This is a genomic window from Mesorhizobium sp. M0119, from assembly GCF_040322615.1.
Lineage (GTDB): Bacteria > Pseudomonadota > Alphaproteobacteria > Rhizobiales > Rhizobiaceae > Mesorhizobium.
In genome coordinates this window covers 1-93172 of the sequence record NZ_JAMYTU010000022.1, presented here as the reverse complement: position 1 = coordinate 93172, position 93172 = coordinate 1, and the positions used below count along the sequence as shown (strand labels likewise).

Here is a 93172-nt window from a genome sequence, read left to right as displayed (position 1 = left end):
CTCGCCGCTGACGAGAGAGCTGCTACTCTCTCCCAGCGGTTCATTCTCGCCTCTTCGCAATGAATGTCATAAGACAAGCGCGTCGCATGAGGCCGGTCGACGCGACGCGCTTTAGGGTAAAGGAAGCGCTAAGATCGGCTGAACGTTTTTTCGATCAATTCTCGACGTCTGCGATCACAGCTTGACCGCCGGGGCCTTCAGCCGGCGCTGCATCGACATTGCCAGCGTCGGTGTTGCCAGTTTCGGCATTGCTTGTCCCGGCACTGTCAGGGCCGTCGTTGTCGTTGCCGCCATTTGCCTGTTCGACATCGAGGCGCGGGCGACGCGGACGCCTGGGGCGGCGGGCCGGGCTGCTTTCGGCAGCGGCTTCGTTGAGCTCGGCCTGGGCGGCGAGACCCGCCGGCGAAAGGTTGTCGAATTGCGGTGAGGGCTCGCTCACAAAGACCGGCTCAGCGGCCGGCACGGGCTCCGCCTGCGCCGGCGTCTCGTCGCGCCGTGGCTGTTCGACGCGCTGGCCACCCTGCTGCTCGCCGCGCGAGCTATACTCGCCGCGCTGGCCGTTCTGGCCGTAACCGCCATTGGGGCGACGGTCGCGGTGGCGTCCGCCATTGTTGTCGCGGCCGTCACGGTTATCGCGACCGCCGCGATTGTCGCGGCTGTTTTCCTGGTTCAGCGCCAGCTCGGCCGGCGTGCCATCGATGACCGGCTGCGGGCCGGCACCGTGATTGGCCGAAGCCGAAGCCTCGTTGGCATTGTTGTTGCCGGCATTGTCGAACTCGTCGCGATCCTCGTCGCCATCATCGTCGAAATCGTCGCGATTCTGCTGGGCGTTCTGGATCGGCATCTGCGCCTGAGCGGCTGCGATGATGCGGTTATAGTGCTCTGCATGCTGGAGATAGTTTTCCGCCATCACCCGGTCGCCGGAGCTTTGCGCGTCACGGGCAAGGGTTGCGTACTTCTCGGCAATCTGCTGAGCCGATCCGCGGATCTTCACGTCCGGGCCGTTGCTCTCGTAGTTGCGCGTCAGGGGATTCGGCCCCTTACGGTTGTTGTTGTTATTGTTGTTGCCGCCGCCGCCATTGTTGTTGCGACCGCGCATGCGCCTGTTTTGCTGTTGTGGCCTCATTAGACTCTCTTCACTTTGAAATTTTCGAAAAACTCTTCACGAACGGAGGCGCTCATGCGGCCAGCCGTTTCGTTCCTTCACCGGCGTTCGCCCGCATCAATTGCGTTGGCGCCACGTGCCATCCTGTTCCGGTTACTTCACTTGCCGGACGATTCCCGCACGAAGCTTGGGCGTCGTTTGCGCAAGAAGGCAGCTATTTCCAAGGAAAACCGAATCGCTAAGAGCACTGCCTGCTTCGTCTCATCCGGTTAAGGCGACCCTAGCCGCATTCCCCGGTATTGCCAAGCGCTTTTTTCGCACTGCATCACGACTTCCACCGTTCGAACACAAGAACTCTGTCGTTTCCGCCTAGATCACGAAACACCCCGACCGAACGGTACCCGGCCGCGGAGAATATCTCTGTAACCTGTTGGTGCTGCGTATGGCCGATCTCGACCGCAATCCTGCCTTGGAGTTCCAAATACGCTGCCGCTCCTGCGGCGATCTTCCTGTAGGGGCTCAGACCGTCCACGCCGCCATCGAGGGCCTGGCGTGGATCGAAACCGCGGACCTCGTCCTGCAGATTTCCAATGTCGTCTGAGGGTATATAGGGAGGGTTTGCGACAATTACATGGTACCGGCCAGAAACTTTTTCAAACCAGTCGGATTTGAGCGCCGTGAACCGGCCGGCGAGCCCCAATTCCCCGGCATTACGCATGGCTGTGGCCAGCGCCTCCTGCGAAATGTCGACGCCGGTGGCGGTCGCGGCCGGAACGGCGCTGAGCAGCGCCAGCGCGATGGCACCGGTACCGGTCCCTAGATCGAGGATGCGGCAGCCGCCCTCGCGTGCCGCCATTGCCTTGACGAAGGGCAGTATAGCCTCGACCAGCGTTTCGGTATCCGGCCGTGGCTCCAGCGTTTGCGGCGAAAGCGAAAGGCGCAAGCCGTAGAATTCGCGGTAGCCAAGGATCCGGTGTACCGGCTCGCCGGCGATGCGCCGCCGCAAGGCGGCTTCGATTGCCGCCGTCACGTCCGCATCGACCGCTCGCCCGGGATCGGCGATGGCCTGCGTGCGACTGGTGCCGGAAAAATGCTCGACGATCAGCCTGGCATCGAGCGCCGGATCCGCAACCCCCGCTGCGGCAAGCCGGTTTCGTGCCTCCCGTAACAGCGGCGCCAGCGTGCGGGGTAGGCTGTCAGCCATCGATGCCGATATCGGCGAGCAGCTTCGACTGGTGGTCGGCGATCAGCGCGTCGATGATCTCGTCGAGCTCGCCCATCATCACCCGGTCGAGCTTGTAGAGCGTCAGGTTGATGCGATGGTCGGTGACGCGCCCCTGCGGAAAATTATAGGTACGGATGCGCTCCGAGCGGTCGCCCGAGCCGACCTGCGACTTGCGCGATTCGGAGCGTTCCTCGTCCGCCTTGCTGCGCTCGAGGTCATAGAGCCTGGCGCGCAGGATCTGCATGGCCTTCGCCCGGTTCTGGTGCTGCGACTTTTCCGCCTGCACCACCATGATGCCGGTCGGCAGATGTGTGATGCGCACGGCCGAATCGGTGGTGTTGACGTGCTGGCCGCCGGAACCCGAGGCGCGCATCGTATCGATGCGAATGTCTTCTGCCCTGATCTCGATATCGACCTCTTCGGCTTCCGGCAGCACCGCGACAGTCGCCGCCGAGGTATGAATGCGTCCGCCCGCCTCGGTCGTCGGCACACGCTGCACCCGGTGCACGCCGGATTCAAACTTCAAATGGGCAAAGACGCCCTTGCCCGAAACGGTGGCGATGATTTCCTTGTAGCCGCCGACCTCGCCTTCGCTGGCCGACACCGTCTCGAAACGCCAGCCATGCGCCGCGGCATAGCGTTCGTACATGCGAAACAGGTCGCCGGCGAAAAGCGCCGCCTCGTCGCCGCCGGTGCCGGCGCGGATTTCGAGGATGGCGTTCTTGTCGTCGGCGGCATCCCTGGGCAACAGCAGGATCTGGATGTCCTTCTGCAGCGCCTCGATGCGATCTTTGACCTCCGGCAGGTCGGCCTCGGCCAAGGCGCGCATCTCGGCGTCGGTGCCCTTGTCGGCGAGCATCGCCTCCAGATCGGCCTGTTCGCGCTCGGCGGCGCGCAGTGTCCTGATCTTTGCCGCCATCTCCTGGATGTCGGCATATTCGGAGGCCATCCTGACATAGGCATCCGGCGCCGGCCCGGCCGACATCTGCGCTTCGAGCATGTCGAAACGCTTGACGACTTGATCCATACGGTCGCGGGGCAGGTTGATCATGGCGAAGTCTATAGCGGTATAGAGCGGTCGTCGGCAAAGGCTTGCAGCAGCGCCCGCATCGGCAGGCCATGCGCCGGCGCCATCAGATTGTCGTCGAAGAACGCTTCCAGCTCGCTGAGCGGCAGTTCCGTCAGCATCGCCTTGACCGGGCCGATCGATGCCGGCGACATCGAGATCGAGCGGTAGCCAAGGCCGATCAGCGCCATCGCCGAAATCGGCTTGCCAGCCAGTTCGCCGCACAGGGTCACCGGCGTATGGTTGCGCGCCCCGGCGTCGGCAATCTGCTTCAGGACGCGCAGGAACGGCGTCGAGAGCGGGTCGAAGCGGTCGGACAATTGGGTGTTGCCGCGATCCACCGCCATGACGAACTGGAACAGGTCGTTCGAGCCGACCGAGACGAAATCGACCGCCTTCATCAGCTCGTCGAGCTGGAACAGCAGCGACGGTACCTCCAGCATCGCCCCGAGCTTCAGGCTGGTCGGCAAATGATGGGCAAAACGCGACAAATGCCGCACCTCGCGATCGATGATCTCGCGCGCCTGCGCGATCTCGCCGAGTTCCGTCACCATTGGCAGCATCAGCTTCAGTTCGCGTCCACCGCACGCCTTGAGCAGCGCGCGGATCTGGGTGCGCAGCAATCCGGGCCGGTCGAGCGTCAGGCGGATGGCGCGCCAGCCGAGCGCCGGGTTCTCTTCCTGGATCGAGCCCTTGAAATAGGGCAGCACCTTGTCGCCGCCGATATCGATAGTGCGGAACGTCACCGGCTTGCCGCGCGCCGCCTCGAGCACGTCACGATAGAGCCGCTCCTGCGCTTCGGCGCGCGGAAAGGTCGAGGCGACCATGAATTGCAGCTCGGTGCGGAACAGGCCGATGCCGGCCGCGCCGGCTTCGGCCAGTTGCGGCAGATCGACCGCCAGCCCGGCATTCATCAGAAGATCGACCTGGACACCGTCCTTGGTCACCGACGGCTTCTTGCGCAGTTCGCGGTAGACCTCCTGCCGCCGCGCCCTGAAGCGCACTTTCTCGGCATAGGCCGCCTCGAGGTCGGGCTGCGGGCGCAAATGGATCGCGCCTTCCTCGCCGTCGACGATGATGGCATCGCCGTTTTCCGCCATGGAAACGGCGCCCTTCATCTGGCCGGCGACGGGTATCCCCATGGCCCGCGCCACGATGACGACATGGCTGGTCGCGGCGCCGTCCTCCAGCACCAGCCCGCGCAGTTTGTCCCTGGGATAATCGAGCAGCTCGGCAGCACCCATCGAGCGGGCGACGATGATGGCGTCCTTGGGCAGCGAGGCCGCGACGTCCTCCGGCCCGCGCCCCATCAGCTGCCGCAGCAGCCGATTGGCGAGATCGTCGAAATCGCTCATCCGTTCGCGCAGGTACGGATCGGTCATGTGCAGCATGCGGGCACGCATGTCGCTCTGCACCTTTTCGACCGCCGCTTCGGCCGTCAGGCCGTTGCGGATCGCCTCCTCGAGCCGGCGTACCCAGCCACGGTCGTTGGCGAACATGCGATAGGCTTCGAGCACCTGGCGATGCTCGCCCTCGAAGGCGACGTCGCGGCGCTCCAGCATGTCGTCGATGGACAGCCTGAGCGAGCCGAGGGACGCGTCGAGCCGCCTGACCTCTTCCTCGCTGTCCTCGTTGAAAAGATTGGTGACGACGATGCGCGGCTCGTGCAGCACCACATGGCCGAGACCGACGCCTTCGTTGAAGGACAGGCCGGTAAAGCTTACCGGGCGGCGCAGATCGAGCTCGAGGCCGGGCCTTGTCAGCCGCTCCAGATCGCCGGTGGCGATCATCTCGGCGATCACCATCGCCGTTGTTTCCAGCGCCTCGACCTCGTCGTCGCGATAATGGCGCATGGTCTTGTTCTGCACGACCAGAACGCCGAGCGTCCGCCCTGCCCGCAGCACCGGCACGCCGAGGAAGGAATTGTATATTTCTTCCCCAGTCTCCGGCAGGTAGGCGAAGGCAGGATGCTCCTGCGCATTGGAGAGGTTGAGCGGCCGTGCCGAGGCCGCAATCGTGCCGACCAAGCCTTGGCCCAGCCTGAGCTGCGCCAGGTGGACGGCGTTCGGGTTCAGGCCTTCGGTGGCGTAGAGTTCGAGCACCGAATCGGCGCGCAGCACATAGAGCGAGCAGACCTCGGCAACCATGTTGGAGGCGATGTCGCGCACGATTCGGTCAAGCCGCTCCTGCGGCTCCAGCGGCTCTTGCATGAGCTCGCGGAGCCGTTTCAGCAAAACGCGCGGGCCACTGGCCGAATCACGCATCGCGGCTTCTTCTCCAATAGCGTTTCAACCGGTGCAGGTTGCCCTGCACAGCGGCACAAACGCAACAACTCAATTAGAGCGCCATCGTCCAATTGGACGCATAAAGGCCGCTCCAAGACTTTCGATCCGCTGCATCCTGCCTTCCGAAAATCGACTCCCGATTTCGGGCCGATGCAGTCTGCTACTGCTTATCCAGACCGTACACGGAATGCAAAGTGCGAACTGCTAGTTCCGTATAGGGACCGTCGATCAGGATCGAAATCTTGATTTCGGACGTTGTGATGGCGCGGATGTTGATCGCGCGGTCGGCCAGCGCCTTGAAGGCGGTGGCGGCGACACCGGCATGGCTGCGCATGCCGATGCCGATGACCGAGACCTTCGACATGCCGGCTTCCGACTGCACCACATCGTAGCCGATCGTCGCCTTCAGCCGCTCGAGCACGGCAAGCGCCTTGTCGACGTCGCCGGATGGCACGGTGAAGGTCATGTCAGTGAACTTGCCGTCCTCGGAAATGTTCTGGACGATCATGTCGACATTGATGTTGGCCTCGGCCAGCGGCCCGAAAATGCCGGCGGCGACGCCCGGCCGGTCGCCGACGCGGCGCAGCGAAATCTGCGCTTCGTCCTTGGCATAGGCAATTCCGGTGACGACCTGCTGTTCCACGATCTCTTCCTCGTCGCAAATAAGCGTTCCCGGCGGATTGAGCAAATCCCCCATTCCGGGTGCATCGGGATCGTCGAAGGACGACCGCACAAAGGTACGCACCCTGTGCACCATGGCAAGCTCGACCGAGCGCACCTGCAGGACCTTGGCCCCCAGCGAGGCCATTTCGAGCATTTCCTCGAAGGAAATCTTGGCCAGCCGCCGCGCCTTCGGCTCGATGCGCGGATCGGTCGTGTAGACCCCGTCGACATCGGTGTAGATATCGCAGCGGTCGGCCTTGACCGCCGCCGCGATGGCGACTGCGCTGGTATCGGAACCGCCGCGGCCGAGCGTTGCGATCCGATTGTCCGGCCCGATGCCCTGGAAACCGGCGACCACCGCCACCTGGCCTTCGCCGAAGCGCTTGATCAGGAACGCACCGTCGATATCGAGAATGCGCGCCGCGCCATGTGCGTTGTCGGTCTTGATCGGGATCTGCCAACCTTGCCAGGAGCGGGCATGCACGCCGATATTCTGCAGCGCGATCGCCAGCAAGCCGGCGGTGACCTGCTCGCCGGACGCGACGACGGCGTCATATTCGCGCGCATCGTGCATCGGCGAGGCCTCGCGCGTCCATTGCACGAGCTCGTTGGTCTTGCCGGCCATTGCCGAGACCACGACTGCGACCTCATGGCCGGCGTCGACCTCGCGTTTGACATGACGCGCCACATTGCGGATGCGGGCGATGTCGGCGACGGACGTTCCGCCGAATTTCATCACGATGCGCGCCATGGAAGCGAAATGCCTTTGACTGGATGCCGGACCGAAGGCCGAAGAGCGGAAAAATGCGCCAAGCTGCGGCCGGGCGCTCAATGCGCGGCCTCCTTAGCCAAATGATAGTCGTTTCGCAAGGCGTGCCGCCGCTGCCGGCCGGGCGACACACCAGCGCAGCATCGCGCCTGCACTGCTTCTTGCCACAATGATGCGCGCTTCAGCCCAGCTGTGCCATGGCTCTCCACAGGCGCGGATAGTCGAGGACGAAACCGAGCGGCGAGACCTCCAGCATCTCATTGTAGCCGAACATCGGGGCGGCATAGGCGTAGTGTGCCGCATCGACGCGCTGGTAGCTCTGTTCCAGGCGAACGAGCCTGAGTTCGGGAAATGTCAGATAGGCTGCCGGGGCGGGCGTCGCCATGCCGACATCGAGGGCAAAACGGCGAAGCGCCAAAAGGTTTGTGGCGGGCGTGAAGCCGAGATCGACATCGATGAGACCGTCGACTTCCGCTTGATGCTCGCCGTTCAGCGTCCATTGGCGCTCGGTCAGCCGGTCGATCCCATAATGCAGCTCTTGCGTGCCGAGAAAGCCGTCGGCGCGCGCCGAGCTTGTATGCCAGTCGGCATCGCAGTCCACCTCGTAGGCGATGCCGCACGGCTTGCCGTCCTGGACGAAAAGCGCGTGTCCCCTGAGGTTCCACCCGGAACTCGCTTCCGACAGCAGGCAAGCGTCGTGGCCTTCCTGGTCAAGCCGGTGCCAAAGAATGGAAGCTACCGCTCGCACCATTGCGCACTCCTCCGAACCCGATGTCTCTGCTTCGTCCGCCAGAGCCTAGGTGTTTCCTTCCGGCACACCATCAACTGACACGTGCTGACACAAATGCAGCCGGCAAAAGGCGGCACCGGCAGGCATCGCGCGCGTCGCGCCGCCGGCGGTGAATTTCGCGCCTTGACATTCGCAGCCTCGCGCCCGACTTCCTAGCGTCCGAGGAGACCACGCCATGCCTGAGCCCCGACGATCGACGATCGATGCCGGAGAGGTGGAACGCTTTTCCGCCCTTGCCGCCGAATGGTGGAACCCGAACGGCAAGTTCCGCCCGTTGCACAAGTTCAACCCGATCCGGCTTGCCTATATCCGTGACCAGGTGGCAGCTCGCTTCGGCCGCGATCCGCGTGCGGCACGGCCGTTCGAAGGCCTGCGCTTCCTCGACATAGGCTGCGGCGGCGGGCTGTTGTGCGAGCCGATGGCGCGGCTTGGCGCCGAAGTGGTCGGCGCCGATGCCTCAGTCACCAACATCGAAGTGGCCAAGCTGCATGCGGCGGAAGTCGGCGTGAGCGTTGATTACCGCGCCACGACCGCGGAAGATCTGGCCGACGCCGGCGAAAAATTCGACGTCGTCCTCAACATGGAAGTGGTCGAGCATGTCGCCGATGTCGATCTGTTCCTGGCCAAATGCGGCGAGATGGTCAAGCCTGGCGGCATCATGTTCGTCGCCACCATCAACCGCACCCTGAAGGCCCTGGGCCTGGCCATCATCGGCGCCGAATACGTGCTGCGCTGGCTGCCCCGCGGCACCCACCAGTTCGGCAAGCTGGTGCGCCCCGAGGAACTCGAAAAGGCGCTTTCCGGCGCCGGCCTGACCGTCATCGACCGCACCGGCGTCACCTACAACCCGCTCGCCGACCGCTGGCAGCGCTCGAAGGACATGGACGTCAACTACATGGTGCTGGCGGAGAAGGCATCCGTCTGAACCTTACGCCGTCTGGCCCTATGTCTTCTGGCTTTGCGCCTTGGTGGTGATGAACACGCCGGCGGTGATGATGATGGCACCGGCCCAGGTCAGCAATTGATAGCGCTCGTCGAGGAAGAGGGTCCCGGCAAACAGCCCGACCGCCGCCGCGACATAGCCGATCTGGCTGAGATAGACCGGGCCGCCGACCGCTTGCAGCCGGAAGAAGAAGGCGAACATCGCCGAGGCTGATGCCACCTGTGCCGCAGCGACCAGCGGCACGCCGCCGAGCGAGCCGAACGCATTGCCGCCCAGCAGGACCAGAATGCCGGAAAACAGCATCAAGGCTGCTGCCAGATGACTGCCGACGGCAAGCTCGATCGGGCCGGTGCCTTCGGGCCAGTCGACGGTGCGGTAGATGTTACCGGCGGCGAGGCTGACCGGGATGAGCAGGCCCATCGCCACCCAGAAAAATTCGGCCGGCTGGCCCGCTTCGCCGCGCGTCACCGCCACCATGACTGCGCCGACGAAACCGACGGCAATGCCGATGATGCCCAGCATGGTCGGGCGCCTGACGCCGAGCAGCATCGAGAACACCAGCGTGACGACCGGCGACAGCGTGAACATGATGCCGCTGTAACCGGCACCCAGATGCGGAATGGCTGAAAACATCAGCAGATTGGGGATTGCGTAGGAGACGGCCGCGGTGACGAAGAAATAGCGCAGTCTGTGCGGCGTAAGCCGCATGCGCTTCCCGTTGAGCAGCAATGCGCACAAAAGCACGCCGCCGGCACCAAGCGAGATGACGAAGGCCCAGACCATGGCGGGCACGGCGGCCGCCGTCGCGATCTTGCCGAACGGCAGCGTCAGGCCGAGCAGGCCGCCGGTGACGACCAGAAGGCCAAGCGCCGAGTCCCAGAGAAATTTCATCGCACCGTCCCGTCGCCCGTTCGCGGCACTTGGCCAATATCGCAAGCTGATGTAAGATAAGGTAAAGATTCTTCACGTCAAGATACATAACGGTGAGAGACATGGATCGCGCAGCAAAAGCGATCGAGCAATGGAAAAAGGAACGGCCGGATCTCGATGTCTCGCCAATGGCCGTGCTCGGACGGTTGAGCGAGGCCGCCTCGCTGATCGCACGAGAGCGGCTGGCGCCGCTGTTTGCAAGTTACGGGCTGCAATCCGGAGAATTCGACGTGCTGGCGACGCTGCGTCGTTCCGGGCCGCCATACGCGCTGACGCCGACGGCTCTCTACGAGGCGACAATGGTGACGTCGGGCGCGATGACCAACCGCCTCGATCGGCTCGAGAAATCCGGCTTGATCACGCGCGGGCCGCATCCTGACGATCGCCGCGGGATTGTTGTGCAACTGACCGGGAAGGGCCTCGCTCTGATCGACGAGGCGGTGGCCGCCCACGTCGCCAACGAGCACCAGATACTTTCTGGGTTAGCACGCCCGGAGCAGATCATGCTCGCACGCCTGCTCGAAAAACTGATAGCGAGCCTGAACTAACCGAACCGGCCAAGCGGCGGGCCGAGGGATGGAAAAGCTCAAATCTTGGCCGCCGAGCCACGTTTGGGGCGGCGAACAGCTCTGATCTTGCCGCTGTTTCCGCCGCCACAGAAAAACTGGTCACCGCCATCGGATTCGAGCCCCGACACGCCTGTTCCCGGCGGCATATCGAGCTTCTCCAGGACCTTTCCCGTTTCAGGATCGATCCGCCGGACATCGCTCTCCTCACCCTCCCAGGTGCCATGCCAAAGCTCGCCGTCGACCCAGCTGACCCCGGTAACGACGCGGTTGGAAACGATGGTGCGAAGGATTGCTCCTGTCTCGGGATCGACCTGATGAATCTTTCGGCCCCGGTGCTGCCCGACCCAGAGCGTTCCTTCGGCCCAGGCGAGCCCGGAATCACCGCCATTGCCAGGCGCCGGGATCGACGCCAGCACCTGGCCATTCTTCGGATCGATCTTCTGGATGCGATCCTCGGCGATCTGATAGAGGTGCTGGCCGTCGAAGGCCGTTCCGGCGTGTGCCGCAACATCGATCGAGCGCACCACTTTGCCGCTCGCCGGATCGAAGGCGTTCAATCTGTCGCCTGACGCAAACCAGACATGCTCACCGTCGAAGGTAACGCCGTCCACGTGGTCGACACCCGGAAAGGGTCCATATTCACGGAGGATTTCGGCTGCGGATCGTTTCATAATTCCATCCTAGTAGCCCGGCAGTGGGCCAGGGAGTAACAAGATTGTCGGGAAACCCGGCAGCGGCGGGGTCATCCAGCGACGCGCCCGCCCGCGGCCGAACGACTGCACCTTGCGGGCCTGGGCGAGCTGCTCGAGCGCCCGCTGCACGGTACGCGAACTGGCTCCAAGCGCAATCGCCAGGGCCGAACTCGACCAAGACTCGCCGTCGGCGAGGAAGGCGAGTACGGCGGCATGCTCTTCTTCGACGGGCGGCGCCAACACGACGACCTCACCTGCGCGGCGCGGCGCCAGCGCAAAGCCCCGCTTCGTCGCACTCACATCGGCCAACGTCCGAAGCTCCGCGCGAAGCCGCCCGGCTTCGACCCGTAACCGTGCGCGATGTGATTCGTCCGCGTCCTTTCCGCGGAAAGCACGCGCAATAAGCGTCGATCTTGCCACGTCCCCCGGCCAGGCTTCGGCCAGCGCACGGGCCAGCGCGAACAGCACCGGTCGGGTCGCCAGCGAGACGACGGTGTCTGCGACTCGAACGACATTGCGACACGCATCCACCACGAGCGCCCCCGACGCCAGGAGGGCTTCGACTTCGTCGAGCAGGAGGGGCCGTTCCTCGCCACGCACGACAAGGCGTGCGGCCGGCGTGTCCAACACCAGCGATGCGCTCTCCACCTCCGCCATCAGCGCGGGGATGCCGGACGCGCGCGCCGCCCGCGCCGCCACGCCAAGTGCGGCGCGCGCAGGGCCGGTCCGCAAGCGGCGGATGGCGATGCCGGCGACAGCCAGCTCGTGGGCGGCCCGCGATGCCGGCGGCAGCGGCGAGGGATCGAAGCCGTCCAGCCTGCGCTCGGCTTCGTCGAGATGGCCGATCAGCAGCAAGCGCCGAACTTCGAGGTTGCGCGCATGCGCGGCGTTGACGCGGTCGCCATGCTTTTCAAGCGTCGCCCGCGCGGCGTCGAGCGCCTTGGCCGGCCAGGCGAGGTCGCGCGAGACGAGCGCGATCTCGGCCTCGGCGACGACACACCGCGCGCGGGCCACTGCCTCCCTCGGGCTGAATGCGTGCGCCGCCCTCTTGAGGAGAACCTTCGCCCGAACCAGGTCACCAAGCTGCGCCATCGCGATACCGCGCAACGCCAGTGCCGGCGCATCGTCGCGCAGCGCAACCCGCTTCAAGGCGCCGAGCGGATCGCCCGCCGCAAGCGCATGCGCCGCGGCTGTGATCAGCGAGTCCATCGGAATCCCGTCACACTTGTCACTCCCATGGCTTCGACGTCCGGCGCTAAGTCCATCTCACCAACCAGTCGTATCGACAACGGCGACTGTAGCCAACCTGAGTTGCGGCGCGATTGTGCACTGAGTTCGAACGCAACGATAAGCATTAGGAGAGACGCAATGAAGATCGAAGGTTCAACCATCCTGGTGACTGGAGCCAATCGGGGCATCGGTCGGGCACTGGTCGAGGAAGCCCTGAGCAGAGGCGTAAAGCGTGTCTATGCCGCAACCCGCCAAACCATGGCCCACCCAGACCGGCGCGTGACGTCCCTGACCATGGATGTAACCAATGCCGCGCAGATCCGGGCGGCCATCGAGAAGATCGATGCTCTCGATATCCTCATCAACAACGCCGGCGTATCGCCCTTCGATGACCTCAGCGACCGTCGTGTGCTCGAACAACAGCTCGCCGTAAACCTCTTCGGCTCGTATGACGTTACCCAGGCTCTGCTGCCGTTGCTGGCCCGGTCGCGGGGAGCCATCGTCAACATTCTGTCGCTGGCCTCGATTGCCGCCGTGCCGTTCAGTCCGGCCTACTCGGTCTCGAAGGCGGCCTCATTCTCCCTGTCACAGTCGCTGCGCACCCTCCTGGCCGGACGGGGTGTCAGCGTCCACAGGGTCCTTCCCGGCCCCGTGGACACGGACATGACCCGGGGCCTGGACATAGCGAAGGCCTCTCCGGAGTCTGTTGCGCGGGCAATCCTGGACGGCGTGGAGAACGGCGAGGAGGAAATCTTCCCCGATCCCATGTCGGAATCCCTGGCGGAGGGCTGGCGCAGCAGTGCGGTTAAGGCGCTTGAACGCCAGTTTGCAGCCTATGCGGAAGCAAGCCCGTCCAGTGAAGCAAGCCCGTCAAGCAGTGGGCATGAAGGAAAAAGCGAAACGATTACCCGAGAAGCCCATCCTTGCTGCTCGGCCTGAAACTGCGAACGCTGGTGAAGGGGGCGGCAGCATCGCCGCTCCCGACGCAGCCGGTCGGCTGTCGCAGGTGACGGCGCCGACTTTCACGATCACGGCGCTGCCTGGCGAAGAGATGCCTCGCTATGTCTGGAGCAGGTTGACGGATCAGTTGCGGTCGTCGGGGAAGCTTGGAATAGGCAAGAACTCGACGCCGTCATCGGCGAGGCTCTTGGCCTCCTCCAGCGTCGCCTCGCCATAGATGCCGCGTGGATCACTCTCGCCAAAGTGGATCTTGCGCGCTTCCTCGGCAAATTTGTCGCCGACATAGTCGGCGTTCTCGCGCACCTTCTCCGCCATGGCCTTGAGCTGGGCCAGCGCCTGCTTTTGCGCCTCGCCCATGGCCAGCGCGATCTTTTCCTGGTTGCGCCCGGTCGAGACGGCAGGCGCCATCAGCGCCTTCTCGACCTTGTGCGAGCCGCAGGCCGGGCAATCGACGAAACCGCGCCTCTTCTGTGTGTCGAAATCGTCGTTGCTGCGGAACCAGGCCTCGAATTCGTGCTCGTGCTCGCAGATCAGGGAAAAGCGGATCAAGAGGCGGCACCCCTGAGCGGCATTGCCTCCGCCGAACCGGCGTTTACGGCAAAATCGCGTGCGTTTTTGAGATTCGGTATCTTCTTGCGCGCGGCGACTGACTGCGCCGCGTCGATCTCGGCGACGATCACCGCCGGCTCGTCATGGGCAGCCTCGGCGACGATGCGGCCCCAAGGATCGACGATCAACGAATGGCCATAGGTTTCGCGGCCGTCCTCGTGCACTCCGCCTTGCGCGGCGGCAACCACATAGGCGCCGTTTTCGATGGCGCGCGCCCTGAGCAGCACATGCCAATGCGCTTCGCCGGTCTGGCGGGTGAAGGCGGCGGGCACCGAAAGCAGATCGGCGCCGGCCAGCGCCTCGGCACGGAACAGCTGCGGAAAGCGCAGATCGTAGCAGACGGCAAAGCCGAGCTTCGCGCCATTGATTTCGGCAACGACGGCCTCGGTGCCTGGCTCATAGGCGGCGGATTCGCGCCAGCTCTCGCCATTGTCGAGATCGACATCGAACATGTGGATCTTGTCGTAGGTGGCAATCGTGGCGCCGTCCGGCCCGAACAGAAGGGCGCGGTTGGCAAGCTTGCCGTCGGCGCGCAGAATGGCGGTCGAGCCGACATGCAGGAAGATTCCGAGCTCGCTGGCCAGCCTCCGCGACGTCGAGACGACGATGTCCTTGTCTTCGGAGGTGAAGGAAGCGGCCCGCGCTTGGCTGTCGCGGATCAGAGCGCCGGTCATTTCCGGGGTCTGGACATAGGTCGCGCCAAGGCCTGCCGCCTGGCGCACCAGCCGTTCCAGATCGACCGCATTGCGCTCCGGGCTGGTTCCCGAACGCATCTGGATCGCCGCCGCCTTGAAAGCACCCCCCGACTTGATGGCACCCATGGTCATGTCCTTATCTGGTCGAGCCGTTAGCGAGCAATCTGTCCAGCCGTCCTTCAGCCTCCAATTCGTGGAGATCGTCGGAGCCGCCGACATGTGTGCCGCCGATGAATATCTGCGGAAAGGTGGAACGGCCATGGGCCCGGGAGATCATTTCCTGGCGCAGTTCCGGCGAGAAGGAGGCGTCGTGCTCGATATAGGCGACACCCTTCCTGTCGAGCAGCCGCTTGGCCGCGGTGCAATAGCCGCACATCATCCGCGTGTAGATCGTCACATCGACCATCGGTCAGCAACCCTGCCTCGTTCCGCTGTCATATAGGCTATATAGGCGCCGATTCGTCGGCCCGAAAGTCCCCCGGCAGCACGCGCGCGAAGGTCAATACGTCGACCGCGCCGGCACCGCCCTTCTTCAATGCCCTGGCGACCGCGCGGACGGTGGCGCCGGTGGTGTAGACATCGTCGATCAATAGCACCCGGCGGCCGGCGATTTCGATCTCCGCCTCGTCAGGCACTTTGAATGCGGCGCGAACATTTTCCTCGCGTTCCCGCCGCTCCAGCCCGACCTGCTGGCGCGTGAGTTTGACGCGCTTGATGGCTGATGGCGCGAAAGGCCGCTCCCCGAGCTGCGCCACGGCCCGCGCCAGTTCCGCCGACTGGTTGAACTGCCGCCTGAAGAAACGCCGCCAGTGCAGCGGCACCGGCACGACCACGTCGGCCTCGGCGATGAGTTCGGCACCGGCGCGAAGCATCCAGCGCGCCATCCACGGCGCCAGATCGGTCCGATCCTGGTATTTCAGCCCTTGCACCATCTGGCGGGCAACGCCGGAATAGGCGACCGCCGCCCGCGCGCGCTCGAACGGCGGCGGGTCGGCTATCGCCTCTGCCGACAGGAACCCCTCACCCATATTGTGGGTGAACGGCGTGCCCATCACCGGGCACCATGGCCGTTCCAGCAGCCTGAGTTTCGGCCAGCAGGCGCCGCACAACACGCCGGGCTGCGAGACATGGCGGCGGCAGCCGGCGCAGACCGGCGGGAACAAGAGGCGCGCCGGCCAGCCCACTGCCTTTCGGGCAATGCTCTTGATCGCAATACGCTTGATCTCTGGCATTGGATCGGCCACGTGATTGGTCCTCCGCATCACTATATCAGAGAGCGAAGCACAAGGACCTGCCCATTGCAGCCTGTAATCGACACCTCGCTCTGGCTGGCGCGCAAGCGCCGGGCACTGGCCCGTCCCATCGCCGGCGCGGATTTCCTCATGCGGCGGGCAGCCGAGGATCTTGCCGACCGGCTCGGCGCTGTCGAGCGTAGATTCGGCAAGGCGGCCTCATTGTTTTGCCAGACGCCGGCAGCAGCAGAGGTGCTCGCCGAAAGCGGCAAGGTGACGAAAAACGTGCGCGTCGAAGCCGACGCCGCTTTCCTGGGCGGCCAGCCAGGAGTGGTGGCGCCGTTGGAAACCGTGCCATTCGAGCCGGAAAGCCTCGACCTCGCAGTGTCGCTGCTGTCGCTGCAGGCGATGAACGACATTCCCGGCATGCTGGTGCAGATCCGCCGGGCGCTGAAGCCGGACGGGCTTTTTCTCGGCGCTTTCGCCGGCACAGGCACGCTTTCCGAGCTGCGCGAAAGCCTGCTTGCCGCCGAGACCGAGCTCTATGGCGGCGCCAGCCCGCGTGTGATCCCGTTCACCGACGTCCGCGACGCCGGCGCGCTGCTGCAGCGCGCCGGCCTGGCGCTGCCGGTTGCCGACGTCGAGACGATCACGGTGCGTTACGATTCCCTCTTTGGCCTGGTCGCCGACCTGCGCGCCATGGGCGAGACCAGCGCGCTTGTCGACCGCAGCAGGCGGCCGGGCACGCGAGCGCTGTTCGCGCGCGCCGCCGAAATCTATGCGGAGCGGTTTTCGGATGCCGATGGCCGCGTCAGGGCGAGTTTCTCGGTGGTCTGGATGTCAGGCTGGGCGCCCGATGCCTCTCAGCAAAAACCGCTGAAGCCGGGCTCCGCAAAAATATCGCTGAAGACGATCCTGGAAAATCCCGGCGGCCCCTGACCGGATCCTTGCGCAAAAAGCTAAGCGTATCCCACGCAAAAACTAAGCGGGTCACTGCGCAAAAGCGTTGGCAAGCTTGCTGCTGTTGTCGCTGAATAGCCACTGAATCGCACCGGCAGCCCGGCCGACGCCAGCGACAATGGCAAGCGACAGCACGGCAACGATCAAACCATATTCGATAGCCGTCGCACCCCTCTCGTCTTCTAAAAATCGTTGCAGCAAGACTTTCATGGGCGCCCATCCCTCTTGCCCGAACCTAGCGCCGACCCGTTAAGAAAGGTTAACGCGACAGGCTTAACGGGCAGTGAAACAGCTGCATTGTAGAGATCTGTTGAGGACGTCAGCAGTCGCCGCTGCTTCTGCCATCGGCCCGTATAACGCAGACCGAACTGGGCAGCGGCTGCAGCACGCTCTTGCGTAGCGTATAGCTATCGCGCTGGCCGATCGAGCCGGTGCTCATCGTATCAAGGCCGTCGCGGGCAAACTGCGACCGGGTCCGGCTGTCGAGGTAGGGCGTCGCGATCAACGCCAGCGCCACCGCGGCCGAGCCGAACAAAAGGGTGATGCGCAGTATTCCCATGCCGGCATTGGCGGCGCCAGGAAGGCGGTCGGGCCAAGGCGAGTCCCAGTCCTTGTCGAAGCTCATGCAAATCGCTCCCCAGCGGTGGAATCGGCGTAACCGCCTTGCGTCAATTTTTCACGGCCAGATAAATCTTTCATTAACGCTGCCGATATCGCGTTGCGGAGCTGCCCGGTTTACGGAGGTCGGCCGTTACAGCAGATCGATGAGGAACTGGATCAGCGGGGCATCGGCCGGCGGCATTGGAAAATCGCGCATCTGGCGCGGCCGCACCCATTTCAGCACCTGGCCTTCCTTCGGCTGCGCAATGCCACGGAAGCGACGGCAGACGAACAGCGGCATCAGCAGGTGAAAATCATCGTAGGAATGGCTGGCAAAGGTGAGTGGCGCCAGGCAAGGGATGTCGGTCTCGATGCCGACCTCCTCGTACAATTCGCGGATCAGGCATTGTTCCGGCGTCTCGCCAGGCTCGACCTTGCCGCCCGGAAACTCCCACAGGCCGGCGAGTTGCTTGCCTTCGGGCCGCTGCGCCAAAAGCACGCGCCCGTCAGCATCGACCAGCGCGCAGGCCGCGACCAGGAGTAGGCGTTTGCCGACCGTATCCAAGCCGCTCATGCGCCTTGTGGCCGGCGATAGTGATAGCGATAGACTTCGTCGAATCCGAGCGAACGGTAGAGCGCCAGCGCCGGCGCGTTGTCCGCCTCGACCTGCAGCCAGGCTTCCCGCGCCCCGCGCAGCCGCGCCCATTTCAACGCCGACCGGATGAGGTGGCGGCCATGGCCCTGGTTGCGCACCGATCTGTCGGTGGCGATCTCGAAAAGCCCGGCAAGGTCGCCGTCATGCACGCAGATCAACGTTGCCAGCGGCTCGCTGCCGGCCTCCAGCGCAAACAGCCCCGCCTCCGGCTGGATGGCGCCGATGATCTCCGACAGGCCCGGCCGCAGCGACACATGCGAACCGCTCACCTTGAGCGCCGCGCCGATGAAACGGCTGATGTCCTTCAGCGGAATCTGGTCCATGGCATCTTCGAGCGCGGCGTCCGCCAACGGCAGCCGCATGACCAGCGATTCAGCGAATGTGCTCCAGCCCTCGCTGTCGAGGTACTTTGAAAGATCAGGCCCCGACAGCGGCGAGATGCGAAAGGTCAGCGGCCTGCCATAGGCGTCGAAGCGGCGGCTGGCGCGGCCGATGCGCTCGGCGATATGCTGGATGTCGCCCGGATCGAGCGGATTGACCGAATTCAGCCGCTTGGCCGGATGGCCGGCCGTCAGCCGCACCACCCAGGTGCCGTCATAATGGACAGCGGCCGCCGGCCAGGCGCGAAAGCCCGCCGCCTCGTAGCGGCGCACGATCGCCAACACGCTTGCCGGATGTCTGGAAGCCAACGCCATCAGCTCCGATAATCGCCATTGATGGCGACATATTCCTTGGTGAGATCGCAGGTCCACACCGTCGCCTTGCCGCGGCCGATGCCGATATCGGCGTGGATGCGGATCTCGTCGCGCTTCATATACGCCGAAGTCGCCTCCTCGGAATAGGCGGCGTCGCGCTCGCCCTGATACGCCAGGCGGTTGTCGCCGAACCAGATCGACAGAAGGTCGCGGTCGGCCGGTTCGCCGGCCTTACCGACGGCCATGACGACGCGGCCCCAATTGGCGTCCTCGCCGGCGACTGCCGTCTTGACCAGCGGCGAATTGGCGATCGACAGCGCGATGCGCTTGGCCGAGCGGGCCGATTTGGCCCCGGTGACGGTGACCTCGACCTGCTTGCGGGCGCCCTCGCCGTCGCGCACCACCTGCAGTGCCAGCGATTTCAGCACCTTGCCGAGGGCACGGCGGAACGTGCCGAGGCGCGCATCCTTGGGGTCGAAAATAGCCGGCGCGCCGCGCCTGGCGGCAGCACCCGTGGCGAACATCAGCAGCGTGTCGCTGGTCGAGGTGTCGCTGTCGACGGTAACCGCGTTGAAGGTCTTGGACGTGCCGCGCGACAAGAGGTCCTGCAGCACCGGTGCTGCGATCGGCGCATCGGTGGCGATGAAGGAAAGCATCGTCGCCATGTCGGGCGCGATCATCCCGGCGCCCTTGGCGATACCGTTGATGGTGACGTCGGCATCGCCGAGCTTGACCGTCGCGGTCGCCAGTTTGGGATAGGTGTCGGTGGTCATGATCGCCTTGGCGGCTTCGGTCCACAATTCCGGCCTGCCGTCCTTGACCAGCCCGGCCAGCAGATGGCTGAACTTGCCGGCGTCGAGCGGTTCGCCGATGACACCGGTCGAGGCCAGGAACACCTCGCCCGCTGTGCAGCCGGCCGCTTTCGCCGCCACCTCGCCCGTGAGTGCCGTCGAGGCCCGGCCCTTCTGGCCGGTAAAGGCATTGGCATTGCCGGAATTGACGACCAGCACGCGTGCCTTGCCAGCGGTGAGGTTCTGCCGGCAGAAATCGACCGGCGCCGACGGGCACTTTGATTTGGTGAAGACGCCGGCGACGGTGGTGCCGGCGTCGAACACCATGGCCAGCAAGTCGGTGCGGTTCTTGTATTTTATGCCGGCCTCGGCGGTGGCGATGCGCACGCCCTCGATCACCGGCATCTTGGGATATTTCTTCGGCGCGAGCGGCGAAACCTGTGTGGACATGGAAGACCCCGGGCGGGAAAAATCGCGAAAGGAACGCCGGTTTGCCCGATAGCAGGCGCTGGCGCAAGGCGTTTTCACAGCCGTTACGGGTGCCGGACGCCTGACACCGCCTCATGCCGCAAGCAAGGCTGTTGCAAATTTGTTGACGTCGCTGCGGCCGATAGCGCTATGATCCTGCCCGATGGGCAGGCTTGTGGTCTTGGCACTGGCGTTTCTGGGCTTTCTGCTGCTGCGCGCGGATGCGCAGACGGCGCGGCGCGTAGCGCTTGTGGTAGGCAACGGCAGCTACGCCGAAGCCGGCACGCTGGCCAATCCTGTCAACGATGCGCTCGACATCGCCGACAAGCTGCGCGCCATCGGTTTCGAGGTGATCGAAGGCAACGATCTCGGCAAGCGCGAGCTCGAACACAAGATCGGCGAATTCTCCGACGCGCTGCAGGGCGCCGGTGCCGGGCTGTTCTACTATGCCGGCCACGGCCTGCAGGTCGACGGGCGCAACTTCATCGTGCCGGTCGATGCGAGGCTGGACATGCCGGTCAAGCTCCAGCTCGAGGCGGTGCCGATCGACGAGGTTCTCGACATCATGGAGCAGCAGACCAAGGTCAGCCTGGTCTTCCTCGATGCCTGCCGCAACAACCCGTTTGCCCGAAGTCTCAGCCGCAGCGCCACGACACGCTCGGCGACGGCCCTCGCCGGCCTTGCCCAGTTCGAGTCGACACGCGGCTCGTTCATCGCCTTCTCGACGGCACCCGGCGCTGTCGCAATGGACGGGACGGGGCGCAACTCGCCCTTTGCCGCGGCACTTTTGCGGCATATGGCCGAACCCGGACAAAGCATCAACGACATGATGATCGCGGTGCGCCGCGACGTCGTTTCCGCAACGCGCGAGGCGCAGCGTCCGTGGGAGCAGGGATCGCTGCTCGAGCGCTTCGAATTCGTGCCGGGCCGAGACACTGCCCAGCAACCGAAACCGGCCGTCAGCCCGGCGCCCGCGTCTGAGATGGCTGCGCTCGAACGCTCCGTCGGCGACAAGGGTGCCATCGAAAAATTTCTGCGCGAGGACTATCTGGCGCCTGATGCCACGGCGATGCGCGAAACTGTCAAGCGGCTTTACGGTTCGTCGGCCACCATCTACGGCACGCGCTACGACAGCGAGGCCATCGTCAAGGTCAAGGCCGACTGGTTCGCGCAATGGGCGTCGTGGTCGTTCGGTCTCGAGCCCGGCAGCCTCGAGGTGACGCCGCACGGCAAGGATCGTGCCGACGTGGTTTTCGCCATGAGCTACGATTATGTGCCGAAGGACAAATCGGCGCAGCGCCTGACCGGCAAGGCGCGGGTGACGCTGGAACTCGTTATGACTGACGGCGCGTGGCGCGTTGCGTCGGAAACGTCGCAAGCGCTGGAATGAACATCACCGGACCGCTGGGTTGATGAACCCGCGAAACGCCCGCTGCACACCCGGAATCAGTCCCCAGATCATGATCGAGACCATCAGCGGCGCGATGACCAGCGTACGTTGCCAGATTTGCCATTCCTGCGTCAGCGGAAAAACCACGTACAAAATGGCAGTGATCAGCGGATAGACGCCGAGCAGCACCAGCAGGGCGAAGCGCAGGCGCGAAAAGCGGGTGGCGGCGGTCGAAGTCATTGTTGTTCTCCTTATCGTTACGGAACGTTTCGTTACATATAAAACGGATCGTTCCGTTTCGTCAAGAGGTCGTGTATTGTGGCTGCTGAAATCGCGGGTAAGGAAGAAGAGATGGGCGAAACCACCGATCCCGGGCGCAAGTCGGCCGGCGCACGGCGCAGCCCCGAAAGCGCCGATGCCATTCTCGATGCCGCCGAGGCGGTGCTGGTCGAAGCCGGTTATTCCGGCTTCTCGATCGAGGCGGTGGCGCGGCGCGCACGCGCGGGAAAACCGACGATCTATCGCTGGTGGCCAAGCAAGGCCGCCCTGCTGCTCGACGTTTATCAACGGCAAAAGCGCGTCGACAATCCCGATACCGGGAACCTTGAGCAGGATCTCGTCGGCTTCCTGAAGAGCTTGTTCGCGCACTGGCGCGACACATCGTCGGGCAGCGTGTTCAGATCGCTGATTGCCGAGGCGCAGTCGGACGAAAAAGCGGCCGCCGCCCTCGCCGAATACGCAAGCCGGCGTCGCGTCCACACCAGCCAGATGGTCGAGCGCGCCAAGGCAAGGGGAGAGGTGGCAGCCGACGTCGATGCCGCTGTTGTCGCCGACCTGATTGCCTCGTTTGCCTGGGCGCACCTTCTGACAGACCGCCTGGACGACGACGAAGCGATCTTACGCAGGGCGGTCGGCTATATCTTGAAAGGCATTCTCGCTGACGATGCCGGCGACGCCACGGCGGTTCGGCGGCGTCGACGCATCATCGCTCGGTAGAAGCGACAGAGGAAGCACCCGGTCGTCGTGGAGACAATCAGACGTTCAATTGTTGGCGTCGGCGCCGCCCCTCATCGCCCTGCCGGGCACTTCTCCCCGTATAGTGACAGGGAGAAGGAACGCCTTCGCAAAGGATGTCGCCAATCTCCTGCGTTGCAGAAGGGGTGCTAAGGCTGCGGCCAGCCCCTTCTCCCCGTCACTATACGGGGAGAAGGTGCCGGCAGGCGGATGAGGGGCAGCGCTGACATCAATAATTGATGTGATCGCCCTCGCCTATTTGGCGCTTTCCAGTGCGTCGACCGTCTTCTTCAGGTTCGCATCGGGGATGTCGACCTTGGCGTTGGCGCGCAGCGACTTGACCAGCGCGAAATACTTGTCGCGGATGACCGCCTGGCGCGCCTGGTCCTTGACCTCGTCGAAGGCCGGCGGCTGCTTGGTGCGCTTGTCCTCGACCTTGATGACGTGCCAGCCGAACTGCGACTGCACCGGCTGCTCGGTGTATTTGCCGACCGCCAGCGCAAACGCCGCCTTGTCGAATTCCGGCACCATCTGGCCAGGCCCGAACCAGCCGAGATCGCCGCCGCTGGTCTTGCCGCTCGGATCGCTGGTGTGCTCGTTGGCGAGTTTCTGGAAGTCGGCGCCGCCGTCGAGCTGCTTGATGATGGCGTCTGCCTCTTCCTTCGTCTTCACGAGGATGTGACGGGCGTGCACCTCATTGCTGGGCGGCGTGTTGGCGATTTCCTGGTCGTAGCGGGCGCGGACCTCGGCATCGGTAACCTTGTCGACGACGCCCTTCTCGACCATTTCGCCATGCAGCGCGCGCTGCTGCAGGAAGGCCATGCGGCGCTGGAAGTCGGGATCCTTATCGAGGCCAGTGGTCACCGCCTGAGCCGCCATGACGCGGATTTCGATCGCCGCCGACAGTGCCGCGGCGCGGCGCTGCTCGGGCGGAAGCTGCGCGAACTGCTGCGACAGTTCGCCCTCGGCAAGCCCAAGGTCTGCCTCGGTCAGCGTCTGGCCGTTGATGGTGGCGACCACGGCGTTCGGATCAACCGGCTTGGCCGCCGGGGCGGGTGCTGCCGGCTGGGCAGGGGCGGCTTCCTGCGCCATCAGCGGCGACAGCGAGAGGGCCGACAGTCCGAATGCCAGACCAAGGCTGGCGAGCGACGCGCGGCGGAACAACAAGGACATTACGATTATCTCCAAAGCGGGGTAGCTAGAGCGGAATGGCTTCCAGACCAGCAGGATTGTGGCGGAATTTGGCGCGGTCGACAGGGCGAGCGCGGCGTTGACATCGAATGAGCCCCCTCTTATCTGTCCAACGACTTTGCGTCCAGAACCGTTTTCCGGGCGCTTTTTGCGTTTGCCCGCGTTCACGCGGAGTTGATGGGGCCGGCCGGCGCCCGTCGCAATGACTTGGAATGCTATCGAAAGGGCCATTGGATGGTCAGTCTCGGCGGTCTCGCCCGTAAGGTTTTCGGCTCCTCCAACGATCGTCGGGTCAAATCGACCCGGCCGCGCGTCGAGGCGATCAATGCCATGGAAAACGAGATGCGGGCGCTCTCCGACGCCGAGCTTCAGGCCCGCACCGACAAATTCCGCCAGGACATCGCCAACGGCGCCAGCCTGGACGACCTCCTGGTGCCGGCCTTCGCCACCGTGCGCGAGGCCGCCCGTCGCGTGCTCGGCATGCGCCCATTCGACGTGCAGCTGATCGGCGGCATGGTGCTGCACAATGGCGGCATTGCCGAGATGCGCACCGGCGAAGGCAAGACGCTGGTGGCGACGCTGCCGGTCTACCTCAACGCCCTCGCCGGCAATGGCGTCCATGTCGTCACCGTCAACGATTACCTGGCCACGCGCGACTCCGAATGGATGGGCCGCGTCTACAAATTCCTCGGCCTCAAGGTCGGCGTCATCGTCCATGGCTTATCCGACGAGGAGCGCCGCGTCGCCTACGCCGCCGACGTCACCTACGCCACCAACAACGAGCTCGGCTTCGACTATCTGCGCGACAACATGAAATACGAGCGCGCCCAGATGGTGCAGCGCGGTCACAGCTACGCCATCGTCGACGAGGTCGATTCGATCCTGGTCGACGAAGCCCGCACGCCGCTGATCATTTCCGGTCCGCTCGAGGACCGCTCGGAAATGTACAACACCATCGACACCTTCATCATCCAGCTGCAGCCGCAGGACTACGAGATCGACGAGAAGCAGAAGACCTCGATCTTCACCGAGGAAGGCACCGAGAAGCTGGAGAACATGCTGCGCGATGCCGGCCTGCTCAAGGGCGAGTCGCTCTACGACGTCGAGAACGTCGCCATCGTCCACCACGTCAACAACGCGCTGAAGGCGCACCGGCTGTTCCAGAGGGACAAGGATTATATCGTACGCAATGGCGAGATCGTCATCATCGACGAGTTCACCGGCCGCATGATGCCAGGCCGCCGCTATTCGGAAGGCCTGCACCAGGCGCTCGAAGCCAAGGAGCATGTGGCGATCCAGCCGGAGAACCAGACGCTCGCCTCGGTTACCTTCCAGAACTATTTCCGCCTCTACAAGAAGCTCGCCGGCATGACCGGCACGGCGCTGACCGAGGCCGAGGAATTCGCCAACATCTACAATCTCGACGTCACCGAGATCCCGACCAACCTGCCGGTCATCCGCATTGACGAAGACGACGAGGTCTACCGGACGGTCGAGGAGAAATACAAGGCGATCGTCAAGGAGATCAAGGAAGCCCGCGCCAAGGGCCAGCCGACGCTGGTCGGCACCACCTCGATCGAAAAGTCCGAGCAACTGGCCGAACGCCTGCGCAAGGAAGGGTTTAAGGATTTCGAGGTGCTGAATGCCCGCCACCACGAGCGCGAGGCGGCGATCGTCGCCCAGGCCGGCAAACCCGGAGCCATCACCATTGCCACCAACATGGCCGGCCGCGGCACCGACATCCAGCTCGGCGGCAATGCCGACATGCGCATCGCCGAGGAGCTTGGCGACATGCCGGCCGGCCCCGAGCGCGAGGCCAGGGAAAAGGAAATCCGCGACGACATCGCCCGGCTGAAGGAAAAGGCGCTCGCCGCCGGCGGTCTTTACGTGCTCGCCACCGAGCGCCATGAATCGCGCCGCATCGACAACCAGTTGCGCGGCCGCTCAGGCCGCCAGGGCGACCCCGGCCGCTCGAAATTCTTCCTGTCGCTGCAGGACGACCTGATGCGCATCTTCGGTTCGGAGCGCATGGACGGCATGCTGCAGAAGCTCGGCCTCAAGGAAGACGAGGCGATCATCCACCCATGGATCAACAAGGCGCTGGAGAAGGCGCAGAAGAAGGTCGAGGCGCGCAACTTCGACATCCGCAAGAACCTGTTGAAATATGACGACGTCTCGAACGACCAGCGCAAGGTGGTGTTCGAACAGCGCATCGAGCTGATGGACGGCGAGGGTCTCCCCGAAATGATCGCCGAGATGCGCGAGGGCGTCATCGAGGAGATCGTCGCCAAGAACATTCCCGAAAACGCTTATGCCGAGCAGTGGAACGTCGCCGGGCTTAAGGCCGAGATCGCCGAATTCCTCAATCTCGATCTGCCGGTCGAGGACTGGGTCAAAGAAGAAGGCATCGCCGAGGACGACATCCGCGAGCGCATCAGCCAGGCCGCCGACGCCGCCGCCAAGGAGCGCGCCGAGCGCTTCGGCCCCGACGTGATGACCTATGTCGAGCGCTCGGTGGTGCTGCAGACGCTCGACCATCTGTGGCGCGAGCACATCGTCAATCTCGACCATCTGCGCTCGGTCGTCGGCTTCCGCGGCTATGCCCAGCGCGATCCGCTGCAGGAGTACAAGGGCGAGGCGTTCGAGCTGTTCCAGGCGATGCTTGGCAATCTGCGCCAGGCCGTCACCGCGCAATTGATGCGCGTCGAGCTGGTCCGCCAGGCGGCGGAAGCGCCGCCGCCCGAAGCCCCCGACATGTTCGGCAGCCATATCGATGGCAGCACTGGCGAAGACGATTTCGAAGGCGGCGAGACGGCCGTCCTGGTCCGCCAGGAGACTAATGCCATCGTCGCCCCCGAAGACCGCGACCCGAAGAACCCGGCAACCTGGGGCAAGGTCGGCCGCAACGAAGCCTGCCCGTGCGGGTCGGGCAAGAAGTACAAGCATTGTCATGGGGCGTTTGCGTAAGCGCCACCTTTCCTTCTCCCCGTCATACGGGGAGAAGGTGCCCCAAAAGGGCGATGAGGGGCAGCAGAGGCGTTGGCGACTAGTCGATCTCCCCACTTGAGGGGGAGATGGCCGGCAGGCCACAGGGGGCGCTGTCCCGCCGATACCAAAATACGCATTTCGAATTTTCTGTATCTCGACCGTCGGTGGTGTTTCAGTTTGAAATCTAATAGCCGGGTGACGCACGCGCTGATGTCCGCGCTTCATGAAGATCGGAACCTGCTAAAGTGGGTAAAGAAACTACTTCGATTCAATAACCCCGTTCGAGGTCGATCTTGTTGGACAGAGGCTCTCCTCTTGCGACTTGACCGCAGAGATCGGCGGCCTGGTCGATTCCAGAATCCACCCAGAAGCTCGCGACATGAGGTGTGACGGTCACCTTGGGATGAGTCCACAACGGCGATGAAGCCTCCAGCGGTTCACGCTCAAACACGTCAAGACAAGCACCAGAAAGCTGACCTTCGTCGAGAGCGCGGATCAGGACGGCTTCGTTGACATGCGCGCCCCTGCCGACATTCACAAGGTAGGCACCTCGCTTCATTTTTCCAAAGGCACTCGAGTTCAGTATCCCACGAGTGTCACCAGTCAGGGGAAGTGAACCGATAACGTAGTCCCGATTTGTGAGTGCGTCCGCAAGCTGGGCACGGCCAAAGTAACTGTGTATACCAGGAAGCGTCTTTTGATGACGAGACCAGACTGCTGTGTCGTAGCCAAAGTCCGCAAACAGCTTTGCGGCCCAGCCACCGATCCGGCCCGCACCCAGCACAACAATTCTTGTCTCGGAGATCTTCCGCGGCGCGATCGGATTCCACAACTTGCGGGCTTGTAGACTCATGTAATCCGCGACATGCCGTTGCTGGCAGAGAACGCGAAGGACGATGTACTGCACCACTTCCGAAGCCTGCTCACGGGTTGCGAGCCTGATGAGCGGAACACTCTTGGGAAAGCTCTGAAGATCAATACCCTCGACACCGGCTCCCAAATAGACGACGGCGCTTAGCCCCGTCATGGCATCAAAAACGCCAGGACTGGCGCCCTTGTCGATCAGCACAATATCTATGTCACTTTTGTTCCCGGCGTCTGGCCAAAGCCTGAACTCCAGCTGCGGCACACGGGTTTTCAGCTCAGCAGCCCATACTTGTGCATCAATGTAGTCAGGATACTCATTGACCATCAGAACGGTAATGGGCTCGCCTAGCACTTCGCCCCTCCCAGATTCAGGTAATCAGGCATCCACCCGATTACCAGTCTGTTGAGACTGAGGTTTGCGCAAACTGGCACCAGTTGCAAGACACCAGTTGCAAGACCAGACCCCGGCAAAAATGGCGTTGGTGATCCGCCAAAGCCATGATGTCTGCCCGCTGCTGGCCGAGGACATCGATTTCGCTTTCTTCAAGGCATAGTTCTCCCCTGGTTTTGCTGGAACGCATGACAACCGGGCCGGTCACGCCGGTGATGGATGGGCGATGGCCGGAGTTCCGCGATCAGCCGCAGGATGTCGGTGAAGAGTTGCCTCGGGATAGCGACCTCCGCATCTGGAAGGCGACATAACGCCCATGGCTGATAACCTCGGCACCGATCTTGATGAGCTTCTTTGTGAGCTGGTAAATGGTGCCAGAACATCCTTCCTGCTGTCGGCACTGTGGACGTTGCCGGGACGCAGGGCACGGCGTTCGAGGTCACCTAGCTGGTTGAATTCCACGCATCCCTCTTCTGGGATAGAGATTCTTGCAAAAGCCTATTTCGGCAGATGCTGCGATCAGGTTTTCACTGGCGGCTATGTTTGGCGATCTCAGCCCGACGCTCTGGCCTCATAATCTCGGCCCGCTTCTTGCCGCCTTTCGCGCCCAGCGCTTTCGCGGCAGGTCTTTGCCGTCGTCAATCACGTCGTCGGCTTCCTCGCCAGTGGCAATGCGCATGACGCGAACGGCATTGCCGATAATGTCGGCGGGGCGCTTCTGGCCTTTAGGTCCGGTTGGCATTCCTAGTTCTCGGCATGGCTAAACTAGTTCTCCGCATGGCTAAAGACGACAGCGCCGTTGTCCTTACGAACTTCAACGGACACGATTCCATCGTCACCCTTTCGGGTTTGGAACATGGAGGTTGCATGATCTTTCGCGGTCTTCTCCTCGTCGAAGATCACCTTGTCGACGATGCCATGCCTTCCATACCAGATGACAGTGTAGACCATTGTTGCTGCCATGCATTCCGCTAGGCATATAGGCGTTTTCGCATATGGGGCAAACGAGATAGGCGTTTCCGCGTATTTCAAACTGAGACACTACCGAGCAGGGTGAAGGGTTGCGCGAATGATGAATATGAAGCAGAGCCCCGCCCCTCATCCGCCTGCCGGCACCTTCTCCCCGTATGGAGACGGGGCGAAGGGAATCTCACCCAACCGTTTCTTAATGTGTTTTCGTTAGACGCATAGCCAGAAAAGAGGCGGAAAACGGAGTGTGATCGGGGTGCATTTTTCCGCGGCGACGACAGCCGGGCGGTTCTTGCCGCAGCGCCTTGCGCTGCGCATAGGGCCGCTGCTTGGCCTAATCGATGCCGTGCTGTTCAGCGCCAGCGCGCGCGGCGAGGCCGGCCGCATGTCGCTGATCGCCTTTTCGGTCCGCATCGTCAGCGCCGTCATCGCCTTCGTCAGCCAGGTCCTGATGGCGCGCTGGATGGGGTCATTCGAATACGGCATTTTCGTCCTCGTCTGGGTGACCATGGTGATCGTCGGCAATCTCGCCTGCCTCGGTTTCCACACCTCGATCATCCGCTTCATTCCCGAATATCGCGAGCGCGGCATGATGGCCGAATTGCGCGGCATCGTGCGGGCCAGCCGGCTGTTCGTGCTGGTTGCCTCCACCGTGATCGCCGGCCTCGGCGCGCTCGGCGTCTGGCTGCTGTCGTCCTATATCGAAAACTATTACGTCGTGCCGTTCATCCTCGGCATCATCTGCCTGCCGATGATCGCCATGTCCGACCTTCTGCAAGGGCTGGCGCGGGCCAATTCCTGGGCGCTGCTCGCGCTGTCGCCGACCTTTCTGGTGCGGCCGCTGCTGATCCTGGCCTTCATGGCGCTAATGCTGCTGGCGGGCTACGCGCCCGATGCCAAAACGGCGATCTTCGCCGCCATCGCCGCCACCTATGCCACCACGCTCGGCCAGCTCATCGGCGTCACCTCGCGCATGGACAGACGGATCCCGGCCGGGCCGATGAAGCTGCATTTCGGCCAATGGTTCATCGTCTCGCTGCCGATCTTCCTGGTCGAGAGCTTCTTCTTCCTGCTCACCAATGCCGACGTGCTGATGGTCGGCGCCTATCTCGATCCCAATGACGTCGCCGTCTATTTCGCCACGGTCAAAACGCTGGCGCTGGTGCATTTCGTCTATTTCGCGGTCAAGGCCGGCGTCGCCCAGCGCTATGCCCAGTTCACCCATGGCGAGCCGCAAAAGCTCGCCGCCTTCGCCCGCGAAACCGTGTCGTGGACCTTCTGGCCGTCGCTGGCGATGGCGCTGCTGGTGCTGGCGCTGGGCGAGCCGATGCTGACCCTGTTCGGCCCGGAATTTTCCCCCGGCTATCCGCTGCTGTTCCTGCTGGTGTTCGGCGTCGTCGCGCGGGCCGCCGTCGGCCCTTGCGAAAGCCTGCTCACCATGAGCGGCAACCAGAACATCTGCGCCGCTGTCTATGCCATGACGCTGGCCTTCAACATCGCGCTCAGCGTCGTGCTGATCCCGCTGTTCGGCCTGTGGGGTGCGGCGATGGCCACCGTCTTCGCCATGATCTTCGAGGCCGGCGCGCTGTCCTTTACGGTCTGGCGCAAGCTCGGTATCGCCATGGTCATTTTCGTGCCCGCCAAAGGAGCCGCCTGATGGCTGCCGTCCCCTTGCTCGAGGAAACCAGCGGCGGCCCGGCCGGCGCCATGGTATCCGGCCTTGCCGGGCTTGCCCGCGAAGCCGATCCCGCCCATGTCGAGATCCTCGCCAACAACCGGCCCGAGCGCAAGCTTGCCATCTACCCGGCCTCCGCCGGCTTCGACCTGGTCGAGGAGCTCGACTATCTCTGCACCCGCACGATCGAGCCCAACGTCTTCTTCAATCCGCGCTTCCTGGCGCCCGCCATGCCGAGGCTCGAGGACCGCGAGGTGCGGCTGGCGGTCATCCGCGACGGCGACCAGTATCGCAACCGGCTGCGGCTGCTGGTGCCGTTCTCGGTCGAGCGGCCGATGGTGCCGCTCGGGGTTCCCGTCATGCGCACCTGGTCGAGCCCGTTCGGCCCGATCGGCACGCCGCTGGTCGACCGCGACGATCCGATCGGCGTCATCGAGGATTTCTTCGCGATGCTGTCGAGGCCGCATCTGAAGCTGCCGAAAGTCTTCGTGCTGCCCGACATAAGGCTGGACGGCCCGGTGGCGAGCCTGCTCGCCAGCGTCGCGGAAACGCGCGGCCTGACGCTGGTCACCACCGGCAAGGCCGAGCGCCCGGTGCTCGAAAGCGAGCTCGACGGCGAGGAGTATCTGAAGGCTTCGCTGCGCGCCCACCATTATCGCGAGTTCCGCCGCCTGAAGCGCCGTCTCGCCGACCTCGGCCGGCTGGAGCATATCGTGGCGCGCGGGCCCGACGAGATCCGCCACGCCATCGAAAATTTCCTGACGCTGGAGGCTGCCGGCTGGAAAGGCCGCGAACGCACTGCCATGGCGATCGACCGCTACCGCGCCGCCTTCGCCCGCGAAGCGGTGCACCGGCTGGCCGAGCAGGATCTTTGCCGTATCCATTCGCTGACGCTCGACGGCCGCACCGTCGCCTGCCTGGTCGTCTTCGTCGAGACCGGCGTCGCTTACACCTGGAAGACCGCCTATGACGAGACGCTCGCCGCCTATTCGCCGGGCACACTGCTGATGATCGAGGTGACCAGGCAGCATCTCGACGACCCCAACATCATGATGACCGATTCCTGCGCGGTGCCCGACCATCCGGTGATGAGCCGGCTGTGGAGCGAACGCAAGCCGATGGGCACGCTCGTGATCGGGCTGACGCCGGACGCCGACCGCTCCGCCCGCCAGGCGGCCTCGCAGCTTCACCTCTACCGCGAAACCCGCAACATGGCGCGCCTGCTGCGCAACCGGATGAGGAACCTGCTGCGGCGGCGCTAGTGCATCGGTCCAAAGCGGACCCGGCCCGGCCGTCCGTCTTCGCACCATCGGCCCGCTCGGGCCTAGGTCGTCAGGGTTAATTCTCCCGATCAGCGGAAAGGATTAGCATCGACGCAGTCCCAACCGGGATGAGGCGATCAAATTCGGCCGCGCGTCCAGCATCACTGCCGCCTCGGTCTTGCACGGCCAGAAGAAAAAATCTGGGAGGAATGCATGACGAAAACAACTCACCTCAGGCGTCTCGGGATCGTCGCCTTGGCAGGTCTCGTTGGCGCGTGTCTGAACGCCGCCACTCCTCGGGCCGCCGAACCCGACAAGGCCGAGATCGATACCCTGCGTAAATCGCTGTCCAGGTATGAAGACTACAAGGTTGCCATTCGCGAGCTTTATCTATCGACGGTTGGATGCGTCTTCTACAGCGGAGAAAAGGTGGAAGGGGCGATGGACTACCCGAAGGGCGCGATGGGCATCCATTTCGTCAATGTCACGACTGTCGGCCCGACCGCGGATCCGACGCGTCCCAATGTGCTGATCTACGAGCCGGTCGGCGGCGAATTGCGCCTGGTCGGTGTGGAATGGCTCGTGCCCTTGACGCCGGACACCAAGGAGCCGCCGAAGCTTTTCGGCCAGACATTCATGGGGCCTATGGAGGGGCATTATCCGCTCATCCCGAAGGAGTTCCACCACTACGACCTTCACGCCTGGCTGTTCAAGGAGAACCCGCTCGGAATGTTCAGCCCGACGAACCCGGACGTGAAATGCGACAATTATGCGTTCCCGATGCCGGAGCAGCCGACCAAGATGGTGCCGGGGCCGATGTGATAGCTCAGGCTACGATCCGAGCTTGCCAGGAAGGGCAGCCGTGCCTCAAAGACGTTATCCCAGAGGACTGTCCTGGGATAACGTCCAAGCAAAAGTCCGTGCCCGGAACTTCGGACTCGTTTTGCCGTTTGGCAATCACGACTCGACCCTGCCGCGGGTTGACATCGGGAACCTTTCTGAAGGGACATGGTTCCGAATGTGCGGCGAAAGCGTGCTGTTCCTCATTCCTGCTATCGCCAAGGAGATTCGACCATGAAGCTTCGCGAGTTGTTGGATCAAGTAAAGGACCTGCCGCCGGACACCTTGGTCTGTGCCGCCGAAATCGATGAAGCCTTCGCAGTCAACGTTGTTGGCGTTGACGCTGTAGGGAGCGCCAGAATCCAAAGCCGCAAACCGGATGGCACCGAAGCTGTCGAACTCGCCAACGGGACCGAGAAAGTCATCGTGATCCGCTGGTGAAACCGGGGAAGTTGCGTTCAACAGCAGTGGTGTTGCGCTCCACTGCGTGGCGCTATTGCCGCGGAGATTGGCGACGCATGCCGCAGCACGCCTGATTGCGTGTGGTGAGGAAAGGACGCCAGATTGCGCCTGGGGCTAGTCGGGCACCGTTCAGGGGAACTCTAGCGGCTTACGGCAGCAGGCAAGATACAACCATTCAGTCGAGCTCGTCGTTGAATGGTCCAACCACGCCATTGGGTTCAATAAGAAGTGGCGTGGGAATTTAGAAATGGTGCCCCTAGCCGGGATCGAACCAGCACTCCTTGCGGAACTCGATTTTGAGTCGAGCGCGTCTACCAATTCCGCCATAGGGGCTCAGGCCGGGCGGCCTGGATGGGCGCGGACTATACGGTTGGAGGCCTGTTCGTCAACGGCCAATTCCCGAGATCCGGTCTCGCCCAAGCGCAGCCTTTCGATTTCGTGAAGCAGCTGCCATTGTGCAGCGCGGAAAATCTTTCTAGACAGGCGGCGCATGTCATTGAAGCGCACCCTGTCCGACGAGGTTGATACGGGGCGCTTCCAAGTCTTGTTTGTGCCATGTCGTGATCCCAAGACCGCTTCTGGTTTGGGCGTGCATTAGGAGTGCCGATGCTTCGCGGACTTTACGACTGGACCTTGTCGCTGGCGGCGAGCAAATCCGCCGAATGGTGGCTGGCCTTCATCGCCTTCGTCGAGAGCTCAGTGTTCCTGGTGCCGGCCGATGTGCTCTATCTGCCGATGGCGCTGTCGCGGCCGGATCGCGCTTACCGTTACGCGCTGGTCGCCACCGTCGCCTCGGTGCTGGGCGGCATCGCCGGCTGGTTCATCGGCCATTACGCCTATGACGCGGTGGCGCGGCCGATCCTCGAATTTTATGGCAAATACGACGAGTTCGAGGCGATGCGCGTCTCGTCGGGTGTCGGCTTCATCATCCTGATGCTGGTCACCTCCGGCCTCGCCCATCTGCCGCCGATCAAGGTGGTGACGATCCTGTCCGGCGTCATCGGCGTTCCTTTGCTGCTTTTCATCGTGCTGGCAATTGTTGCCCGCGGAGCCCGCTTCCTGTTTCTCGCGTGGCTCTTGCGCCGCTATGGCGAGCCGATCCGCCACTTCATCGAAAAGCGCCTTGGCCAGATAGCGGGCGCCGCCGCCGCTGCCCTGATTTTGCTCTATATCGTCGTCAAATACGCCGTCTGAACGGCTTCGAACCGAATGGACTGAGTCCGATGACAGCGACCGTGAACCCCGATACCGGACGCCAGCGGCTGCGCACCGCCCTGTTTCTCGCTGTCGCCATGGCCGCCACGGTCGGCTCGGCGCTGGCCTTCCAGTATCTCGGCGGCTACATCCCCTGCAAGCTCTGCCTCGAGCAGCGCGCGCCTTACTACGTCGGCGTGCCCTTGATGCTGCTGGCGGTGCTTGCGTCAGCTCTTCAGGCGCCAGCCTGGATAAGCCGTGGCCTGCTGGCCATTGGCGGCCTGCTGATGCTCTACGGCGTCTATCTCGGCGTTTATCACTCCGGCGTCGAATGGGCGTGGTGGCCGGGCCCGACCGATTGCACCGCAGCCGCCGGGCCGGTGGACACCGGCGGCAAGGGCGTGCTCGACGCGCTCGACAAATTCGTCCCGCCCTCCTGCGACAAGGCGGCGCTCCGCATCCTCGGCCTGTCCTTGGCCGGCTGGAACGCCATCGCCAGCTTTGTCCTGGCAGTCGTAGCGTTCCGCAGCGCCTTCGCCCGCGATTGAGCGGTTCGCCCTATGGGCGGACGCAAGATCATTCAAGAATTCGGCAGGCTGAGTCGTATGAAGTGATTGTCGAGAACCGAAGCGGAGCGGACATTGGTCCGTGAGCATCGGAAGCGCAGAAAATCGCTTCAGACGGCCAGCCTCCCGAATTGTCGGATGATCTCAAGGTTCGAGTTCGACATCCCAGTATAGATAATCCATCCAGCTTTCGTGCAGATGGTTGGGCGGGAACAGCCGGCCGTTATTATGCAAATCATGCACCGTCGGCTGATAGGGCTTCTGCAGCGGCCACATCTTGGCGTGGGCCGGCATCATGCCGCCCTTCCTCAGATTGCAGGGCGAGCAGGCAGCGACGACATTCTCCCAGGTCGTGGCGCCGCCGCGATGGCGAGGAATGACATGGTCGAACGTTAGATCGTCCGGCGTGCCGCAATATTGGCACTGGAAACGGTCACGCAGGAAGACGTTGAAACGGGTAAACGCCGGATGCCTCGACGGCTTCACGTAAGCCTTCAGGCTGACGACGCTCGGCAGCTTCATCGAAAAGGTCGGTGAAGAGACGGCGTGTTCGTATTCGGCGACGATGTTCACCCTCTCGAGGAACACCGCCTTGATGGCATCCTGCCAGGACCAGAGCGACAGGGGGTAATAGCTGAGCGGACGGTAATCCGCATTCAGCACCAGCGCTGGAAGCCCATCCGGAGATACGGCAACCGTCACGTCGTTGACCTCCTTCACCCTAGAACCGGTCGACGCGGATACTGTAAGCCCGACATGACAGGGATGTGAAGCGGATTGTCGATCATGCCGGGTCTCAAAAACGCATGATTTCAATGCTTTTTTGCGGATTCAGGCCGGAGGCGCGGCATCCCTGCCCTTCAATTCGCGATAATAAGCCCAGAAAAGCCGCGATGCGACACCGCGCCACGGGCTCCATGATTCGGCAAGCCGGATCAGCATTTTCTCCGGCGGACGCGGGTCGATGCCGAGCGCATGGCCGACCGCGCTCTGCAAAGCAACGTCGCGGGCCGGAAAGATATCCGGGTGTCCGGCGGCAAACAAAAGGTAGACTTCAGCCGTCCACGAGCCGATGCCCGGCACCTTGGTCATGGCGGCGATCGCCTCGCTTGCATCGAGCTGGCAGAGGTGATCGAGGTCGAGCCCGTCGGCCACCGCCTGGGCGACGGCAATCAGGCCGCGCTGCTTGGGCCGCGAAAGCCCGGCCTCGCGAAAGATCGCCTCATCGGCGGCAAGGATCGCCTGCGGCGTCAGCGGATCGAGCAGTTTCGTCAGCCGGCCGAAGATGGCATCGGCGCTCGGGCGGGACACTTGTTGTGAAACGACGATCGAGGCAAGGCTCCTGAACCCCGGCTCCGACAGCCTGAGCGGCACCTCGCCGGCCATGCCGCGCACTTGTTCCAGGCGTGGGTCGAGTAGGCATAGCCTATCCAGCCCTTGCGCAATGTCGTCGAGACTGGCGATGCGTTGCATGTCTGCTTGTTCCAAAATCAAAAGTACCGCACGCTTCGTCACGCGTCCCTCTGGACGCGCGACGTTGCCGGCGCAAAGTAGCAATTGGCGAAAGCGCCGCACAACCCGATTGCCGCCGGACAATGACACTGCTGACATTCCGCTTCGCGCCGAGCCCGAACGGCGAACTGCATCTCGGCCATGCCTATTCGGGCCTGCTCAACCAGAAAATGGCAAAGGCCACGGGCGGACGCCTGCTGCTGCGCATCGAGGATATCGACACGACGCGCTGCACGCCGGAATTCGAGGCGGGCATTTTTCGCGACCTGAAATGGCTGGAGCTTGGCTGGGAAGAACCGGTGCGCCGCCAGTCCGAGCACTTTGCCGAATATCGCGCTATGCTCGAGCGGTTGATCAAGGAAGAGCTTGTCTACCCGGCCTTCATGAGCAGAAGTGAGATCCGCGCCTTCATCGCCGACAGCGAGAGGCGTGGTCGCGACTGGCCGCGCGACCCGGACGGCGTGCCGCTCTATCCTGCCGCCGACAAGGCGTTGACGGCGAGCGAACGCAAGCGGCGCATCGCCGAAAATGTGCCATTTGCCTGGCGGCTGGACGTCGATGCTGCAATGGCGCGCGCCGGCGAGGACCTGTCATGGGCCGAATACACGGACGAGACGCTCTCCGCGACGCGTCGTGTCGAAGCCCGTCCGCAGGATTGGGGCGACGTGATCGTGGCGCGTCGCGAAATCCCGACCAGCTATCATCTCGCCGTCACCACGGACGACGCGCTGCAGGGCGTCAGCCATGTCGTGCGCGGCCAGGACCTTTATTCCGCGACCAGCGTGCAGCGGCTGCTTCAGCAACTGCTTGGCCTGCCGCAGCCGGCCTATTTTCACCATCGCCTGATCCTCGGCCCGGATGGACGAAAACTGTCGAAGAGCCTTGGCGATACCGGCCTTGCCGCCCAGCGTAAGGCGGGCGCATCGCCTGCCGATGTCAAGCGGCTGGTCGGTCTCTAGACTAGATCGGTGAGCTGACGGCCATCAACGGCGCTCCTTCAATTCGAATGACTCTATGGATCAACCGTTTGGTTTTGCTTGCCGGCCCGAACGGCATTAAGCAGTCGCCGCAGTCGATCCCCGAATTTCATCGCGGCCTCCGGAAAATGCACAGCCTCAAGCGGTTCATCCCCGCCTCTTTCGTCATCCTGTGGGCGACCGGCTTCATCGGCGCGCGCTATGCCATGCCGTGGGCGGAGCCCTTTACGTTCCTGGCCGCGCGCTTTGTCCTGGCCGCAATCCTGCTTGTCGCTTTGATGGCCGCACCTGGTTCGAGCCGCGCCACCCGCGATGAGGCGCTGCACGCGACCGGTGCCGGCATCCTGATGCATGGCATCTATCTCGGCGGCGTGTTCTGGGCAATCCACAGGGGCATGCCCGCCGGGCTTTCAGCCTTGATCGTCGGGTTGCAGCCGCTGATCACGGCAGTGCTCGCCGGCCGGCTTCTGGGCGAGGCCATCCTGCCGCGCCACTGGGCCGGTCTCGGCCTCGGGTTGATCGGCGTGGTAATCGTGCTCTGGCCGAAGCTCGGCGCGCTCGGCGGCGGCGTGACGGCCGAAACACTGGGCGCCTCGCTGGTCTCCGTACTCGGCATGAGCGCCGGCACGATCTGGCAGAAGCGTTTCGCCTCCGGCGGCGATCTGGTGGCTGCCACGTTCTGGCAATATGTCGGCGGCGCATCGGTGATGGCTCTGGCCTCGCTCGCCTTCGAGACGCGGACGGTCGTCGTCAACGGCGAGTTGATCTTCGCCATGGCCTGGCTCGTGCTGGTACTGTCGATCGGCGCCATCTTCCTGTTGATGGTGATGATCCGCGACGGCGAGATGTCGAAGGTCGCCTCGCTGTTTTACCTCGTGCCGGCCGTCACCGCGGTCATCGCCTGGGCATTGTTTGGTGAGCAATTGAGCCCGCTCCAGATCGCCGGAATGGCGATCGCGACGCTCGGCGTCGGGCTGGCGACGGCTCAGCCGCCGACGCGGGCACGCGCCTCTAAATAGCGGCTGATCGCGGCGTTGAGCTCGCCACCGAGGATGAAGATCGCCGAGACGATATAGAGAAAGACGACGGCGATCATGATCGAGGCGAGGCCGGCATAGGTCGTCACATAGGACGAGAAATGATCGAGATAGGCGGCGAAGATGGTCGATCCGATGAGCCAGCCGACCAGCGTGAAGATGATGCCAGGCACGATCGAAACGAAGCGGCGCTTGCCGGCCGGCAACCAGAAATGCACGGCGAACAGGCCGCCGATGATGACGACCGAGGCGATGACGTAACGCCACAGCGTGATCGTGCCCATATAGGGTTTTATCCATTCGAAATGCGACTCGGCCAGCCGTGCCAGCAATGGCGCGAAGACCAGCAGCACGCTGATCGCCAAAAACCCGGCCGTCGCGATCAGCACGAAGATGATGCTCTGCACTCGCCGGTAGATGATGCCGCGCGTTTCCGAGACACGATAGGCGCGGTTGAGGGAGGTGCGCAGCGCCTCGATGCCGTTCGAGGCAAAGTATCCGGCAAGCACGATACCGTAGGTCAACAGGTCGCTGCGCCGGACGGTAAGCACGTTGAGCACTTCGCGCGCGATCGGTTTGGCGATCTGCTCGGGCCATGTGTCGAACACAAGGTGCACGGCGGTGTCGGCGAAAGCCTGCGCGCCGAAAAAACTCGCCAGCGTCGTGGCGAAGATCAGGAAAGGAAAAAGCGCCATAAGCGCGGTGATCGCCAGATGGCTGGCCATTGCCCAGCCGTCGTCGGTATTGAAATGGCCGAGCGCGTCGTAGAGCACGCGTTTGAGGGCTACGATCTTCCGCAACAAGAACCGCGTTCCCTTCGATTGTCCCGACGCCGCGAATATGGGAAGGGTTTGCGGTAAATGACAACCCTAGGTCAAACCACCAGTCCTCCCGGAGAAGAGTTGCGCTCCATCATTGTCACAGGCGCCTCTTCCGGTATAGGCGCCTATTGCGCCCGAGCGCTGCAGGCGGAAGGCTGGCGGGTGTTCGCAACGGCCCGAAAGTCCGAGGATATCGCCGCGCTAGAGGCCGACGGCATCGAGGCCTTTTATCTGGACTACACCGAGCCCGGATCGATCGAGGCGCTGGTGGCGTCGGTGCTGGAACGGACCAGCGGCCGGCTCGATGCGCTCTTCAACAACGGCGCCTACGGACAACCCGGCGCCGTCGAGGACCTGCCGGTCAAGGCCTTACGGCAGCAGTTCGAGGCCAATGTCTTTGGCTGGCATGATCTCACTCGCCGCGTCGTACCGGTGATGCGCCGCCAGGGCCATGGCCGTCTCGTTCATTGCTCATCGATCCTCGGCCTCGCGCCGGTGCCTTTTCGCGGCGCCTACTCGGCATCGAAGCACGCTATCGAAGGGCTGATGCTGTCCCTCTATCAAGAGCTCCTCGGCAGCGGCATCCATGTTTCGCTGATCGAGCCGGGGCCGGTGAAATCGAAGATCGCCAGCAACAGCCTTGCATGGTTCCTGGCAAATATCGACCATGAGAATTCCGTTCATCGCCTCGCCTATGCGGCGCAACTCAAACGGCTGCGGGCCGGCGGCAGCACATCGCGGCTGAAGCCCGGGCCGGAGGTGGTTTATGCCGCCTTGCGCCATGCGCTTCTGTCGCGGCGCCCGCGCCCGCATTATGTGGTAACGGTGCCGGCCAGGATCGGCGCGATCCTTAAACGGATCGTGCCGTCATCGGTACTCTACCGTCTGCTCGCCAAACGCGCCTGAACGCAATTCAACTGGGACACACCATGGCAACCGTCTTCAACATCCTCGCCGTTCTCGTCATGGTCGCCGTGGTGATCGTGCTGATCCGCGGCCTCATCAACATGATGCGCGGCGGCTCCAGCATGACCTCCAACAAGCTGATGCAGACGCGCGTGCTGTTGCAGTTCGTGGCCTTGGTGCTGATCATGCTGGCGGTGTATTTCACCCGTAAGTGACGCAGCAGCCACCAGCCGGGAGGTAACCCGTGGTCAAGCTCAACAAGATCTACACCCGCACTGGCGACGATGGCACCACCGGCCTCGGCTCTGGTGAGCGGCGGCTGAAATCCGACCTTCGCATCGAGGCCTACGGCACCGTCGACGAGGCCAATGCCTGCATCGGCATGGCCCGCATTCATACAGTGGCAGTAAATCCGGCGATCGATGCGATGCTCGGCCGCATCCAGAACGACCTTTTCGATCTCGGCGCCGATCTGGCAGTCCCCGATAATGGCAAGCCGCTCGACTACGAGCCGTTGCGCATCATCGCCTCGCAGACCGACCGCATCGAACAGGACATCGACCTCCTCAACAAGGACCTTGAGCCGCTCAAATCCTTCGTGCTCAATGGCGGTACGCCGGCAGCGGCTGCCCTTCACCTCGCCCGTACGGTGGCCCGCCGCGCCGAGCGCATCATGGTGGCGCTGTCGCAGGATCCAGACGAGCACGTCAACCGCGAGGCGATAAAATACATCAACCGTGTCTCGGACTTTCTGTTCGTCGCCGCACGCGCGGTCAATGACAATGGAAATGCCGACGTGCTATGGGTTCCCGGCAAGAACCGCTGAATCCGCCGGAAGCGGGAGAGGCCCGATGTTCATCCCGCTTTACGACACCAACCGGCTGCGGCACATCAAGCAGCAATATGTGACGATCAGCCTGATCGCGCTAAACGTGTTGATCTACTTTGTCACAACGCTTGGCGGGGAGGACTTCGCTAACGCCGCGGTACTGGGCCTCGGCTTCATCCCGTCTGTTGTGCATGACAGCGTCGAGCTCGCTCCGCAATTTGTCGTCATTCCGGAGAGCCTGAGCTATCTGACCTATTCCTTCCTGCACGCGGATATCTTCCACCTCGGCGGCAACATGCTGTTTCTGTGGGTGTTCGGCGACAATGTCGAGGATGCGCTCGGCCATGTCCGTTATCTCGTCTTCTACCTGCTTTGCGCCATTGCCGGCGCTTTCTTCCAGGGCTTGGTGGCCTGGGATTCGCAAGTGCCACTGATCGGCGCGTCGGGCGCCATCGCCGGTGTGGTCGCCGCCTATCTGATCCTTTATCCGCGGGTGAAGGTATGGGTGCTGGTCTTCGCCCGCATCCCGTTGCGCATCCCGGCCTTCATCCCGCTCATCCTGTGGATCCTGTTCCAAATCTTCATGTTCGCGCAGGGTGGCGAGGATCAGGTTTCCTGGGCCTGCCATATCGGCGGCATCATCGCCGGAGCCGTGCTGGTGCTTGTCTTGCGCAGCCGCGGCGTGCCGCTGCTCGCCGCTGCGGATGAAGAGACTGTGGTGGTTGCCGGCCAGGTGCCTGTAGCCGTGGAGCCGGCGCCAAGCGACCCACAGCCTGCGCAGCCGGCGCCGCGATGGGGCCGGGGGAGCGTTTCCGGTCCGGACTGAACCGATTTGAGTGCTTCGCTGAGGATCCGAGTGCGCCCGGATATTGACGCGCGGGGTCGCCGCAACTACGGAAGCGCCACCCTACTGGCGTGGCGAAGACCAGAATTCCGTCCGGAATGTCGGCTTTCGACAACTCTGAAGAGGTGCACGCTGCTATAGCGCGCCCGACGAGCGTGAAGAGACTATCGTGAAAGAGGTGACAGGCAAATGAAGATCCTTGTGCCCGTGAAGCGGGTTGTGGATGCGAACGTCAAGGTCCGGGTGAAGGCGGACGGTTCGGCGGTGGAACTCGCCAACGTCAAGATGGCGATGAACCCGTTCGACGAGATCGCGGTGGAAGAGGCGATCCGGCTGAAGGAGGCTGGCAAGGCCGAAGAGATCATCGTCGTGTCGATCGGGCCGCAGCAGGCACAGGAGACCTTGCGCACCGCGCTCGCCATGGGCGCCGACCGCGCCATCCTGGTCAAGACCGACGAGCAGACCGAGCCGCTGGGCGTCGCCAAGGTGCTGAAGGGCGTCGTAGAGGCAGAACAGCCCGGCCTGGTCATTCTCGGCAAGCAGGCGATCGACGATGATTCCAACCAGACCGGCCAGATGCTGGCCGCACTTCTCGGCTGGGCGCAGGGCACCTTCGCCTCCAAGGTCGTGCTCGACGGTGACAAGGCCACGGTGACGCGCGAGGTCGATGGCGGCCTGCAGACGCTGGAACTGAAGATGCCGGCAATCGTCACGGCCGATTTGCGGCTGAACCAGCCACGCTACGCGTCGCTGCCCAACATTATGAAGGCCAAGAAGAAGCCGCTTGACGAGAAGAGCCCTGCCGACTACGGCGCCGACGTCAAGCCGCGGCTGAGGGTGATCAAGACCGAGGAGCCGGGCGGCCGCAAGGCGGGCGTCAAGGTCAAGAGCGTCGCCGAACTGGTAGACAAGCTGAAGAACGAAGCCGGCGTGCTGTAGGAATTCATGTGATGCCGGCCTGCAAACGGCAGGGTTCTCCGCTTCCGGTGCTCACGTACTGAAGTACGCTCCGCTCCGGTTCTCGAACCCAACCGTTTTCGACTCGGCCTGACATGAATTCGAACGTCGCCACTGAAGTGGATCAAGGAATAAAGAGATGACAATTCTTCTGATTGCCGAACACGAAAACGCTGCGCTTTCCGACCAGACCGCCAAGGCGCTTTCGGCGGCGCTGCAGATCGGTTCGGACGTGCATGTGCTGGTTGCCGGCAAAGGTGCCAAGCCGGCAGCGGATGCCGCCGCCAAGCTCAAGGGCGTGAGCAAGGTGTTGCTCGCCGAAGCCGACGAACTGACCGAGCGTCTCGCCGAACCGCTGGCGGCACTCGTCGTTTCGCTTGCTGAGCCATACGAGACGATCGTCGCGCCGGCGACCTCGTCGGGCAAGAACGTCGCGCCCCGCGTGGCGGCGCTGCTCGATGTCGCCCAGATATCGGAAATCATCGAAGTCGTGTCGCCCGACACCTTCAAGCGGCCGATCTATGCCGGCAACGCCATCCAGACGGTGCAGTCGAGTGACGCCAAGAAGGTCATCACGGTGCGCACTGCTTCCTTCCAGGCAGCACCCGAAGGCGGTTCCGCGCCGGTCGAGACGGTCCAGGCGGCGGCCAATCCCGGCCTGTCGAGCTTTGTCGAGAACAAGCTCTCTGAGACCGACCGTCCAGAGCTGACCTCGGCCAGGATCATCATCTCGGGCGGCCGTGCGCTGGGCTCCTCCGAGAAGTTCCAGGAGGTCATCCTGCCGGTCGCCGACAAGCTCGGTGCGGCGGTTGGCGCATCTCGCGCCGCCGTCGATGCCGGCTATGCGCCGAACGACTGGCAGGTCGGCCAGACCGGCAAGGTGGTAGCGCCCGACCTTTATATTGCCGTCGGCATCTCCGGTGCCATCCAGCACCTTGCCGGCATGAAGGATTCGAAGGTGATCGTTGCCATCAACAAGGACGAGGAAGCGCCGATCTTCCAGGTCGCCGACTACGGCCTTGTCGGTGACCTCTTCGTCATTCTGCCGGAACTGCAAAAGGCGCTTTGACGCCTTCTGCCAAAGCGTATTAAATTCTGAGGGGTGGGGTAGACGAAGTCGCCCCGCCCTTTTAGTTTGCACTGCACAAAAAACGGGCCGCAAAGGCCTCGACGGGATCGGGTAATGAGCAAGATCGAGACGATCGGCATCATCGGCGCGGGCCAGATGGGTGGCGGCATCGCCCACGTGTCGGCGTTGGCGGGCTATAAGGTGCTGGTTTACGATATTTCGCCCGACCGCATCGAAAAGGGCATCGCTACCGTCAGCGGCAACATGGCCCGTCAGGTCGGCTCCGGCAAACTCGAGGAAAAGCTGCGCAATGAGGCGATGGCGCGCATTTCGGCGGCACCGGCCATGGCCGACCTTGCGGGCGCCGACCTGGTGATCGAAGCTGCGACAGAGGACGAGACGGTCAAGCGCAAGATCTATGCCCAGCTCTGCCCGCAGCTCAACCCCGAGGCTATCCTGGCGACAAACACGTCATCGATCTCGATCACGCGGCTGGCTTCGCAGACCGACCGCCCTGAACGCTTCATCGGCATACATTTCATGAATCCCGTTCCGGTGATGAAGCTGGTCGAGCTGGTGCGCGGCATCGCCACCGAGGACCAGACCTTCGAGGCGGCAAAAACCTATGTAAAGCAGCTCGACAAGACGATCACCGTCTCGGAGGATTTCCCGGCGTTCATCGTCAACCGCATCCTGCTGCCGATGATCAACGAGGCGATCTACACGCTCTATGAAGGTGTCGGCTCGGTCGACGCCATCGATACCGCCATGAAGCTCGGCGCCAACCATCCGATGGGGCCGCTGCAGCTTGCCGATTTCATCGGGCTCGATACCTGCCTGTCGATCATGCAGGTGCTGCATGATGGGCTGTCGGATTCGAAATACCGCCCCTGCCCGCTGCTGGTCAAATATGTCGAGGCCGGCTGGCTCGGCCGCAAGACCGGGCGCGGCTTCTACGACTATCGCGGCGAGCATCCCGTTCCGACGCGCTGATCCCTATCGCTACCAGCGCACGAAAAGCCGTCCGCCGAGCGCCCCCAACACGCCAAGGATGGCGATCGCGATCGTATACCAGGTGCCGACAAAAAGCGGCGAATCGTCGAAGCAATGCGCCGCATAGAAGGTCGCCGCCAGCCCGCCGGCAAGCAGGCCCGCGGCCGCTCCGGCAAGCACTGGCCGTGTCGGCGCGCCATGACGCAGCACCGCGAGAAAGACGGCAAGTGGGCCGATGCCGATCAACGGAATGAAGGTCAGGCAGATGACCATGTTCGTCCCGACCAGACGTGTGCCCCAGTCGGACGCAGGCACGACGAGGAGTTCGAGAATCACGGCCACAATCACCAGCAGCGGCGCGGCGATCATCCAGCTTGCCGCCCGGCCGGTCGATGCACCGGGCGTCGACAGCGCACGCACCAGGACAAAGGCGCTGGCGGCAAGAGCGATCGTGAAGACGAATTTGGACAGGAACCGCATCGTGTGCATGGCGATCGCAATGTCGGGGCGCGGGCCGATCGTCAGCCAGAAAACCGCGGCCGCGATCACGATGGCCGCGCCGGCGGCAAGCCACCAGGCGGCGCCCAGCGGCAGCGCCTTGCTGCGGGCATCGGCGTCGAGCGCTTTGACGAGATCTTCGGTCCTCATGCTATTCCCGCCCCGCCCTGAACCGTTTGGCAATGGCGGCAAGCCCGCGGTGCAGTGACACCCGCACAGCCGTCTCGCTGATGCCGAATTTGGCCGCGGTCTCACCGATTGACCGGCCTTCGACCGATACGGCCGAGACGACGGAACGCTGTGCCGGCGACAGGCTGTCGAGCGCCCGGTTGACGTCGCGCTCGCTCACCGTCTCCGATTCCGGCTCGGCAAAGGTCTCGGCGATTTCGTCGATCTCGACCTCGATCCGCCGGCCGCGCCGCCGGAACGCATCGATCAGCTTGAAGCGGGCTATTGCATAGACCCAAGGCAGCACCGGCGCATCACGGCGCCAGGTGTGTCGTTTCACATGAATGGCCAGCAAGGTTTCCTGCACGACATCCTCGGGATCCACCCCGCCCTGCACAATCTTGCGCCGCGCAAAGCCACGAACGAGCGCGGCGATCCGGTGCAGAAAGTCGGCATAGGCCCTTTCGTCTCCGGCGATCGCGGCCCGCAGCAGCCGTGAAAGCTCGGCTTCGTCCTTGCCGCTCACAAGAGTTCACTCCCCGATATTCGCGTCTCGGCGCTGATTTGTTACGGGGCCGGCGAAATAATGTCCAAGGCAAATTAGCTGAGCATCACGAAAGTTTGCTCCTTTTGAGCAATTGAGTGGGCCAGCAATGTTGACTGCACCAGTCAGGTATTGATAGGTGCAGCGTGCCAAACCAAAGACCATCGAAATCGAGGACGACGCTATGAAATATGCTCTTTCCGCCCTTGCCGGTGCGACAGCACTTGCAATCAGCCTGATCGCCGGCCCGGCAATAGCAGAGGACGAGGGCATCGTCGTCTACAACGCCCAGCACGAAAACCTGACCAAGGCCTGGGCGGAGGGATTCACCAAGGAAACCGGCATCAAGGTCACCGTTCGCAATGGCGGCGACAGCGATTTCTCCAATCAGATCGTTGCGGAAGGCACCGCTTCGCCCGCCGATGTGTTCCTGACGGAGAATTCGCCGGCCATGGCGCTGGTCGAGGCGGCCGGCCTGTTCGCGCCGGTCGACGCCGAGACGCTGGCCCAGGTTCCGCAGGAGTACCAGCCGGCGAGCGGCAAATGGGTCGGCGTTGCCGCGCGCAGCACCGTCTTTGCCTACAACAAAACCAAGCTGACCGCCGACCAACTGCCCAAATCGCTGCTCGATCTCGCCAATCCGAGCTGGAAGGGCCGTTGGGCCGCTTCGCCCTCCGGCGCCGATTTCCAGGCGATCGTCAGCGCGCTTTTGCAGCTCAAGGGTGAGGCAGCGACGGCCGAATGGCTGAAGGCGATGAAGGAGAATTTTACCGCCTATAAGGGCAACAGCACCGTGATGAAGGCGGTCAATGCCGGCGAGGTCGAAGGCGGCGTGATCTATCACTACTACTACTACGGCGATCAGGCCAAGACCGGCGAGAACAGCAAGAACGTCGAGTTGCACTATTTCAAGCACCAGGACCCCGGTGCTTTTGTCTCGGTTTCCGGCGGTGGTGTGCTGGCCTCGAGCAAGCACCCGAAGGAAGGGCAGGCTTTCCTGAAATGGGTCACCGGCAAGGGCGGCCAGGACGTGCTGAAAACCGGCGATTCGTTCGAATACGCAGTCGGCAAGGGCGCCGAGTCCAATCCGAAGCTGGTGCCGCTGGCCGATCTGCAGGCGCCGAAAGTCGACGCGACGGCGCTGAACTCGAAAAAGGTGACCGACCTGATGACGGCGGCCGGCTTGCTTTAGCCGGCGTTCGTCCTAAAAGGGCAACCGACTGCGCTCCTGTGGGAATTCGCTTTCCGCGGGAGCGCTCTGTTTTCAAGATGGCATCTGTCCATGACCACAAGCTGCTCGCCGCATTGGCCTGATCGCTTCCGCCTTCGGGCGGAAACGGCACAACGTCTGATCTGATGCAGTCGGCGATCGATCTCGCACCTTCAGGCTTGCCGGCCGACACCACGGCCGTGCGGGCACGTCGTTGGTCGGTCTCATGGATTGCGCTGGCTGCCGTCTTTGTCTCGCTGTTTGCGCTGCTGCCGCTTGCCTTCATCGTCTGGGTGGCGATGCAGACCGGCTGGGAAACCGTGGCGGCGCTGGTGTTCAGGCCGCGCGTCGGCGAGCTTCTAGTCAACACCAGCCTGCTGGTGGTGCTGGCGGTACCGATCTCGATCGTGCTGTCGGTGGCGCTGGCCTGGCTGACCGAGCGCAGCGATCTGCCGGGTGCCCGCTTATGGGCCTGGCTGTCGGTGGCGCCGCTCGCCATTCCCGCCTTCGTCCACAGTTACGCCTGGATCACCATGGTGCCCAGACTGCACGGCCTGTGGGCCGGCGTGCTTGTGTCCGTCATCGCCTATTTCCCCTTCCTTTATCTGCCGGTGGCGGCAGCCTTGCGCCGGCTCGATCCGGCTCTCGAGGATGCAGCGGCAGCGCTCGGGCTTGGCCCCTGGCGCGTGTTCAGGCGTGTCGTGCTGCCGCAGCTCCGGCTCGCCATTTGCGGCGGCTCCCTGCTGGTCGGCCTGCATCTCCTGGCCGAATACGGGCTCTATGTCTTCATCCGCTTCGACACCTTCACCACCGCGATCGTCGACCAGTTTCAGTCGACCTTCAACGGTCCCGCCGCCAACATGCTGGCCGGCGTGCTGGTGACCTGCTGCTTCGTGCTGCTCGGGCTGGAGGTGCTGGTGCGCGGCGAGGAGCGCTATGCCCGCGTCGGCTCGGGTGCTGCGCGCCACCAGCAGCGCACGAGCCTTGGGCGCGCCACCATTCCTTGCCTGCTGCTGCCCGCTGTTACCACGCTGCTGGCGCTCGGCGTGCCGTTCGCCACTATCGGCCGCTGGCTCATGGCCGGCGGCGCCGACGTCTGGCGGCTCGACGAGATCGGCCTGGCGCTTGGCCAGACGCTGTTCCTGGCGATTGCCGGCGCGCTGCTCGCCACCGTCGCGGCAATGCCGATGGCATGGATTTCGATCCGCGCGCCGGGGCGGCTGCAACGCGTCCTGGAGGGCTGCAACTATATCGTCGGCGCGTTGCCTGGCGTCGTCATCGCCCTGGCGCTGGTCACCATCGCCGTGCGTATCGCCATGCCGCTCTACCAGACCCTGTTCACCATCCTGGTCGCCTATGCGCTGATGTTCCTGCCGCGCGCCCTGATTAGCCTCAGGGCGTCGATCGCACAGGCGCCGGTTGAGCTCGAACGCGCCGCCTCCAGCCTCGGCCGGTCGCCGCTCAAGGCGCTGTGGTCGACGACGATCCGCCTGTCGGCGCCGGGCGCCGCGGCCGGCATGGCATTGGTCGCGCTGGGCATCATGAACGAATTGACCGCAACCCAGATGCTGGCGCCCAACGGCACCCGCACGCTGGCGATGGCGTTCTGGTCCTATAGCGGCGAGATCGACTATGCGTCGGCGGCGCCTTATGCCCTGATCATGGTGGCGATGTCGCTGCCCTTGACCTGGCTGCTCTATGTCCAGTCGAAGCGGATGGCCGGGCGATGAGCTTTCTCGAGCTGAGCGGCATCCACAAGCACTACGGCCCGGTGGCAGCACTTGCCGGCGTCGACCTCAGCGTGGCCAGCGGCAGCCGTACGGCGATCGTCGGGCCATCCGGTTGCGGCAAGACCACCTTGCTGCGGCTGATCGCCGGCTTCGAGGCGCCGGACCAGGGCCGCATCGTGCTCGATGGCGAGGTGCTGGCCGATGGCGACACGGCAGTGCCGGCGCATCGCCGCGGCATCGGGCTGGTGGCGCAGGACGGCGCTCTATTCCCGCATCTGAGCATCGCCGCGAATATCGGGTTCGGTATGGGCCGTCACGAGGAAAAGCGGAGCGAGCGCATAGCTGAGCTCGCCTATGTCGTCGGACTGGACAAAGGAATCCTGAAGCGCCGCCCGCACGAACTCTCCGGTGGCCAGCAGCAGCGCGTCGCGCTCGCCCGCGCCATGGCCATGAAGCCGCGGCTGATGCTGCTCGACGAGCCGTTCTCGGCGCTCGACACCGGCCTGCGCGCCTCGATGCGCAAGGCCGTGGCCGAGCTCCTTGAAACCGCCGGCATCACCACCATCCTGGTCACCCACGACCAGGCCGAGGCGCTGTCATTCGCCAGCCAGGTCGCGGTGATGCGCGACGGCAACTTCTCGCAGGTCGGCACGCCGCGCGAGCTCTATTTCAAGCCGAAGGACAGGATGATCGCAGAGTTCCTCGGCGGCGCCCTCGTCCTGCCGGCCAGGATCGCCGATGGCTTCGCTATCTCGCCGCTCGGCCGCATCGCCGTCGACAGCTCGGAGCGGCGCGACGTCGCCCGCATCATGCTGCGGCCGGAGCAGGTGTTGCTGAAACGCACATCGCGTGAAGGCATGTCCGGCACGCCGGACATGCTGTTCGGCGAGGTGACGGAATCGGAGTTCGCCGGCTCGATGTGCACCATCGCGGTGCGTCTGTTGAACAGCCCCGATCCGCCCGACGCCGCCGCCATCGGCAACACGCCGTTGATCCTGCGCAAGCCGGGCATGGACGCGCCGGCGATCGGCGAGATCGTTCGGCTGACCGTGTCGGGCAAGGCGCATGTGTTTGCCTGAACGGTTTTGCGCACACATAGCACCGCTCGGCAGGATGAAAGACCAATCTCAATCGACCCGTTTGCCCGCCTGATCGAACCAATGCAGCTTTTCGGACCTGGCCACGACGCGCAATTGGTCGTCTGGCTTTGCGGTGGCGCGGCCTGAGACGCGCACCACGATGCGGCTGCCGGCTGCCACGCAATGGAGAAAGCTTTCGGCACCGACCGGTTCGACCGCTTCCACTGTCGCCGGCAGCGCGAGCGCGCCGGCCGGCGCCTCTGCCGCGAAGGTGATATCGGCGTCCTCCGGACGAAAGCCGAGTGTCGACGCCTTGCCCAGTCGAGGCGCCAAGCCAATCACCGTACCGTCCGCCAATACCGAGCTTGGGGAGGCCCCTGTGAGCGCCAGCAGATTCATCGGCGGTGCGCCTATGAACGAAGCGACGAAGGTCGAGGCCGGTTTCTCGTACACATCAAGCGGCGCGCCGGTCTGCTCGACCAGTCCGGCGTTCATGACGACGAGGATGTCGGCCAGCGTCATCGCCTCAAGCTGGTCGTGCGTGACATAAACCGAGGTGACGCCAAGCGAGTGCTGCAGATTCTTGATCTCGATGCGCATCTGCCCGCGCAATTTCGCATCGAGGTTGGACAGTGGTTCGTCGAACAGGAAGACCTTCGGGTTGCGCACGATGGCGCGACCCATGGCGACACGCTGGCGTTGACCGCCGGAAAGCTCGCGCGGGCGCCGGTCAAGCAGCGCCGAAAGCTCCAGTACCTTGGCAGTCGAGCGTACCCTGCTGTCGATCTCGTCCTTCGGCGTGCCGCGGTTGCGCAGGCCATAGGCCATGTTGTCATAGACCTTCATGTGCGGGTAGAGCGCGTAGTTCTGGAATACCATAGCGATGTCGCGTTCGGTCGGGCCAATGGCGTTGACCACCTTGCCGTCGATGGCGACCGTACCGGCCGAAATCGTCTCCAACCCGGCGATCATCCTCAGCAGCGTGGACTTGCCGCAACCTGACGGGCCGACCAGCACGCAAAGCTCCTTGTCGGGAATGGCGATGGAGACGCCCTTCACGGCTTCGACGCCGCTGGGATAGACCTTCTTCACGTCCTTCAGATCCACGGTCGCCATTGGCTTCTCACTTTTCGGATTCGACCAGGCCGCGCACGAACCAGCGCTGCATCAGCACGACCACCAGGATCGGCGGCACGATGGCCAGCATTGCCGTGACCATCACCAGGTGCCATTGGGTGTCGGCATCGGCGAAGGAAACCATCTTTCTCAGCGCGATGACGATGGTGTTCATGTCGTTGCTGTTGGTGACGAGCAGCGGCCAAAGATACTGCGTCCAGCCATAGATGAAGAGGATCACGAACAGCGCCGCGATGTTTGTCCGCGACAGCGGCAACAGAATATCGAAAAAGAAGCGCCATGGCCCGGCACCGTCGACACGCGCCGCCTCGACCAATTCACCCGGTATGGTCATGAAGAACTGGCGAAACAGCAGCGTTGCGGTGGCCGAGGCGATCAGCGGGACAATCAGGCCGGCATAGGTGTCGATCATGCCGAGATCGACCATCACCTTGTAGGTCGGCAGGATGCGCACCTCGACTGGAAGCATCAAGGTGATGAAGATCAGCCAGAAGAAGGTCATGCGCAGCGGAAAGCGGAAGAACACGATCGCGTAGGCCGACAGGATCGAGATGAAGATCTTTCCCACCGCGACGCCGAGCGCCATGATCGTGGTGTTGAGGAGCAGCCTGCCGACGCTGACCCCGCCAATACGACCAATGCCGCCGAACAACGCCTCGCTGTAATTGTTCAATAGCTGGCCGCCGGGCAAGAGCGGCAGCGGCGGCCTGAGGATCGTTTGCAGCGTGTGTGTCGAGGCCACGAAGGTGTAGTAGATCGGAAAAGCCACGATCAATATGCCAAGGATGAGCACGGCATGGGCGATGAAGGTGCGGAGCGGGGACTGGCCGATCATCGCTGCCCTCAGCCGTAATGGACTTTGCGTTCCACATAGCGGAACTGGATCGCTGTGAGCGCGATGACGATGGCCATCAGGATGACCGACTGCGCCGCCGAGTCGCCCAGGATCAGATTGACGAAGCCGTCATTGTAGACCTTGTAGACCAGCGTCTCGGTCGTCTTGCCCGGCCCGCCGCCGGTGACGGCATGAACGATGCCGAACGTGTCGAACAGGGCATAGACGGTGTTGACGACCAGCAGGAAAAAGGTTGTCGGCGCAAGCAGCGGGAAGACGATGGTCCAGAAGCGCTTGGTTTCGCCGGCGCCGTCCATGGCCGCCGCTTCGATCAGCGTTTTCGGCACCGCCTGCAGGCCGGCGACGAAGAACAGGAAATTGTAGCTGATCTGCTTCCAGGCAGCAGCCGACACCAGCAGGATCATCGCGTGGGTGCCGTTGAGCAGTGGGTCCCATGCGATGCCGAGGCTTCTCAGCAAATAGGCCAACGAGCCGATCGAAGGGTTGAACAGAAAAAGCCAAAGCATGCCGGCAATCGCCGGCGCCACGGCATAAGGCCATATCAACAGTGTGCGGTAGAGGCCTTTGCCGCGCACGGCCTTCTCGGCCATGACCGCGAGAAGCAGGGCCACAACCATGGCAACGATCGCGGTCGCAAGCGAGAACACCACCGTGACTTTGATCGAGTTGAGGTAGGCCGGATCGGCCAGCACCTTCCGGAAATTGACAAACCAGACGAACCTGCTCTTCAGCCCGAACGGGTCTTGCCTGAGCATCGACTGGTAAAGCGCCTGACCGGCCGGCCAGTAGAAGAAAACCAGGGTGATGGCGAGTTGTGGTGCCACCAGCAGGTAGGGCAGGATCTTGTTGGGAAAGACGATGCGTGCAGACAGGCTGATTTCCCTCGCTATCCAGGCATCGCCCACGCGCGCTCGCGCGGGCGATATTCCAACCGACTAACCGGGATGGTCTCGTTAGTTGTCCAGGGCTTCCTTGATCGCGGCGTTGCCGCGCACGACCGCATTGTCGAGCGCCTGCTGGGCGGTTTGCTGGCCGGCCAGCATCTTCTCCAGCTCCTCGTTCTGGATATCGCGCACCTGCGGCAGATTCGGCAGGCGCACGCCCTTCGAGTTGTCGGTCGGCGACTTTCCGGTCATCTGCAGGATGGGTGTCTCGCGGCCGGGGTTCTTGTCATAGAAGCCTGATTTCTTGGTCGCCTCGTATGCGGCGAGCGTCACCGGCAGGTATCCCGACTTCTGGTGCAGATATTCCTGCACATCAGTCTTGGACAGATAGGCAAAGAAGGCGGCAACGCCCTTGTATTCCTCGTCCGACTTGTTGCCGAACACCCACAGGCTGGCACCGCCCGGCGTCGTGTTCTGCGGGGCACCCTTGGCGTCGCTGTCGTAGGGAAGCTGGCCGATGCCATAGTTCATGCCGGACTTGACGATATCGCCGAGGCCGCCCGACGATTCGGTGAAGATGCCGCATTCGCCGGCGAGGAATATCTGCTTGGCTTCGGAGGTGCGCCCGCCATATTTGAACGTGCCGTCCTTGGCCAGGTCAGCGAGCGCCTTGAAGTGGTTGACGAAAATCGGCGCATTGATCTTGAGTTCGACATCACCGCCAGCCAGGCCATTCTGCTGAGTGGCCCAAGGCACGTCGTTCCACGCCGCGAAATTCTCCAGATGGATCCAGGTCAGCCAGGTCGAGGTATAGCCGCAAGAGGCGGCGCCGCTCGTCTTGATCTTCTTGGCAGCTTCCCACACCTCGTTCCAAGTCTTGGGCGGATTGTTCGCGTCGAGGCCTGCCTTCTGGAAGATGTCCTTGTTGTAGTAGAGGATCGGTGAGGAAGAGTTGTAGGGGAACGACAGCATGGTGCCGTCCGGCTTCGAATAATAGCCGACGATGCCGGGCAGATATTGGCTCTTGTCGAAGGTCATCCCGGCGCCGGTCATCACATCGGCCACCGGCTTGATCGCACCCTCGGCCGCCATCATCACGCCGGTGCCGACATCGAACACCTGGAGGATATCGGGCGCCTGGCCGGCGCGGAAAGCGGCGATGCCGGCATTCAGCGTCTCCGGATAGGTGCCCTTGAACACCGGAACGAGCTCATAGTCGCTCTGGCTGGCGTTGAAATCCTTGGAGATCTTGGCGACGACCTCGGCGTTGGCGCCGGTCATGGCGTGCCACCAGCTGATCTGCGTGACGGCGAAGGCGGAGGTGGTGGAAAGCAGGGTCAAGGTGGCGGCAATACCGGCCGCGAAGCCGAAGAACTTCATGTTTCATCTCCAGTTTATCATTGGCGAAAGGGGCACTTCCGCAAAGCCAATATGTGGCGCTGATGACAATCGGACAACGGTTTTGTTGCGGATCAATGAACATCATTTCTTCCTAAAGTGCACTCGCTACCGAAAGCGGGGCACCAGAAACCACATCACCGCTTTTTCGGCGCAGCGGCGCCGTTTTTCCCCTGAAAAGGTCGGCCTCACCGCCCACGGGTTAACCATTCGTTAAAATCTCCAACTGCTAATCAGTCACACCTCCCCTGTTAGTTTTGGCAGACCGAGTGAACCAGGATGCTGACGGTCTATAATTGTATCGTAAATCAGCACGATTTGAGACTCGTTGCGCTCGCCGCACTCGTCTGTGGAATTTCTTGTTTCTCAGCAGTTAATCTCCTTAAGCATGTCGGCCGATCGGCTGACCGAAACCGGCTTGTCTGGCTGATGATCGCCGCGGCTTCGACCGGGTTCGGCATATGGGCGACGCATTTCATCGCCATGACTGCGTTTACGCCGGGAATACCGAACGCATACGATCCGGGATTATCCGCCTTTTCGCTTGCCGCCGCCGTCATCCTGACCGCGCTTGGGATGTGGGTCGCCACCTTGCGCCGCGGCATCGACCATTTCCTCGTCGGCGGCGCCATTCTGGGCGGCGCCATCGCGACGATGCACTACATCGGCATGGCGGCTTTCGAGGTCGAAGGCCGGGTCGTATGGAACCTGCTCCTTGTCGCGATATCGCTTCTGGCCGGCGTGACCCTCGCGGCACTGGCGCTCCTTGTCGTCTTGCGCCGCCCGTCAGCGCTCGCCACTCTCGGCGGCGCCGCGCTTTTGACGCTGGCGATTTGCAGCTTGCATTTCATCGCGATGGCCGCGGTGTCGATCATTCCGGATTCCTCGATTGAAATATCCGAACATTCCATCGAGCCCATTTCCCAGGCCTTTGCCGCAGCGGTCGCCAGCCTGGCAATCCTTGTGCTGTCGGGTGCTGCGCTGTGGATCGACCTGCGCTTTCGCCGCCAGAAGCTCGAGGCCGATCGCATGCACGATCTCGCCAATGCGGCGGTGGAAGGTCTGATCGTTTGCGATGGCACCCGCATCGTCAGCGCCAATGACAGTATGGCGAAGCTGACCGGAACAGCGACAGCTACCCTCAACACGATGCAACTCGGCGAGCTTTTCGACGGACAGAGCGCAGCCGATATGTCCGGCTTCGGCGAACAAGCGCAGGAAGCAAAATTAAGGGGCAGCGACGGCACGAGAATTCCTGTCGAGCTGATCGCCAGGAACATCACTTACTGCGGCAGGCCTCATACGGTGCTTGCCGTTCGCGACATCCGTGAGCGCAAGAAGGCGGAAGAAGAGATCCTCCGCCTCGCGCATTTCGATCCACTTACCGGGCTTGCCAACCGGCGGAGCTTTTCTTCCCGGCTGGAAGCAGAATTCGCCTCGACGGATCGTGGCGGCAAGGATGGATATCTGGCGCTCCTGCTGCTCGACCTCGACCGGTTCAAGCAGGTCAACGACCTCTACGGCCACGGCGCCGGCGACGCCATGCTGCAGAAGCTGGCGCACTGCATTGCCGGCATCCCGCGCCAAGGGCAGTTGCTCGCGCGTCTCGGCGGCGATGAATTTGCCATCATAGCTCCGAACCTCCCCGACCCCCTGGCCGCAGGCCGGATAGCCGAGGACTTGCTGGCGGCGATCCGGGAGGAGAACAGGGTTTCGGTCGGCTCCGGCCTTGTCTCGGCCAGCATCGGCATCGCCTTCTTTCCGCTGGATGCCGAAGACCAGGCCGGGCTGATCAGCCACGCCGACACGGCACTCCATCGCGCCAAAACCGAAGGCAGGGACACTTACCGGTTTTTCGAGATAGCCATGGGCACCGCGGCCCGCGACAAGCGCGTGATGGAGCATGAATTGCGCCAGGCGATCGCCCGCAAGGAGTTCCACCTCGTCTACCAGCCCCAGAAGGAGATCCGCGGCGGCAGGATGATCGGCTTCGAAGCCCTGGTCCGTTGGCAGCACCCTGAGCGGGGTGACATTTCTCCGGCTGTTTTCATCCCCGTGGCAGAGGACAGTGGCGCGATCGCGCAGATCGGCGACTGGGTGCTGACGACAGCCTGTAGCGATGCCGCTCGCTGGACAAACCCGCTGATGGTCGCCGTCAACGTCTCCGCCGTGCAACTTCACAATCCGAACTTCAGCCGCAAGGTGCACGACGCATTGACGAGATCCGGCCTGGCCCCCGGCAGGCTCGAACTGGAGATCACCGAAACGGCCCTGGTGAAGGACATGCCGCGCGCGCTCGCAACCTTGAGGCAGGTCAAGGCGCTTGGCGTGCATGTGGCGATGGACGATTTTGGCACCGGCTATTCTTCGCTGTCCAACCTTAGCGCCTTTCCCTTCGACAAGATCAAGATCGACGGGTCGTTCATCAAATCGGTCGACAAGAACGCCCAGTTCGCGGCGATCGTTCGCGCCGTGCTGGGGCTTGGACGCGGTCTCGGCCTGCCGGTCCTTGCGGAGGGCATCGAGACGCCGGGTGAATTGCAGTTCCTGGACGCCGAGGCTTGCGAGATCGGGCAAGGCTATTATCTCGGCAAACCGGCTCCGATCGAGACATTCGGCGAACTGACGGGCGTGGCCGCTCCGGCAATCCGCACCGCCAGCAGACGCGGTGCAAGCATTGCCGTGCTCAAGCCGCGCCTGCGCACGGTCTGAGCCTATCCTGGCTGAAGCGCCGCCTCGACCAGACGCTTGGCATCCGGCCCCGACCATTCGGCCGGGCCGTTCATATGGGCGATCAGGCAGCCTTGCCCATCGATCAGCATGGTGACCGGCAGACCAAGCGCCAGGCCGCGCGTCTTGACGTCGTTGAACAGCGCCATGGTGGCATCGCGATAGTAGCCGAGCGACTTGACGCCGGTGTCCTCCAGGAACTTCTTCGGCTTGGCATCGTCACCGGCATCGACGTTGACGGCAACAACCTGAAACGCGTCGCTGCCCATCTCCTTCTGCAGCGCATCGAGCGCCGGCATTTCGGCGCGGCAAGGTGCGCACCATGTCGCCCACAGATTGAGCAGCACCGTCTTGCCGGCATGATCGGCGATCGTCGTCGGCTTGCCGTCGGGGCCGTTGAAGGCAAGGCTTTTCAGCGATTGCGGCGGATCCGCCGGCAAAAGCGCGGCAACCTGGCCGGTAGCAGCGGCGGCGATCCTCTTGGCACGGTCGGTCTTGGCGGCGCAGGCGACGTCGTCCTTGCCGCCGCCGGCGGCCACTTGCGCGGGCGCCTTGTTGCCAGAACTGCTTTCCCTGACATATACCGCGACCGCGCCGGCCAGCACGCCCGCAACCAACGCGGCGAGGACGAGACGCAAAGCCGGGAAAAATCTATTACTGTCTGCCATTTTTGAAAAACTGCTCCGGAGCACGGGTTATAGCGATGAACGACAAGAAGGTCAGCAACCAGATGTGGGGCGGACGTTTTGCCTCGGGTCCGGCCGCAATCATGGAAGCGATCAACGCGTCGATCTCGTTCGACCGCAAACTCTATGCCCAGGATATTCGCGGCTCGATCGCCCATAGCCAGATGCTGGCGCAAACGGGCATTATTTCGGCGGCCGATCAAGAAAAAATCGCTCACGGGCTGAACACGATCCTGGCAGAGATCGAGGCCGGCACATTCGAGTTCTCGACCAGGCTGGAAGACATCCACATGAATGTCGAGGCCCGTCTGGCCGATCTGATCGGCCCCGCCGCCGGCCGCCTGCATACCGCCCGCTCGCGCAACGACCAGGTGGCGGTCGACCTCAGGCTGTGGGTCAAGGACGAATGCTTTCGTGTCGCCGAGGCGCTGAAGGGACTGATCACGGCATTCCTGGATCGGGCCGAGGAGCATGCGGCAACGGTCATGCCGGGCTTCACCCACATGCAGGCAGCGCAGCCGGTGACCTTCGGCCACCACTGCATGGCCTATGTCGAGATGTTTGCGCGCGACCTGTCTCGCGTCCGCGACGCGATCGAGCGGATGGATGAAAGCCCACTCGGCGCTGCCGCCCTTGCCGGCACCAGCTTTCCCATCGACCGGCACCAGACAGCGAAGGCGCTTGGCTTCCGCGAGCCGATGCGCAATTCGCTCGACAGCGTTTCGGATCGCGATTTCGCGCTCGAGTTCCTCGGCCTGGCGGCGATCTGCGCGACGCATCTGTCGCGGCTGGCCGAAGAGATCATCATCTGGTCGACGCCGCAATTCGGCTTCGTCAGGCTGTCGGATAGTTTCTCGACAGGTTCCTCGATCATGCCGCAGAAGAAGAACCCCGACGCTGCCGAACTGGTTCGCGGCAAGACCGGCCGCGTCACCGGCCATCTGGTCGGTCTGCTGACGGTGATGAAGGGCATGCCGCTGACCTATGGCAAGGACATGCAGGAAGACAAGGAATCCGTCTTCGACGCGGCAGAGACGCTCGACCTGATGCTGGCTGCGATGACCGGCATGGTGCGCGATATGACAGTGAACACCGCGGCGATGAAGAAGGCGGCCGGCGCCGGCTATTCGACTGCGACCGACCTCGCCGACTGGCTGGTGCGCACGCTCGGTCTGCCGTTCCGCGAGGCGCACCATATCACTGGTCGGGCGGTGGCGCTGGCCGAGGACAGGAAGATCGGGCTCGACAGGCTTTCGCTGGAGGATCTGCAGTCCATTCACCCCGGTATCAGCGCCGACGTGTTTTCGGTTCTCGCCGTGCAGAATTCTGTAAAGAGCCGCACGAGCTTCGGCGGCACCGCGCCGTCCGAGGTGCGCAAGCAGATCCGCCACTGGAAAAAGCGGCTCGTCCAGGCGTAGAACGCGGGGTGCAATGGCGGCAAAACTCGGCTAGAAGCGGCTGCGGGCAACAGTTTCGGACGGATGGCACGATGACCGGAAGCAGGATTTTGGTGACGCTGACGCTGCTGGCAGCAATGGCCACCGTTGCGGCTTGCGGCAGGAAGGCTGCGCTCGATACGCCCTACGCGGCAGCCGTGCAGGCGCGCAAGGACGCCGAGAAGGCCAAGCAACCTTTGCCGCCGGAGCCGGAAAAACCTGTCGAGGACAAGAAATTCATCCTCGACCCGCTGCTCTGATTTTTCGGACCAAATCTCGTGAACCATTTCGACTACCGCGACGGCGCGCTGCATGCCGAGGACGTGGCGATATCAGACATCGCCGCCAGCGTCGGCACGCCGTTCTATTGTTATTCGACGGCGACGCTGACCAGGCATTTTCGCGTCTTTACCGAGGCCTTTGCCGGGCTCGACGCCCTCGTCTGCTATGCCATGAAAGCGAATTCCAACCAGGCCGTGCTGAAGGTGCTGGCAAGGCTCGGCGCCGGCGCCGACGTGGTCTCGGAGGGCGAATTGCGCCGCGCTTTGGCGGCCGGCATCCCGGCAAGCAAGATCTTGTTTTCGGGCGTCGGCAAGACCGCGCGCGAAATGGATTTTGCGCTCTCGGCCGGCATTCTCTGTTTCAACGTCGAATCCGAACCGGAGCTGGAGCTGCTGTCGGCCCGCGCCACCGCGCTGGGCAAGATCGCGCCGATCTCGCTGCGCATCAATCCGGATGTCGACGCCAGGACGCACAAGAAGATTTCGACTGGGAAGGCCGAGAACAAGTTCGGCATTCCCTGGCAGCAGGCGCGGAAGGTCTATGCGCGCGCGGCTGAGCTGCCGGGCATCAAGGTCACCGGCATAGACACCCATATCGGCAGCCAGATCACCGAATTGCAGCCCTTCGACGACGCCTTTGCGCTGCTGGTGGAGCTGGTCGGCGCCTTGCGCGCCGACGGGCATGCCATCGAGCATATCGATGTTGGCGGCGGCCTTGGCATTCCCTACCGCGTCGACAACAACCCGCCGCCCTTGCCCGATGCCTATGCCCGGATCGTCAGAAAGCATGTCGCCAAACTTGGGCTGAAAGTGATGTTCGAGCCAGGCCGGCTGATCGTCGGCAATGCTGGCATCCTGGTCTCGGAGGTGATCTTCGTGAAGGAGGGCGACGCCAAGAACTTCCTCGTCGTCGACGCCGCGATGAACGACCTGATCCGGCCGACGCTTTACGACGCTTTCCACGACATCAGGCCGGTGGCGCAGCAGCCGGCCGCAGCACCACGCATGAAGGTCGACGTCGTCGGCCCGGTTTGCGAGACCGGCGACTATCTCGGGCTAGACCGTGACCTGCCCCGGCTGAAATCCGGCGACCTGATCGCTGTCGCCACCGCCGGCGCCTATGGCGCCGTCCAGGCCGGCACCTACAATACCAGGCTGCTGGTACCGGAAGTGCTGGTCGACGGCGACCGCTTCCACGTTGTGCGCCCGCGCCAGACCTATGACGAATTGATCGGGCTGGATTCGGTGCCGGACTGGTTGAAGTAGATAATGATCCCGAACCGAAGGTCCGCGTAGGCGAAAAGTGGAACCCGGTTTTCGGAAAAGATCATGATCAAACAAAAATAGATACCCTGCAGCGCTACAGCCGGTGCTGAATGAGCGCCCTGGTTTCGGCGATTCTGTCCTCGTTCCGGCGATAGAATATCCACTGCTTGATGCGCTTGCTGCGCAAAAGCCCTGCCTGGGTGAGCACGCGCATATGCTCGCTGAGCGTCGCCTGGGTGATCCCCAGCTTTTCCGCGATCAGCAGCGCGCATACGCCGTCCTCGACCAAATCGCCGTCCGCCTGCGGCGGAAAATGCGCGCGCGGGTCTTTGAGCCAATCGAGGATCTGCAGCCTGCGCTCGTTGGCGATCGCTTTGAAAACATCGACCTCTTGCATTTAGGCACTTTGCCAAGTTACTAAGTAATGTCAACTCTGAATGCCAACTCTGGGAGTGAAAGCATGCTGCACGGCCACACGATCACACGCGAGCGCATTGCTGCAATGGAGCCGCGCATCCGGCCCTTCGTGCGCCACACGCCAGTGCTGCGCGTCGACATGGCCGATTTCGGCCGCCCGCCTCTGCCTGTCGACCTGAAGCTTGAGTGCTTGCAGCATTCCGGCTCGTTCAAGGCGCGTGGTGCGTTCACCAATCTCCTCGAACGGCCGGTTCCTGCGGCCGGCGTCGTCGCCGCATCGGGCGGCAACCACGGTGCCGCTGTCGCCTATGCCGCCATGCGGCTCGGCCACAAGGCGACCATCTTTGTTCCCGAAGTGAGCCCGCCGGCCAAGATGGACCGCATCCGCGGTTACGGCGCCGAGCTGGTCGTCGGCGGCGCCCGTTATGCGGAGGCACTGGCCGCCAGCGAGAGCTTCGCCGAAAAATCCGGCGCGCTGCAGATCCACGCCTTCAACCAGGAGGAGACGCTGGTCGGGCAAGGCACGCTCGGGCTTGAGATCGAGGCCGACCTGCCGGAGCTCGACACCCTGCTGGTCGCCGTCGGTGGCGGCGGTCTGATCGGCGGCATCGCCGCCTGGTTTTCCGGCCGCATCAGGATCATCGCGGTCGAGCCGGAGGGTGCGCCGACGCTTCATCGCGCCTTCGCGGCGGGCCGACCCGTCGACGCGCCGGCTGAGGGCATCGCCGCCGATTCGCTCGCGCCGAAGCGTGTCGGCGAAATGATGTTTCCTATCGCCGAGGCATTCGTCGAGCGCTCGATCCTTGTCGGCGACGACGACATTATCGCCGCCCAGGCGGCGCTCTGGGACCGCGTGCGAATCATCTCCGAGCCGGGTGGTGCGGCCGCCTGCGCGGCGCTCCTGTCCGGCCGCTACGCACCGGCTGCAGGCGAGCGCGTTGCCGTACTGGTCTGCGGCGCAAACGCCAATCCGGCGAAATTCTGACAATATCCGGGGCATTATTGTTCACGTTTTGGGGAACCGCCTCGCCTTCGCCGTGTTTGTTGGTATCCTTAGGACGATGTGCATCCGCTTGGACGCACGAAGTACGCGCTAAGATTTTAGGTCTTCGCATCGTGCTTCCCGAAAATCGACTTTTCGGGCCCATGCGATAGACTCGTGAGGCCCGGGCTATCCGCCCGGCCAGGAAGGGCCGATGACACAACGACCCATCTTCACCAGCGATCGCAGTCTGGCCAGGCGCCTTGCCTTGAGCCGGCTGGGAACGCAGGTCTCGATAATCGTCGAACGCGGCTGGCCATTGCTGCTGCCACTGATCGTCGTCGCCAGCCTGTTCCTCAGCATCTCGTGGCTCGGCCTGTTCCCATTTTTGCCCGATCTGGCGCGGATCGGTCTCATCACGGCATTCGGCGTCGCAGCGCTTGCCGCACTCTACCCGCTGCGTTTCTTCCGCACGCCATCCAGTGCTGAGGTCGACCGCCGCATCGAGGCGGCCAACCGATTGCTGCACAGCCCGGTGCAGGTCCAGACCGATCGCCCGAGCGGCAAGGAAAGCATTTTTTCGCAAGCCCTGTGGCGCGAGCATCAGCGGCGCATGGCGGACCGGCTGGGTGAGCTTGGCGGCGACGTGCCGCGCACACGCGTGCCCGAACGCGACCCGTGGGCGCTACGCGCCGTTGCCGCGCTTTTATTGGTCACTGCCTTTGCCTTCTCCTTCGGGCCGTCGGGCGGCAGGCTGAGCGACGGTTTTGTTGCCCGTGCCGCCCGCGACGTCGTGCCGCCGCGCATTGATGCCTGGGTGACGCCGCCGGCCTATACCGGCAGGCCGCCGGTATTCCTCAACGCCCCAGTCCTTGCCAACAACGCCACTCAAGCGGCGCCGACCTTCACCGTTCCGGAAGGCAGCGATGTGTCGCTGCGCGTCACCGGCGGTTCGGGCGAGGAAACGCTGAGCTACGCCGACACCGGCGGCAACAGCCGCGCCATCGATCCGACCGGGCCGCAAGCCGCCAAGACTGAGGCAAGTCCGGCAACGCCTTCCACCGTGCGCCAGTTCAGCGGCAAGTTGACGGCCGACGGCATGCTGACGCTGCAGTCCGGCGACGGCGAGCTCGGCCGCTGGGCCTTCGCCATAATTCCCGACAAGCCGCCGCAGATCCGCTTTGTCGGCGAGCCGAAGCGCGCCGTCAACGGCGCCTTCGAACTCAACTACCAGATCGACGACGACTATGGCGCGGCCTCCGCCAAGGCGGTTTTCGCATTGGCCGATCCGCAGGCGCCGAAGGCGCATCCGCTCTATGGCCCGCCGGAAATGCCGCTGACGTTGCCGCGCCGCGGCGGCAAGGCCAATGCCGCCAAGACGACGAAGGACCTGACCGACCATGTCTGGGCCGGTGGCAACGTCAAGCTGTCGCTTGTCGCCACCGACGGTGCCGGACACACGGCGATCAGCGAAACCAAGACGCTGGTGATGCCGGAGCGGCCATTCTCCAATCCATTGGCGCGGGCGGTGGTCGAGCAGCGCCGCCTGCTGGCGCTCGACGCCTATGCCAAGGACCGCGTGCTCGACCTGATGGATGCGATCACGCTTAGGCCCGAAGACACGTTCGACAACATGGCGCACTACCTCGCCATCATGAGCGCCCGCACCCGGCTGAAGATGGCCGACAGCGACGACCAGTTGCGCGACGAGGTCGCGTACCTCTGGGAGATCGCGCTCGGCATCGAGGAAGGCAATCTGTCGGCGGCCGAGAAGCGGCTGCGCCAGGCGCAGCAGGCGCTGCAGGATGCGATCAAGAACGGCGCCAGCGACCAAGAGATCGAGAAGGCGATGAAGGAACTGCGCGAGGCGATGAACCAGTTCCTGCAGGAATTCGCGGCGCGGGCGCAGCAGAATCCGAATGCGCCACAGATGCAGCAGAACGGCCAGGAACTGCGCCAGAGCGATATCGACCGCATGATGGACCAGATCGAGAACCTGGCGAAATCCGGCAATCGCGACCAGGCGCAGCAATTGCTGTCGGAGCTGCAGGACATGATGAACAATCTGCAGGCAGGCCGCCAGCAACAAGGCGGTCAGCAGGACAGCGAGATGCGCCAGCAGATGGACAAGCTGGGCGAAATCATGCGGCGCCAGCAGGAGATGATGAACGACACTTTCCGCATGGACCAGATGCAGCGCGGCCAGCAACAGCGCGGGCAGAACCGGGACGAGCAGCTCGGCGAGAACGGTGAGCCAGGCCCGATGGACGAACAGGGCAAGCCCGGCCCGGGTGACGACCGCGATCCGCTCGGCCGGCCGAAGCCGATGACGCCGCAGGAATTTGCTGATGCGCTGAAGCAATTGCAGGAAGGCCAGGGCAAGCTGCAGAGCGAGCTCGATCAATTGAGGAAGAGCCTCGAAGGCATGGGCCTCGACCCCAACGAAGGGTTTGGCGAGGCCGGCAAATCCATGGGCAATGCCGAACAGGCGCTCGGCGAGGGCGAAGGCGACCAGGCCGTCGGTCACCAGGGCCGCGCGTTGGAAGCCTTGCGCAGGGGCGCCAAGGACATGATGAAGCAATTGCAGGCGATGCAAGGCGACCAGGGCGGCAACGGGCAGGGCGGGCGCCAGCAGAATGCCGATCGTGACCCGCTCGGGCGGCCCCGCACCAGCGAGGGTCCCGATGACGGAAGTTCGGTGAGAGTGCCTGACGAGATAGACGTGCAGCGTGCCCGCCAGATCCTCGAAGCGATCCGCAAGCGGCTCGGCAATGCACTCAGCCCCGATATCGAGCGCAGCTATCTGGAGCGGTTGCTGGAGCTGAAGTAAGGCTGCCCCCCAATATTCGGAAGATCGCCGTGCGGTCCGTGGTGGCCGCCACCGCCGGACTGAGCGGCACGTGTTAACGGTTGGTGAACGCCTCGCGGATCGCCTCTTCCATGCCGTCGATGGCCTCACCGGAAGCGTTCGGATTGCGCCGCAGCACTACGTTCGAGGAATCGATGTCGCCGAACCCGTCGGCGGCTGTAAGCTCGCGGCAGCCGGCCGGGATGTTGCTGCGCGAGATCGGCGCAATCGCCAGCCCGGAGGTGACGGCGAGCCGCAGGCCGCCATTGGTATCGCTGGTGTAGGCGACACGATAGGCGAGATCGCGCTGTTCCAGCGACTTTATCGCGAAATCCTTGCACCAGCCGGCACGGTTGTAGAGCGCGATCGGCACCGGCCGCTCCTCATGCATGTGATGCAGCTCCGACGTCACCCATACGGTCGGGTCATGCATCAGCACCTCACCGCCTGAGAGATCCTGCCATTCGAACACCACCGCCAGATCGAGCTCGCCGGCGGCGAGCGCCGCGATCTGCGCACCGGAATGCGCGTAGCGGACGGTGATGTCGACTTGAGGATGGCGCTTGGCAAAGACGCCGAGTGCGCGCGACAGGATCGCGTGGCCATATTCCTCCGGGATACCGATGCGCACCGGCCCGCCAAGCGGCGCCGCGACCATCGATGCCGCCGTCTCGTCGAGCAGTGAAACGATGCGCCTGGCGTTGGCGATGAGCTCGCCGCCGCGCCGCGTCAGCGCCACACCGCGCGAGCCGCGCTCGAACAGGCTGTCGCCGACCATGCCTTCGAGCCTCTTCATCTGCATCGAGACCGCCGACTGGGTGCGGCCGGCCCGCTCCGCCGCCTTGGTGAAATTGCCGGTGTCGGCGACCGCCACGAAGGTGCGCAACAGGTCGCTGTCGAGATTGGGTCGCATGTGCCCGCCATAAGAAAATCTGATAGCTGGCATCATTCCAATTCGTTTGCAACATGTCAAACGGCGGACGATAGTTGCCTCACCCATTGGATATGCGGCCGCGAAATCGGCCGCGGACCAAGCAAAAGTCCTCACTCGTACCCGCTGCCCGAAACGGTGGCGGGTTCTTTTTACCCGGATGCAGGCCTGCTTTCGGCCGCGCAAGCGGGAGACAGGAGCGCCTATGCAGAATCGGCTTGTGCTCGGCATCCTCAGCCTCTGTCTCGGCGTGTTGGTCTTTTCGCTGCAGGATCCGCTGGTCAAGGCGGTGTCGAGCCACTATCCCGTCACCGAGGTGATGGCGATCCGCTCGATAGTCGCCCTGCCGATCCTGGTTTTCCTTGTCCACGCCGATGTCGGATTGCAGGCGATCCTGTCGAAGCGGTTCGGCATGCTTACGATGCGCGCCTTCATCCAGTTCACCTCCTATACGGCCTACTATCTGGCAATCGCCGCCCTGCCGCTGGCTGACGCGGTGGCGCTCTATTTCATGGCGCCGCTGTTCATCATGGCGTTGGCCGGCCCCTATCTCGGCGAACGCGTGTCCTGGCAGGCGCTCGCCACCGTCCTGGTCGGCATGCTCGGCGTGCTGGTGATGGTGCGCCCGGGCGCCGGCTTGTTCGACTGGGCGGCGCTGCTGTCGCTAGGCTCGGCTCTGCTCTACGGTTTCTCGCAGCTGATGGCACGCAAGATCGGCGACACCGAATCCTCGACCGTCATGGCATTCTATCAGAACGGCGCCTATCTGGTCGGCGCCGCCTTGGTGGCGGCATTGTTTTGGCTGGCAGGCATTGACCACGCCGTGCATCCGAGCCTCGAGTTCCTCGTCCGGCCATGGATCTGGCCGGCGACGCCGGATCTCCTCAAGATGGGGGCATGCGGCTTCGTAGCCTCGGCCGGAATGATCCTGTTGTCGCAGGCCTATCGGCTGGCGCCCGCCAACAGCGTCGCCACCTTCGAATACACCGGTATCATCTGGTCGCCGCTATGGGGTTTTCTGTTCTTTGCCGAAGTGCCGCGACCAGCGACGGCGGCCGGCGCAGCCCTCATCATCGGCGCCGGCCTGTTTGCCCTCAATGCCAGCCGGCGCCGGAGCGGCGCGCCAGCCATTGCGGCGACCTGCGACCTTGCCTGAAGGCGGTCGGCCTTGGGCTTTAGGCGAAGCAGGCGAGCGCCTGTTCGACGCGGGCGCGGATTTCAGCCAGCGTGAACGGCTTTTGCACGACGTCCAGAATGATGCCGTTCAACTCCTCGGCGCGCTCGCGCTGGTCGGCATAGCCGGTCATCAGCATGATCTTCATCGCCGGGAACAGCGCCGCTGCCGCCTTGGCCATCTCGATGCCGTCCATTTCCGGCATGCGGATGTCGGACAGCACAAGGTCGTAGCTCCCTTGCGCCGCCCGGATCAGAGAAAGGCCATGTGCGCCGTCGGCGGCAACAGTGACATTATGCCCGGCGCGTTCGAGCGCACGAGCGGCGAGAGTGCGGACGGATTCATCGTCCTCGACGATCAGGAGCTTTGCCATGGGCAGAATATTTGGCGGGGAAAAGTTGATGTTTCCTGAAGGCGCTGAGGCTCGATGAGGCCTTTCAGAATTCGCTCCGGCGAGTCAGATGGCGTGGTTTTCGAGAACCGGAGCGGAGCGGCCGTTCGAGTCCGAGAGCTTCGCGCACGATCCCGAAATCGGTTTCGATTTCGGAAAGGATCATGCGCAAAATCAAAAGTGCTACAGCGTCCTTTGCGCGTCCAAAGGACGCGCGGCGCTGTAGGAAGCGCAGAAAACTGTGTCAGGTGGCCGCCGGAGTAGAATTCTGAAAAGGCCTCAAGCGTCGCCCTTGACGATGCCGACGAAGGGCAATTCGCGAAACGCGTGGGCGACGTCCATGCCATAACCGACGACGAAATAATCGGGGCAGTCGAAGCCGACATAGTCGGCGTTGAGCGTGGTCTGGCGGCGCATGCGCTTGTCGAGCAGCACGGCGATTGCACAGCTCCTCGCGCCGCGCGACAGCATGAGGTCGCGAGTGAAGCTCAGCGTCTTGCCGGATTCCAGAATGTCGTCGATGAGAAGCACATCGCGGCCCGCGACCTCGTTGTCGATGTCGCGCAACACCCTCACCTCACCGCTGGTCGTCCCGGCGCCATAGCTTGAGATGAAGATGAACTCGACCTCCGGCGACAGGCCGACATCGTGCATGGCACGGATAAGATCGGCGGCGAAGATGAACGATCCCTTCAGCACAGAGATTACCAGAAGGTCGTGGTAGTCGTGCCCGGCGATCTCCTTGGCAAGTTCCAGGTTCCGCCGCGCGATGGCGGACGCCGAAAACAGGACTTCGATGTCCTTGCCGCGCACAACTGGCATTGGCTGCCCTTCCAGAAAATGATCGGCTTGTAGGCGAAGCCGACCGAAACGGTCTTCAACCTCGTTCTAGGCATGTCGAGCCGGCTGGCAAGGCCAAATCTTTGGCAGGCGCCCGCGAACGGTCGGGTGTCCGCAGCGCGTCGCGAATCGTTTACCTGGTGAGCTGTTGATTTTCTGGCGCCGTTCTAACGAACCAGCGCATGGCCGCCCGAAATCCAGAAGGCTGCAAAAGCGGCACCGACGCCGGCAATCCAGAAGATCGGCCCACCATGCACCCACAACGGCCGTTCGACGGCGGTTTCGGGCTTGCGCAGCATATCCATGCCTTCGATCGAAGGCGTGGAAATCATGCGCGCAGGCGGCGGCGCAAAGTCTGCACGCGTAAAATGGCGGGGCAGCACCTCATAATCGGCATCGATGACGTCGGCGGTCACGTCGCGCATGATGCGTTCCGGCTCGGCGGCCGGATCGGTCATGATTTCGCCGGAAACTGGGCGCGCGGTTCGATCCTCAGCCATCATGGCCCAACACTACGGCACCTGTTCGCTGTTCGTTTCTTTTGGGTAAACGGAAATGGTTAACGCTTCCCCACCGGAACCTCTGTGACTCGCTCGAAAAGCCCCCAAATTAACTGTCGGTTAACCATGCCGGCCGATGGTCTTTCTACAGAAGGGGCTGGCATCTTGCCGCCGAGAATTTCAGGTCGTCGAAAGTGATCCGCTTCGAAAATGTCGGCCTCCGCTATGGCATGGGTCCGGAGATTCTCCGCGACATCTCCTTGCACATTCCGGAGCGCTCCTTTCAGTTCCTGAGCGGACCTTCAGGCGCCGGCAAGACGACGTTGCTGCGGCTTTTGTTCATGTCGCTGAAGCCGACGCGCGGCCTGATCACCATTTTCGGCAAGGACCGCTCGCGCATCTCGCGCACCGAATTGCCGCATCTGAGACGGCGCATCGGCGTGGTGTTCCAGGATTTTCGCCTGCTCGACCATATGACCACCTACGAGAACGTGGCCTTGCCGCTGCGCGTGCGCGGCCGCGAGGAGGCGACCTACCGCACCGACGTCACCGAGCTGCTGAAATGGGTCGGCCTCGGCGAGCGCATGCATGTGCTGCCGCCGGTGCTGTCTGGCGGCGAGAAGCAGCGCGCCGCGATCGCCCGGGCGTTGATCGAGCAGCCCGAGATCCTGCTCGCCGACGAGCCGACCGGCAATGTCGACCCGCCGCTGGCGCGACGCTTGCTGCGGTTGTTCATCGAGCTCAACCGGCTGGGCACCGCCGTGGTGATCGCCACACACGACCTCGGCCTGATGGAACAGGTCGACGCACGGCGAATGATTCTGGCCGGCGGAAGGCTGGACATCTATGACTGAGCTCTCCGTCGAACATTTCGAGGGTCAGGACGCCGGGGCGGCAAAGCCCCGCGTCCAGCGCAAAATGGCGCCGATCGTGCCGGCGCAGAACATCGCCGGCCGGGCGCTGGTGCTGGTCATCGCCATCATGACGTTTCTGTCCTGCCTGACGTTTGGCGCAGTCACGCTGGTGCGTGACACCGCCTCCGTCTGGGAGAACCAGATCTCGCGCGAGGCGACCATCCAGATCAAGCCGGTCGACGGCCTCGACATGGAGGCAGCACTTGCACAGGCCTCGCAGATCGCCGGCGAATTCCCTGGCGTGAAAAGCGCCAGGATCGTCGACCGCGAAGCAACGGCCCGGCTGCTCGAGCCTTGGCTGGGCTCGGGCCTGAACATCGATGAGCTGCCGGTGCCGCGCTTGATCATCATCACCATCGACGAGAACAACCCGCCCGATTTCGCCGCACTGCGCGCGGCGATCACGCCGAACCTGCCGAGTGCCTCGCTCGACGATCATCGCACCTGGGTCGACCGGCTGGTTGCCATGGCCCGCACCACGGTAACAATCGGCATCGCAGTGCTGGCGCTGATGCTGTCGGCGACGGTGCTGACCGTGGTGTTCGCGACGCGCGGCGCCATGGCCGGCAATGGCCACATCATCGAGGTGCTGCATTTTGTCGGCGCCGAGGCGCGCTTCATCGCGCGCGAATTCCGCCGGCATTTTCTGGTCACCGGCATGAAGGGCGCCGCGGCAGGCGGCGCCGCGGCGATCCTGGTCTTCATCGTCTTCTCCTGGTGGTCGTCACGCAACATGGCAACGCCGCAGGCCGATCAGGCGACCGCCCTGTTCGGCAATTTCGCCATCGGCTCGGCGGGTTATCTCGGGGTCGCTGTCATGGTGCTGGTAATCGGCGCGCTGACGGCGGCAACCTCCCATTTCACCGTGGTTACCTATCTCAGCGACATCGACATTCGCCAGCCGGACGCCGGCTAAAGGAACGATCGATCACGGATGAAAACGCAACGTCACGAAAATTGCATTTTTTCCCTACCAAAGGCCGTATTTCGGGATTAACCATTTCATGATGGACGTTCGGGACTCGACCGATACCGCTGGGTGCATGCCAGTGCTGGTTGCGCGTCCGCATGAATTCGCCGGGCCCGATGAATTTGCCAAGGCGGATCAATTCGCCAAACATGGGCGGCTGCTGGCAGCCCGCTCCTTGCGCCTCTCGGCTCTCCTTCTGCTCGCCCTTGTGGCGTTGTTTGTCGCCGGCTTCGGCTGGTTCGCCAATACCGTCAGCCGTCTGACTACGCCCGCCAATCCGGCAAGGGCCGACGCTATCATCGTGCTGACCGGCGGCCAGTCGCGACTCGACGCTGCGATGGGCCTGCTTGCGTCAGGCAAGGGCGAGCGGCTGCTGATCAGCGGCGTCCATCCTTCCGCCAGCCGTCGCCAGCTTCAGGCCGCGACCGGCGGCGACAAGAGGCTGTTTTCCTGCTGCGTGGACATCGACCGCGCCGCGCTCGACACGATCGGCAATGCCGAGGAAAGCGCCAAATGGGTCGAAGACCACGCCTACGGCACCGTCATCCTCGTCACCAACAATTATCACATGCCGCGCAGCCTGCTGGAAATGGGCCGTCTGCTGCACGGCGCCAGGCTCGAACCCTATCCGGTGGTCAACACCAACCTCGAGAATGGTGGCTGGCTGACCAAGCCGGAAGCGCTGCGCGTGCTGTTCACCGAATACAACAAATACCTGCTGGCGCTGGCGCGCGGCATCATGCCGGTGAAGCAAACCGACAGCGTCACGCTGGCCGACGCCGCAGGCGGAAACTGAACGGCACCGACACTTTTTATTCTCTGGCTGCTGCACCCGAGCGCAAGCGCGCGATCTCCTGCTCGAGCCGTTCTATGCGCCTGTCTCGTTCGGCCAGTGCTACAGCCACGTCGGCCGCTTCGAAACGCTGCGGGATGTGCTGCGAGCAATTTGAATCCCAAGCCGAAACCGTAAACAGGATGACCTGCTCGGGTCGCGCTTTGTAGTCTTGCGGCATCAGCTTTGCCGTCAGCTCGGCATCGCCCTCGACGACCTGCGCTTTGCCCCAGATCTTGATGCGCTGCCGGTGCGCATAATCGATAAGGAACAGGAAAGCCTGTGGGTTGTCGCTAAGGTTGCCCTGGGTGATGAACTGCCTGTTACCGGAAAAATCGGCAAAGCCGATCGTCCGTTCGTCGAGCACCTTGAGGAAACCGGCAGGCCCGCCGCGATGCTGGATGTAAGGCTGCCCGTCCGCATTGGCGGTCGACAGAAAGACGCTGGTTTGCGCCTCGATGAAGGCGGCGAGATCGGGCGTGATTGCCGCCTGCCAGCCGCCACGCTCCTCGACACGGGCATAGGCCTGGCGCGAGCCCTTGCGGGCCTGGATCGCCTTCACCGTCGGGGTGAAGGCGACATCGCTGGTGTGAGCGTTCATGAAAACCCTCCTTACGCGCCTAGTTGCGCTGCATTGTTCACTCACGAAATAGGGCCTTCCATCTTCGAGATGCAGATGCCATACCTGCAACCTATCCTTCCATTTTTCGGAAGGGCAAATTTTCGCGAGAGCTATGGATCGCCTCCAGTCCATGTCGCTTTTCGTTGCCGCAGCGGAGACAGGCAGCCTCTCGGCTGCCGGGCGCCGCTTCGGCATTCCGTTGACGACGGTCAGCCGCAAGGTTTCGGACCTGGAAAAGCACCTGAAGACACGGCTGTTGAACCGCTCGGCGCGGCAGCTGTCGCTGACCGATGCGGGCCACGCCTATCTCGCCGCCTGTCGTCGCATTCTCGATGAGGTCGGCGAGGCCGAGCGAATCGCCGCCGGCGAGTACAGCGCCCCGACCGGCGAGCTGATCGTCACTGCGCCGATCGTCTTTGGCCGCCTGCATGTGCTGCCCATCGTCACCGGCTTCCTCGCCGTCTATCCCGAGGTAAGTGTGCGGCTGACACTCGCCGACCGGATAACTCAGTTGGTCGAAGAGCACATCGATCTCGCCATCCGCATCGGCGAGCTTGCCGATTCGAGCCTGATCGCCACCCGCCTGGGTTCAATCCGCCGCGTCATTTGCGCGAGCCCGGCCTATCTCACCGAGCACGGCACACCGAAAACGCCGCAAGAGCTTGCAGCACACAGTGCAATCACCTTCGAAGGGCTCACCGCCGCCAGTTGGAGCTTCGCCACCGGCAAGGCCGAATTCACCGTGCCGGTCCGCTCCAGGTTACGGGTCAACACGGCTGAGGCAGCAATCGATGCGGCGATTGCCGGCGTCGGCGTGACGAGGCTGCTTTCTTACCAGATCGCCGCCGCAGTCCGGTCGGGTACGCTGCGCCCGGTGCTGCAGGAGTTCGAGCCCGACCCATGGCCGGTGAGCCTCGTCCATGCCGGCCAGGGGCTGCTGCCGGTAAAGCTGCGCGCATTCCTCGACTTCGCCGCCCCGCGCCTGAGACAGCGCCTGCTGCAGGCGGCGTGGCAAACGTGACGAAGACGGCCCATCGCAAGACCGGGCCGATCGCCCGCCTCGCAGCGTTTCCTTTTTGCCGGCGCTTGGTGTAACCAACGCACATCTCCTCACCGGGCACTTGCTGTATGCTCTATCTCCGCTCGCTGGCGTTCAATCTCGCCTTCTACCTCAATTTGATCGTCCAGATGATCCTCTGGACCCCGTATTATTTCCTGTCGCCGCGCCATCGCGCCTGGTTCGTGCCGAAATTCTGGTCGCGCACCAGCATGTGGCTCTACGACAAGATCGCCGGCACCAGAAGTGAGATCACCGGCCAGGAAAACCTGCCCGAAGGCTCCTTCATCCTGGCGCCGAAGCACCAGTCCTTCTGGGACACGATCGCTTTCCTGCCGTATCTCGACGATCCCGTTTACATATTGAAGCGGGAGCTGACCTGGATCCCGTTCTTCGGGTGGTACATCTTGAAGATGCGGATGATTCCGGTCGATCGCGGCAGCCGCTCGAAGGCATTGAAGATGGTGATCGCCGCGACCAAACAGGAATTGGCGCGCAATCCGCGCCAGCTCATCATCTATCCCGAGGGCACGCGCCGGGCGCCGGGCGACGAACCGGTCTACAAATACGGCATCGTCGAACTCTATGCGCAACTCGGCATTCCAGTCGTGCCGGTCGCTCACGTCGCCGGCCTCTATTGGCCGCGCCGCAAATTCCTGCGCTATCCCGGCACGATCAAGGCGCGCTTCCTGCCGCCGATCCCGCCGGGCCTCGGCAAGGAAGAATTCATGCAGCGGCTGATCGGCGAGACGGAAGCCGCCTGCGACCAGCTCCTCGTCGAGGCGTCGCAGACGCCGAACCCGCCGCCGATGCCGCCGACGGCGGTGAAACGGCTTGGTGAGCTGGACGGGAAACCCGAATTGAAAGGCTGAGGCAACGGCCGCGGATGCCGGAAGGGCTCACGGCAGGGCAGCCAGGGCGGCTGTTGCAATCAGCGTCACCGCAAACACCAGATTGATGATCCGCGACGCAAGCGGTTTGTGCAGCAAACGTGCAAAAGCCGCGCCGGCGAGAAGCCACAAGAGATGAATGGCAACGATCATCAAGACGAGAACCGCCAGCTTGGCTGAAATAGCAAGACCGGCGGCGGCGCCGGAAGACGCGCCGGCGAACACGGCGGCAATCGCCACATAGGCTTTCGGGTTGGCAACGCCCAGAAGGAACCCGCCAAGGAAAGTGGGAAGCGCCGCCCCACCGACGCGTGCCGCCAGTGGCGGCGCCGTCGCTATCTTGAACGCCAGGTAGAGGATGTAGGCTGCCGAGACGACCGCCAGCAGCGCTGCGAGCTTCGGCAACGCGGCGAGAACGGCCATGATGCCGGTCGCCACCACCAAAAGCACGAGGACCGTGCCGACGACGATCCCCGAGGCATAGCGGAGCGAATCGCGCAGGCCGAACGCGGCGCCGACCGCGGTGACGCTTATCGTCGCCGGCCCCGGGCTGCCCATGACGATGGCCGATGCCAGCACAAGCGCCAGCAATTGCTGCCATAGCTGCTGATCGAGAAGAACTTGTCCGGCCATGCGGCGTCCCTGCATCCTGCGATGATGCAGGGACGGTAGGGCAAGGCAGCGGCGCCGGTCTTGAACGATCGTGCGCGGCTATGCGCTGGCCTTGTCGAGCTCGGCGATATCGTCCGGGCTGAGCTGCAACGACGCGGCACGCACCAGGCTGTCGAGCTGGTCGAGCGTCGTCGCGCTGGCGATCGGAGCGGTGACGCCGGGCCGCGCCATTACCCAGGCAAGTGCCATTTCCGCTGGCTTGGCCGAATGTCTGGCTGAAACGGCATCGAGCGCTGAGAGAATGAGCATGCCGCGGGTGTTGAGATAGCCCTTCACGCCGCCACCGCGCGGGCTTTTGCCGAGGTCGGCCTCGCTGCGGTACTTGCCGCTCAGAAACCCCTTGGCGAGGCTGAAATAGGTGATGACGCCGATGCCCTCGGCCACGCACAGATCGCGCAGCGGACCATCGAAGGACGAGCGGTCGTAGAGATTGTATTCCGGCTGCAGCACCTCGTAACGCGGCAGGCCGCGCAGGCTTGCCACGTCGAGTGCGGCGCGCAACTGGGCGGCGTCGAGGTTGGAAGCGCCGGTATAGCGGATTTTGCCCTTGTCGAGCAGTTTCTGGTAAGCGCCGAGCGTTTCCTCATAAGGGGTCGCCGGGTCGGGCCAGTGCGACAGATAGAGATCGACGCTGTCGACCTGCAGCCTCTTCAGCGAAGCATCGATGGCCTTTTCGATATAGGCGGCGGACAGGTCCCTCTTGCCCTGTCCCATATCCGAACCGACCTTGGTGATGACGACAACCTTGTCGCGGTCACCACGGCTCTTCATCCATTTGCCGATGATGGTTTCGGATTCGCCGCCCTGGTGGCCGGCAATCCAGCGCGAATAGGAATCGGCCGTATCGATGGCGTTGAAACCGGCGTCGACAAAGCGGTCGAGCAAGTCGAACGAGGTTTTCTCATCGGCGGTCCAGCCGAACACATTGCCGCCCAGAACCAATGGCGCGATGGATAGGTCGGTGCGACCGAGACGACGCTTCTGCAAGGCTGATCTTCATGATGATTTATGCTGGGGCGGGTGGGAGCCGCCGACCGGGCTAACCTATGTCGCGCCGCGGCGACGTCAAACGCATAGCCTCCTTTCCAGCCCGCCGGCGCTTCACAAAACCGCGACCGCCGCGCCGCGTCCGGGATATCCAAACCAGCAGCCTCTGAAGAAACGATCTGGCAAGTTTAGCACATAGATTGTCAAATCTGCCAATTCTGACTTTTGCCGGCCGACCATAGGTTCCGCGGCGCCGACGCAAGTCTCGGCACGGTCTGGCCGGGCCCAGACTGTTTGCCCCCGATCGTTTGTTATGGAGACCGGCATGAAAGCAATTGTATTTGACGCCATCGGCTCGCCGCGCGACGTGCTCTATGTGGATGACCTGCCGATGCCGCGGATCGGCGACGACGATGTGCTGCTCAGGATGGTCTCGGCCTCGATCAATCCGGGCGACTTCCTGTTTATCCAGAACCTCTATCCCGAACCGAAGAAGCCGCATTTTCCCCAGCAGATCGCCGGAAACCATGGTGCCGGCATCGTCGAAGCCGTTGGCGCAAACGTCCGGTTGGAACCGGGCACGCTTGTCGCGTTCAGCTACTATGGCAGCTGGGCCGAGTACGCGGCCATTCCCGCCGACTGGCTGATCCCGTTGCCTGCCGGCTATCCTGTCGAACGCGCCGGGCAGATGGTGAACCCCATTACCGCGTGGGATCTGCTGGTGGATTCCGGTGTGCGGCCCGGCCAGTGGCTGGCTGTCACGGCCGGCTATTCGTCGATTTCGACAATGGTGATGCAGTTCGCCCAACGACGCGGCATCAACGTCATCGCGCTTGTGCGGCGCTCGCACCAAAGCTTCGACCTGAAAACGCTTGGCGCCGCTGCCATTCTTGACCTTTCGGACTTGAAGGCAAGTATCCGGGAAGCGGTGATGGATATCACCGGCGGCGCCGGATTGAACGGGATTATCGACAATGTCGGCGGACCTGTCAGCGGCGAATTGATCCGCACCCTGGCGCTCGGCGGGCAGATGGTGATCAATGGCGGCATGAGTGCCGAGCGCTTCGAACTGCACAATTTCGATGTGTTGCTGAGCGGCGTCGAGATCAGGGCGAATATCTATCGCTATTTCTTTTCGCCGCCTGCCGAAGCCGACCGGCCTGTCCTACGCGAGATCATCGACATCTTCGGCCAGCCGGGCTTCCACGTTCCTGTCGGCGGTCTCCACGCGCTGACCGAGTTCAAGCTTGCCGTGGCAAACAGCCTGGATCGCGCCGATCTTGGAAAACAGATTTTCAGGATATAGCCCAGGCCACGACACCGAAGCTACGTCGCGATCCGTCTCGTCACGTCTTCCAGCCAGTGATCGCTTATACCCAGTGCTTCGAGGTGCTCCAGCGTGCTGAGCACGTAATCCTCATTCCTCCCCGACTGGCCGACGGCGCCGCGAACGACGGTCGCCGCCTCGGCCGGGTCGAGCGCACCGGCATATTGCTCATGACTGCGGTCCACGACATAGGCGACGGCTTCGACCATCTCGCCCCCATCCGTTTCACTCTTGTCGAGGCGAACGCTGAGCACACGTTCGAGATAGACGTCGGTGACCAGTTCGCGCTCGCGCAGATAGGTGATGACCTCGTTGCGCAGCTCGCCTGGAACCCGGAACGCCAGCCCGATGCAGGAGCCGCCGCGGTCGAGGCCGAGCACCAGGCCCGGCCGTTCGCGCGTGCCGCGATGCACGAAGGAATAGACGCAGAGCGAACGGCGGTAGCCATGCAGGCGGGCACGCCGCGTCTCGACATGCGCGAATCCCGGCCGCCAGATCAGTGAGCCGTAGCCAAAAACCCAAAAATCGCCCATATCGCCAAGCCTGATTGTGACGAACCACCCCACCGGTGGTGTTTCAGTCCGTCGACCTGTTGTTGCCGCAAGCGACAGCCCGCCCGTGCCACCCGCGTTAACGAAAGCCGCAGCATGACGTCAAGTGACGAGCGCCCGCCGCCCAGCCAACGTCGCCGCCTGTTGTGGCTTGCCGCTTTCATTCTCGTGCTGTTCGGCATCTACAGCGCCGGCTGGTTCTACCTGGCGGACCTGGTCGAGAGCGCGACCGACAAGGCGGTCGCCGATCTCGACGACAACGGTATCAAGGCCGAGTGCGCCAATCTCGCGGTTAGGGGCTATCCCTTCAGCTTCACCTTTTCCTGCGACAGTCTGGCTTACGAGGACGACCGCCACAACGTCGCGGCATCGACAGGCAAGATCAACGCCGCCACGCAGATCACCCGGCTTTTGTCGCCTGCCGCCGAGCTCAGGGGGCCACTCAGGACCTCTGTTCCCGGCATGACCCCGCTCTGGATCGACTGGGATAATCTGCGGGCCGAAATGAAGCTGTCCTGGCCGCTGCCGAGGCGCCTCTCGCTGCAGGCAGAAGGCCTGTCCGGCCAGACCGATCCGGCAGACGACACCGATCCCGTCTCGCTGTTCAGCGCCGGAACCGCCACCGGACAATTGCGCCCAAACGGCCCGGACATCGACTATGCCGGCAATTTCACCGATCTCGAAATCGACGCAGCGGCCATCGACGGGCGCGTCTTGCCGCCGCTCGACGGCAGCGGCGACGTGACGCTGAAGAACGGCGTGACGCTGATCAAGGCAAATCCGAAGAGCCTGCGTGGCCAGGCGGCCGAAATCCACGAGCTCGATCTGTCGTCCGGAACTGCGCGCATCACCGTTTCCGGACCGCTGTCGGTCGATGACGACGGTCTCCTAAATGCCGACCTGACGATCAGGCTCAATGATCCAAAGGCCGTGGCGGCGATCCTTGCCACCGCCATCCCCGAGCAGAAGAAAGAGATCCAAACCGGCTTTGCCGGACTGGCGCTGCTCGGCAACCAGCCGTCGATGCCGCTGAAGATCGTCAGGGGCAAGGCCTCGCTCGGCTTCATCCCGCTCGGCAAGATCAAGCCGGTCGATTAGGCGGTACGGCCTGCGATCGGCTTGCCGCGGCTTATCCCTTCGGCGGGTGTTCGACTGCCTGGCGGCCGAAATCCGGTACGTCGATGTCTTGGCCGGCCTCGATAATCGAGCGGCGGACGGCGCGGGTGCGGGTGAACAGGTCGAACAGCTTTTCGCCGTCGCCCCAGCGGATCGCCCGCTGCAGCGAGGACAGATCCTCGGAAAACCGCGCCAGCATTTCGAGAATGGCGTCCTTGTTGTGCAGGCAGACGTCGCGCCACATGGTCGGGTCGGACGCCGCGAGACGGGTGAAGTCGCGAAAGCCGGAAGCCGAGTATTTGATGACCTCGGACTTGGTCACCGACTCCAGATCGTCGGCGGTACCGACGATGTTGTAGGCGATGATGTGCGGCAGGTGCGAAACGATGGCCAGCGTCATGTCGTGATGCTGCGGGTCCATCGTGTCGATGTTGGAGCCGCTGCGGCGCCAGAATTCCGAGAGCTTTTCCAGTGCCGCGGGATCGGTGCCGGGTAGCGGCGTGAAGATGCACCAGCGGTTCTCGAACAGTTCGGCAAAACCGGCATCCGGTCCCGATTTTTCGGTGCCGGCCAAAGGATGGCCGGGGATGAAGTGCACGCCATCAGGGACATGCGGCTGCATCTGCGCGATGACCGACGCCTTGGTCGAGCCGACATCGGTGAGGATGGCGCCCTTCTTCAGCGCCGGTGCGATCTCCGCGGCGACGGTACCCGAAGAGCCGACCGGCACCGAAACGACGACCAGATCGGCGTCGCGAACCGCTTCTTTTGCGTCCGTCGTGTAGATGTCGCCGAGGCCGAGTTGCCTCGCGCGTGCCAACGTCGCTTCGCTGCGCGTCGAAATCGCGACTTGGCCGGCGAGCCCCTCGCGGCGGATGACGCGGGCCAGCGACGAGCCGATCAGGCCGATGCCGACCAGCGCGATCTTTTCGAACATAGGTGAGGTCATGGTATTCTAGCTTTTCAGGAATGTCGCGAGTGCTGCGACAACGCCGCGATTGGCCTCTTCGGTGCCGATGCTCATGCGCAGCGCGTTGGGAAAACCGTAGCCGGAAACGCGCCGCAATATGTAGCCGCGCCGGCTGAGGTAGTCGTCGGCCGCCGCCGCCGAATGCTTTTTGTCCTCGGGAAAGTGGATGAGGATGAAATTGCCGACGCTCGGCGTCACCCGCAGCCCAAGCCCGCTTAATTGCTCGCTCAGCCAAGCCAGCCAGGTCGCGTTATGCGCGACGCTGCGTTCGATGTGGGCGCGGTCGCGGATCGCCGCGATGCCGGCTTCGATCGCCGTCGCATTGACGTTGAAGGGTCCCCGCACGCGGTTGATCGCGTCGATGACGTGCATTGGCGCATACATCCAGCCGATCCGCGCCCCGCCCAGGCCCAATTTGGAGAAAGTGCGGGTCATGACCGCGTTTTCCGCGCTGCCCACCAACTCGACGCCGGCTTCATAGTCGTTGCGCCGGACATATTCGGCGTAAGCTGCATCCAGCACCAGAAGCACGTTTCGCGGCAGGCCGGCATGCAGGCGGCGCACCTCCTGGAACGGCACGTAGGTGCCGGTTGGATTGTTTGGATTGGCAAGGAAGATGACCCTGGTGCGCGGCGTCACCGCGGCGAGGATCGCATCGATATCGGCGCGTTCATCGGTCTCCTTGACCGTTACCGGGACGGCACCGGCCGACTGTATGTAGATCTTGTAGACCATGAAGCCGTGTTCGGTGATGATGGCTTCGTCGCCGGGCGCGAGGTAGGTCTGCGCCAGCAGGCCCAGAATCTCGTCGGAGCCGTTGGAGCAGACGATGTTCGCCGGGTTGAGCCCGTGCACCTCGGCGATCGCTTCCCTCAGGCGCCTGGCGCTGCCGTCGGGATAGACCGCGAGCTTGTCGGCGACCGCGCGCGCGGCCTCTATCGCCTTTGGCGAAGGACCGAGCGGGTTCTCGTTCGCCGACAATTTATGGACCTTGGCGACACCTTCAGGCGCCGCGCTCTTGCCGGGCACATAGGCTTCGATGTCCATGATGCCGGCGCGGGGCCTTGGACGTGTCTGATCCGGTGTCTGGCTCATTCCATGAAATCCGTCGAGAGTGCCTCCATCCGGAGGCCGCAGCGGAAATACAAGCCGTGGCCCGGAATGTCGAGGGGCGGCAATTCGGGATCAAGAACTTGCCGTTGACGAAGCCATGCGTCAGTCCTAGAAGAGCAGCGAAAGTTCCGTGGTGATTTGGCCGGTCGGCTTGCAGCCACGTTAAACAACTTGCTAAAGGGCCGTTTGCATCTTGTAACCGGCTTTGCGAAGGCATGGCCGGTTTTTTGTTGCCCTGACTGGCTGTTGCCCAGACTGGTGGACAACTGAAGGCCGGGCAAGGAGATGTGAATGGTCGCTTTGCGCGCGCGAAAAACCAACAACGAGGCCGACCAGCCGTCGAGCCCGGTGTTGCGTTTCGGCGCCGACAAGCCGCTCAAGCTCGACGCCGGTACGCTGCTGTCGCCGTTCCAGATCGCCTACCAGACCTATGGCACGCTCAACGATGCGCGCTCCAACGCCATCCTCGTCTGCCATGCGCTGACCGGCGACCAGCACGTCGCCAACACCAATCCCGTGACCGGCAAGCCGGGCTGGTGGGAAGTGCTGATCGGCCCCGGCAAGATCATCGATACCGACCGTTTCTTCGTAATCTCGTCAAACGTCATCGGCGGCTGTCTCGGCTCCACCGGCCCCGCCTCGACAAATCCCGCCACCGCCAAGCCTTATGGGCTCGACCTGCCGATCATCACCATCCGCGACATGGTGCGGGCGCAACTGATGCTGGTCGAGCATTTCGGCATCGAACAGCTGTTCAGCGTGCTTGGCGGCTCGATGGGCGGCATGCAGGTGCTGCAATGGGCCTCCAGCTATCCCGAGCGCGTCTTCTCGGCGCTGCCGATCGCCACCGGCGCCCGCCATTCTTCGCAGAACATCGCTTTCCACGAGGTCGGCAGGCAGGCGGTGATGGCCGACCCCGACTGGCATGGCGGCAAGTATTTCGAGCATGGCAAGCGGCCGGAAAAAGGGCTGGCGGTGGCGCGCATGGCCGCCCACATCACCTATCTGTCGGAAGCAGCGCTGCACCGCAAGTTCGGCCGCAACCTGCAGGACCGCGAAGCCCTGACCTTCGGTTTCGATGCCGACTTCCAGATCGAGAGCTATCTGCGCCATCAGGGCATGACCTTCGTCGACCGCTTCGATGCCAACTCCTATCTCTACATGACCCGGGCGATGGACTATTTCGATCTCGCCGCCGACCATGGCGGCCGGCTGGCCGATGCCTTCGCCGGCACCAAGACGCGCTTCTGCCTGGTTTCGTTCACCAGCGACTGGCTGTTCCCGACCGAGGAGAGCCGCTCGGTCGTGCATGCGCTGAACGCGGCCGGCGCCTCGGTCTCGTTCGTCGAGATCGAGACCGACCGCGGCCACGACGCCTTCCTGCTCGACGAGCCGGAACTGTTCGCCGCCATCAGAGGCTTCATCGCCTCGGCCGCGCGGGCGAGAGGGCTCGGCGCATGACCCCGAAAAGTTGCAGGCTGTTCGGATCAGGACCATGCGCCAGGCATCAGCGCATGACCCCGACAAGTGGCAGACTTTTCGGATCAGGATCATGCGCCAGGCAGGAGCCGAACGCATGAGCGTCAACCGCGCCCAGCGCGTCGACCTCGAAGTCGTCGCCGATCTCATCCCGCCGCAGTCGCGGGTGCTGGACGTCGGTTCCGGCGACGGCCTGCTGCTCGAATTGCTGCAGGAGACCAAGAAGGTCGATGGCCGCGGGCTGGAGCTGTCGCAGCGCGGCGTCAACGAATGCGTGTCGCGCGGCCTGTCGGTCATCCAGGGCGATGCCGACAAGGATCTCCAATTCTATCCCGATAAGGGCTTCGACTTTGTCGTCTTGTCGCAGACCTTGCAGGCGACCCGCAATCCGAAGCTGGTGCTCGACGAACTGCTCAGGATCGGCAACCGCGCCATCGTCTCATTCCCGAATTTCGGCCACTGGCGGGTGCGCTTTTCGCTGCTCTTCAACGGCCGCATGCCGGTGACCAGGGACCTGCCCTATTCCTGGTACGACACCCCCAACATCCATTTCTGCACCATTCGCGACTTCGTCAATCTGTGCGACGAGCTTGGCGCGACGGTGGAAAAGGCAACCGCGCTCGACGCCAACGGCCAGCGGATCGGCTTCTCCATGCCGTGGTGGTTCTGGAATTTTTTCGGCCAGCAGGCGGTATTTCTGCTGAAACGATAGGTTTGACAGGCAGAAGCAACGATCCCCCATCTGCGCAAGAAACCATATTTTCAATTTCCCATCCAAAGAAGTTGCCCGGCAGTTTTTGTTGCTTTAACAGGGTCTATCGGTTGGTTTGGGGGAAGCAATGAAGACAATAATATTAGCGACAGCTTTGATATCGGTCGCTTTGATCTCCGGATGCACGACATCGAAGACCGATTTCCAGAATGGACAAGTCGCGTTGAGCGGCAGCCCGGCGCTGAAACGACAAGCGATCCAGCGGTGCATGACCAAGTTCAAGATGCGGTTCGGCAAGGTTGAAAGGGCAAACCTCGCTGCGCTCATGAACGTCCCGGATGCCGGATTGGAACACACGTTCTGCACGCGATTGATGAACGGCTTCGCGAACGGCAGGATCAACTACTCGGATTACCTCGCTGCATTGTCGCACGGCGACATGTCCAACGCGATCAAGGTGCTGCAGGGGCGGTGAAGCCGATGATGCGGACGCGATCCAAATTCGGTGCCGCCGGCCAAACGGCGACACCATAGAAATAGAAGCTGCCCTTAGCCGCTCCTCCTCTATTCAAGCAAGACGACGCGCAGCCTTCGCGGCTTTGCGGGAGGCCTGCCTGTCACCTGAGAGACTTTTCCGACCAGCACCGATGATTTCTCCTCGCCTGCGCTGTCCTTATCGATGAGCGCGCCTGGATGGTCCGGCGGCCGGGAACAGAGAGGTGATCCATGGGATCGTTGCGAAATCAGAATGTCGTGGTTGTCGGAGGCAGCCGTGGGGTCGGCCGCTCGATCGCGGAGGCCGCCCTCAAGGAGAGAGCGACGGTGCTGGCCGTCGCCCGCGGAAAACAGGCCCTGGCGCAATTTGCCTGGGAGGTCTCGGGCGTGAAGACGCTCGCGGTCGATGCGACGGTGGACTCCGCCCCCGATAAGGTCTTCGCCGCGCTGGAGCCGGACGTGCTGGTGATCTGTGCAGGTGCGCTGGCGCCTTCCGCGCCCGTGCATGAACAGAACTGGAAGGCGTTCTCCGCAAATTGGGACACGGACGTCAAGGCGTCGTTCCTGTTTTGCCGTGCCGCTCTGCGGCGTCCGCTCAAGCCGGGAACCCGGATCGTTCTGATCTCCAGCGGCGCGGCCTTGACCGGCGGACCACCGAACGCCGGCGGCTATGCCGGCGCAAAACGCATGCAGATGTTCCTGGCCGGTCATAGCCAGAAGGAGGCCGATCGGCTTGGCCTCGGCCTGCGTTTCATGGCGCTCGCGCCGATGCGAATCATGCCGGAAACCGGCGTGGGCAAGGCCGGCGTCGACAGCATCGCGGCCTATATGGGCATCCAGCCGGCGGACTTCATCGCCGCCATGACCGACATGCAAACGCCGGCCGATGTCGGACGGGCGGTGGTCGCGCTTGCCACCAGCCAGCCGCAAGGCAGTTCCTTCATGGTGAGCGGTAGCGGCCTTGCACCGGCCGCCTGAGGCGCGCGTAATGCGAACCTAACCCGGAAGTCCCATGACAGACGCTCAACCACCTCTGGAGCCAGCACGCCAGCCGATCCTCGATCGGCTGGCTTTCGAGAAGGTCACGGCCGCCCATCGCCGCGAGCTCAAACTGCATTGCTATCGCATGATGGGTTCGCTGCACGAGGCCGACGACCTCGTCCAGGACACGTTGCTTCGCGCCTGGCGCGCCAGGTCGGAATTCGACGGGCGGGGTTCGGTTCGCGGTTGGCTCTACATGATCGCGACCAACGCTTGCCTCAATGCCATCAAGGCGAGGTCGAGGGCGCGTCGCATTCTCCGGGAACCGGGACGGCCGCCCTCGCACGGGGCGGCCATAGGCGGGCCCGTAGCTGATATCGCCTGGCTGGAGCCCTACCCCGACGCCGAGCTTCCAGACATTGCCGGCAGCGAGGCAGGTCCGGAAGCCCGTTACGAGAGCCGCGAGGCCGTCCAGCTCGCCTTCGTCGCCGCCATCCAGGATCTGCCGCCCAGGCAGCGCGCCGCGCTGCTGCTTGCCGACGTCCTGGGATGGTCGGCTGTCGAGACGGCGCGTTTGCTGGGTGGATCGACGGCTTCGATCAACAGCGCGTTGCAGCGCGCCCGCGCAACGCTGGCGGCGCGCTATCCTCAGGGACGGCCGGCCAGCCGATCACGGCCCAGCCCCGAAGAAGGCCTGCTGCTCGAACGCTACATGCAGGCCTGGCAGGCCGCCAATCTCGACAGCTTGATCGAGCTTCTGCGTGAGGACGCCATCTATACAATGCCGCCCTGGCGCGAATGGTACGAAGGCCGCGAAGCGATCCGCGGTTTCTTCGAGACCGTCTGGCCGAAGTTTGGCGGCTTCCGCACGCTGGCCACCCGCGCCAATGCCCAGCCGGCGGTCGGGGTTTATTCCCGCAGCCACGATGGCCCTGAATGGCGGGCCCATTCCCTGCATGTGTTCGACGCGGCCGAGGGCGGGATCGCTTCCTTGACGATCTTCATAGGGCCGCTCGGGCCATCTCTGTTCCCGGCCTTCGGCCTGCCACCAGCCTAGCCTACCCCTGGGCCAGCCTCATCGGTCAAGTTCCGGGAAATACGGGTCCGAGAAAAACCGCCGGTCGCGCTCGCCTTGCAGGCAGTCGATCGGTGCGTCGATGCGGATCGTCCTCGGATCCACCTTGGGATACTCGATGCCGCTGACCTCGAGGATCAGTTTGCGGCGAGTGGCGGTGGCGAATTCGGAAGCCGCGTAGATCGGCAGCACGAACGAGCCCGGCCCGCCGGTAACGCATTCGGCATAATACCGGTCGAGATGGCTGAAGGTAGGTGACGGGCTGATCAGGATCGGCAGGCCGTTGATGACGATGCCCTTCGCCAGCGCCGCATCGCGTGCCGTTGTGACCGGCAGGCCGGTGTTGTTTGGGCCGTCCCCCGAGACGTCGATGACGCGGCGTTTGCCGGTGAAGGCCGTGCCGTCGAAAAGCTCGGCGCCGAAGGCCACTGCACCGGAAATCGAGGTGCCGCGAAAGCTCCTGAACGGGCGGGCCGCGATCTTGTCGGCGAAAGCGTTGGCGCTCTCCTTGCTGTCGACGACCTGCCAGGCAATGACCGCATCGTCGCGGATCGTGCCGGCCCATTCGAAATAGGCGATGGCGATGCGGCCGGAGGTGCCGGCACGCACGGCGTTGATGAAGTCGGGGTGGCGCAGCGCCGCGACATAGCCGGCGCGCTGCAGGGCAAACTCCCTTTCATCCATCGACTGCGAGATGTCGACGGCCAGCACCAGTTCGACATCGACGGCAATTGCATTGGCGGGCGCGGCCGCAGGTGCCGCCGGGGTGCAGGCAAGGCAGGCGAGCAGGGCGAGAGCGTCAAGCATGGCCGATCGGAACGTTCCCATCTGAAACGATCGCGACAGTTTTTCGCCGCGATCGCGGCGAAATAAAGCTTGCCTTCTATTTCTTTCGGCCGGCCGAGGCGATAGCCGGGGGCGGTTCGATGGCACCTGCCCTGATACGGGCCGGCTTGAGTGGCGGTTGGCCGGCATCCTTGACGATGGTCAACGCCCGCCGGAAAAAGCGGGCATTGTGCTGGCCGCGGCCGATATTGAGGATCGCGGCGTCGGGAAGGCGCTTCTCCAGCATCGACAGCACTTGCCTCAGCGTCGGGCCGTCGAACGCGTCCAGCGCCTCGTCGATGATCACCCATTTCGGCCGTCGCAAGGCGAGCCTGGCAAAGGCCAGCAGACGCTGCTCGTCGTCGCTGAGTTCACGCTCCCAGCGCGCCGAGCGATCGAGCGAGGACGACAGGCGCTGCAGCCCGACATCGGCCAGCACCTCCGAAATCTCGGCATCGCTCGCCTCCGCCGCGCCGTCTGAATGGTTGAGCACCTCGCGCAGCTTGCCGAGCGGGAAATAGGGGGTACGCGGAACAAAGATCGGCGCTTCTCCGGCCGGCATGCCGATGCGGCCGCTGCCCCATGGCCACAAACCGGCAATGGCGCGGAAGAACAGCGTCTTGCCGGCGCCCGGATCTCCGGTGATCATGACGCGGTCGCCGGCGCGGATTTCAACATGCGGCTCGGCAAGCTTGGTGCATCCTTCCGGCGAGGCAATCTCAAGTTTCTCGAAGGTGAGACTGCCGTCCGGGTTTTCGCCGAAGGCGATGCGCCTTTCCGTATCGTGCAGCGCGTCGGTGTCGCCGAGCGCGATGCGGAAGTCGGCGACCCGCATCAGCGTGGCGCGCCAATCGGCGATGCCGCCGATATTGTTGATGAACCAACGCAGCGAGGAATGGACCTGGTTGAAAGCGCCGACTGCCATCATCAAGCCGCCAAAGCTGATATCGCCGGCGAAATAGACCGGTGAGGCGACCAGGATCGGCGCGACGACAGTGATCCAGCCATAGGTGTCGGTAACCCAGGAAAGATTGATCTGGGCGCTGTAGATGCGCCGCATGGCGCCCAGCACCATGCCGAGATCGAATTCGAGCCGGCGCCTGGCATCGGCCTCGCCATGCGCCAGCGCGATGGCATCGACATTCTCGTTGACGCGAACCACCGAGGAGCGCAGCTCCGCTTCACGCGTATAGCGATCGTTGTTGAAGCGGATCAGCGGTCGCCCGACCAGCCAGCTCAACCAGGAGGCGGTGCCAGCATAAAGGATCGCCGCCCAGACCATGTAGCCGGGTATGGCCAGCGAATGGCCGCCTATGTGGAAGACGAAGCCGGAAGACAGCGACCACAGGACGCCAACGAACGAGGCAAGCAGGATGCAGGACTGCAGCAGGCCGATGCCGAGGCCAGTGGAAAGATCCGACAGATGCGCGACATCCTGCTGCAGGCGCTGGTCGGGATTGACGCCGATGGCGCCAGCATGGGCCAGCCGGAAGGCGCGCGCCGGCCGCATCCACTCGCCGATCAGGTCGAGCGTCAGCGCCTCGCGCAGCTTGAGGCGGAGCATCTGGTCGAGCCAGGTCTGGCCCACGTTAAACAGAAGCAGCCCGCCGGCTATTGCCGCAAAGACCAGAAGCTGATGCAGGAAGGCCGGCATGTCGCGCCGCGCCAGCGCGTCGAAGAACGGCTGGTTCCAGCGATTGAGCAGAACCTGCCCGACCGAGGTTGCGACAATGACGGCGACGATGCCGATTGCGGCCCAAAACAATTGCTTTCGCACCGGCGAGGTGGTGAGCGCCAATTTGATCGCTGCCAGCTGCTCACGCAGGCTGCTGGCTTCGATCGAGGTGGCAAGCTTCTGGGCGCTGGCCTCGACATCCGGATGATCAGCCATGAGTGGATCCTTGCATTCGAAAGGGGCGCTGAAACCCGGTCATAGAATCGACCGCGTATGCCTTCAATCGGGCAGCCAACCCGTCCGCGACAGATAGGTGAGAAAAAGCCTGCCTCGGATCACGAACGCGTCATCTTGGCGGCGCCGGGCGTTTAGCCCGCAACGCCCGGCCGAGCGTCGGCGCGCCATGCGGCGAGAGAACCGGCACGAAGACGCGGCGGGACGCGCGCTGGGCAACCGGCACGCCCTGATAGAGCCGCTTCTGCGCCTCGACGACGATGACGCCGGAGAAGATCGGCCAGAAGCGCCGGCCGGCACGTTCCAGCACATTGTGGAACTGCATCATGAAACGTCGCGGCGACGGCGGGAAGAACAGCGCATCGGACCACGCCGCCGGCGTGAAATTCGCTTCGCGCAGCAATTCGGTCAGCTGGCCGCGCGAGAACGGCCGGCCATTGCCGAAAGGGGTGTGCTCGAAGCGCGCCCAGACGCCGCGCCGGTTGGGCACGACGATGACGACACGGCCGGCCGGCGACAGCACCCGCCAAATCTCGTTCAGCGTCTCGCGCGGGTTCTCGACATGTTCGAGCGAATGGACGAGCAGCATGCGGTCGATGCAGGAATCGACCAGCGGCAGCTCCTCGTCGAAGACCAGCGCGGTCGCCGTCGGCCCCGTCGCCGGCCAGACCACCGCGCCCTGCGTTGCCGGCATGAAGGCAAAGACCCGCTCGGCATCGCTGCCGAAGCGCTCCAGCCACGGCAAGGTGTAGCCGAGGCCGACCAGCCGCTCGTTGGGCACGATGGCCCATATCGAGGACAGCGCCATGGTGATCGAGCGTTCGGCCAGGCGGCCGAGCGTGGTCGAATAGAAGGAACGGAGGTCGACAATGTCTGAATGCATGCGCGGAACGGTAGCTTCGAAGCAGTCCAAGTTCAACAAAGGCAGATGACATCGGCTGGCAGGCGCCCTATGTCTGCGGCAATAAAGGGAGAGATATGATGCCGGTCGAGATCGAACAATTCATGTGCCGCAGCGACAATTTCGGCGTGCTGGTGCATGATCCGAAAAGCGGCCAGACGGCGCTCATTGACGCACCCGAGGAGGCGCCGATCCTGGCGGCGATCAAGCGCACCGGCTGGACGCCGACGATGATCCTGACCACCCACCACCATCTCGACCACGTCGAGGCCAATCTGGCGCTGAAGGAGCGTTTCAAGCTGCGCATCGTCGGGCCGGAAGCCGAGAAGGCAAAGATTCCCGGCATCGACGAAACCGTCGAGCAAGGCTCGGTCCTCCGCCTCGGCGACGAGCGGATCGAGGTCATCGCCACACCCGGCCATACCGCCGGCCATGTCACCTATCACCTGCCGGCGTCGAAAGTGGCATTCGCCGCCGACACGCTGTTTGCGCTCGGCTGTGGGCGGCTGCTCGAATGCAAGCCGCCGGTGATGTACGAATCCCTGAAAAAGCTCGCGGCGCTGCCAGCCGACACGGTCGTCTACTGTGGTCATGAATATACGCTGGCCAATGCCCGTTTCGCGCTCACCATCGATCCGACCAATTCGGCGCTGAAAGAGCGCGCCGCGAAAATCGACGCGCTGCGCGCCGACGGCAAGCCGACGCTGCCGACGACGATCGGCGAGGAACTGTCGACCAATCCGTTCCTGCGCTGGCACGATCCGGCGATCCGCAGGCACCTCGGCCTGGAGAAGGCCTCCGACGCCGAAGTGTTCGCCGAGATTCGCAAGCGCAAGGACAATTTCTGAGCGGCGCCAGGAGCTAGGGTCATGACCAGTTCCGCCGAAATCATCGCCCTGCTCGGCCTGAAGCCGCATCCGGAAGGCGGCTGGTATGCCGAGACCTTTCGCGACGGGGCGGAAGGCGCCCGCGGCCATTCGACGGCGATCTATTTCCTTCTGGAGAAGGACCAATTGTCGGCCTGGCACCGGGTCAGGGACGCGGCCGAGGTCTGGCACTTCTATGACGGCGCGCCGCTGGCGCTGTCGATACATCGAGAAGGCGGTCCCGTCATCGAGGAGGCCCTCGGTACGGCGCTTGCCGCGGGCGAGCGGCCGCAGATCGTCGTGCCGGCAGGCTGGTGGCAGTCGGCACGCAGCCTCGGCGAATGGACCCTGGTCGGCTGCACCGTGGCGCCGGGCTTCGATTTCGCCGCCTTCGAACTGGCCGAACCAGGCTGGCTGCCGGGCACGCCCTAGGCACCTAGCCCAGCAGGAAACCCAGTGTGATCGCGAGCTGGCCGGCGTAATACAGCGCCCAGACCGCATGGCGCACCCAAATGCGATGCGGCGAGATGGCGGGCAGCAGGAACTTTTCCGCGGCGAGCAGCCCGTCGGACAGGATGAGCAGGACGACGCCGACGACGACCCAGACGCTGTTCAGGGTGAGCGCCGCAATGCTCATGGCAAGCAGTGCCGCGGCATGCACACCGATCGGCAAACGCAAGGCGGGGCCGACGCGGCGCCGGAGCGCGAAAAGCATGGCCAGCACCGACACGACCATCGCCAGCACGATCGCTGCCCGCCATGGCTCGGCCGAAAGCAGTCCGAGGCCGCCGCCGGCACGCAGGAACAGCACGACGTAAAGCACATGCGCGGCAAGAAAACTGGCCGTGCCGCCAAGAAATGCCTTCTCGCCGTCGCGCGACAGGAAGGCGTCGCCGACGGCGCTGACGCCGAGCGCAGCGACGAGCAGCCATGGGCCGCCCTGCTGCACGACCAGCACCGCCAGCATCGCCGCCGCCAATGTCCTTGCCGCCGACTGCGAAAGACGCGGCCGCATGCCGAGGCTGAACGCGTAAATCACCGCCGCCGCCAGCGAAAATACCAGCGTCGCATTGGCATTGGCATCGATGCCGCCGGGAAACGGCATCATGCGTTTGCCTCGCTCGTGGCCCTCTTGCGCAGGAACAGCGATTTCGCCGCCAGTGCCGCGCCGCCGGTGATCAGCACGCAGGCGGCGAGGATGCGCCATGACGGCTCGGCGAAGCCGGCGGCGATCAGCACCAGGGTGGACAGCAGCGGCGCGGCATAGCTCGCCGCCCCCAGCACCTGGATGTTGCCGCGCTTGACGCCGATGTCCCAGGCATAGAACGCCGCCCCCACCGGCATCAGACCGAGGCCGAGCACGGCCAGCCACTGGCCGGCGCCGTCGGGCAGCACCGTCTGTTCAAGCAACAGATGGCAGACGAGCGAAAGGGCCGCGGTGGCGGCGCAGAACCAGGTGACGGTGCTGGTCGGTACCGACGGGAAGCGCCGCGACAACAGCGAATAGGACGACCACAGCACCGCACAGACGCCGGCCATGGCGTAGCCGAAGGCATAACGCGCATCGAAGGCAAGCCCGCCGCCCTTGGTGACGATCAGGACCGTGCCGGCAAGGCCGAGCAGCGCGCCGACGATATGGTTCCAGGCCAGCCGCTCGCCAGGCATCAGCGCCGATCCCAGCACGATCAGCAGCGGCCACAGATAGGCGATCAGACTGGCCTCGACGGCCGGCGCATTGCGCAGCGCGGTGAAGTAGAAAAAGTGGTAGCCGAACAGGCCAGCAATGCCGATCGCCCAGACTTTGCGTGGTATTTTGACCTGGCGCGGTATCTTCGCGGCGCCGTCGGCTGCCGGCATCAACAGCCGGGCAAACAGCCCGACGCAGGTGCCGATCGTAAAGGTGATTGCCGAAAGCAGGAACGGCGGCACGGCGCCCGAAGCATCCGTAAGCAGCGCCAGCAGCGCCCACATGGCAACCGCGGAGAAGCCGATCAGTGTTGCGCGCGCCATATCCGTCGCCCCCATGCCCGTTGGCGGCGCACCATCACGCCTATTCGTTCGCTTCGAACCGCTCCGCGCTGATCGTCAACGGGCCGATTTGCGTGCTGACCGTGGCGCGGATCGGCGCATATACGCCGCTTTGGCCGACCGGTGCAAACGTCACCATGATGCGGCTGCGTTTCCTGAGGTAGTTCAGCGCCTTGCGGTTCTTGCGGTAGCCGGCCACCGGCTCGAAACCCAGCCTGCAGGTGACCGTATCGCCCTTGTAGCCGTTCACCGAGATCGACCCTTTCGAATCGTAGGTCAGTTTCAGATCGGCACGCATTTCGCCGTCATAGAGCTTCACCGTGCGCCCGCAGACCTGGTCGAGGCTGTCGGCATGGATGACGGTGGCGGCCATCGGATCGAGGACCGATACGAGATGGCTGCCGGCCAGCGGTATCCAATTCTCGGGATTGCGCTTCTTCGGCTCAGGCACGACCTTGGTCGAGGTGACGACGCCGTTGGCAAACTGGATGTCGATCATCGATGCCTTCTTGCCGGACGTGTAGTCGGCGTGGAACGCTTGCGGCTGCAACTGCTTGCCCGAAATCTTGCCCTTCGACGAGATCGTGCCTCGCGTATCGTCGAACAGAGTGGCGAGCCCGGCGGCGGAAACGCTGCCCTCGATTGAATAGGTGTCGCCCTCGTAATGGCTGGAGAATTTCGCTTTGGCCACGGAAAGGCCGAGGAACGACACCGAATACTCGCCCGTGAAGGATTGCGGCTCGGCCGAAGCCGCCGTCGGCAGTGCGACGGCCAACAGCGCGATCAGGGCATGGAGGAAAGAACGAGGCATGGCGGGTCCTTGATTGTCGACCGGACGGGGCGGCTCCGGTGTGGCATGTCCCTGTGCGACCGCTTATAGGCTGAATTCCGGCCTTAATGTGAAGGGCGGCGTCGGCAGGAAACGCTGGGGCTGGTCGACCGCCAAAATAAAAACCCGCCTCGGCGGGCGGGTCGTTGGAGCCAATTGGCACCATACCGGAATTAGTAGCATAGCTGCCGGCACAAAGCAAGAACAAAATGTGGCGCCCTCGACGAATTTGCCGATCTGCCTCGGCCCGGCAGAGGGAAAGGGTTGCGGCTTCACTCCAGCTTGGGTTCCTCGCCCCCACGAAAGTGGGGGAGAGGTGGCTCGGCGAAGCCGAGACGGAGAGGGGGAACCGCGCTCTACGAAAAGGCCCCCTCTCCGG

General features: G+C 63.5%; 97 protein-coding genes, 1 tRNA gene, 1 pseudogene and 1 riboswitch. Of the genes and pseudogenes, 47 read left to right on the top strand and 52 right to left on the bottom strand.

Features of this window, described 5'->3' with window-relative positions; translation table 11 throughout:
- Nucleotides 1-154 precede the first annotated feature (154 nt).
- The 6 genes from NKJ40_RS20590 to NKJ40_RS20565 form a co-directional block, all read right to left on the bottom strand.
- The gene (locus NKJ40_RS20590) at nucleotides 155-1099 is read right to left on the bottom strand and encodes a DUF4167 domain-containing protein (protein ID WP_352467615.1); all 945 of its coding nucleotides are present in this window, start codon (nucleotides 1097-1099) and stop codon (nucleotides 155-157) included.
- A 331-nt stretch (nucleotides 1100-1430) separates the two neighbouring features.
- Complete coding sequence (prmC, locus tag NKJ40_RS20585; RefSeq protein ID WP_352467614.1) at nucleotides 1431-2309, bottom strand: peptide chain release factor N(5)-glutamine methyltransferase; 879 nt, start codon at nucleotides 2307-2309, stop codon at nucleotides 1431-1433.
- A complete protein-coding gene (gene prfA, locus NKJ40_RS20580; protein WP_352467613.1) occupies nucleotides 2302-3381 on the bottom strand; it encodes a peptide chain release factor 1 in 1080 nt (359 codons plus the stop codon). Before prfA ends, prmC begins: the two co-directional genes overlap by 8 nt.
- 8 nt (nucleotides 3382-3389) lie before the next feature.
- The gene (gene ptsP, locus NKJ40_RS20575; RefSeq protein ID WP_292661374.1) at nucleotides 3390-5660 is read right to left on the bottom strand and encodes a phosphoenolpyruvate--protein phosphotransferase; all 2271 of its coding nucleotides are present in this window, start codon (nucleotides 5658-5660) and stop codon (nucleotides 3390-3392) included.
- Between the two features lie 181 nt (nucleotides 5661-5841).
- Entirely contained in the window at nucleotides 5842-7095 is a 1254-nt protein-coding gene (locus NKJ40_RS20570; protein ID WP_254816709.1) for an aspartate kinase, read from the bottom strand.
- 199 nt (nucleotides 7096-7294) lie between these two features.
- Entirely contained in the window at nucleotides 7295-7864 is a 570-nt protein-coding gene (locus NKJ40_RS20565) for a putative glycolipid-binding domain-containing protein (RefSeq protein ID WP_352467612.1), read from the bottom strand.
- A 214-nt stretch (nucleotides 7865-8078) separates the two neighbouring features.
- Between NKJ40_RS20565 and ubiG the strand changes: the two genes are divergently transcribed.
- Complete coding sequence (gene ubiG / locus NKJ40_RS20560) at nucleotides 8079-8828, top strand: bifunctional 2-polyprenyl-6-hydroxyphenol methylase/3-demethylubiquinol 3-O-methyltransferase UbiG (RefSeq protein WP_352467611.1); 750 nt, start codon at nucleotides 8079-8081, stop codon at nucleotides 8826-8828.
- Nucleotides 8829-8846: 18 nt separating this feature from the next.
- On the opposite strand, the gene NKJ40_RS20555 is transcribed toward ubiG, so the two are convergent.
- A complete protein-coding gene (locus NKJ40_RS20555) occupies nucleotides 8847-9737 on the bottom strand; it encodes a DMT family transporter (RefSeq protein ID WP_352467610.1) in 891 nt (296 codons plus the stop codon).
- Between the two features lie 101 nt (nucleotides 9738-9838).
- Between NKJ40_RS20555 and NKJ40_RS20550 the strand changes: the two genes are divergently transcribed.
- Nucleotides 9839-10324: a MarR family winged helix-turn-helix transcriptional regulator gene (locus NKJ40_RS20550; RefSeq protein ID WP_352467609.1), complete on the top strand. Its 486-nt coding sequence runs from the start codon at nucleotides 9839-9841 to the stop codon at nucleotides 10322-10324.
- A gap of 38 nt (nucleotides 10325-10362) precedes the next feature.
- Here NKJ40_RS20550 and NKJ40_RS20545 read toward each other — a convergent pair whose 3' ends face one another.
- The gene (locus NKJ40_RS20545) at nucleotides 10363-11016 is read right to left on the bottom strand and encodes a Vgb family protein (protein ID WP_352467608.1); all 654 of its coding nucleotides are present in this window, start codon (nucleotides 11014-11016) and stop codon (nucleotides 10363-10365) included.
- 9 nt (nucleotides 11017-11025) lie between these two features.
- Nucleotides 11026-12246: a helix-turn-helix domain-containing protein gene (locus NKJ40_RS20540; protein ID WP_352467607.1), complete on the bottom strand. Its 1221-nt coding sequence runs from the start codon at nucleotides 12244-12246 to the stop codon at nucleotides 11026-11028.
- Nucleotides 12247-12405: 159 nt separating this feature from the next.
- On the opposite strand from NKJ40_RS20540, the gene NKJ40_RS20535 reads away from it, so the two are divergent.
- On the top strand, nucleotides 12406-13206 hold the full coding sequence (locus NKJ40_RS20535) for an SDR family NAD(P)-dependent oxidoreductase (RefSeq protein WP_352467606.1): 801 nt from the start codon (nucleotides 12406-12408) through the stop codon (nucleotides 13204-13206).
- A 144-nt stretch (nucleotides 13207-13350) separates the two neighbouring features.
- On the opposite strand, the gene NKJ40_RS20530 is transcribed toward NKJ40_RS20535, so the two are convergent.
- From NKJ40_RS20530 to NKJ40_RS20515, 4 genes are read right to left on the bottom strand one after another with little or no spacing between them, the layout of a single operon-like run.
- Nucleotides 13351-13776 carry a DUF1178 family protein gene (locus NKJ40_RS20530; RefSeq protein WP_352467605.1) on the bottom strand — a complete coding sequence of 142 codons (426 nt, stop codon included), beginning with the start codon at nucleotides 13774-13776 and terminating at the stop codon, nucleotides 13351-13353.
- Entirely contained in the window at nucleotides 13773-14657 is an 885-nt protein-coding gene (locus tag NKJ40_RS20525; RefSeq protein ID WP_352467604.1) for a carbon-nitrogen hydrolase family protein, read from the bottom strand. Before NKJ40_RS20525 ends, NKJ40_RS20530 begins: the two co-directional genes overlap by 4 nt.
- A gap of 10 nt (nucleotides 14658-14667) precedes the next feature.
- Entirely contained in the window at nucleotides 14668-14937 is a 270-nt protein-coding gene (gene grxC / locus NKJ40_RS20520; RefSeq protein WP_352467602.1) for a glutaredoxin 3, read from the bottom strand.
- A gap of 37 nt (nucleotides 14938-14974) precedes the next feature.
- Entirely contained in the window at nucleotides 14975-15775 is an 801-nt protein-coding gene (locus tag NKJ40_RS20515) for a ComF family protein (protein ID WP_352467601.1), read from the bottom strand.
- A gap of 54 nt (nucleotides 15776-15829) precedes the next feature.
- Here NKJ40_RS20515 and NKJ40_RS20510 point away from each other — a divergent pair, with 54 nt between their 5' ends.
- Nucleotides 15830-16702 carry a methyltransferase domain-containing protein gene (locus tag NKJ40_RS20510; RefSeq protein WP_352467600.1) on the top strand — a complete coding sequence of 291 codons (873 nt, stop codon included), beginning with the start codon at nucleotides 15830-15832 and terminating at the stop codon, nucleotides 16700-16702.
- Between the two features lie 51 nt (nucleotides 16703-16753).
- Here NKJ40_RS20510 and NKJ40_RS20505 read toward each other — a convergent pair whose 3' ends face one another.
- The 5 genes from NKJ40_RS20505 to argJ form a co-directional block, all read right to left on the bottom strand.
- Nucleotides 16754-16933, bottom strand: coding sequence for a Flp family type IVb pilin (locus NKJ40_RS20505; RefSeq protein ID WP_352467599.1), 180 nt, complete (start codon nucleotides 16931-16933; stop codon nucleotides 16754-16756).
- Between the two features lie 109 nt (nucleotides 16934-17042).
- On the bottom strand, nucleotides 17043-17348 hold the full coding sequence (locus NKJ40_RS20500; RefSeq protein WP_352467598.1) for a hypothetical protein: 306 nt from the start codon (nucleotides 17346-17348) through the stop codon (nucleotides 17043-17045).
- Between the two features lie 126 nt (nucleotides 17349-17474).
- A complete protein-coding gene (locus NKJ40_RS20495; RefSeq protein ID WP_352467597.1) occupies nucleotides 17475-17897 on the bottom strand; it encodes a (deoxy)nucleoside triphosphate pyrophosphohydrolase in 423 nt (140 codons plus the stop codon).
- A complete protein-coding gene (locus tag NKJ40_RS20490) occupies nucleotides 17894-18673 on the bottom strand; it encodes a GNAT family N-acetyltransferase (protein WP_352467596.1) in 780 nt (259 codons plus the stop codon). The genes NKJ40_RS20495 and NKJ40_RS20490 overlap by 4 nt, the downstream gene beginning before the upstream one ends.
- Nucleotides 18673-19914: a bifunctional glutamate N-acetyltransferase/amino-acid acetyltransferase ArgJ gene (gene argJ / locus NKJ40_RS20485; protein ID WP_352467594.1), complete on the bottom strand. Its 1242-nt coding sequence runs from the start codon at nucleotides 19912-19914 to the stop codon at nucleotides 18673-18675. The genes NKJ40_RS20490 and argJ overlap by 1 nt, the downstream gene beginning before the upstream one ends.
- A 181-nt stretch (nucleotides 19915-20095) precedes the next feature.
- Between argJ and NKJ40_RS20480 the strand changes: the two genes are divergently transcribed.
- Complete coding sequence (locus NKJ40_RS20480; RefSeq protein WP_352467593.1) at nucleotides 20096-21322, top strand: caspase family protein; 1227 nt, start codon at nucleotides 20096-20098, stop codon at nucleotides 21320-21322.
- 3 nt (nucleotides 21323-21325) lie between these two features.
- Here the strand turns inward: NKJ40_RS20480 and NKJ40_RS20475 are convergent, their stop codons facing one another.
- Nucleotides 21326-21562, bottom strand: a complete 237-nt coding sequence (locus NKJ40_RS20475; RefSeq protein ID WP_352456657.1) for a putative antibiotic biosynthesis monooxygenase — start codon at nucleotides 21560-21562, stop codon at nucleotides 21326-21328.
- A gap of 111 nt (nucleotides 21563-21673) precedes the next feature.
- Here NKJ40_RS20475 and NKJ40_RS20470 point away from each other — a divergent pair, with 111 nt between their 5' ends.
- Nucleotides 21674-22318: a TetR/AcrR family transcriptional regulator gene (locus tag NKJ40_RS20470; RefSeq protein WP_352467592.1), complete on the top strand. Its 645-nt coding sequence runs from the start codon at nucleotides 21674-21676 to the stop codon at nucleotides 22316-22318.
- Between the two features lie 273 nt (nucleotides 22319-22591).
- Here NKJ40_RS20470 and NKJ40_RS20465 read toward each other — a convergent pair whose 3' ends face one another.
- Nucleotides 22592-23509 carry a peptidylprolyl isomerase gene (locus NKJ40_RS20465; protein ID WP_352467590.1) on the bottom strand — a complete coding sequence of 306 codons (918 nt, stop codon included), beginning with the start codon at nucleotides 23507-23509 and terminating at the stop codon, nucleotides 22592-22594.
- Between the two features lie 252 nt (nucleotides 23510-23761).
- Between NKJ40_RS20465 and secA the strand changes: the two genes are divergently transcribed.
- Nucleotides 23762-26494: a preprotein translocase subunit SecA gene (secA, locus tag NKJ40_RS20460; protein WP_352467589.1), complete on the top strand. Its 2733-nt coding sequence runs from the start codon at nucleotides 23762-23764 to the stop codon at nucleotides 26492-26494.
- Nucleotides 26495-26783: 289 nt separating this feature from the next.
- On the opposite strand, the gene NKJ40_RS20455 is transcribed toward secA, so the two are convergent.
- Nucleotides 26784-27734 (bottom strand): NAD(P)-dependent oxidoreductase, encoded by a 951-nt coding sequence (locus tag NKJ40_RS20455; protein WP_352467588.1) that lies wholly within the window; start codon nucleotides 27732-27734, stop codon nucleotides 26784-26786.
- Nucleotides 27735-27798: 64 nt separating this feature from the next.
- Here NKJ40_RS20455 and NKJ40_RS20450 point away from each other — a divergent pair, with 64 nt between their 5' ends.
- The gene (locus tag NKJ40_RS20450; RefSeq protein ID WP_352467587.1) at nucleotides 27799-27936 is read left to right on the top strand and encodes a hypothetical protein; all 138 of its coding nucleotides are present in this window, start codon (nucleotides 27799-27801) and stop codon (nucleotides 27934-27936) included.
- Here the strand turns inward: NKJ40_RS20450 and NKJ40_RS20445 are convergent.
- The 3 genes and pseudogenes from NKJ40_RS20445 to NKJ40_RS20435 form a co-directional block, all read right to left on the bottom strand.
- A pseudogene (locus NKJ40_RS20445) lies at nucleotides 27926-28134 on the bottom strand (hypothetical protein); the annotation flags it as partial. The gene NKJ40_RS20450 and the pseudogene NKJ40_RS20445 overlap by 11 nt on opposite strands.
- 210 nt (nucleotides 28135-28344) lie before the next feature.
- Entirely contained in the window at nucleotides 28345-28515 is a 171-nt protein-coding gene (locus tag NKJ40_RS20440; RefSeq protein ID WP_352467586.1) for a hypothetical protein, read from the bottom strand.
- A gap of 23 nt (nucleotides 28516-28538) precedes the next feature.
- Nucleotides 28539-28724: a hypothetical protein gene (locus tag NKJ40_RS20435; protein ID WP_352467585.1), complete on the bottom strand. Its 186-nt coding sequence runs from the start codon at nucleotides 28722-28724 to the stop codon at nucleotides 28539-28541.
- A gap of 274 nt (nucleotides 28725-28998) precedes the next feature.
- Here NKJ40_RS20435 and NKJ40_RS20430 point away from each other — a divergent pair, with 274 nt between their 5' ends.
- From NKJ40_RS20430 to NKJ40_RS20415, 4 genes are all read left to right on the top strand, one after another.
- Nucleotides 28999-30399, top strand: a complete 1401-nt coding sequence (locus NKJ40_RS20430) for a lipopolysaccharide biosynthesis protein (protein WP_352467619.1) — start codon at nucleotides 28999-29001, stop codon at nucleotides 30397-30399.
- Complete coding sequence (locus NKJ40_RS20425; RefSeq protein ID WP_352467584.1) at nucleotides 30399-31679, top strand: GNAT family N-acetyltransferase; 1281 nt, start codon at nucleotides 30399-30401, stop codon at nucleotides 31677-31679. Before NKJ40_RS20430 ends, NKJ40_RS20425 begins: the two co-directional genes overlap by 1 nt.
- 213 nt (nucleotides 31680-31892) lie before the next feature.
- Nucleotides 31893-32501, top strand: a complete 609-nt coding sequence (locus tag NKJ40_RS20420; protein ID WP_352467583.1) for a hypothetical protein — start codon at nucleotides 31893-31895, stop codon at nucleotides 32499-32501.
- A gap of 252 nt (nucleotides 32502-32753) precedes the next feature.
- Complete coding sequence (locus NKJ40_RS20415; RefSeq protein ID WP_352467582.1) at nucleotides 32754-32960, top strand: sugar phosphorylase; 207 nt, start codon at nucleotides 32754-32756, stop codon at nucleotides 32958-32960.
- A gap of 269 nt (nucleotides 32961-33229) precedes the next feature.
- On the opposite strand, the gene NKJ40_RS20410 is transcribed toward NKJ40_RS20415, so the two are convergent.
- Nucleotides 33230-33314: transfer RNA gene (locus NKJ40_RS20410), tRNA-Leu, on the bottom strand.
- 273 nt (nucleotides 33315-33587) lie between these two features.
- Between NKJ40_RS20410 and NKJ40_RS20405 the strand changes: the two genes are divergently transcribed.
- A complete protein-coding gene (locus NKJ40_RS20405) occupies nucleotides 33588-34175 on the top strand; it encodes a YqaA family protein (RefSeq protein WP_023677958.1) in 588 nt (195 codons plus the stop codon).
- A gap of 29 nt (nucleotides 34176-34204) precedes the next feature.
- Nucleotides 34205-34723, top strand: a complete 519-nt coding sequence (locus NKJ40_RS20400) for a disulfide bond formation protein B (protein WP_352467581.1) — start codon at nucleotides 34205-34207, stop codon at nucleotides 34721-34723.
- 162 nt (nucleotides 34724-34885) lie between these two features.
- Here the strand turns inward: NKJ40_RS20400 and NKJ40_RS20395 are convergent, their stop codons facing one another.
- On the bottom strand, nucleotides 34886-35443 hold the full coding sequence (locus NKJ40_RS20395; protein WP_023677956.1) for an HNH endonuclease: 558 nt from the start codon (nucleotides 35441-35443) through the stop codon (nucleotides 34886-34888).
- Nucleotides 35444-35572: 129 nt separating this feature from the next.
- Complete coding sequence (locus NKJ40_RS20390; protein WP_352467580.1) at nucleotides 35573-36214, bottom strand: DNA-3-methyladenine glycosylase family protein; 642 nt, start codon at nucleotides 36212-36214, stop codon at nucleotides 35573-35575.
- A gap of 122 nt (nucleotides 36215-36336) precedes the next feature.
- On the opposite strand from NKJ40_RS20390, the gene gluQRS reads away from it, so the two are divergent.
- Both gluQRS and NKJ40_RS20380 read left to right on the top strand, forming a co-directional pair.
- Complete coding sequence (gluQRS, locus tag NKJ40_RS20385; protein WP_352467579.1) at nucleotides 36337-37212, top strand: tRNA glutamyl-Q(34) synthetase GluQRS; 876 nt, start codon at nucleotides 36337-36339, stop codon at nucleotides 37210-37212.
- 146 nt (nucleotides 37213-37358) lie between these two features.
- Nucleotides 37359-38249, top strand: a complete 891-nt coding sequence (locus tag NKJ40_RS20380; RefSeq protein ID WP_352467618.1) for a DMT family transporter — start codon at nucleotides 37359-37361, stop codon at nucleotides 38247-38249.
- Here NKJ40_RS20380 and NKJ40_RS20375 read toward each other — a convergent pair.
- The gene (locus NKJ40_RS20375; protein WP_292656768.1) at nucleotides 38216-39070 is read right to left on the bottom strand and encodes a YihY/virulence factor BrkB family protein; all 855 of its coding nucleotides are present in this window, start codon (nucleotides 39068-39070) and stop codon (nucleotides 38216-38218) included. The two genes, NKJ40_RS20380 and NKJ40_RS20375, sit on opposite strands and share 34 nt — an antisense overlap.
- Before the next feature lie 57 nt (nucleotides 39071-39127).
- On the opposite strand from NKJ40_RS20375, the gene NKJ40_RS20370 reads away from it, so the two are divergent.
- The 7 genes from NKJ40_RS20370 to NKJ40_RS20340 all read left to right on the top strand — a co-directional run bounded on the left by NKJ40_RS20370 (nucleotide 39128) and on the right by NKJ40_RS20340 (nucleotide 44686).
- Nucleotides 39128-39994 (top strand): SDR family oxidoreductase, encoded by an 867-nt coding sequence (locus NKJ40_RS20370; RefSeq protein ID WP_352467578.1) that lies wholly within the window; start codon nucleotides 39128-39130, stop codon nucleotides 39992-39994.
- 23 nt (nucleotides 39995-40017) lie between these two features.
- On the top strand, nucleotides 40018-40209 hold the full coding sequence (locus NKJ40_RS20365) for a twin transmembrane helix small protein (RefSeq protein ID WP_023677950.1): 192 nt from the start codon (nucleotides 40018-40020) through the stop codon (nucleotides 40207-40209).
- A 29-nt stretch (nucleotides 40210-40238) separates the two neighbouring features.
- Nucleotides 40239-40820 carry a cob(I)yrinic acid a,c-diamide adenosyltransferase gene (locus tag NKJ40_RS20360; RefSeq protein WP_352467577.1) on the top strand — a complete coding sequence of 194 codons (582 nt, stop codon included), beginning with the start codon at nucleotides 40239-40241 and terminating at the stop codon, nucleotides 40818-40820.
- Nucleotides 40821-40845: 25 nt separating this feature from the next.
- Entirely contained in the window at nucleotides 40846-41649 is an 804-nt protein-coding gene (locus NKJ40_RS20355) for a rhomboid family intramembrane serine protease (RefSeq protein ID WP_352467576.1), read from the top strand.
- 207 nt (nucleotides 41650-41856) lie between these two features.
- Nucleotides 41857-42606 carry an electron transfer flavoprotein subunit beta/FixA family protein gene (locus NKJ40_RS20350; protein ID WP_352467575.1) on the top strand — a complete coding sequence of 250 codons (750 nt, stop codon included), beginning with the start codon at nucleotides 41857-41859 and terminating at the stop codon, nucleotides 42604-42606.
- A gap of 157 nt (nucleotides 42607-42763) precedes the next feature.
- Entirely contained in the window at nucleotides 42764-43693 is a 930-nt protein-coding gene (locus NKJ40_RS20345) for an electron transfer flavoprotein subunit alpha/FixB family protein (RefSeq protein ID WP_352467574.1), read from the top strand.
- A 114-nt stretch (nucleotides 43694-43807) separates the two neighbouring features.
- Nucleotides 43808-44686 (top strand): 3-hydroxybutyryl-CoA dehydrogenase, encoded by an 879-nt coding sequence (locus tag NKJ40_RS20340; protein ID WP_023721073.1) that lies wholly within the window; start codon nucleotides 43808-43810, stop codon nucleotides 44684-44686.
- A gap of 9 nt (nucleotides 44687-44695) precedes the next feature.
- On the opposite strand, the gene NKJ40_RS20335 is transcribed toward NKJ40_RS20340, so the two are convergent.
- Nucleotides 44696-45334 (bottom strand): NrsF family protein, encoded by a 639-nt coding sequence (locus NKJ40_RS20335; RefSeq protein WP_352467573.1) that lies wholly within the window; start codon nucleotides 45332-45334, stop codon nucleotides 44696-44698.
- Between the two features lies 1 nt (nucleotide 45335).
- Nucleotides 45336-45878, bottom strand: coding sequence for a sigma-70 family RNA polymerase sigma factor (locus NKJ40_RS20330; protein ID WP_352467572.1), 543 nt, complete (start codon nucleotides 45876-45878; stop codon nucleotides 45336-45338).
- Nucleotides 45879-46080: 202 nt separating this feature from the next.
- Here NKJ40_RS20330 and NKJ40_RS20325 point away from each other — a divergent pair, with 202 nt between their 5' ends.
- From NKJ40_RS20325 to NKJ40_RS20315, 3 genes are all read left to right on the top strand, one after another.
- Complete coding sequence (locus tag NKJ40_RS20325; protein WP_352467571.1) at nucleotides 46081-47088, top strand: iron ABC transporter substrate-binding protein; 1008 nt, start codon at nucleotides 46081-46083, stop codon at nucleotides 47086-47088.
- Nucleotides 47089-47252: 164 nt separating this feature from the next.
- Nucleotides 47253-48836 (top strand): ABC transporter permease, encoded by a 1584-nt coding sequence (locus NKJ40_RS20320; protein ID WP_352467570.1) that lies wholly within the window; start codon nucleotides 47253-47255, stop codon nucleotides 48834-48836.
- Complete coding sequence (locus NKJ40_RS20315; protein WP_352467569.1) at nucleotides 48833-49915, top strand: ABC transporter ATP-binding protein; 1083 nt, start codon at nucleotides 48833-48835, stop codon at nucleotides 49913-49915. Before NKJ40_RS20320 ends, NKJ40_RS20315 begins: the two co-directional genes overlap by 4 nt.
- A gap of 48 nt (nucleotides 49916-49963) precedes the next feature.
- Here NKJ40_RS20315 and ugpC read toward each other — a convergent pair whose 3' ends face one another.
- From ugpC to ugpB, 4 genes are all read right to left on the bottom strand, one after another.
- Nucleotides 49964-51031 (bottom strand): sn-glycerol-3-phosphate ABC transporter ATP-binding protein UgpC, encoded by a 1068-nt coding sequence (ugpC, locus tag NKJ40_RS20310; protein ID WP_352467568.1) that lies wholly within the window; start codon nucleotides 51029-51031, stop codon nucleotides 49964-49966.
- Between the two features lie 7 nt (nucleotides 51032-51038).
- Nucleotides 51039-51887, bottom strand: coding sequence for a sn-glycerol-3-phosphate ABC transporter permease UgpE (gene ugpE, locus NKJ40_RS20305; protein ID WP_352467567.1), 849 nt, complete (start codon nucleotides 51885-51887; stop codon nucleotides 51039-51041).
- Nucleotides 51888-51895: 8 nt separating this feature from the next.
- Nucleotides 51896-52780: a sn-glycerol-3-phosphate ABC transporter permease UgpA gene (gene ugpA / locus NKJ40_RS20300; RefSeq protein WP_352467617.1), complete on the bottom strand. Its 885-nt coding sequence runs from the start codon at nucleotides 52778-52780 to the stop codon at nucleotides 51896-51898.
- 81 nt (nucleotides 52781-52861) lie between these two features.
- Complete coding sequence (gene ugpB / locus NKJ40_RS20295) at nucleotides 52862-54172, bottom strand: sn-glycerol-3-phosphate ABC transporter substrate-binding protein UgpB (protein ID WP_352467566.1); 1311 nt, start codon at nucleotides 54170-54172, stop codon at nucleotides 52862-52864.
- A gap of 297 nt (nucleotides 54173-54469) precedes the next feature.
- Between ugpB and NKJ40_RS20290 the strand changes: the two genes are divergently transcribed.
- Nucleotides 54470-56902 (top strand): bifunctional diguanylate cyclase/phosphodiesterase, encoded by a 2433-nt coding sequence (locus tag NKJ40_RS20290; protein ID WP_352467565.1) that lies wholly within the window; start codon nucleotides 54470-54472, stop codon nucleotides 56900-56902.
- A gap of 2 nt (nucleotides 56903-56904) precedes the next feature.
- On the opposite strand, the gene tlpA is transcribed toward NKJ40_RS20290, so the two are convergent.
- The gene (gene tlpA, locus NKJ40_RS20285; protein WP_352467564.1) at nucleotides 56905-57588 is read right to left on the bottom strand and encodes a thiol:disulfide interchange protein TlpA; all 684 of its coding nucleotides are present in this window, start codon (nucleotides 57586-57588) and stop codon (nucleotides 56905-56907) included.
- A gap of 35 nt (nucleotides 57589-57623) precedes the next feature.
- Between tlpA and argH the strand changes: the two genes are divergently transcribed.
- The 3 genes from argH (at nucleotide 57624) to lysA (ending at nucleotide 60589) form a co-directional block, all read left to right on the top strand.
- Nucleotides 57624-59024, top strand: a complete 1401-nt coding sequence (gene argH, locus NKJ40_RS20280) for an argininosuccinate lyase (RefSeq protein ID WP_352467563.1) — start codon at nucleotides 57624-57626, stop codon at nucleotides 59022-59024.
- A 71-nt stretch (nucleotides 59025-59095) separates the two neighbouring features.
- The gene (locus NKJ40_RS20275) at nucleotides 59096-59302 is read left to right on the top strand and encodes a hypothetical protein (RefSeq protein WP_023677931.1); all 207 of its coding nucleotides are present in this window, start codon (nucleotides 59096-59098) and stop codon (nucleotides 59300-59302) included.
- An 18-nt stretch (nucleotides 59303-59320) separates the two neighbouring features.
- Nucleotides 59321-60589 (top strand): diaminopimelate decarboxylase, encoded by a 1269-nt coding sequence (lysA, locus tag NKJ40_RS20270; RefSeq protein ID WP_352467562.1) that lies wholly within the window; start codon nucleotides 59321-59323, stop codon nucleotides 60587-60589.
- A 94-nt stretch (nucleotides 60590-60683) separates the two neighbouring features.
- Here lysA and NKJ40_RS20265 read toward each other — a convergent pair whose 3' ends face one another.
- On the bottom strand, nucleotides 60684-60986 hold the full coding sequence (locus tag NKJ40_RS20265) for an ArsR/SmtB family transcription factor (RefSeq protein ID WP_352467561.1): 303 nt from the start codon (nucleotides 60984-60986) through the stop codon (nucleotides 60684-60686).
- Between the two features lie 63 nt (nucleotides 60987-61049).
- Here NKJ40_RS20265 and NKJ40_RS20260 point away from each other — a divergent pair, with 63 nt between their 5' ends.
- Entirely contained in the window at nucleotides 61050-61991 is a 942-nt protein-coding gene (locus tag NKJ40_RS20260) for a threonine/serine dehydratase (protein WP_352467560.1), read from the top strand.
- A gap of 211 nt (nucleotides 61992-62202) precedes the next feature.
- Nucleotides 62203-64818 (top strand): TIGR02302 family protein, encoded by a 2616-nt coding sequence (locus NKJ40_RS20255; protein ID WP_352467559.1) that lies wholly within the window; start codon nucleotides 62203-62205, stop codon nucleotides 64816-64818.
- Nucleotides 64819-64891: 73 nt separating this feature from the next.
- Here NKJ40_RS20255 and NKJ40_RS20250 read toward each other — a convergent pair whose 3' ends face one another.
- On the bottom strand, nucleotides 64892-65749 hold the full coding sequence (locus NKJ40_RS20250; RefSeq protein ID WP_352467558.1) for a LysR substrate-binding domain-containing protein: 858 nt from the start codon (nucleotides 65747-65749) through the stop codon (nucleotides 64892-64894).
- A gap of 223 nt (nucleotides 65750-65972) precedes the next feature.
- Here NKJ40_RS20250 and NKJ40_RS20245 point away from each other — a divergent pair, with 223 nt between their 5' ends.
- The gene (locus tag NKJ40_RS20245; protein WP_352467557.1) at nucleotides 65973-66923 is read left to right on the top strand and encodes a DMT family transporter; all 951 of its coding nucleotides are present in this window, start codon (nucleotides 65973-65975) and stop codon (nucleotides 66921-66923) included.
- 19 nt (nucleotides 66924-66942) lie between these two features.
- On the opposite strand, the gene NKJ40_RS20240 is transcribed toward NKJ40_RS20245, so the two are convergent.
- The 3 genes from NKJ40_RS20240 to NKJ40_RS20230 form a co-directional block, all read right to left on the bottom strand.
- Nucleotides 66943-67314 (bottom strand): response regulator, encoded by a 372-nt coding sequence (locus NKJ40_RS20240; RefSeq protein WP_352467556.1) that lies wholly within the window; start codon nucleotides 67312-67314, stop codon nucleotides 66943-66945.
- 297 nt (nucleotides 67315-67611) lie between these two features.
- Nucleotides 67612-68154 (bottom strand): hypoxanthine phosphoribosyltransferase, encoded by a 543-nt coding sequence (gene hpt, locus NKJ40_RS20235; protein ID WP_254816654.1) that lies wholly within the window; start codon nucleotides 68152-68154, stop codon nucleotides 67612-67614.
- 185 nt (nucleotides 68155-68339) lie between these two features.
- Nucleotides 68340-68630 (bottom strand): hypothetical protein, encoded by a 291-nt coding sequence (locus NKJ40_RS20230; protein ID WP_352467555.1) that lies wholly within the window; start codon nucleotides 68628-68630, stop codon nucleotides 68340-68342.
- Between the two features lie 236 nt (nucleotides 68631-68866).
- Here NKJ40_RS20230 and ftsE point away from each other — a divergent pair, with 236 nt between their 5' ends.
- From ftsE to NKJ40_RS20215, 3 genes are all read left to right on the top strand, one after another.
- A complete protein-coding gene (ftsE, locus tag NKJ40_RS20225; RefSeq protein WP_023677923.1) occupies nucleotides 68867-69526 on the top strand; it encodes a cell division ATP-binding protein FtsE in 660 nt (219 codons plus the stop codon).
- Complete coding sequence (locus tag NKJ40_RS20220; protein ID WP_352467554.1) at nucleotides 69519-70502, top strand: cell division protein FtsX; 984 nt, start codon at nucleotides 69519-69521, stop codon at nucleotides 70500-70502. Before ftsE ends, NKJ40_RS20220 begins: the two co-directional genes overlap by 8 nt.
- Before the next feature lie 88 nt (nucleotides 70503-70590).
- Nucleotides 70591-71352, top strand: a complete 762-nt coding sequence (locus tag NKJ40_RS20215) for a YdcF family protein (RefSeq protein WP_352467553.1) — start codon at nucleotides 70591-70593, stop codon at nucleotides 71350-71352.
- 16 nt (nucleotides 71353-71368) lie between these two features.
- On the opposite strand, the gene NKJ40_RS20210 is transcribed toward NKJ40_RS20215, so the two are convergent.
- Entirely contained in the window at nucleotides 71369-71989 is a 621-nt protein-coding gene (locus NKJ40_RS20210; protein WP_352467552.1) for a pyridoxamine 5'-phosphate oxidase family protein, read from the bottom strand.
- 133 nt (nucleotides 71990-72122) lie between these two features.
- On the opposite strand from NKJ40_RS20210, the gene NKJ40_RS20205 reads away from it, so the two are divergent.
- The gene (locus tag NKJ40_RS20205; RefSeq protein ID WP_352467551.1) at nucleotides 72123-73031 is read left to right on the top strand and encodes a LysR family transcriptional regulator; all 909 of its coding nucleotides are present in this window, start codon (nucleotides 72123-72125) and stop codon (nucleotides 73029-73031) included.
- 107 nt (nucleotides 73032-73138) lie between these two features.
- Nucleotides 73139-73939, top strand: a complete 801-nt coding sequence (locus NKJ40_RS20200) for a lysophospholipid acyltransferase family protein (protein ID WP_352467550.1) — start codon at nucleotides 73139-73141, stop codon at nucleotides 73937-73939.
- A 27-nt stretch (nucleotides 73940-73966) separates the two neighbouring features.
- Here NKJ40_RS20200 and NKJ40_RS20195 read toward each other — a convergent pair whose 3' ends face one another.
- Complete coding sequence (locus tag NKJ40_RS20195) at nucleotides 73967-74590, bottom strand: LysE family transporter (protein ID WP_352467549.1); 624 nt, start codon at nucleotides 74588-74590, stop codon at nucleotides 73967-73969.
- 78 nt (nucleotides 74591-74668) lie between these two features.
- Nucleotides 74669-75616: an aldo/keto reductase gene (locus tag NKJ40_RS20190; protein ID WP_352467548.1), complete on the bottom strand. Its 948-nt coding sequence runs from the start codon at nucleotides 75614-75616 to the stop codon at nucleotides 74669-74671.
- Between the two features lie 325 nt (nucleotides 75617-75941).
- Here NKJ40_RS20190 and NKJ40_RS20185 point away from each other — a divergent pair, with 325 nt between their 5' ends.
- Nucleotides 75942-76922 carry a quinone oxidoreductase family protein gene (locus NKJ40_RS20185; protein WP_352467547.1) on the top strand — a complete coding sequence of 327 codons (981 nt, stop codon included), beginning with the start codon at nucleotides 75942-75944 and terminating at the stop codon, nucleotides 76920-76922.
- A 20-nt stretch (nucleotides 76923-76942) separates the two neighbouring features.
- On the opposite strand, the gene NKJ40_RS20180 is transcribed toward NKJ40_RS20185, so the two are convergent.
- Entirely contained in the window at nucleotides 76943-77476 is a 534-nt protein-coding gene (locus tag NKJ40_RS20180) for a gamma-glutamylcyclotransferase (RefSeq protein ID WP_352467546.1), read from the bottom strand.
- Between the two features lie 114 nt (nucleotides 77477-77590).
- Between NKJ40_RS20180 and NKJ40_RS20175 the strand changes: the two genes are divergently transcribed.
- A complete protein-coding gene (locus NKJ40_RS20175; protein ID WP_352467545.1) occupies nucleotides 77591-78592 on the top strand; it encodes a DUF2125 domain-containing protein in 1002 nt (333 codons plus the stop codon).
- 31 nt (nucleotides 78593-78623) lie between these two features.
- Here NKJ40_RS20175 and NKJ40_RS20170 read toward each other — a convergent pair whose 3' ends face one another.
- Both NKJ40_RS20170 and hisC read right to left on the bottom strand, forming a co-directional pair.
- The gene (locus NKJ40_RS20170) at nucleotides 78624-79559 is read right to left on the bottom strand and encodes a prephenate/arogenate dehydrogenase family protein (RefSeq protein WP_352467544.1); all 936 of its coding nucleotides are present in this window, start codon (nucleotides 79557-79559) and stop codon (nucleotides 78624-78626) included.
- A gap of 6 nt (nucleotides 79560-79565) precedes the next feature.
- Complete coding sequence (gene hisC, locus NKJ40_RS20165; RefSeq protein ID WP_352467543.1) at nucleotides 79566-80675, bottom strand: histidinol-phosphate transaminase; 1110 nt, start codon at nucleotides 80673-80675, stop codon at nucleotides 79566-79568.
- A 138-nt stretch (nucleotides 80676-80813) separates the two neighbouring features.
- Nucleotides 80814-80891: riboswitch (SAM riboswitch) on the top strand.
- A 93-nt stretch (nucleotides 80892-80984) separates the two neighbouring features.
- Between hisC and metX the strand changes: the two genes are divergently transcribed.
- From metX to NKJ40_RS20140, 5 genes are all read left to right on the top strand, one after another.
- On the top strand, nucleotides 80985-82154 hold the full coding sequence (gene metX / locus NKJ40_RS20160) for a homoserine O-acetyltransferase MetX (protein ID WP_352467542.1): 1170 nt from the start codon (nucleotides 80985-80987) through the stop codon (nucleotides 82152-82154).
- 115 nt (nucleotides 82155-82269) lie between these two features.
- Entirely contained in the window at nucleotides 82270-82884 is a 615-nt protein-coding gene (gene metW, locus NKJ40_RS20155) for a methionine biosynthesis protein MetW (protein WP_352467616.1), read from the top strand.
- Nucleotides 82885-83107: 223 nt separating this feature from the next.
- Nucleotides 83108-83359 carry a hypothetical protein gene (locus NKJ40_RS20150; RefSeq protein WP_352467541.1) on the top strand — a complete coding sequence of 84 codons (252 nt, stop codon included), beginning with the start codon at nucleotides 83108-83110 and terminating at the stop codon, nucleotides 83357-83359.
- Between the two features lie 251 nt (nucleotides 83360-83610).
- Nucleotides 83611-84357 carry an SDR family NAD(P)-dependent oxidoreductase gene (locus NKJ40_RS20145; RefSeq protein WP_352467540.1) on the top strand — a complete coding sequence of 249 codons (747 nt, stop codon included), beginning with the start codon at nucleotides 83611-83613 and terminating at the stop codon, nucleotides 84355-84357.
- A 34-nt stretch (nucleotides 84358-84391) separates the two neighbouring features.
- On the top strand, nucleotides 84392-85417 hold the full coding sequence (locus tag NKJ40_RS20140; RefSeq protein WP_352467539.1) for an RNA polymerase subunit sigma-70: 1026 nt from the start codon (nucleotides 84392-84394) through the stop codon (nucleotides 85415-85417).
- An 18-nt stretch (nucleotides 85418-85435) separates the two neighbouring features.
- On the opposite strand, the gene NKJ40_RS20135 is transcribed toward NKJ40_RS20140, so the two are convergent.
- From NKJ40_RS20135 to NKJ40_RS20125, 3 genes are all read right to left on the bottom strand, one after another.
- Complete coding sequence (locus NKJ40_RS20135; protein WP_352467538.1) at nucleotides 85436-86242, bottom strand: DUF1194 domain-containing protein; 807 nt, start codon at nucleotides 86240-86242, stop codon at nucleotides 85436-85438.
- A gap of 76 nt (nucleotides 86243-86318) precedes the next feature.
- Entirely contained in the window at nucleotides 86319-88151 is a 1833-nt protein-coding gene (locus NKJ40_RS20130) for an ABC transporter ATP-binding protein/permease (protein ID WP_352467537.1), read from the bottom strand.
- A gap of 130 nt (nucleotides 88152-88281) precedes the next feature.
- On the bottom strand, nucleotides 88282-89052 hold the full coding sequence (locus NKJ40_RS20125) for a class I SAM-dependent methyltransferase (protein ID WP_352467536.1): 771 nt from the start codon (nucleotides 89050-89052) through the stop codon (nucleotides 88282-88284).
- A 98-nt stretch (nucleotides 89053-89150) separates the two neighbouring features.
- Here NKJ40_RS20125 and gloB point away from each other — a divergent pair, with 98 nt between their 5' ends.
- Both gloB and NKJ40_RS20115 read left to right on the top strand, forming a co-directional pair.
- A complete protein-coding gene (gene gloB, locus NKJ40_RS20120) occupies nucleotides 89151-89918 on the top strand; it encodes a hydroxyacylglutathione hydrolase (protein WP_352467535.1) in 768 nt (255 codons plus the stop codon).
- Nucleotides 89919-89939: 21 nt separating this feature from the next.
- On the top strand, nucleotides 89940-90368 hold the full coding sequence (locus tag NKJ40_RS20115) for a cupin domain-containing protein (RefSeq protein ID WP_352467534.1): 429 nt from the start codon (nucleotides 89940-89942) through the stop codon (nucleotides 90366-90368).
- 4 nt (nucleotides 90369-90372) lie between these two features.
- Here NKJ40_RS20115 and NKJ40_RS20110 read toward each other — a convergent pair whose 3' ends face one another.
- From NKJ40_RS20110 to NKJ40_RS20100, 3 genes are read right to left on the bottom strand one after another with little or no spacing between them, the layout of a single operon-like run.
- Nucleotides 90373-91044, bottom strand: coding sequence for a lysoplasmalogenase family protein (locus NKJ40_RS20110; RefSeq protein ID WP_352467533.1), 672 nt, complete (start codon nucleotides 91042-91044; stop codon nucleotides 90373-90375).
- A complete protein-coding gene (gene yddG / locus NKJ40_RS20105; protein ID WP_352467532.1) occupies nucleotides 91041-91946 on the bottom strand; it encodes an aromatic amino acid exporter YddG in 906 nt (301 codons plus the stop codon). Before yddG ends, NKJ40_RS20110 begins: the two co-directional genes overlap by 4 nt.
- 40 nt (nucleotides 91947-91986) lie before the next feature.
- Entirely contained in the window at nucleotides 91987-92775 is a 789-nt protein-coding gene (locus NKJ40_RS20100; RefSeq protein ID WP_352467531.1) for a DUF3108 domain-containing protein, read from the bottom strand.
- Nucleotides 92776-93172 lie beyond the last annotated feature (397 nt).

What these genes read in the sequence shown, in the direction of transcription:
- NKJ40_RS20590 (WP_352467615.1), bottom strand. Translation starts at nt 1,099, where the DNA reads ATGCGCGGTCGCAACAACAATGGCGGCGGCGGCAACAACAATAACAAC.
- prmC (WP_352467614.1), bottom strand. Translation starts at nt 2,309, where the DNA reads ATGGCTGACAGCCTACCCCGCACGCTGGCGCCGCTGTTACGGGAGGCA.
- prfA (WP_352467613.1), bottom strand. Translation starts at nt 3,381, where the DNA reads ATGATCAACCTGCCCCGCGACCGTATGGATCAAGTCGTCAAGCGTTTC.
- ptsP (WP_292661374.1), bottom strand. Translation starts at nt 5,660, where the DNA reads ATGCGTGATTCGGCCAGTGGCCCGCGCGTTTTGCTGAAACGGCTCCGC.
- NKJ40_RS20570 (WP_254816709.1), bottom strand. Translation starts at nt 7,095, where the DNA reads ATGGCGCGCATCGTGATGAAATTCGGCGGAACGTCCGTCGCCGACATC.
- NKJ40_RS20565 (WP_352467612.1), bottom strand. Translation starts at nt 7,864, where the DNA reads ATGGTGCGAGCGGTAGCTTCCATTCTTTGGCACCGGCTTGACCAGGAA.
- ubiG (WP_352467611.1), top strand. Translation starts at nt 8,079, where the DNA reads ATGCCTGAGCCCCGACGATCGACGATCGATGCCGGAGAGGTGGAACGC.
- NKJ40_RS20555 (WP_352467610.1), bottom strand. Translation starts at nt 9,737, where the DNA reads ATGAAATTTCTCTGGGACTCGGCGCTTGGCCTTCTGGTCGTCACCGGC.
- NKJ40_RS20550 (WP_352467609.1), top strand. Translation starts at nt 9,839, where the DNA reads ATGGATCGCGCAGCAAAAGCGATCGAGCAATGGAAAAAGGAACGGCCG.
- NKJ40_RS20545 (WP_352467608.1), bottom strand. Translation starts at nt 11,016, where the DNA reads ATGAAACGATCCGCAGCCGAAATCCTCCGTGAATATGGACCCTTTCCG.
- NKJ40_RS20540 (WP_352467607.1), bottom strand. Translation starts at nt 12,246, where the DNA reads ATGGACTCGCTGATCACAGCCGCGGCGCATGCGCTTGCGGCGGGCGAT.
- NKJ40_RS20535 (WP_352467606.1), top strand. Translation starts at nt 12,406, where the DNA reads ATGAAGATCGAAGGTTCAACCATCCTGGTGACTGGAGCCAATCGGGGC.
- NKJ40_RS20525 (WP_352467604.1), bottom strand. Translation starts at nt 14,657, where the DNA reads ATGGGTGCCATCAAGTCGGGGGGTGCTTTCAAGGCGGCGGCGATCCAG.
- grxC (WP_352467602.1), bottom strand. Translation starts at nt 14,937, where the DNA reads ATGGTCGATGTGACGATCTACACGCGGATGATGTGCGGCTATTGCACC.
- NKJ40_RS20505 (WP_352467599.1), bottom strand. Translation starts at nt 16,933, where the DNA reads ATGAAAGTCTTGCTGCAACGATTTTTAGAAGACGAGAGGGGTGCGACG.
- NKJ40_RS20500 (WP_352467598.1), bottom strand. Translation starts at nt 17,348, where the DNA reads ATGAGCTTCGACAAGGACTGGGACTCGCCTTGGCCCGACCGCCTTCCT.
- NKJ40_RS20495 (WP_352467597.1), bottom strand. Translation starts at nt 17,897, where the DNA reads ATGAGCGGCTTGGATACGGTCGGCAAACGCCTACTCCTGGTCGCGGCC.
- NKJ40_RS20490 (WP_352467596.1), bottom strand. Translation starts at nt 18,673, where the DNA reads ATGGCGTTGGCTTCCAGACATCCGGCAAGCGTGTTGGCGATCGTGCGC.
- argJ (WP_352467594.1), bottom strand. Translation starts at nt 19,914, where the DNA reads ATGTCCACACAGGTTTCGCCGCTCGCGCCGAAGAAATATCCCAAGATG.
- NKJ40_RS20480 (WP_352467593.1), top strand. Translation starts at nt 20,096, where the DNA reads ATGGGCAGGCTTGTGGTCTTGGCACTGGCGTTTCTGGGCTTTCTGCTG.
- NKJ40_RS20475 (WP_352456657.1), bottom strand. Translation starts at nt 21,562, where the DNA reads ATGACTTCGACCGCCGCCACCCGCTTTTCGCGCCTGCGCTTCGCCCTG.
- NKJ40_RS20470 (WP_352467592.1), top strand. Translation starts at nt 21,674, where the DNA reads ATGGGCGAAACCACCGATCCCGGGCGCAAGTCGGCCGGCGCACGGCGC.
- NKJ40_RS20465 (WP_352467590.1), bottom strand. Translation starts at nt 23,509, where the DNA reads ATGTCCTTGTTGTTCCGCCGCGCGTCGCTCGCCAGCCTTGGTCTGGCA.
- secA (WP_352467589.1), top strand. Translation starts at nt 23,762, where the DNA reads ATGGTCAGTCTCGGCGGTCTCGCCCGTAAGGTTTTCGGCTCCTCCAAC.
- NKJ40_RS20440 (WP_352467586.1), bottom strand. Translation starts at nt 28,515, where the DNA reads ATGCCAACCGGACCTAAAGGCCAGAAGCGCCCCGCCGACATTATCGGC.
- NKJ40_RS20435 (WP_352467585.1), bottom strand. Translation starts at nt 28,724, where the DNA reads ATGGTCTACACTGTCATCTGGTATGGAAGGCATGGCATCGTCGACAAG.
- NKJ40_RS20425 (WP_352467584.1), top strand. Translation starts at nt 30,399, where the DNA reads ATGGCTGCCGTCCCCTTGCTCGAGGAAACCAGCGGCGGCCCGGCCGGC.
- NKJ40_RS20420 (WP_352467583.1), top strand. Translation starts at nt 31,893, where the DNA reads ATGACGAAAACAACTCACCTCAGGCGTCTCGGGATCGTCGCCTTGGCA.
- NKJ40_RS20415 (WP_352467582.1), top strand. Translation starts at nt 32,754, where the DNA reads ATGAAGCTTCGCGAGTTGTTGGATCAAGTAAAGGACCTGCCGCCGGAC.
- NKJ40_RS20405 (WP_023677958.1), top strand. Translation starts at nt 33,588, where the DNA reads ATGCTTCGCGGACTTTACGACTGGACCTTGTCGCTGGCGGCGAGCAAA.
- NKJ40_RS20400 (WP_352467581.1), top strand. Translation starts at nt 34,205, where the DNA reads ATGACAGCGACCGTGAACCCCGATACCGGACGCCAGCGGCTGCGCACC.
- NKJ40_RS20390 (WP_352467580.1), bottom strand. Translation starts at nt 36,214, where the DNA reads ATGCAACGCATCGCCAGTCTCGACGACATTGCGCAAGGGCTGGATAGG.
- gluQRS (WP_352467579.1), top strand. Translation starts at nt 36,337, where the DNA reads ATGACACTGCTGACATTCCGCTTCGCGCCGAGCCCGAACGGCGAACTG.
- NKJ40_RS20380 (WP_352467618.1), top strand. Translation starts at nt 37,359, where the DNA reads ATGCACAGCCTCAAGCGGTTCATCCCCGCCTCTTTCGTCATCCTGTGG.
- NKJ40_RS20370 (WP_352467578.1), top strand. Translation starts at nt 39,128, where the DNA reads ATGACAACCCTAGGTCAAACCACCAGTCCTCCCGGAGAAGAGTTGCGC.
- NKJ40_RS20365 (WP_023677950.1), top strand. Translation starts at nt 40,018, where the DNA reads ATGGCAACCGTCTTCAACATCCTCGCCGTTCTCGTCATGGTCGCCGTG.
- NKJ40_RS20355 (WP_352467576.1), top strand. Translation starts at nt 40,846, where the DNA reads ATGTTCATCCCGCTTTACGACACCAACCGGCTGCGGCACATCAAGCAG.
- NKJ40_RS20350 (WP_352467575.1), top strand. Translation starts at nt 41,857, where the DNA reads ATGAAGATCCTTGTGCCCGTGAAGCGGGTTGTGGATGCGAACGTCAAG.
- NKJ40_RS20345 (WP_352467574.1), top strand. Translation starts at nt 42,764, where the DNA reads ATGACAATTCTTCTGATTGCCGAACACGAAAACGCTGCGCTTTCCGAC.
- NKJ40_RS20340 (WP_023721073.1), top strand. Translation starts at nt 43,808, where the DNA reads ATGAGCAAGATCGAGACGATCGGCATCATCGGCGCGGGCCAGATGGGT.
- NKJ40_RS20335 (WP_352467573.1), bottom strand. Translation starts at nt 45,334, where the DNA reads ATGAGGACCGAAGATCTCGTCAAAGCGCTCGACGCCGATGCCCGCAGC.
- NKJ40_RS20325 (WP_352467571.1), top strand. Translation starts at nt 46,081, where the DNA reads ATGAAATATGCTCTTTCCGCCCTTGCCGGTGCGACAGCACTTGCAATC.
- NKJ40_RS20320 (WP_352467570.1), top strand. Translation starts at nt 47,253, where the DNA reads ATGCAGTCGGCGATCGATCTCGCACCTTCAGGCTTGCCGGCCGACACC.
- NKJ40_RS20315 (WP_352467569.1), top strand. Translation starts at nt 48,833, where the DNA reads ATGAGCTTTCTCGAGCTGAGCGGCATCCACAAGCACTACGGCCCGGTG.
- ugpC (WP_352467568.1), bottom strand. Translation starts at nt 51,031, where the DNA reads ATGGCGACCGTGGATCTGAAGGACGTGAAGAAGGTCTATCCCAGCGGC.
- ugpE (WP_352467567.1), bottom strand. Translation starts at nt 51,887, where the DNA reads ATGATCGGCCAGTCCCCGCTCCGCACCTTCATCGCCCATGCCGTGCTC.
- ugpB (WP_352467566.1), bottom strand. Translation starts at nt 54,172, where the DNA reads ATGAAGTTCTTCGGCTTCGCGGCCGGTATTGCCGCCACCTTGACCCTG.
- NKJ40_RS20290 (WP_352467565.1), top strand. Translation starts at nt 54,470, where the DNA reads ATGCTGACGGTCTATAATTGTATCGTAAATCAGCACGATTTGAGACTC.
- tlpA (WP_352467564.1), bottom strand. Translation starts at nt 57,588, where the DNA reads ATGGCAGACAGTAATAGATTTTTCCCGGCTTTGCGTCTCGTCCTCGCC.
- argH (WP_352467563.1), top strand. Translation starts at nt 57,624, where the DNA reads ATGAACGACAAGAAGGTCAGCAACCAGATGTGGGGCGGACGTTTTGCC.
- NKJ40_RS20275 (WP_023677931.1), top strand. Translation starts at nt 59,096, where the DNA reads ATGACCGGAAGCAGGATTTTGGTGACGCTGACGCTGCTGGCAGCAATG.
- NKJ40_RS20265 (WP_352467561.1), bottom strand. Translation starts at nt 60,986, where the DNA reads ATGCAAGAGGTCGATGTTTTCAAAGCGATCGCCAACGAGCGCAGGCTG.
- NKJ40_RS20260 (WP_352467560.1), top strand. Translation starts at nt 61,050, where the DNA reads ATGCTGCACGGCCACACGATCACACGCGAGCGCATTGCTGCAATGGAG.
- NKJ40_RS20255 (WP_352467559.1), top strand. Translation starts at nt 62,203, where the DNA reads ATGACACAACGACCCATCTTCACCAGCGATCGCAGTCTGGCCAGGCGC.
- NKJ40_RS20250 (WP_352467558.1), bottom strand. Translation starts at nt 65,749, where the DNA reads ATGCGACCCAATCTCGACAGCGACCTGTTGCGCACCTTCGTGGCGGTC.
- NKJ40_RS20245 (WP_352467557.1), top strand. Translation starts at nt 65,973, where the DNA reads ATGCAGAATCGGCTTGTGCTCGGCATCCTCAGCCTCTGTCTCGGCGTG.
- NKJ40_RS20240 (WP_352467556.1), bottom strand. Translation starts at nt 67,314, where the DNA reads ATGGCAAAGCTCCTGATCGTCGAGGACGATGAATCCGTCCGCACTCTC.
- hpt (WP_254816654.1), bottom strand. Translation starts at nt 68,154, where the DNA reads ATGCCAGTTGTGCGCGGCAAGGACATCGAAGTCCTGTTTTCGGCGTCC.
- NKJ40_RS20230 (WP_352467555.1), bottom strand. Translation starts at nt 68,630, where the DNA reads ATGACCGATCCGGCCGCCGAGCCGGAACGCATCATGCGCGACGTGACC.
- NKJ40_RS20220 (WP_352467554.1), top strand. Translation starts at nt 69,519, where the DNA reads ATGACTGAGCTCTCCGTCGAACATTTCGAGGGTCAGGACGCCGGGGCG.
- NKJ40_RS20215 (WP_352467553.1), top strand. Translation starts at nt 70,591, where the DNA reads ATGATGGACGTTCGGGACTCGACCGATACCGCTGGGTGCATGCCAGTG.
- NKJ40_RS20210 (WP_352467552.1), bottom strand. Translation starts at nt 71,989, where the DNA reads ATGAACGCTCACACCAGCGATGTCGCCTTCACCCCGACGGTGAAGGCG.
- NKJ40_RS20205 (WP_352467551.1), top strand. Translation starts at nt 72,123, where the DNA reads ATGGATCGCCTCCAGTCCATGTCGCTTTTCGTTGCCGCAGCGGAGACA.
- NKJ40_RS20200 (WP_352467550.1), top strand. Translation starts at nt 73,139, where the DNA reads ATGCTCTATCTCCGCTCGCTGGCGTTCAATCTCGCCTTCTACCTCAAT.
- NKJ40_RS20195 (WP_352467549.1), bottom strand. Translation starts at nt 74,590, where the DNA reads ATGGCCGGACAAGTTCTTCTCGATCAGCAGCTATGGCAGCAATTGCTG.
- NKJ40_RS20185 (WP_352467547.1), top strand. Translation starts at nt 75,942, where the DNA reads ATGAAAGCAATTGTATTTGACGCCATCGGCTCGCCGCGCGACGTGCTC.
- NKJ40_RS20180 (WP_352467546.1), bottom strand. Translation starts at nt 77,476, where the DNA reads ATGGGCGATTTTTGGGTTTTTGGCTACGGCTCACTGATCTGGCGGCCG.
- NKJ40_RS20175 (WP_352467545.1), top strand. Translation starts at nt 77,591, where the DNA reads ATGACGTCAAGTGACGAGCGCCCGCCGCCCAGCCAACGTCGCCGCCTG.
- NKJ40_RS20170 (WP_352467544.1), bottom strand. Translation starts at nt 79,559, where the DNA reads ATGACCTCACCTATGTTCGAAAAGATCGCGCTGGTCGGCATCGGCCTG.
- hisC (WP_352467543.1), bottom strand. Translation starts at nt 80,675, where the DNA reads ATGAGCCAGACACCGGATCAGACACGTCCAAGGCCCCGCGCCGGCATC.
- metX (WP_352467542.1), top strand. Translation starts at nt 80,985, where the DNA reads ATGGTCGCTTTGCGCGCGCGAAAAACCAACAACGAGGCCGACCAGCCG.
- metW (WP_352467616.1), top strand. Translation starts at nt 82,270, where the DNA reads ATGAGCGTCAACCGCGCCCAGCGCGTCGACCTCGAAGTCGTCGCCGAT.
- NKJ40_RS20145 (WP_352467540.1), top strand. Translation starts at nt 83,611, where the DNA reads ATGGGATCGTTGCGAAATCAGAATGTCGTGGTTGTCGGAGGCAGCCGT.
- NKJ40_RS20140 (WP_352467539.1), top strand. Translation starts at nt 84,392, where the DNA reads ATGACAGACGCTCAACCACCTCTGGAGCCAGCACGCCAGCCGATCCTC.
- NKJ40_RS20135 (WP_352467538.1), bottom strand. Translation starts at nt 86,242, where the DNA reads ATGCTTGACGCTCTCGCCCTGCTCGCCTGCCTTGCCTGCACCCCGGCG.
- NKJ40_RS20130 (WP_352467537.1), bottom strand. Translation starts at nt 88,151, where the DNA reads ATGGCTGATCATCCGGATGTCGAGGCCAGCGCCCAGAAGCTTGCCACC.
- NKJ40_RS20125 (WP_352467536.1), bottom strand. Translation starts at nt 89,052, where the DNA reads ATGCATTCAGACATTGTCGACCTCCGTTCCTTCTATTCGACCACGCTC.
- gloB (WP_352467535.1), top strand. Translation starts at nt 89,151, where the DNA reads ATGCCGGTCGAGATCGAACAATTCATGTGCCGCAGCGACAATTTCGGC.
- NKJ40_RS20115 (WP_352467534.1), top strand. Translation starts at nt 89,940, where the DNA reads ATGACCAGTTCCGCCGAAATCATCGCCCTGCTCGGCCTGAAGCCGCAT.
- NKJ40_RS20110 (WP_352467533.1), bottom strand. Translation starts at nt 91,044, where the DNA reads ATGATGCCGTTTCCCGGCGGCATCGATGCCAATGCCAATGCGACGCTG.
- yddG (WP_352467532.1), bottom strand. Translation starts at nt 91,946, where the DNA reads ATGGCGCGCGCAACACTGATCGGCTTCTCCGCGGTTGCCATGTGGGCG.
- NKJ40_RS20100 (WP_352467531.1), bottom strand. Translation starts at nt 92,775, where the DNA reads ATGCCTCGTTCTTTCCTCCATGCCCTGATCGCGCTGTTGGCCGTCGCA.